Here is a 115,343-nt window from a genome sequence, read left to right as displayed (position 1 = left end):
CGCGATCATGTCGATCGCCGCGGCCAACCTCTTCACCCGCAACATCTACAAGGAGTACCTGCGCAAGGACGCCTCGCCGGCCCAGGAGGCGAACGTCTCCAAGATCACCTCGCTGGTGGTGAAGATCGGCGCGGTCGCCTGCATCGTCTTCCTCGACCCGCAGTTCTCCATCGACCTGCAGCTCATCGGCGGCGTCATCATCCTGCAGACGCTGCCGGCGGTCGCCCTCGGCCTCTACACCCGCTGGTTCCACCGTGGCGCGTTGATCGCCGGCTGGGCCGCCGGCATGGGCCTCGGAATGTGGATGCTCTACCAGATTCCGAACCCGGCCACCGGACGCGCCCACTTCGGCGGCTCCGCGTTCCCGCTGGCCAAGCTCGGCTTCGACGGCTCCACCCGGACCATCTACGTCGGACTGGTCGCCGTCGCGGTCAACCTGCTGGTCGCGGCGATCGTCACGCTCATCCTGCGGGCGGCGAAGGTCACCGAGGGCGCCGACGGGACCGAGACCGACGACTACTTCGCCGACGAAAGCGACCCCCGGGTCGTCCCGGCGCCCCGGGAGGAGGCCGAGGTCGCCGGCGCGGCGACCGAACCCGCCCCCAAGATCTGACCGGACCTCCCCACCGCCACCCCTCCAGATCCCCGTGACCAGGGACCCGTCCCCGTTCGCCGCGTCGCCCCCGTACGCGGCGAGCCGCCCTGGTCACGGGGATCTCCTCTGCCCGGCGGCCCAACCTCCGTCGCGGGCGGTGGACCGGGCGACGGCGGTCAGCCGAGCGCGCGGTAGAGCAGCAGCAGACCGACCGACGTACCGAAGACCACGATCACCGTCTTGAGCACCGCCGACGGCAGCCGCCGGACCAGCCACGCGCCGGCGTACCCGCCGCCGATGGTGGCCGGCGCCACCAGCGCGACGGCCGTCCAGTCGACCGGGCCGAAGACCGCGAAGACGACCGTCGTGGTCAACCCGACGACCGCGGAGAGCACATTCTTGATCGCACTGATCCGGGCCAGGGTCTCGTCCAGCACCAGCGCCAGCCCGGCGACCAGCATCACCCCGAGCGCGGCACCGAAGTAGCCGCCGTACACCGCGCCGACCGCCACCATCACCTGGATCGCCGTCAGCCGCCGGGCCGGCCCGGTCACCGCTCTTGTCGTACCCCCGGGGTCGGTCGCCGCCGACGGCCAGGGCGGGGTGTCGACGGAGGCCGCAGCCGGCACCGGGTACGTGGCCGGCGCCGGTCGACCCGGAGGTGGCCCGGCGACCAGACGCCGCAGCCGGTCCTGGAAGGCGAGTACGGCGGTCGCGCCCAGCACGAGGAACGGCACCACCAGCTCGAAGGCGCGGGCCGGGGTGGTGAGCAGCAGGAAGCCCCCGGCGGCGGTGCCGAGTACGGCGCCCGGGACCAGCCGCATCAGCCAGCGCCGGTCCGGCAGGTCGGCCCGGCTGGCCGCCACGCTGGCGAGGTAACCGGGGCAGACGGCGATCGAGTTGCTGACGTTGGCGGCCACCGGCGGCAGCCCCACCGCGATCAGCGCGGGGAACGTGATCAGCGACCCGCCGCCGGCCACCGCGTTGACCGTCCCCGCGGCGAGCCCGGCGGCGAGCACCAGCAGCACCTCGGGAAGTTCCATCGCCGGTGAGGGTAGCCGGGCGGTCTGGCGACGCTCCCGGAACCTCCCAACCGGTGGGCAGTTGCCGTGGGCAGGTCGGGGGCCGTGGACCCCTACTTCGGATCTTCGTTACGATTGACCACGCGACGGACGAGTCGACCGGGCGGTCGCGTCGGCGGGCCTCAGCGCCCGCCGCCGAGGAACGTCCGGACTCCACAGGGCAGGGTGGTTGCTAACGGCAACCCGGGGCGACCCGCGGGAAAGTGCCACAGAAAACAAACCGCCGGAACGAGCGGTTCGTGCCCTCGGGCGTGGATCGACCGGATCCGGTAAGGGTGAAACGGCGGGGTAAGAGCCCACCAGCATCCCGGGTGACCGGGATGGCTCGGTAAACCCCACCCGGAGCAAGGCCAAGAAAGGCCCTCGCCGCAAGGCGATGGCCTGCGCAGGCGTTTGAGGGCTGCCCGCCCGATGTCTGCGGGTAGGCCGCTGGAGCCTGTCGGCAACGGCAGGCCGAGATGGATGACCGCCGCCGGCACCACCGGCAACGGTGCGTGCCGGGCACAGAATCCGGCGTACAGGTCGACTCGTCCGTCGTACCCCAGGTCACGGTCCTGATCAAGGCCGTGACCTGCTCGTATGTCCTGGCACCTTTTGGCGTTGGTGGTCAACTTTGGCCGAGGTTCGGACGCCCCTGGAGACGCCCTGATCTTGGGGCACACAACCCGGCTCGGGCTGGCCTCTCAAGGGGTGACTTGATAGCGAGCCAGCATCGACACGACCGTTTCGACGCGGGCGGTCAGAGCCTCGTCGGCTGGATGGTGGATCCGGACCGAGGTGATGGTGGCCCCGGGGTCGTTGGCCAGTTCCAGGCGTAGTGTGCGGGCTCCGATGAGCGGATAGTCGTACCAGCCTTGCGGGTCGTTGACGTCGGTGGCGCCGAGCCCGGATTCGACGGCGTCCCAGTCCCAGTCGTCGGCCTCGTAGTCGACCAGGTCGGCCAGCGACTCGACCAGGGCGCGGACGTTCGTCGTGAGGACCCAGCCGTCGGTGGTTGCAGACGCTCTCGGCTCGCCGCTGGTGCTCATGGGGTGAGGGTAGGTGGCGTGGTGGTGTCGGCGCTGCGTGGCGTGTCGCGGTGAGGAGCGCTGACGGTGGCTTGGTGGCCCCGGTGGCAAGCCAGTCCGGGTTTTGACTGGCGCGGCAGTTCGGAAGCCCCGACCACGACGGCGGCCAGCCCTGCCGGCTGCCGTACCGCCGCGCGCTATCGCAGCACGCCGCGAACTGCAACACTCCCGAGGTGGTCGTTGACTTCCTGGCCGGGGTCGTCTCCCAACGAACCGCGCCGTTGGGACAGATGTGCCAACTAGCGGCGTTTCCACCAGGGCCGCCGTCCCGGAGCTTCGGCGGTGGGCGGCGTCAGCAGGGACTGAGCGGTTGACTTGCTGATCACGAGGCTGATCTCTTGGGTGGCGCTGTTGACGAGTACGCCTTCGGACTCGGGATCGGTCGCGGCCATCCGAAGGAGAACTTCACCAGGCACGCCCGCGTTGAACCGGGGACCGAAGTTCCGTAGAGCGGCTTCGGGATCGGCGAAAGCCAGCAGGCGTGATTTCCCGTCGCCGTGCGAAGTCCTGCCTGCGCCGAGGTTGCCGTCAGCGATGACACGTCCGTTCGCGTCGGGGGCTAGCTCCCCGACGGCCACGATGCCGATCGTGGCAGCGCGGAACAGTCTGAGAAAGCGTTCGTAGCTCTCTGGGCTCTTGGTCTCCGCGTGTTCCGCCATGACATCCGACAGCGGCGTGTCACTCATGCGGCGGACGATAACCGGCGCTCCGTCGGGCTCGCTAGCCAGACGCCTATGCGCAGCCTGGAAAATCCACGACAGACGTGAGGGTCAGTGCTGCGTACGCTCAGCAACCATCAGCACGGCTCCGGTCAGCAGCGTCACCGCAGGCAGCCGTACCCGGCCCTGCTCGCTCTTGCCCTCATCCGGTCCTCCCGTTCCGCGCCGACCCACGGCGCGCCGGTCGACAATCAAACCGTTGTACGACGGAGGCACGGCTCGATCGGGTTGGTCGGATGCCACGACGACACGCGCGTCGTCGCGACCGCAGCGGCTCAGCCATTCCGGCATGCCGCCACCCCCGGTCTGATTACCCGGGACGTCAGCGTCGACTCCACCATCACCTCCGCCGCGACCAGCCTGTCGCTGGCGCCCGCGACGGGGTTACCTCGCCGCCTGGGCGGGCCTGCGCGACACCGGCCGGCCGAGGACGGCGTCGGCTCTGGAGCTGTTCGTCTGCGCCCCTGCGCCGGCCCGCCGGGCCATGCCCGAGTCAGGACAGCGTGCGCAGAACCGTCCCGACCAGCCGGTTCGCGGGCACGTAGCCGTAGCGGCGCGAGTCGTCGCTGCGGGCCGCGTTGTCGCCGAGCACGACGAGGGCACCGGCCGGCACGACATCGTGGTCGACCTCGGCCAGCGCCGGTACGGCCGACCGTGGAACCGGATCGCCGGGTACCGCCGCGACCCGCTTGACCAGCCACTCCGACCTGCGCCAGGGCGGCGGCGGGAGCGCCGGCACCCCGGCCGCAACCAGCCGTTCCCGCTCGGCCTCCAGCCGGTCCCGGTCGGCGTCGCGGGGATCGGCGAACACCACCACGTCGCCCGGCGTCACCGCGGCCACGGCGCACCGCCGGACCAGCACCCGCTGCCCGTCGGTGAACGTGGGCAGCATGCTCTCCCCGCGCACGGTCACCACGACGAACCGGCGCCGGACGGCCGTGGCGACGTATCCGGCGAGCACCAACGCCGCCGTGACCGCGACCGCTGTCACCATGCGAGCCCGCCCACCGGCGACGGGGTGGTCCCGTCGCCGTCGCCGGCACCGTCCCGGTAGCCCCTGGCCTGCAGACCGAACAGGGTGGCGTACCGGCCACCGGCCGCCATCAGGTCGGCGTGCCGGCCGGACTCCACGACGCTTCCAGTTTCCAGGACCACGATGCGATCGGCGTCGCGCACCGTGGACAGGCGGTGGGAAATCAGGATGCTGGTCCGCCCCTTCCGGAGGTCCCGCAGGTGGGCGTGCAGCGTGTACTCGGCCTCCGCGTCCAACCCGGAACTCGGTTCGTCCAGGATCAGCACGTCGCGGCCCGCACGCAGTAGCGCCCGGGCCACCGCGACCCGCTGCCACTGCCCACCGGAGAGCACCGTGCCGGTCTCCGGTTCGGCCGGGTCGGCGAAGAACAGCCGGGACAGGAACGTGTCGTACCCGCGCGGCAGGCGCGCGATCGGGTCGTGGCAGCCCGCCAGCCGGGCCGCGTGTTCGATCGCGGCCGGGTCGTCGATCCGCGCCACGTCGCCGACGCCGATGTTCTCCGCGGCCGTCAGGTCGTAGCTCATGAAGTCCTGGAACACGACGCCGAGCCGGTCGCGAAGCTCGCCCGGGTCCAGGTCGCGCAGGTCCACGCCGTCCCAGTGGATGCTGCCGCGCACCGGGTCGTAGAACCGGCACAGCAGCTTCACCAGCGTGCTCTTGCCCGCGCCGTTGAGCCCGACCAGGGCGACCGACGTGCCCGCCGGGATGGTGAGCGTCACCCCGCGCAGGATCCACGGCTGGTCGTCGGCGTACCGGAACCAGACGTCACGCAGTTCGAGGCCGACCCGCAGGGACGGGCATGGCAGCGGCGCGGCGCGCACCGGGAGGTCGGCCGGTTCCGCCACGACCGCGCGGTAGTGGTCGAACAGCAGCAGCGCCTGCTGCACCAGCCCGTACTGCGTCACCGTCCCGGTCAGCGCAGCCTGGGTACCGGCGACGGCCGCGATGAACAGGGTGACGTCGCCCGCCGTCAGCCGGCCCCGGCCCGCCAGCCCGATGGCCCACACCAGCCCGGCCGCCGCGATCACCGAGCCGAGGACGGCGAGCGTCATGTGCCCGGCGAACGCGCGCCGGTCCACGGCCCGCTGTTCGCGGTTGATGTGGGTCAGTTCGCGCAGCAACCGGCCGGCGAAGAAGTCCCCGAGGCGGAACAGCCGCAGCTCCTTGGCTGCCTCCAGGCTGGACAGCAAGGTGGTGTAGAAGGCCTCGCGCCGCTCGGCGTGGCTGATCCGCCAGGTCATCGCCGCCCGGCGGCGGCCCAGCGCCACCTCCACCCACAGGGTCGGAACGACGGCGGCGCACACCACCGCCACCATCACGGGCGCGACAGCCAAGAGGGCGCCGACGAACCCGGCGAACGTCAGGACACCCTGGACGATGCCGAACGCCCCGGTGACGATCTGGCCGGGGCCGGCGCGGCCGGCGTTCATGGCGAGCTGGATCCGGTCCTGGAACTGCGGTTGCTCCAGCCGGGCCAGGCCGGCCAGCCGGTTCACGGCGCCGTACAGCCGGGTCGTGACGACGACGCGGAGCGCGCGTTCCAGGGCCGCGTCGAGGTAGCGGGAGACGGCCGCCTCGGCGCCGACGGCGATCCCGAGGGCCCCGAGTCCGACCGCGAGCAGCATCAGGGACGCGTCGGGGGCGGCCGGTGCGGCCGTCAGGCGGTCGACGATCGCCCTGGTCAGCAGGGCCGCCACCCAGCCCCAGACGCCGGCCAGCACGGTGAGCAGCAGCTGGGTCAGCAGCACGCCCGGGGCGGCGGACCAGCACAGCCGCATGGCCGCGGCCAGGTGCCGCGCCGTGCCGGTGACGCCCAGCCGGACCGTGGCCCGGTCGGCACCGGGACCGTCGGTCGAACCGGCCATCAGCTCGGAAGGCGGTCGGGCAGGAGGGCGGGCAGATCCGTGACCGCCATGGTCGCCCCCGTCACCCGGCCGTCGGCGTCGAGCACGCCCATCGCGGGGAAGCCCCGGACCGCGAACGCCCGTTGCAGCGGGCCGTCGTGCGGCTCGGTGACCACCCGGGCGACCGGCTCCAGCGCGGCGAGGGCCGCCCGGTTGGCGTCGGCGTCGCCGTCGACCACCACGGCCACCACCCGCTCGCGTCCGAGCGACCGGACCAGCGTCACGAACTCCGGCAGTTGCCGCCGGCACCCGTCGCAGTCGTGCGCGAAGAATCCGACGAGCACGCCGCGCAGGTCGTCGCGGGTCAGCGGTTCACCGGCGGTGGTGGTGGCCCCAGCGAACGGCGCGGGCCACGCACCGGCGGGGAGCATGATGTCCGCGTCGCTGGCGGCCCCGGACCGGCCGGTGCGGAGGATCTCGCTGTGCACACGGAGCCTGCGGATCATCCCGAAGGTCAGCAGCAGGTTCAGACCGGTGACGATAAACAGCAGGACGACGGCGGCGACGAGCACGGCGGACAGCACCTCCAAGGGACCCGGGGGCCCGGTCCGGGTCGACGGACGAAGCGACGCGGCGGTGGACGGGCCGGTCCCGGCACCGGCGCCGGCCCGTCCACCGCGGATCAGCAGCCCGGGTCCCGCGCCTGGCAGCCCTGGTTGACCGGGGCGCCGTTCACCCACGACCACAGCTCGTAGAAGCGGTAGTTGTCTTTGCAGTAGCAGTAGCGGCCCCAGTAGTCCGCGTTCGCCTCGGCCTCGGGCAGGAACAGGCCGATCGCCTTGTCGGCGGCCCGGCGCGCAAGTGACAGCATGTGCTTCTCCTCTGATCGATGGACGGGCAGGCCGGACGCCACCGACATCGGGCTCAGCCGGATACAGCCGCCGGATGGGCCGGCGCCGGGGACGCCGATCCGCCCGTTCCGGCTCGGCTCCCGACAGCAACATGCCGACCCCCCGTGTCGGCGGCTCGGCATGCGAATGGTAACATGCGCTCGCCTTTTGATCGACAAATGTCTACGCCATACGATCGGCGAGCGTCCAACCAGGACAGGGCTCCCGCGTCCACGCCGGCATGTCGGCCGGGTCGGCGCCGCCGACGCCCAGCGAGACCTCGCCGTGCCGGGCCCGGAAGGTGAAGGGCTGCCCGTCCGGCAGTCGGCCCTCCACCCGCACCGGCGCCGCCGGGCGGATGAGGTCGGCCCGCCAGCCCGTCCTGTCGGAGGTGCGAGTCCGTCTTACAGGCCCACATCTCTGATGTGTGAACGAGCGCAGTCCGCTGCCGGATGTCGTTGCCCGGTCGCTGCGGGAGCGCATCGAGCGATGTGAGCATGCCCGCACCCCACACGGCCATCCTCAATCGAGAATCATCGAGCCACAGCTGTCAGGGCACGCCCAAATGAAAGAGCGAGGCCAGCTAGATCTGTTGGAGCCAGGCCACGAAGAACAGTCCCATGGCAACGCAGATCAGCAGTGCCACCGGCAGTACCCACGGCCGCAGCCGCTGCCCGTCGAGGGCGGCGGTGAGCCGCTGGTGCAGCGCGGCGATGGCGAGCAGCAGGGCGAGCCCGGCGGCGGAAGTGGGAATGCCCACCAGGAAGTGCACCACCCAGGCGCCAGCCAGGGTCGGCCCGCCCCACGCGTGGTCGTACGGCCCGGGGACCACCAGGCCGTAGAGCATCCCGCGCAGCACCATCAGCAACTGGACCCCGAGCGGCGGCAGCGCCGCCGCGCCGAGCAGGAGGCTGAGCAGGCCGTGACCGGCGACGGCGAGCCAACCCGCCCGGCGCCGGACCTCGGCGGGTGGCGCCCCGAGCACCCGGGTCCGTAGCGCGCGCCACCAGGAGAGCGCGGTGCCCGCCCGGCCGAACAGGACGGTCGGCAGGGCGGCCGGGGCCACCAGCGGCAGCAGGGCGCCGTAGGCGAGGCTGCGGCCGGTCAGCGCCGCGAGCCGGCGCCCCCGGCTCCTCTCTTCCGTGGCGGCGGAACGCAGGTGGGATTGAACGGACACGGCTTCTCCTGCAGGGCTCGTTTCGGTGACGCCGTGACCGTACGGCCGCGTCAACGGGCAGGACGTCACCCCACGGTCCGGTCTTGCCGTACCCCTCTGGTACTACGGTTGGCCGCCGCCGGCGGTAGATTTCCCGGCGTGACCTCGGGGGATGTCCGCCGGCCCGGCTCGATCGGACCGGCAGTGGTGATCGGCGCGCTGGCCGGAGCGGCGCTGGCCGCCCGCTGGGGCTGGCCGGCGGGGTTGTCCGGGGCGGTCGCCGGCGCGGCACTCCTCGGTACCGCCGAGGCCGTGGCGCGGGCCCGGCAGCGCCCCGGCGAGATACCCGCGCTCTGGTCGCGGATCGTCATGAGCGCGGCGATCGCCGCCCCGCTCGGTTGGGCCGGCGGGTGGCTCACCGGCGCCGGTCCGCTCGTGGTGGGCCTCGTGACCGGCGTGGTGGTGGGGCTGCTCGGCGTACGACCGCACAAGGTGCTGCTCGGGCCGCTGGTCGGGGCCGCCGTCGGCTACGGCCTGTCGACCGTCGACGAGAGCGTCTGGGCGGGTCGCCCGGCTCCTGCCGCGATCGTTGCCGCCGCCACCGTGCTGGCGTACCGGATGCTGGCGGCGCTGGTCTTCCGTGATCCCCAGGTGAGCCTGCTCGCCGAGCGGGTCGGGGCCGAGGAGCTTCCGTTCGTGGTGCCGCTGGAGTCGCGCACCCGGTACGTCGGTACCGGCTACGTCCGCGAGCTGGCGCGGGTGATCGGCGGCGACTACCGCGCGGACGCGCCCGACGTCGGCATCGTCGCCTCCTTCGACGAGCTGGCCGGTCCGGGGTTCGACCCGGCCGGCGTCGACCCGAGGGTGCGCGAGTTCTACGAGCACACCACCCGTTTCACCCTCGACATCGTGCCCGAGTGGCGGCTCTGGGTACGGCCCGGCTACCTGCTCTACCGCACCTTCCTGGCCCGCCCGCTCGGACAGGCGAACGTACCGATGAACCAGCGGGAGACGCAGCGCGGCGTACGCAGCCGCATCGACACGATCAGCCCCGAGCGGGGCGGCGTGGTCGGCATCCGGGGCTGGATCCGCTCGTACGCCGACACCGACGAACCGATCTACGTCGGCATCTACACCACGTACCGGCACGACGGGCGCGGGTACGTCAGCGTCGGTTTCCCGTTGCCGCAGGCCAGCTTCACGGCCACCCTGCTGCCCCGCCCGCGCCCCGACGGCGGCCTGGTCCTCACCAGCCGCAGCGACCTGCCCCACCCGGGCCACTACCTGACCTACGTCGAGCCGGAGTCGCGGCAGCTCACCACGCTCGCTGTGCACGGCTTCGCCGAGGAACTCGACGTGTACGTCCGGGACGGCGAACTGCGCGCCGAGCACGCGTTCCGGGTCTTCGGGCTGCCGTTCCTGGTGCTGCACTACACGATCCGCCGCAAGCCGCCGGCCCAGTAGCCTCGCGCCTCACCCGGGTGGGGCGAACGCACACTCGTCGCACGGTCCGTCGTGGCCCTCGGGCCGACGACAGCGGCGAGCCGGATTCCGGTCGACGGGCAGGTTGCAGGGCGGCCGGTACCGGATGTGCTGCTGGTGCTCCTCCGAGAACGTCGTGTAGTCGAAGTCGATGACGTCCGCGTGCCCGAGCGAGTCGCGCAGGCTGGCGGCCAGTTCGGCGGCCCGTTCGTGCCGGCGGAGAATCAGGATGGTTGTCCAGCGGCCATCCCGGGCGTGACCAGATGCGTTCATGGATGTCGTCAGCTGGCCTGTCGGCACTGACCCGGCGCCGAACATGCCGTTGATCTGCTGGTAGGCAATGCGCGCAGGTGTGGCCGGAGCATCAGGTCGACGGCATGTTCGTCAGGTGCCGCATCGCCACCAGGGTCTGGTTGATCGTGGCTGGGAGGTCGGGGTCGCCGTGCTGGTTGAGCCAGCGGGTCACGGCTATCCGGAACGTGGCCACGGCGATCTCGGCCGCCAGTTGGGCGGCCAGGTCGTCGATACCGCGGTCGCGGAAGCCCTGCTTCAGGGCCTCCGCCATCAGCGAGAACTTGCGCAGCTCGCGCTCGTGCAGGGCGGGCTCGGCGTCGATCGCGGCCCGTCGGCGTAGCAGGTAGTCGAGGCTGCGGCCCTCGAAGATCTTGGCTGCGGCGGGGGCCAGGCCTTCGCTGATCAGTTCCATCGGGCCGAGCGACGGCGGGGCCTCGGCCATGAGCCGGGCCACCTGCTCGGGCACCTGCTCCTCGCCGGCGAACAGCACCTCACGCTTGTCGGCGAAGTGTCGGAAGAACGTACGGGTCGTGAGTCCGGCCCGCGCCGTGATCTGCGGCACGGTGGTCTGGGTGAAGCCCTGCTCGAGAAAGAGGTCGAGCGCGGCCTGCTCGAGTCGTTCTCGTGCTCCTGGCTGCCATCGACCCATGCGGCAGATTCTAGTGATGACATGTCGTGTCGTGCCGTGCGATAGTCATGACACGACGTGTCATGACTGACGGAGGCGAACATGACGGGTGAGATCTGGGTTCTCGGCGCGACCGGACGGGTCGGCCGGGAGGCGGTGGAGCGTCTGCGACAGGCGGGCGTCGAGGTGGTGGTGACCGGCCGCAATCCGAAGAGACTGGCCCAGGTGAGTCCGGACGCCCGGGCGGTGACCGGCTCGCTCGACGAGGTCTGCGCGCGGCTGGCCACCGAGGCACCGAGCGTCGTGGTCAACACGGTGGGCCCGTTCGCGGTCACGGCACCGCAGGTCGCGCGGGCCTGCCCGCCAGGCACCCACTACGTCGACGTCGGCAACGAACTGAGCGCGTTCGAGTTGCTCCACGGCATGGACCGGGAGGCGGCGGCGACCGGTCGCACCCTGGTCTGCGGGGCGGGCTTCGGCGTGCTCGCGACCGAGAGCATTCTGCTGCATCTGCTGGCGGCCGAGGAAAAGCCTGCGCGGGTACGCGTCGACGCCGTCGCGTCAGTCGCGGTCGAACCCGGTGCCCTCGGCGAAGCCCTGGCCGCCACCATCGTGCAGGCGTTGTCGGACGGCGGCCGTGAGGTGCGGCAGGGCCGGATGGTACGTGCCTGGGCCGGCGGTGCCGCCGAGCGATTGACCACCCCCGACGGCGACGTGGTTACCACCGCTTCCCTGGGCGGCGGCGAGCTCTTCGCGGCCTGGCAGGCCAGCGGCGCCCCGTCGGTGATCGGCGCCTCGGCTCTCGCCCCGGCCAACCCGGCCGTCCGAGCGGCTCTGCCGGCGATCGGTGGCGTGCTGCGGCTGCCCGGCCTGGCCGGCTTCGCCACTCGGCGGCTCGCCCGCATCACCACGACCACGGCCAAGGAGCGCCCTCGCCGATCGTCCTGGGCCCGCGCCCGGATCGAATGGCCGTCCGGTCGTGTGCGTGAGGGCTGGTTGCGCACCGGCGACGGTATGACGTTCACCGTCGGCGCTGTCACCGAGGTGGCCCAGCGACTGGCCAAGGGCGAGGGCCGCCCTGGCGCTTTCACCCCCGCCAGGCTCTTCGGCCCCGAAGTGGCGCTGGCCGCCGGCGCCGAGTTCGTGCTCACGAACTGACGAGCGGTCCGTAGCGTGTCGCGAAGCCTGCGTCGTCGACACCCCCTCGACAACGGGTGGCGCGGTGCAGGGCGGCGACACCGCCGCTGAGGTTGCGCCAACCGACCTGGTGCCAGCCCGATGAAGCGATCCGCTTCGCCAGCGCCGGCTGATTCGGCCAGGCGCGGATGGATTCGATCAGGTAGTCGTAGGCGTCGGGGTTGCTGGACACCCGTCGGGTCACCATGGGTATGGCCCGAAGCAGGTGGGCGAGGTAGAACGTGCGGAATGCGGGGTTCGTCGGATGGCTGCACTCGCAGACCACAAGCCGCCCGCCTGGCCTGACCACCCGGGCGAGCTCGCGCAACGCGGCATCGAGATCGACCACGTTGCGCAGGGCGAAAGAGATGGTCACCGCATCGAAGGCACCATCCGGGAACGGCAGGCACAGCGCGTCGCCTGCCACCAGCGGCACGGCGGGCCGGACGCGGCGGCCGACCTCCAGCATGCCGGTGGAAAGATCTACTCCCACGGCGAACGCCCCGGAACGGGCCAGCTCCTCGGTGGAGACGCCCGTGCCGGCGCCGACGTCGAGCACCCGTTCGCCTGGGTGCAGGCTCAATGCCGCTCTGGTCGCCCGCCGCCACCTGGTGTCCTGGCCGAACGAGATGATCCTGTTGGCCAAGTCGTACCGCTCGGCGACGCCGTCGAACATCGCGGCGACCGCTGCGGGCTGTTTGGCCATATCCGCCCGGGTCATGCTGTCATCGCCGAGGACGGCGTGGCCGTCACGAGCAGGTATTCGAGCTCCAGCCGGAAGCGACCGTCGTCGGCTACGCCACGGTCGCCCACGAACGAGCGCAGGTCCGCGCGTAATGCGTCCCACCGGCCCTGTGCGACGAGTCGATCCCGTTCGGCGACGACGTGTCCGGCGCTGTCGACGAGCAGGCTGGTCGCCGCGTCGGCGCTGGTGAAGCTCAGATCCAACTGGTGAACGTCCGCCGACGTGATCCGGAGGTCGGCGGCTGCCAGGAGCCGTCCGACCGGCTCGCGGGCACCCCAGTGGCTCGGCGGGAGGCCTGCGGCCGGAGGCGGCGGTAGATAGCCGCCGAGGACCTGCCCCATGGCCGGCAGCAGACTGCCCGGTGTCCAGGCAGCCAGCAGGACCCGGCCGGAGGGGGCACACACCCGGCTCAGCTCTCGGGCCGCCGCATCGTGGTCGTTCGCGTACATGACGCCGAACACGGAGAGGACCACCTCGGCCGAGTTGTCGGCGAGAGGCAACCGGCACACGTCGCCGAGTCGCCAATCGACCGCCAGGCCGTCAGCTGCGGCACGCCGCCGGGCCAACTCCAACAGCGCGGGCTCGAAGTCCACCCCGACGGCACGGACTCCACACCGAGCAGCCAGGAGCGCCGCGTTGCCCGTACCGGTGGCCACATCGACCACCCGCTCATCGGGCCGTATCGCGGCGGCTGCCACCACCGCTTCGGCGACCGGCATCAGCCGCCGCGCCATGGCCGGATAATCGCCGGCACCCCAGGTGGTCACGGATGCACTCATCACGCCTCCCTCATCGCGGAAGGCGCCCTTGGCTCCGATGGTCCCGGGGTGAGCGTGGCGGACCTGGTCCGTCGCAGCGCCTCTCACTCCGGCATCGCCGACCGTAGATGGCGAAACGGGTCCTGGCAATGCGGTGACTGAGAAGCCTCTCAGCAAGGGCCGACCCGCCGACCGGGTGTTAGGTCGACCACCCGGCAGATGTCTGCACGTCTGGTTAGCGTAAGTGGCGTGACCTCCCAGAACCGGCGACCGGGCTACCTGCGACTGGCGCAGGAGTTGCGCGAGCGGATCATGAGCGGGGAACTGCCCCGGGGATCGGCGATGCCCAGCGAAACGGAGCTGTCCGAGTCCTCGCAGATGTCCCGGACCAGCGTGCGGAACGCCATCCGCCAGTTGCGCGAATGGGGTCTGGTCCGGGCCGAGCAGGGACGGGGCACCTATGTGCGGGCGCCCCGACAGCGGATCCGCCGACGCAACACGCAGCGGTACCAGTGGGAGAAGGACCGGGTACTGCTCGACGACGCCGAGCGGCGGCGGACCGGCGGCACCGAGCACGACACCGGCTGGGCGGCTCATGACCTGCGGTTCCACGCCGAGTACTCGCAGGTCGAGGCGGACCAGGAGATGGCGGCGGCGTTCGGGTTGCCGGTCGGTGCGCCGCTGCTGCGCCGGGTGTACTGGACCAGTTCCCGGCACGAGACGGCGCCGTTGTCGGCGTCGTACTCGTACCTGCCGTACGACCTGGTGAAGGCGAACAAGCAGCTCCTGTCGGCGGACCAGGAGCCCTGGCCCGGCGGCACCCAGCACCAGCTCTCCACCGTCGGTGTCGAACTGGACCGGATCGAGGAGGTCGTCCGCGCCCGCCCGCCACTGCCGGACGAGGCGGAACTCCTCGACATCGAACCCGGCGTCGCGGTCCTGGACGTACGCAAGACGTCGTACGACATCACCGACCGGGTCGTCGAGGTCGCCGACGTCGTCTTCCCGGGCGACCGGACCGAACTGTGCTTCACGACGACGCTGCAGCGGTGGCACGCCTGACCTGCCCCCGTTGACGTCGTACGCCCGACGCCCGCCGGCGCGCCGGTAGTCCGGACGGTGGAGACTGGGTTACGTGGCTTCCGCGATGCGGTGGACCTTCGTCCTTGATCCTGCCGGCGGGTGGAGTGCGCGACGTCGTCCGGCGACGGACGCCAACCTGGTCGTGGCAGCGGAACTGTTCGCGGACGAAGTCGGCACCCTGGAGCGGCTTGGCCGGTTCACCGAGGCCTGGGTGGCCGGGGCGGCGACGGATCCGAACTTCAGCGCCGGATGCGAGGCCGTCGTCTTCACCCTCGTCGACTCTGTTGTCGTACGGACCGAGGCACGTTACGGCCACTTCGAGGCGGCGGAACTCAGCCTGACCGACTTCCGGGCCATGCTGGACGGCTTGCACCGGGCAGTGCGCGGTAACGCCGAGGGTTGACCGGCGACCCGACGGATGCGGTGCGGTGGCGCTACTCGAATCGTCCCGACCCGCCGGTGTGATGGCATCGGCGCTGTCGGCAACCGGCCCGGACATCGAGGTTGTCGCGTCCTGCCATCCTGGCGGGATGTTGCGTACCCGCCTTGCCCTGGCCGCGGGCGCCCTGCTGGTCGTGGGCGCCTGTGTGCTGCCCTGCGGGCCGCTCGCCGACGAGATGGGTGCCTCGTTCCCGTACCAGGATCCGACCCCGGAGATGCTGCTCCGACAGGCGGCGGAGATCGCGGAGGCGCGTCGCGTCCTGGTGACCCGGCTGTGGATCGCCGCCGGCGTTGCCGTGGTCGGGCTGGCCCTGCTCCTGTACGGCATCTGGCGCTGGCGTCGTCGACCGCGTCCCTACTGACGCCGGTGGGCGCGGCCGGACCACCCGGGCGGCCGGACCACCCGGGCGACCGGAGCATCAGGGTGGGGACGGGGACTACCTTCCGCTCCTGGCCGTCCTCTATCCCGACTTCTCCGACCGCAACCTCGCCTCGCTCGTTGCCGGCTGGCAAAGTCACTGGCCTCCGCGACCCGCTGGCGAAAGAATCCCGGCGTGACACTGCACCGCAACGAACTCCCGGTCGACGAGTCGCTGGTCCGGACCCTGCTGAAGGCACAGCGCCCGGAGTGGGCCGAGCTGCCGTTGTCGGTCGCCGGCTCGGGCACCGACAACACCATGTTCCGGCTCGGCGACGACCTGCTCGTACGCCTGCCGCGCACCCCCGACAAGGAGCCGTCGATCCGCAAGGAGCAGAAGTGGCTGCCCCGGCTGGCGCCGCGGCTCACCCTCGCCGTCCCCGAACCGGTCTTCGCCGGTGCACCCAGCCCGGATTTTCCGCTCGCCTGGTCGGTCTACCGGTGGATCGACGGCGCCGAGCCCGGTCCGGACACCGTCGAGGACTGGCCCGCCTTCGGCACCGACCTGGCGGCGTTCGTCCGTCAGCTGCACGGCCTGGACCTGACGGGTGCGACCCGGGCCGACGACCTCGGCGGTTACCGCGGCGGCAGCCTGCGGTCATTTGACGAGTGGGTCGGCGGATACTTCGCGGACTGTCGGGCCATCGGCCCCAGCCTCGACCTGGAGACCGTGGAGCGGTTGTGGCGGGACGCGCTCGACCTGCCCGAACCGTCCGGATCCCACGTGTGGCTGCACAGCGACCTCCGGCCCACCAACCTGCTGGTGCGGGACGGCCGGCTGTGCGCGGTCATCGACTTCGGGGCACTCGCGGTCGGCTTCCCCGACGCCGAGCACGCCCCGGTCTGGGACCTGCCGGCACCGGCCCGACACGCGTACTGGGACAGCCTCGACCTCGACGACCTGACCTGGACCCGGGCCCGCGCCTGGGCGATCGGGGTCGGCGTCGCCGGCCTCGCGTACTACTGGTCGACCTATCCGGCCTTCGTCGCGGAATGCCAGGCACGGCTCCGGGCGATCCTCGACGACGCCGCCACCCGGTGAGCCGGTCGACCGACCACCGTCACCAGCCGAACGAGCGGAGCACCTCGGCCACCACGTCCTCGGCGGGTGGGAGGGCGTCGAGGGGGCCGCCCGGTTACCGGAAGCGAAGACAGCGGCCCTTCCTCCCCGGGGGACGGGGGAGGTGGGCGGGGGCGGAGTAGGCGTCGGGGTGGGGTTTGCCGCGGGCGGGCAGGGCACCTCGAGCTGGGAGAAGTCGCCGCGTTCCTCGTCGATGACCTGGCGGAAGCAGACCGCCAGTTCGGTGCGGGTCAGGCCGGCCATCCCGGGCCGGGACATCTCGACGTGCACCCGGAAGAGCAGCCGAACCCCGGGGGAGCGGCGGCGGTCGGTTCCGTCGACACGTACCACGTCGACCCGCTCGTTGCGGGCGGCGTCCTGGCCGAGTGCGGCGGCGTCGACGGCGTTGCCGTGTACGAGTGCGTGACCGATCCGGGCGGCGCGACGTACCGCTTCCTCGTGGGCCCGTTCCTCGATGGTCGGCTCGGTGAGGATGGTGAGCACGGTGTGTCCGGCCGCGCCGACGAGTAGCAGCAGAATGGCGAACACGACCAATGGCGGCACCCGGGGGAGCCGTCGTCTGTGACCCGCCTGTCGTATCGCACCCACACCGCGAATTGTGCTCCATTTCCGGGCGGCAGGTGCCCAGGTCAGGACGATGGCGCCGGCTTGGGTGAGCGGTGTCGGGGCTCCCAGGTGGCCCGGTGGGCGCCGCCGGGGCAAACTTTCTTCCGGGGCTGCCGGAGCACCGGCGGGGCCGTTCCGGACGACGCTCACAGTGGTGAATCCCTTGATGTAAAAAGGCTTTCCCTCGTACGACGACTCTTTGTCGATTCCGCGCCCGGTCTTTTCTGGTCGGGTCTACTGTGGAAGTCACCCCGTCTTTTTGCGTGAAACGGTGGCGCATGGTCGTTTCGCCGTGCACAGTGATGCCATGAGCGACAGCGGGAGTGGTACGCAGTACTTCTGGTGCATCCGTCACCACCGGGTCGAGACCGGTGCGGACGTCTGCGCGGCGAGGTACGTGCTCGGGCCGTACCACTCGGCCGCCGACGCGGAGCAGGCGCTTGAGCGGGTGCGCGAGCGCAACGAAGCGTGGGAGGCCGAGGATGCCCGCTGGGCCGGGGAGGAGCGCTAGACCGGCGCGGCGAGAGCCCGCGTCGAGGAACTCCGTGGTGCTCCGTGAGGAGACCCCCGAGAGCATGTCCCGCAAGGAGGAAACACAGATGGCCGAAGCAACCAGGGCCACCCGCCCGGTAGCCAGAAGCGCTGCCGGGAAGAAGACGATGGCGCGGAGTCGGACGGTGGGTGCCGCCAGGAGCACCGCCGCCCGGGGTGCCGCGAGCACGTCGGCGGCCACCAGGGCGCCGGCGAAGAAGGCCCCGGCCAAGCGCGCGACAGCGGCCAAGAAGGCGGCGGCCACCAAGGCGCCGGCGAAGAAGACGACGGCCACGCGGGCGCCGGCGAAGAAGGCGACGGCGAAGAAGACCGCGACCGCCACCCGTACGGGCGCCAAGCGCACCGCGGCGAAGGGCACGTCGACGGCGAAGAAGACGACCGCGACGGCGAAGAAGACCACGGCGGCGGCGAAGAAGACGACGACGGCCACCAAGCGCAGCACCACGACGGCGGCGCGGAAGACGACCGCGGCGGCCAAGAAGACCACCGCGGCGGCCAAGAAGGTCGCCAAGAAGACCCCGGCGAAGAAGGCGCCCGCCAAGCGGACCACGGCGGCGAAGGCGCCGGCGAAGAAGGCACCCGCGAAGAAGGCGCCGGCCAGGAAGGTGGCGGCGAAGCGGACGACCGCGCTGACGAAGCGGACGGCGGTGGGCGCCACCCGCGGCACGGCGGCGAAGCGGGCGACGGCGGGCGCCACCCGCGGCACGGCGGCGAAGCGGGCGACGGCGGGCAGCACGCGCGGCACGGCGGCGAAGCGGGCGACGGCGGGCAGCACGCGCGGCACGGCGGCGAAGCGGGCGACGGCGGGCAGCACGCGCGGCACGGCGGCGAAGCAGGCCGCCGCCCGCAAGACGACGGCCAAGGCGCCGGGCCGCCCGACGGCCCGACCGACCGCCCGGAAGATGACGGGCTGAGCCAGCCACCACCGGAACGCCCCGGAGCGGGGGCGTTCCGGTGGACACACCGCCGTCGGTCACCAGGTGGCTGACAGCCGCCGGCCAGCCGGCGGGCGCGTGACCCCGGTCGGGGTACGGGGTGTGACCGGGCGCATGGCGGCGGATCGCTTCGACGTCCGGCCGGATTTGCGAGGATGCCGGCATGGGATATGACGCGAGTACCCTCCCCGACGTGTCCGGACTGACCGTCGGGTTCATCGGCGGCACCGGCGACCAGGGGCGGGGCCTGGCCTACCGGCTGGCGCGGGCGGGGCAGCCGGTCCTTCTCGGTTCCCGCTCGGCGCAGCGTGCGGTCCAGGCGGCGGAGGAACTCCGTGCCCTGCCCGGGCTGCCCGTCGACGTGTCGGTCTCCGGCGGCGACAACGTCGAGGTGGCGACCCGCAGCGACGTGGTTGTCGTGGCGGTGCCGTGGGCCGGGCACCGCGACACCCTCGCCGACCTGCGGGAGCCGCTCGCCGGCAAGGTGGTCGTCGACTGCGTCAATCCGTTGGGCTTCGACAAGCAGGGGCCGTACCCGTTGCCGGTCGAGGAGGGCAGTGCCGTGCAGCAGGCGGCGGCGTTGCTGCCGGAGTCCCGGGTCTGCGCGGCGTTCAACCATGTCAGCGCGCCGTTGCTGGCCGACCCGACGATCGACCGGATCGACCTCGACGTACTGATCTGCACGGAGGAGCGGGAACTCGTCGGGATCGTGGCGGCGCTCGCCGCGCGGATCCCCGGGATGCGGGGCGTGTACGCGGGCCGACTGCGTAACGCACACCAGATCGAGGCGTTCACCGCCAACCTGATCGCGATCAACAAGCGGTACAAGGCGCACGCCGGGATCCGGGTCACCGACATCTGACCTGGGACGATGGTCGACAGGCCGGTCGCCCGGTCAGCGCCGCGCAGCGGATGCGCCGTGCTGACCGGCGACGGCCGTTCCGGGTTCAGAAGGTGTGGTCGAGGGTCGGGAACTCGCCGTCGCGTACCTCGGCGGCGAACCGTCGGGTCGCCTCGGTCAGCATCCCGTTCAGGTCGGCGTACCGCTTCACGAAGCGGGGCATCCGGCCGGACCGCAGCCCCGCCATGTCCTGCCAGACCAGCACCTGCGCGTCGCAGTCCGGCCCGGCGCCGATCCCGATGGTGGGAATCGGCACCTCGTGGGTGATCTGCTTGGCGACCTCGCCCGGCACCATCTCCAGCACCACCGAGAACGCCCCGGCCTCGGCCACCGCGACCGCGTCCGCGACCACCTCGTCGGCGGCGTCGCCCCGGCCCTGCACCCGGTAGCCGCCGATCGCGTGCTCCGACTGCGGAGTGAACCCGACATGGCCCATCACCGGGATACCGGCCCCGGTGATCGCCCGGATCTGTTCGGCCACCCGCCGGCCACCCTCCAGCTTCACCGCGTGGCAGCCGCCCTCCTTCATGAACCGTACGGCGGTGCGCAGCGCCTGGGTCGGCCCCTCCTCGTACGAGCCGAACGGCAGGTCGGCGACGACCAGCGCGTAGTTCGTCGCCCGGACCACCGCCCGGACCAGCGGCAGCAGTTCGTCGGCGGTGACCGGGACGGTGGTCTCGTAACCGAAGACGTTGTTCGCCGCCGAGTCGCCGACCAGCAGCACCGGGATGCCGGCCTGTTCGAAGATGCCGGCGGTGTACTGGTCGTACGCGGTGAGCATCGGCCACCGCTCGCCCCGTTCCTTGGCGGCGAGCAGGTCGCGGGTACGGACCCGCCGGGTCGCCGGGCCGCCGTAGAGGGCGGTCACCTCGCTCGGGGTGGACTGCATCCCTTGCTCGGACATCGTTGTCTCCTCTCGCCTCGAGGCCGCGTCCGCGGTCCCCGGGTCACCGCCGATCGTCGCATCGATCCGGGTGCCGTCGGCAGGGGCGAGTGCAGGTTGTCACACCCCGGGTGGCCCGTTCGGGCGTACCCGGGCGCGGGCACGGATCACGTCCGCTCGCGCCACCGGTTCGTGATCGGCAGCCGGCGGTCCCGGCCGAACGCCTTGATGGAGATCTTCGCCCCGGGGGCGGACTGTCGGCGCTTGTACTCGGCGACGTCCACCATCCGTAGCACCCGGTCCACCACCGCCGGGTCGTGCCCGGCGGCGACCAGGTCGTCCCGGCCCTGGTCGCCGTCGACGTAGCCGACCAGGATCGCGTCGAGGACGGAGTAGTCCGGCAGAGTGTCGGTGTCCAGCTGGCCCGGGCTCAGTTCGGCGCTCGGCGGTTTGCGGATCGAGTTCTCCGGGATCGGCGGGGTTTCGCCGGCCCGGACCGCCTCCGCGTTGCGCCAGTTCGCCAGCTTCCAGACCAGGCTCTTCCAGACGTCCTTGAGCGGGTTGAACCCGCCGACCGAGTCGCCGTAGAGGGTGGAGTAGCCGACCGCCAGTTCACTCTTGTTGCCGGTGGTGAGGACGAGGTGCCCCTCCTGGTTCGACAGCGCCATCAGCAGCACCCCGCGTACCCGGGCCTGCAGGTTCTCCACCGCCATCCCGGACAGCGACAGGTTCGCCAGGTAGCTGTCGACCATCGGCTGGATCGGTTCGACCCGGAAGTCCAGGCCGGTGCGTTTGGCCAGCTCGGCGGCGTCCTCCCGGGAGTGCTCGGAGGAGTGCTGGCTCGGCATGGAGACGCCGACCACCCGCTGCGGTCCGAGCGCGTCCACCGCGATCGCGGCGACCACCGCCGAGTCGATGCCGCCGGAGAGCCCGAGCACCACCGACCGGAAGCCGTTCTTGTCGACGTAGTCGCGCAGTCCCAGCACCAGCGCCTGCCAGACCTCGCCCTCGTCGACGACCGGTTCGGTGATCCCGCCGGTGGCCGGCGGCCCGGCCGGGGCCGGCAGCGCGTCGCTGAGGTGGATCCGGGTGACGGTCATCTCGTCCGGTCCGTCGGCCGAAACCCGGTCGGCGGCGGGTGCGGTGCCGCTCGGTGCCGGTTCGCTCGCGGCGGGCAGCTCCAGGTCGTGCAGGAGCAGGTGCTCGACGAACTGCGGGGCCCGGCTGAGCAGTGTGCCGTCCGGCGAGACGATCATCGAGTCGCCGTCGAAGACCAGCTCGTCCTGGCCGCCGACCATGTTGACGTACGCGATCGCGGCGCCGGCCTCGGCGGCCCGGCGGCGGACCAGCGGCAGTCGTACGTCGTCCTTGTTCAGCTCGTACGGCGAACCGTTGATGTTGACGACCAGCCCGACCCCGGCGCGGCGGGCGACCGCGAACGGGCCCCCGGCCTGCCACAGGTCCTCGCAGATGGTGAGCGCGACGTCGACCCCGCCGAGCCGGACCACCGGCAGGACGTCGCCGGAGACGAAGTAGCGGTCCTCGTCGAAGACTCCGTAGTTGGGCAGGTGGTGCTTGAAGTACCGGGCCACCGCCCGGCCACCGTGCAGGACGGCGAGCGCGTTGCGGGGCCCGCGGGTCGGCCTCGCCTCCGCGTTGGCGCTGGCCGGACCGTCCGCGTCCAGGTAGCCGACCAGCACTGGCAGCTCCCCGAGCCCGTCGGCGGCGAGGTCGGCGGCGAGTTGGTCGAGAGCGGCCCGGGACGCGGCGACGAAGCTGTTCCGGAAGACCAGGTCCTCGACCGGGTAGCCGGTCAGCATCATCTCGGGGAACGCCACCAGGTGCGCGCCGGCGTCGGCGGCGGCCCGGGACCGTTCCCGGATGATCGCGGCGTTGCCGGACAGGTCACCGACGGTGGGGTTGACCTGGGCGAGAGCGATACGCAGGGTCGGCATGTCCTCATCTTGCCGCAGCCCGCGCCGGTCGGCTCGGCTCCACCCCCGGCGGGCCGGGTAGTCCTGATCACCCAAACTCCCGTAACGTCCGTGTAACCGAACCGGTGAAGACTGGACCGCTAGGCCGCGCGCCGGCTGGGCCGGTCCGAACAGAGTGTGCGAGGGGTACTGAGGTGGACCGTCAGCAGGAGTTCGTGCTCCGTACGCTGGAAGAGCGTGACATCCGTTTCGTCCGGTTGTGGTTCACCGACGTACTCGGCACGCTGAAGAGCGTCTCGGTGGCGCCGGCCGAGTTGGAGGCGGCCTTCGACGAGGGCATCGGCTTCGACGGCTCGGCGATCGAGGGCTTCGCCCGGGTCTTCGAGTCCGACATGGTCGCCATGCCCGACCCGACGACGTTCCAGGTCTTCCCGTTCGAGGGCGGGGTGAGCGGGGAGAGCGCCCGGATGTTCTGCGACATCCTGCTCCCCGACGGCAGCCCGTCCTGGGCCGACCCGCGGCACGTGCTGCGCCGGGCGCTGTCCAAGGCGGCGGAGAAGGGCTTCACCTTCTACACCCACCCCGAGATCGAGTTCTTCCTGCTGGAGAACGGCCCCAACGACGGCTCGCTGCCGGTCCCGGTCGACTCCGGCGGCTACTTCGAGCACACCACGCACGCGGTCGCCCGGGACTTCCGCCGGCAGGCGGTGCTGGCCCTGGAGCGGATCGGCATCTCGGTCGAGTTCAGCCACCACGAGGTCGCCCCCGGCCAGCAGGAGATCGACCTGCGCTACGCCGACGCGCTGACCACCGCCGACAACATCATGACCTTCCGGCACATGGTGAAGGAGGTCGCGCTCTCCACCGGGGTACGGGCCAGCTTCATGCCGAAGCCCTTCACCGACCAGCCCGGCAGCGGCATGCACACCCACCTCTCGCTCTTCGAGGGTGAGCGCAACGCGTTCCACGACGCCAGTGACCCGATGAAGCTGTCGAAGGTCGGCAAGGCGTTCATCGCCGGCCTGCTGGTGCACGCCCGGGAGTACACCGCGGTCACCAACCAGTGGGTCAACTCGTACAAGCGGCTCTTCCCGCAGGCGCTGCCGGACCGGATCACCGAATCCCCGGCGTACGTCTGCTGGGGTCACCTGAACCGCTCCGCCCTGGTCCGGGTCCCGGCGTACGGCAAGCCGAACTCGGCCCGGGTCGAGGTCCGTTCCCCGGACTCGGCGACCAACCCGTACCTCGCCTTCGCGGTGCTGCTCGGCGCCGGGATGAAGGGCATCGAGGAGGGCTACGAGCTGCCGCCGGGGGCCGAGGACGACGTCTGGTCGCTGTCCAACGCCGAGCGTAAGGCGATGGGGTACGAGTCGCTGCCGGAGAACCTCGCCGAGGCGATCGACGTGATGGCCGGCTCCGAACTGGTCGCGGAGATCCTCGGCGAGCACGTCTTCGACTTCTTCCTGCGTAACAAGCGCGCCGAGTGGGAGCAGTACCGTCGCGAGGTCACCCCGTACGAGCGGCAGCGTTACCTCGGTCTGCTCTAGGTTCCGGCCGCTCCCACGGCGACGGGTACGGCTTGCCAGGCCACGCTATCGTCCTCACGACGCGGCCCCCTCCATTGGCCGCCCACACCTGAGGGAGACAGTCGGTGGTCGAGGATCTGCTCGTGGGAGCCTGGCAGAGCATCGTGTTCGGGGTGGTCGGCATCGCGCTGATGGCCGCTGGGTTCATGCTGGTCGACGCCCTCACCCCGGGCAAACTGCGCGACCTGATCTGGGTACGGCGTAACGGCAACGCGGCGTTGCTGCTGGTGGCCAACCAGCTCGGCATCGCGGGCATCGTCTTCACCGCGATCCTGACCAGCTACACGGACTTCACCAAGGGTCTCGCCTCGACGATCCTGTTCGGACTCATCGGGCTCGGCGTCATGGCGCTCGCCTTCCTGGTGCTGGACTGGCTCACCCCGGGCAAGCTCGGCGAGATCATCTGCACCGACGAGCCGCACCCGGCGGCCCGGGTGAGCGCGGCCACCCACTTCGGGGCGGCGCTGATCGTCAGCGCCTGTATCGCCTGACCGCGGCCGGGAGTCGCGCACTGGCGGACGGAGGTGGGGCGGCGGCGAGTGCCGGACCGCCGCCCCACGCCGTACCCGTTCCCCCGCCCCGATCAGCTGGGCGGGGGCACGGTTGCGGGCCGCGCCGGTGGAGGAGGCGGCGCGGCCCGGGCACCTGGTGCGGCCGGTCCGCCGGTGTCACCTGGTGCGGTCCGGCCTGGGCCCGCCGGTGTTACTTGGTGTTCGGGGTGGCCGGCTTGGCGTCGGCCTGGTGGCCTCCGCCGTGCCCGAAGCCGCCCCAGCCGCCCGGCAGCACGCCCGCCTTGACCGCCGCGAGGATGGCGTCGGCCTGCTCCCGGGTCAGCTTGCCGTCCGTCACGGCCTTGTCGAGCCGGCTCTTGAGCCACGCCTCGCGGTCGGCGGCCGACTTGCCGTCGCGCTTCCACCCGCCCTTGTCGCCGGGCTTCCGGTCACCCTTGTGGTCGGCCTGGTGCTGCTGCCGGAGCTTCGCCAGCGCGGCCTCGACCTTGTCCTGCGGTACGCCCAGCTCGGTGGCGAGTTCCTTCGCCAGCTCGGCCCGCCGGTCCGCCCAGCGTTGGTCGTGACCCGGCTTCGGCGTGCCGCTGTCCGCCGACGCCGGGGCGGAGGCGCTCGGCGACGGTGCCGGGGTGGCGCTGTCGTCGGCGAACGCGACCGCCGGGGCGGCCAGCGCCGCGCCGAGCACACCCGCGCCGACCAGACCACCGATGACGTTCTTTCGAGAGAGCAGCTTTCCCACCTGGTTGTTCCTCCTTCGGTATGGACGCCGGACCTCGGTACGGACGCCGGACCTCGGTACGGACGCCGACGAGGCGCGTGAAACCAACCCGGCCCACCTTGCGGCAGCACCCTGGGGTGGAGCCGCGAACGAGCTGGCAGATTGCTGAGAAGCCCGGCGAAAGAGGTATTTGCCGCACCTGCCCTGCTGTCCTGTGCCGGAACGTGCCCACTTTCCGGGGTTGTCCGGTACCGGCATGCTTGGATCCGGCCGTCCCGATCGGCCGGACGGCCGTCCTGTCCGCCGGCCGGACCGGTGGGACCGTCGCCGTCCACCGGCTTGCTCGAAAGGAGATCCGGGTGTCCCGGACGCTCAGTTACGCCGACGCCGCCCGACTGCTCGGCGGGGCACGCAGTCCGCTGGTCACGGCACTGGACAACCTGACCGGCGGGATACTGCTCGGGGCGGCGGTGGCGGCCCCGGCCGTACTCGGGCTCTTCGACGCCAAGGCCGAGTTCGTCCGGCTCAGTCACGAGCTGGTCGGCAGACTCGGCGACCGGCGGGCCGGTCTGTCCCGGTACGGGCGTACCGAACGGCTGGCGGCGGCACACCGGGTGCTCGTGGTCACCGCGTTCTTCGAGGCGCTGGCCGAGGCCGACCTGCCGTTCCGCTTCGCCGACCTGGAGCTGACCGAACGGGAACAGGCCGTGCTGACCGGCGCCGGGAACACCGACCAGTCCCTGCTGGGCAGCCTTTTCACCGACGGCGTGCCGACCCCCGGGCCGCAGCAGCCGTACGAGTCGTTCCGGACGGCGTTGCGGGAGTACTACCGGGCGGTCGGGGACTGGCTGGCTGCCTTCGTCGCCGGCCTCGCGGTCGGCGACCGGCTCGACAGCCCCGGCCGGGCCGCCGTCGCGGCCGTACTGGAACAGTTGCCGGACCGGGCGGAGGCCCGGCACCAGGAACTGTTCGGCCGGCTCGCCGGCGAGTTCCCGGAGGTGGCGTTCTGGACCGGGCTGCGCGAACACGCCGGCACCCGGGCCGAGCTGCGCCGGGTGGCGACCGCGTTGGCCGACCTCGAACAGCTGCTCCGGGAGGCCTCCGCCGGCCGGATCCCGGACGAGCGCCGGTCCGGCCTGGCCCGGGCGTACGCGGTGGAGCTGGACCGGTCCGTCGTCGAGTCCGGCGACGTGCCCGCCGGGATCCGGATGCCGAGCCTCGGCACCGGCTACGTGCCGCCGCTGTGCCGGGTCGCCGCGCTCGGCCCGGCCGCCCGACCCAGCGAGGAGTCCTGGTGGGCCGACCAACCGGTTCGGGACGACCTGGCGGAGTTCCTCGCCGGCTATCTCACCAACCCGGCGGCGGTCGAGGCGCCGCTGCTGGTCCTCGGCCAACCCGGCTCCGGAAAGTCGGTGTTCACCCGGATCCTCGCCGCCCGGCTGCCGGCGGACGACTTCCTGCCCGTCCGGGTCGTGCTCCGCGACGTGCCGGCCAGCGCCGACCTGCAGGACCAGATCGAGTACGCGGTCCGCGCGACGACCGGCGAGCGGCTGGACTGGCCGGCGCTGGTCCGGTCGGCCGGCGACGTACTGCCGGTGGTGCTGCTCGACGGGTTCGACGAACTGCTCCAGGCGACCGGGGTCAGCCAGACCGACTACCTGGTGAAGGTAGCGGCGTTCCAGCGCCGGGAGGCGGCCCAGGGCCGCCCGGTGGTGGTCGTGGTGACCAGCCGGACCAGCGTCGCCGACCGGGCCCGGCCACCGGAGGGCACCGTCGCGCTGCGGCTGGAGCCGTTCGACGAACCCCGGGTGGCGACCTGGCTGGCCAACTGGAACGCGGTGAACGCCGACGGGTTCGCGGCCCGGGGCGTGACGCCGCTGGAGCTGCCGACCGTGCTCGCCTACCGGGAGCTGGCCGGGCAGCCACTGCTGCTGCTGATGCTGGCGCTCTACGACTCCGACGACAACGCCCTGCGCTCGGCCGGGGAGCTGCGCCAGGACCAGCTCTACGAGCGGCTGCTGCGCCGGTTCGCCCGTCGTGAGGTCGAGAAGCAGCGTCCCGGGCTGCCCGACCGGGAGCTGGACCGGGCGGTCGAGCAGGAGCTGCGCCGGCTCTCGGTGGTCGCGTTCGCGATGTTCAACCGGAGCGCCCAGTGGGTCACCGAGGCACAGCTCGACGCCGACCTGGCCGCCCTCTTCGGCCCGACCCCGGCATCCGGCGCCGGTACGGAGCTGCGGGCGCCGCTGCGACCCGCCGAGATCGTGCTCGGCCGGTTCTTCTTCGTACACCGCTCCCGGGCGCTGCGCGACGACGAGCGGCTGGAGACGTACGAGTTCCTGCACGCCACCTTCGGCGAGTTCCTGGTCGCCCGGTTCACCTGGCAGGTGCTGACCGACATCGTGGCCCGGGAGGCGGCGGCCTCGATGTCGCTCGGCGGCGGCGCGCCCGACGACGACCTGCTGCACGCCCTGCTGTCGTACGCGGCGTTGAGCGGTCGGGCCCCGATCCTCCAATTTCTCCGGGCGCTGATGTCGGGCGCGACCGACGACCTGCGGACGGATTTGACCGACCTGCTCGTCCGGCTGTTCCGGGCCGCACACCACAGCCGACCCGCGCGCGGGTTCGACGGCTACCAGCCGCGTGGACTGCCGGTGCCGGCCCGGCACGCCGCGTACGGCGTCAACCTGCTGCTGCTCGCGGTCTGTGCCGCCGGCACCCTGTCCGGCAGCCGGCTCTACCCGGACCGGAACGTGGTGCCGGTCTGGCACCGGGAGACCCTGCTCTGGCAGTCCCAGCTCAGCTCCGACGACTGGACGAGCGTGGTGGAGACCCTCGCCCTCGACCGGCTCCGGACCGGGGACGGCGACCGCGACATTGCCCTGTGCATCGTCGCCGACCCGAACCATGTGGCCGTGCCGCCGGTCGATCCGCTCTGGACGTACGATCTCCGGTCGAGCTCACTCTGGGCGTGGCAGAGCTCGGCCCAGTCCTTCGCACATCTGCGCCGTGAGGCACACCTGCGCTGCGGTCTCGGCGACGACCTGCTGCTGCACGCGCTGGAGCCGCTCGCCGAGACGCTACCGTCGGGACTCAACACCATCCTGCTGCAGGACGGGGTCTCGATCGCACACGACCTGGTACGACTGATCACGATGTCGTCGTCGCCGGACCGGTCGGGTGAACGGCTCGCCGCCTACCTGCGCTGTCACTCCGTACTGCCGGCCCTGGACGACGTGGCCGAGCAGCACCGGTTCCGGACGCTGCTGCTCAACCGGCTGGCCGTCGACCCGGAGATGCCGGCAACCCTGGCCGCGGAGCTGATCAGCGGTGCCTCCGCGCGGGATCGCGAGGGGGCGGACGGCACCTGGCTGGGCGGGGTGGTCCCCTCCCGACTGGTGGTCGCGGTGCTGCGGTGCGGGCTGCTTTTCCTCGGCCGGGATCCGGAGACCGACCGGGTCATCGCGCCGATCCTGTTGAACCTGGCCAACAGCAGCGCGGTCGCGTCCGAGAACCGGCATCTACGGGCCGATGCCATCAGCCGGCTCGCCGAGCTGGGGTGGTGGCCCCGGCGTCGCCCCGCACCGCCACCCGTCCGGGACGACGACGCGGTGGTCGCCGACCACGCCGACTAGCGGACGGCGGGGGAGACGGTCAGGGTGCCGGCGGTGGCGTCCAGCGTCGCCGGTACGCCGACCGGCACGGTGAGCTGCCCGACCCCGTGCCCGATCGGCAGCCCGCCGAGCACCGGCACCCCCAGGTCGCCGAGCCGTTCGGCGAGCACGTCCGCGACGCCGACCGCCCAGTTGTCCGCGCACCTGGTGAACTGGCCCACCGCCACCCCGGCGAGTTTCGCCAGCACCCCGGCCCGGCGCAGGTGGGTGAGCATCCGGTCGACCTTGTACGGCGGCTCCGCGACGTCCTCGACCAGCAGGACCGCCCCGGTCAGGTCCGGCATGTCCGGGGTGCCGAGCGAGGAGACCAGCAGGCACAGGTTTCCGCCGAGCAGCGGGCCGGTCGCGGTACCGGGGACGTGCACGCTCGCCGTCTCCTCGGTGTCGACCCGGGACACCCGCACCGGTTCGGGATTCATCAGCGCGGTCCGCAGCGACTCGGCCGAGGCCGCCGGGGTCCGCTCGTCCAGCCAGGCGGCACCCGGGCCGTGCACGGTGGCGAGCCGGGCGCCGCGCCAGAGCGCCAACTGCAGGGCGGTGATGTCGGAGAAGCCGGCGACCACCTTCGGGTCACGGCGGACCGCCGCCATGTCGATCATGTCGACCACCCGCTGGGCGCCGTACCCGCCCCGGGTGCAGAGCACACCACGGACCGTCGGGTCGGCGAAGGCGGCGTTCAGGTCGGCGGCCCGTAGCGCGTCGTCGCCGGCCAGGTAGCCGTGCCGGGCGTACGCGTTCGGGGCGAGCACCGGACGCAGACCCCAGGAGGTGAGCAGTTCCACACCCCGGGCCACCCGTTCCGGTCGGGTCGGCCCGGACGGCGAGACCAGCAGGACCGTGTCGCCGGGACGCAACGCGGCCGGCCGTACCGCCTGATCGTCGGACACCGGATCTCCTCGCCACCGTCGCCGGCCATGATCCGCCGGCCCCGACCCGAGCCTATCGCTGGCGCTGACGGCCACCGACTAGCCTCGACACCGTGACAACCACCGCCGATACCGCGACCGCCCTGGTGATCGAGAACGACCCGACCGACGACCTCCGCCGGCTGGGGGAGTGGCTCACCGAGGCGGGCCTCGACCTCCGGGTGCTCCGGCCGTACGCCGGCGACGACCTCCCCGACGACCTGACCGGGTACGCCGCGCTGGTGGTGCTCGGCGGCGCGCAGTCGGCGTACCCGGGACCGGACGGCAGCCCCGGAGCGCCGTGGTTCCCGCGGCTCGAAGGGCTGCTCCGCAAGGCGGTCCGGCACCAGGTGCCGACCCTGGCGATCTGCCTCGGCGCCCAGTTGCTGGCCACCGCGCACGCCGGCACCGTCGAGCGGAGCGCGGCCGGTCCGGAGGTCGGCCCGAGCGTCGTCGGCAAGCGGGACGCCGCCGACACCGACCCGATCTTCCGGTACGTGCCGTTGATCCCGGACGTCCTGCAGTGGCACGCCGACGAGATCACCGAACTGCCGCAGGGCGCCACCCTGCTGGCCACCTCGACCCGCTATCCGCACCAGGCGTTCCGGCTCGGCGAGCGGGCCTGGGGACTGCAGTTCCACATCGAGTGCGACGTCGACATGATCGCGGAATGGGCGACCGACTCCGCGATCCTCGCCGAACTGGACTACGACCCCGAGCTGGTGGTGGCGGTCTGCGCCGAGGTGCTCCCCGACATCGAGGAGGTGTGGCAGCCGTTCGCCGCCCGGTTCGCGATGCTGGCCCAGGGTCGGCTCGCCGGTGCGGAACCCCGCCGTACGCTGCCGCTGCTCGGGCAGTAGGGGCGGACGGGGTGCAGCGGCGCAGCGAGGAGGAGGCATGACCAGGCCGGGCAGTGCGAGCGCCCGACTCGCCCGGTACGGCTTCGGACTGACCGACGAGGGTGGCCCGGGTAGGGCCGCCGACCTGCTCGGGCCGGACGGGCTCGGGCTGTGGGACGTCGACGGGCAGGAACCGGCCGACGACGGGGCCGCCGAGCTGCTCACCGGGCTCTCCCGGGCCGCCGATCCGGACCTGGCGCTGCGTCAACTGCACCGGATCGTCGAGGCGGAACGGCGCTCGGCGCCGGCGACACCCACCGCCGCTCCGGAAGACGGCTCGGCACTGATCGCCGCGCTCTGCGACGACCCGGGGCTGCGCCGCCGGCTCTTCGCGGTCCTCGGCGCCTCCTCGACACTCGGCGACCATCTGGCGGCCAACCCGGAGCAGTGGCGGGTGCTGTGCACCGGGGCGGACGGGCTGCCGCCCCGGGCCGAGGGGGACCTGCCGGGCGTACCGGACGGACTGCCGGCGGTCGCGGTGCTGCGGCACACGTACCGGCTGGCCCTGCTGCGGATCGCGGCGGCCGACCTGACCGGCGGACGCGGCCTGGAACAGACCATGGCGTCGCTCTCCGCACTGGCCGACGCCACCCTGGCCGCCGCCTACGACATCGCCCTCGGTGAACTGCCGGCCGACACCCCGGCACCCCGGCTCGCCGTGGTGGCGATGGGCAAGTGCGGCGGCGGCGAACTGAACTACGTCTCCGACGTCGACGTGATCTTCGTGGCCGCCACCGACGACGACCTGCCCGCCGCGACCCGGATCGCCACCCGGCTGATCCACATCTGTGGGCTGGTCGCCTGGCCGGTGGACGCCGCCCTGCGCCCCGAGGGCAGTCGCGGCCCGCTGGTGCGGACCCTCGCCAGCCATCTCGCCTACTACCGGCGTTGGGCCCGGACCTGGGAGTTCCAGGCGCTGCTCAAAGCCCGCCCGGCGGCCGGGGACACCGCGCTGGCCGAGGAGTGGATCGAGGCACTCGCCCCGCTGGTCTGGCGGGCGGCCGAACGACCGGAGGCGGTCGAGGACGTCCGGGCGATGCGCCGGAAGATCATCGACAACATCCCGCCGAAGGAGCTGGAACGCGAGGTCAAGCGCGGCTCGGGCGGGCTGCGGGACATCGAGTTCGCCGTCCAGCTGCTCCAGCTCGTGCACGGCCGGGTCGACGAGTCACTGCGCTCCCGGGGCACCCTGCCGGCGCTGCGCGCCCTGGTCGCCGGCGGGTACGTGGGCCGGGCCGACGGCGAGGCGCTGCTGCGCGGCTACCGGTTCCTGCGCGGCGTCGAGCACCGGCTGCAACTGCAGCACCTGCGGCGTACCCACACCGTGCCGGCGGAGCGGACGGCGCTGCGCTGGCTGGCGCACGCGCTCGGCTACACCGCGCTGCCCGGCCGGGACGCCGTCGAGGCGTTCCGCGCAGACTGGGTCGGGCACGCCAGCGAGGTACGCCGCCTGCACGCCAAACTGCTCTACCGGCCTCTGCTGGAGGCGGTCGCCCGGGTACCGGCGGACGGGCTGCGGCTGACCCCGGAAGCGGCCCGCAAACGGCTGGAGATCCTCGGTTTCGCCGACCCGGCCGGGGCGCTGCGGCACATCCAGGCCCTGACCGGCGGGGTGACCCGGACGGCGGCGATCCAACGCACCCTGCTCCCGGTGCTGCTCCAGGAGTTCGCCGACGCCCCCGAACCGGACCGGGGGCTGCTCAACTACCGGAAGGTTTCGGACAAGCTCGGCAGCACCCCCTGGTATCTGCGGCTGCTGCGCGACGAGGGACCGGTGGCCCGGCGGCTGGCCCGTACCCTGGCCGTCTCCCGCTACGTCGCCGACCTGCTGGCCCGCGATCCGGAGGCGCTGCGGCTGCTGGCCGAGGACACCGAGCTGACCCCGCGTGAGGCGACGGTGCTGCGGGACGGCTTCGGTGCCGCCGCCGACCGCCACCTGGGCGGCCCGGGACCACGACCGGCCGACCCGAAGGAGGCGATCCGCGCGATCCGGGCGCTGCGCAGCCGGGAACTGATCCGGATCGCCTGCGCCGACGTGCTGCACCGGGCCGGTTCGCTCGCCCCGACACCGCCGGGGCCGGGCGACGACGCACGCGACGACAGCACGTCCTTCCTGGACGTGGGGGCAGGACTTTCCGCGGTCACCGACGCCACGCTCGGCGCGGCGCTGCGGGCTGCCCGGGCCGCCCAGCCGGGCCTGCCCGGACTGCGGTTCGCGGTGATCGGCATGGGCCGGCTCGGCGGGTACGAGATGAACTACCTCTCCGACGCCGACGTGCTCTTCGTCTACGACCCGCCGGCCGGCGTCGCCGAGGACGCGGCCAGCGCGGCCGCACACGCGATCGCCGAGGAGTTGCGCCGACTGCTCGGCATGCCGGCTCCCGACCCGCCGCTGGGGGTCGACGCCGACCTGCGCCCCGAGGGACGGCAGGGACCGCTGGTCCGCAGCCTCGGCGCGTACGCCCAGTACTACGCCCGCTGGTCCAAGGCGTGGGAGGCGCAGGCCCTGCTCCGGGCCCGCCACGTCTGCGGCGACGCCGACCTCGGCGCCGAGTTCGAGGCGGTCGCCGACCCGGTCCGGTACCCGGCGCGGGGACTGACCCGGGAACAGGTGGTGGAGATCCGCCGGATCAAGGCCCGGGTGGAGACCGAGCGGCTGCCCCGGGGCGCCGACCCGGCGACGAACACCAAGCTCGGCCGGGGCGGCCTGGCCGACGTGGAGTGGGCTGTCCAGTTGCTCCAGCTCCGGCACGCCGGCGCGATCCCGGAACTGCGGTCCACCCGTACCCTGCACGCGCTCGCCGCCGCCCGGGACGCCGGACTGGTCGAGGAGGCCGACGCCGCCGCGCTGGCCGCCGGCTGGACGTTGGCCACCCAGGTCCGTAACGCGTTGATGCTGGTCCGGGGCCGGGCCGGCGACCAGTTGCCCCGGCACGGCGTCGAACTGGCCGGCGTGGTACGCCTGCTCGGCGGCGGCGACCCGGGCGAGTTCCTCGACCACTACCTGCGGACGGCGCGCCGGTGCCGGGCCGCCGCGGAACGTGTCCTCGATGCCTGACCGGCGTCCCCGGACGGCCGCCAGACCGCCCCGTGCCACCGCGCTCGGCGCGGTCGGTCTGGCGGTGCTGCTCGCCGTGGCGTTCCTGCTCGCCCCGCCGCTCGGCACCGACCTGTCGGCCCAGGTCGCCCGGGCCGACTTCGTCACCCGGCACGGCTTCGCCCCGCTCGATCTCGGCTGGTACGCGGGCATCTCCCCGTACGGCTACAGCCTGCTCACCCCGCCGCTGATGAGCTGGCTCGGCGGTGACCTGCTCGGCCCGCGGCTGCTCGGCGCGCTCGCGCTGCTCGTCTCGGCGGCGGCCCTGGCGCTGCTGATGCTGCGGACCGGTGCCCGCCGTCCGCTGCTCGGCGGACTGCTCGGTACGGCCTGCGTCGCCGGCAACCTCGTCTCCGGCCGGATCACCTACGCGGTCGGCGTCGCCTTCGGCCTGCTCGCCCTGCTGGCCCTGACCACCCTGCGCACCCGCCCTCTGCTCCGCCTCTCCTGCGCCGGGCTCGCCGCCCTGCTCGCCGGTGCCGCCAGCCCGGTCGCCGGCCTCTTCGTCGGCCTCGCCGGCGTCGCCCTGGCGGTCAAGGCGCGGCCCCCTGTTGCCGTCTCCGTTGGCGGAAGGGCCCGCTGGGCACACCCCGGTTCCGCGCATCTCGGTGACGGCGTGGTGCTGGCCCTGGCCGCCGCGATCCCGACCCTCGGGCTCGGGCTGGCCTTCGGCAGCGGTGGCTGGATGAACATCAGCCTCTCCGACACCCTGACCTCGGCTGTCGCCAGCCTGGCTGTCGCGCTGCTGGTGCCCCGGCGTGCCGTCCGGGTCGGTGCGGTGCTGGCCACCCTCGGGGTGCTGGCGGCGTTCGCGTTCCGTACTCCGGTGGGGCTGAACGCCACCCGGCTGGCGGCGATGTTCGCGATTCCGCTGCTGGTCGGCTACGGCGTCATGCCAACCAGGATCCTAGGCTGGTTGCGCAGAGTGGCCAGGATGACACCATCCGACACAGGTACGGGTCGACGGCTGGCCGGGCTCGCCCTGGCCGGCGTGGTGGCCCTGGCCGCGCTGGTGGAGCCGCCGGTGCTGGTCGGCGACCTGCGTTCGGCCGGTGACCCGACCGCCTCCCGGAGCTACTTCCAACCACTGCTCGCCGAACTTGCCCGCCGGCCCGCCGGCCGGATCGAGGTGGTGGCGACCGCCAACTACTGGGAGGCGGCGTACGTCCCGCAGGCCGCGCCGTTGGCCCGGGGCTGGCTACGCCAGGCCGACCAGGCACACAACCGGCTCTTCCTCGACGGCAGCGTCGACGCGGAATCCTACGAGCGCTGGCTGCGGGACAACGGGGTGGCGTACGTTGCCCTGTCGGAGGCGAAACCCTCCTGGGTCGGTCGCCGGGAGGCGGAACTGATCCGGGGTGGCCTGCCGTACCTGACCCCGGTCTGGCAGCACCCGGACTGGACCCTGTACGCCGTCTCCGGTACCCCCTCGATCGTGGCCACCCTGACCGGGGCGGCGACGGCCACCAACGGCACCGACCTGCCCGAGGTGCCGACCGGAGGGGGAGCAGAACCGGCCGGGGGCGCAGCAGAACTGATCCGGGCCACCTCGGCGGAACTGGTCGTCGACGTGCCGGCGGCCGGGGAGACCCTGGTCCGGCTGCGCTGGTCGCGGTGGCTGCGGGTGACCGGCCAGGCAGCCTGTCTACGGCCGTACGGCGAGTGGACAGTGCTGCGGGTGGCAGGGCCCGGCCGTTACCGGATCGCCTCGGGTCTCACCGACACCGGTCCGCGCTGCCCGTCCTGACTGCCTCAAGCCCGCAGGCCGCTGCCCATTGCCCGGACGGCGACCGGGCACGGGAGGAGGATCAACGGACCAGCCGGACGCCGTCGGCGTTACGGACCGGCTGGTCCCCGTTCAGGTAGACGGTGAGTTCGCGGTTGCCCGCGAACGGGGCGAGATCCAGGTCCGGGACGTCGTGCAGGTGGAGGCGCCTCAGCCCGGAGATCCGGGCGAGCGGCGTAAGGTCCCCCAGCCGTGGACAGCGGCTGAGGTCGAGGTGTTCCAGGGTGGCGTGGCCGGCCAGCGGGGTGAGGTCGAGCGGCCCCTCGAATTCGTCGAGGTCGAGCGAGGTGAGAGGGAGCCCGGTGAGGGCGTCGAGGTCGAGCGCGGGTACGCGCAGCCGCATGAGCTGGAGCGTCTCCAGGTGGGGCAGCGAGGTGGCTATCCACTCGACGACCCGGGTGTCGGTGCAGTTGACGAGGTACAGCGACGTCAGCGTGGGCAGGCGGCACAGGAAGCGCGTGTCGGCCAGGCCGTCCACGCTCTCCTCGGGAGCGACGAGTGAGAGCCCGGTCAGCGCGGTCAGCCCGGTCAGCGAATCAAAGCCGGACGGGGGGCCGACGTCGCCCAGGTCGAGCATGGTCAGCTGGGGAAACCGGGCGAGCCAGTCGAGGTCGGCGGTGCGGTACCCGGGGGCGATGCGCAGGGTGAGGTCGGTGAGCCGGGTCATGGTGGCCGGCAGCTCGGCCGGGTCGACCGGCCGGTACAGCGCCAACTCCTCCAAGAAAGGCTGAGCGCCGAGGAAGTCCAGGGCGACGACGGGAGGCTCCCCGTCCTCGGGGACGTGGTACAGCCGGAGACCCTTGACGGGTGGCAGTTCCCGGACAATCTCCGCCGGGTCGGTGAAGGTGCGCACGCCGTGGAGATTGCGCAGGTGGCGTGCCATCGGCGCGGTCCACCCGTCCAGGGCGACCCAGCCGTTCTGCAGGGGCGAGTCGGCTAGGACCCGCCGGCCGTACTCGTCCGGCTCGAAGTAGCTGGCCGACTTGATCAGCGCGTCGACCACCAGCGGCCGGTCGTCCCGGCCGTACCGGCTGAGCTTGTCGAGCGCGTGCGCCCCGCCGACGAACGCCGCGGTGGCGACCGCCGCCGCTGCCGCGGCCGGAGTGAGCCCGGCGACGTCGTCCGGAAGGTGGCGGATCACCCGTTCGCCGGCCAGGGCCAGGGAGTGGGCTTCCAGCACGCTGCGTGGTGGTGTGAGCTGGGCCAGGCAGACGTCGATCCGGCCGAGGGTGTCGAGCGCCAGCGCCGGCGCGGTCTCGACGCAGGCGGCGGCCAGCAGCCGGAGCCAGCGTGCCCTGCGGGGCGGCCCGGACCCGGCCCGGTCGAGCAGGCCGTTGATCAGCCGCTGCCGGTATTCACTGCTGGCGTGGCCGGCGGTCATGACGACCGTCTCTCGCCACATGTCCCGGGTGGCGTGCTCGAGCAGGATATCGACGTAGTTCTCGTCGGCGATCTCCTTGGCCGCCAGGTACTCCTGGAACGTCCGGTGCACAAAGGAGATCCGGTCCTCGGCCACGTCCTTCAGCACCCCGCTGCGGTCGAGCAGGTGGTCGAAGACGTCGTCCGGCTCGGCGGTCACCTTCGGCATCGTGGCTAGTTTCCGGGTCACATGCGAGTGGGCCTGGGTGATCTCCAGTTCGGACTGGTTGGCCAGGGCGAGCCGCCAGGCCAGGTCCTGAAGCAGCGACATCGCCGCCTGCCCACCCAACGCCACCCGCCGGTACGCCGGTACGTCCCGGGCCGCGTCCCGGCGTTCCAGCAGCATCGCCAGCGCCGCCCCGTAGAGGCTCATCCGGTCGTGTGGCAGGTCGTCGGCGCGGTCCAGGTTGAGCGCACAGAGCATCGCGCACATCAGCGGGTTGGTGGCCAGGCCACGCAGGTGGTGGTTGGCGTCCAGACGGTTCAGCAGCCGGCGTTCGTACCGGGGCAGGTCGGCCGGCTCGCAGGGCAGGTGACGGCCGGCGCCGATCGCCCGGTGCCAACGTCGGACGAACTCGACGATGTCGGCCGGAGCCATCCGTTCCAGGGTCAGCGTGGCGAAGCCCTCGCCGGTCAGCCAGCGGGCGGGGGCGGCGGTCGGTCGGGAGGTGACCAACACGATCACGTCTGGGTACCGGTTGAGGAGCCGCCGGAGCCACTGCCGGACGCCGGCGCGCTGGCTGCGTACCAGTTCGTCGACGCCGTCGACCAGCAACAGCGCGCGACCGGTGGCGAAGATCCGCTCGACGAGCCCGGTCGGTGCCTCGGCGGCGAACTGTGCGATGTCGGCGCCGAGCCGCGGGCCCACCGGCGGCAATGTCCCGTCCGGGTAGGCGCGGAGCTTGACCAGGAAAGGAATCCGGCCGTTCCAGTCCCGCAGACCACCGGTGAAGCCCTCGCGGGCGGCCGTGACGGTCAGCCAGCGCAGCAGGGTGCTCTTACCGGAGCCGGCCTCGCCCCGGATCAGGATCCGTCGGCCCCGGGCGAGCGCCGTCTCCACCCGCAGGCCGGTCTGCTCCTCGCCGCTTTCGCCCTTCGCGCCCCGGAAGAACGCGCCGCGTCGGGCCGGGCCGGTCTTGCGGATCCGGTTGTCGGTCCGGGTCCGGCGATCCGGGTCGGAGACGACCAGACTGAGGTACGCGATGCTCAGCGTCGTCTCCGGGCTGTAGTTGTGCACGTCGACGCCGAAGAGTTCGAGTTGGTCGTACTCGCTGGCGAGGAATCGCAGGTAGCGGCTGGTCACGTCGTCGTCCGGCGGCGCCTCGGCGGCCCGCGCCGACACCGGCAGCCGGGCCAGGATCTCGGCCAGGTCGGTGGAGATCTGGGTCAGTCGCGCCAGGGTCTCCTGGTTGGCCCGGCTGTTGAACTCAGGCAGGTGTCGAACCACCTCGACGTAGCACTGCACACAGTCCACCAGGACCCGGTCGGCCAGCCGCGCCGACGCCTCGCTCAACCCCACAGTCCGGGCATGGCCGGCGAGTGCCGGACGGAGCCGGGCGACGAGTGCGGCCGGATCGGCGTCGGCGGCGAAGAGCGTGGCGTCTGTCCGGGCGTCGGGGCCGAAGGTACGGGCGACGATGTCGAGCGCCGCCGCCGACTCGTGCTCCGGGATCGCGGCGTGGTCCGCCGCGAAGAGCCGCTCGACCCGACCGGCGATGTCGGCGGCGAGGCTTTCGAACTGCAGTTCCGCCTTCCGCCGATGCAGCCGGTCCCGGAAGCTGAGCTCCATCAGCTCGGAGAGGTCACGTCCGCGGTCGGCGCGGTCCCGGCGGGCCGCCAGCCACTGCTGGGCGGCGTGTGTCGCCACCGTCCTCGCGAGCCCCGTCGCGGCGGTCTCGAACAGGGGCATCTGTCGACCTCCAGCGGGTCGGCGGCACGGGAAGCGAGCGGAATCGTACTCGAAATCCGGGCAGACCTGGTATGGACGACCGTCGCGACGGGGCGCTCCGGTAACCGCGCCGTCCACTTCGGCCGGTCATCTCGCCACCGGGGTGGAATTGGCCACTGCGGCCCGCCGCATGCGCTGGCAGTCTGAGGCGGATCGGGAGGTTGACATGGGCGATCCGTTTTTCGACCGGGATGTCGAGACAGAGGTGTTGGCGCGGGTGTCCGCCGCCGCGGGGCCGTACCTCGACTCGCTTGCCGAGCGCCCGGTGTACGACCCCGGCACCGCCCCGCTGCTGGCCGACCTCGCCCGCCTCGTCGGTGACAGCGGTGGCGAGGGGTTGGCCGGTCGGGTCGGCGACAGCGACGGGTTGCCGGAGCAGGGCGTCGGGACGCTCGCCGCGGTCGAACGGCTGCTCCGGGTCGGCACGGCCGCCGCCACCCATTCCGCCGGACCCCGGTTCTTCCACTTTGTCATCGGCGGGGCGACCCCGGCCGCCCTCGCCGCCGACTGGACCACGTCGCTGCTGGACCAGAACGCCGCCTTCCGGGCCTCCTCGCCGCTTGCCGCCGAGCTGGAACGGATCGCGCTGCGCTGGCTGCGGGAACTGTTCGGGCTGCCCGAGGCGTACGGCGGCGCCCTGGTCCCGAGCGCCACCTTCGCGAACTTCACCTCGCTGGCCGTGGCCACCCACTGGTGGGCCGAACAGCACGACGTCGACGTCGCCGCCGACGGGCTGGCCGGCCTGCCCCGGATGCCGGTCGTCTCCGGCGGGTACGTCCACGCCAGTGCCCGCAAGGCCCTGCAGATGCTCGGTCACGGGCGCGACACCGTCGAGGTGTACGCCGCCGACCCGGTGGGCCGGGCGGACCTGCCGGCGATCGAGCGGCGGCTGGCGGAACTGTCCGGCCCGGCGATCCTGATCGGTAACGCCGGAGAGGTCAACGCCGGTGACTTCGACCGGCTCGACATCCTCGCCGACCTCGCCGAACGGTACGGTGCCTGGCTGCACGTGGACGGGGCGTTCGGGCTCTTCGCCGCCGTGTCGCCGCGTACCGCCGGGCTGGTCGAGGGGATCGACCGGGCCGACTCGATCGCCGGTGACGCCCACAAGTGGCTGAACGTGCCGTACGAGAGCGGTTTCGCCTTCCTGAAGGAGCCGAGCCGGCTTCCGGCGGCGTTCGGCATGCCGGGCACGGCGTACCTGCCGGGGCCGGGCAGCCCGCTCGGGTCGGGCGGTCCGGCCGCCGATCGCTCGTCCGCCGACCGGCCGGCCTCGGCCCGCTCGGTCCAGCCGGCGCTGCCGGACGGCCCGGTGGACTACGCGCTTCACGGGCCGGAGTCGTCCCGTCGGGCCCGGGCGATGCCGATCTGGGCGACCCTGGCCGCGTACGGCCGCACCGGCTACCGGCTGATGGTGGAGCGGCAACTCGATCTCGCCCAGCGGCTCGCCCGGCTGGTCGACGAGGCACCCGAGCTGGAACGGCTGGCCGAGGTGCCGCTCTGCATCGTCTGTTTCCGGGCCGCTCCGGAGCATGTCCCCGCCGACCAGCTCGACGACCTCAACCGGCGGCTCGGTGCGGCGCTGCTCGCCGACGGCCGGGTGTACGCCGGCACCACCGTCTACGCCGGTCGGGTGGCGCTGCGCCCGGCGATCGTCAACTGGCGGACCACCGAGGCCGACATCGACCTGCTGGTCGACGTGGTACGAGAACTGGTGGCCCGGCTCGCGCCACCTCCGTCGTCGGCTGTCTCGCGGGTCACCCGGGCAACGTGATTGTCGCCCGATCGTCGTCCGGTTAGGTTGTGCACACACGACTGGCGTGGGTGGGCGACCACCGGGGAGTGAAGGTCGGGGCGTCGACCGCCTGGGTGCCCCTTGTCGATCAGACGAGGAGACGCGTCCGTGACCGTTCACCACCGGATCCTGCACCTGTCCGACACCCACCTGAACAGCCCTGACGTCGATGCCTCCGCAGCGCTGGCGCGCATCCTGTACGACGCGCGCTTCGTGCCGGACGTGGATGTGGTCGTCGTGAGCGGCGACATCGCCGACGACGGCTCCGCCGAAGGCTGCGCGGGCGTGCGCGAGCAGGTGGGCCGGTTCTGCGCGGAGCGGGGCATCCCGCATGTCTACTGCACGGGCAACCACGACACCCGTGAGGCATTCGCGGCCACGCTCGGCTCCGGGCACCTGGCCGCCGACGGCACCGACATCGGCGCGACCATGACGGGCGAGTCCGGTGAACGTGCCGCCGTCAGCAGCGTTGCCGGGCTGCGCGTGATCACACTGGACAGTCTCGTGCCTGGCCAGGTGTACGGGCATCTCGACCCGGCCCAGCTGGCCTGGCTGCGTGACGTGCTGGCCGAACCCGCCGCGGCGGGCACGGTGCTCGTGCTGCACCACCCGCCGATCGCCGTGCCCACCTCCCCGATCATGGACAGCGTGGGCCTGCGTAACGCCGGTGAGCTGGCCGACGCGGTACAGGGCACAGACGTCCGGGCGATCCTGTGCGGTCACTTCCATCTGCAGTTGTCCGGCCTGCTACGGGGCATACCGGTGTGGGTGACGCCCGGCGTGGTCACCCGCATCGATCTCACCGCGTCGTCGCGGTGGGAGCGCGCGGTACTGGGCGCCGGGGCCACCGTGGTGGATCTCGGCGGCCCGACCTCCCCGCTCTTCCACGTGCTGCACGCCCGCGACCCGCGGGCCGGGGAGCAGGTGTACCTCGTCGACGCGGTGTCGCGCGAGGAGGTCGTGGGCGAGGAGCCATGATGGGCGGGCCGTCTGGCCTCGTCGAGCCGGTGTCACCATCCGCAGCCTCCGGTCCGGACGCCGGTCGGGCATCAACCACCCGAACGTGCGCCGCACCGGCCGGCGCACGTTCGGGGCGGCTGAACTTGTCGGGTCCGACGCGTCAGGCCGGTGAGTCCGGCGTCGGGTGGTGTCCGCAGGTCGGGCAGGGGCCGGCGAGTACGCGTCGCCGTACCGCCCGGTGTCGGACGGCTTGGAGGGTGATCGCGGCGGCCAGTAGTGTCGCCCCGGCCAGGGTGACGACTCCGGCGGTGGCGGCGAGCATCCACCAGGTCGGGCCGCCGCCCCGGGTGCTCCAGTAGGCCTGGGCGAGCTGGTTGGTGCCGAGCAGTCCGGCGGGCACGGTCAGCAGCAGGGCGGTCCAGAGCCCGCTGTCGTCGCCGGCTGCCGCGCGACCGATCGCGATCACCACGGCCAGTCCGAACAGCAGGCCACCGGCCATGCCCAGCAGTTCCGGCGTCGACCGGTACGAGGTGAACCAGTCGCTGTTGCCCTGGGCCAGGTGGTAGGCGGCGGAGGTGCCGCCGCCGATCCCGGCGGCGACCAGCGGCAGCAGGCGGCCGACCCAGCCCGGCCGGTCGGGCAGGGCCAGGGTCGCCAGCCCGAGTGCGGCGGCGGGGATGAGGACAAAGAGCGGCGGCCGGGGTTGCCCGACGAGGGTGGCCACCGTCGGTACGACCACGGTCAGCAGCAGGGCGCCGAGGGCGGCCCGGCGTCCCCAGCGGCCGGGGAGGGCGAGCACGACGAGCCCGACGAGCAGCCAGCCGGCCCAGACGACCGCGCCGACGGTCTGCACCGGACCTATCCGGTCGGTCAGCTCGGCCTGGCGTACGTCGGCGAACTCGACCTGCAGCAGCAGGAAGAGGGCGAGCGTGATCAGGGTGTGCAGGGCGAGGGTGGCGGCGACCGGCACGGCGGTGGCGAGCCCGAGGGCGCCGTACCCGCGCAGCCGCTCACGTAGCCCGCCGCGTAGCAGGTCGGCGGCGTCCGCCGGGGACGGCCAGCGCCGTTTCGGGTCCACCAGATCGAGGTACGTCCCGACGATCTCGTCGCCGCGTTCGGCCCGGTAGCCGGCGGGGTAGATCCGGAGCAGCCGGCGGTAGCGGCGTACCAGGGGTGAGGTCTCCTCGGTGGTCATGCCGGCCCTCCCGCCGGTCGCAGCCTGGGACGGGCGGCGGCGGACCCGGGGGCGCCGGCCCGGGCGGCACGGCCGAGGCGGGCCCGCAGCCGTTGGCTCGCCGCCTCGACGTTGCGCCGCAGTCGTTCGGTCTCGACGGTGAGCGCGGCGGTGCCGGCGTCGGTGAGCCGGTAGTAGCGGCGGAGGCGGCCGTCGACGACCTCCTCGCGGTCCGGTGCGACCAGCCCCTCGTCGGCAAGCCGGTCGAGGGCGCCGTAGAGGGTGCCGGGGCGCAGCGAGAGTCGGCCCTCGGAGAGGGCGGCGACCTCGGTGACGATGCCGTAGCCGTGCATCGGCTCGCGGGCCAGCGCGGTGAGGATCAGGAAGGTGGGTTCCCGCAGCGGGGTCGGAGCGGTCATGGGATCAATGTATCGGTGACGAAGCTATATCGGCAGCGAAGTTATCGGCGAGTCGGGTGGTTGACCTGAAAACGGCACGGGCCGGTCCGCCGTGGCGGACCGGCCCGTGCCGGTGGTCGTGACGTGGATCAGCAGTCGAAGTACATCGCGAACTCGTGCGGGGTCGGCCGCAGCCGGACCGGGTCCACCTCGTTGGCGCGCTTCCACTCGACCCAGGTCGAGATCAGGTCGGGGGTGAAGACGCCGCCCTCGAGCAGGAAGTCGTGGTCGGCCTCCAGCGAGTCGAGTACCTCGGGCAGCGAGCCGGGGACCTGCTTGACCGAACCCCACTCCTCCGGCGGAAGGTCGTAGAGGTCCTTGTCGATCGGCTCCGGCGGCTCGATCTTGCTCTTGATGCCGTCGAGGCCGGCCATCATCATCGCCGAGAAGGCGAGGTAGACGTTTGCCGACGGGTCCGGCACCCGGAACTCGACCCGCTTCGCCTTGGCGTTGCTGCCGGTGACCGGGATACGGGTGCAGGCCGAGCGGTTGCGCTGCGAGTAGACCAGGTTGACCGGCGCCTCGAAGCCCGGCACCAGCCGGCGGTACGAGTTGACCGTCGGGTTGGTGAAGGCCAGCAGCGACGGGGCGTGGTGCAGCAGGCCGCCGATGTACCAGCGGGCGGTGTCGGACAGGCCGGCGTAGCCGGTCTCGTCGTAGAACAGCGGCTCACCGTTCAGCCAGAGGCTCTGGTGGGTGTGCATGCCGGAGCCGTTGTCGCCGAAGAGCGGCTTGGGCATGAAGGTCGCGGTCTTGCCGGCCGCCCAGGCGGTGTTCTTGACGATGTACTTGAAGAGCTGCAGCTGGTCGCCGGCGTGCAGCAGGGTGGAGAACCTGTAGTTGATCTCAGCCTGGCCGGCGGTGCCCACCTCGTGGTGCGAACGCTCGACGGTGAAGCCGGTGTCGATCAGCTTGCGGACGATCTGGTCGCGCAGGTCGGCGTAGTGGTCGACCGGCGGCACCGGGAAGTAGCCACCCTTGTACGGGGTCTTGTAGCCCCGGTTGCCGCCCGGCTCCTCGCGACCGGTGTTCCAGGCGCCCTCGATCGAGTCGATGTAGTAGTAGGACTGGTGCGCCGAGGTCTCGTGCCGGATCGAGTCGAAGATGTAGAACTCCGCCTCCGGGCCGAAGTACGCCGTGTCGGCGATGCCGCTGGCCGCCAGGTAGGCCTCGGCCTTCTTCGCCACGTTGCGCGGGTCCCGGGAGTATGCCTCGCGGGTGAACGGGTCGTGGATGAAGAAGTTCAGGGCGACCGTCTTCTCGGCGCGGAACGGGTCGACGAAGGCGGTCGCGACGTCGGGCAGCAGCAGCATGTCCGACTCGTGGATCGCCTGGAACCCGCGGATCGACGATCCGTCGAAGGCCAGACCGTCGGTGAAGACCGACTCGTCGAAGGACTCGACCGGCAGGTTGAAGTGCTGCATCACGCCGGGCAGGTCACAAAAACGTACGTCGACGAACTTCACGTCCTCATTCTTGAGGTATCGCAGGAGTTCCTCGGGATTGGCGAACACACGTCCTCCTGGCACGTCCACTGGTGGCTAGGCTGCTGGCGACGCTATGGCCATGCGATTGCCCGAGCATGTCTCTGTTGTTTCCGCCGTGTTACGGCATCTGCGGAGCGTGATCATACCTGGTGTCCGGCTGGTTCCGCTGCGGATGTTACCTGATTCAGGGCTATTAGCCAGCTTCGCCGCGTCTTATGGCGCTTTCTGGAGATCGGCGACACCGCCCCGGGTGCCCCGCCAGCTGGCCCGGACGGATGCGGATACCCTGGTTTCCCGTGGCGATGACCGACGATCCGACGGCCCCGGCCGCCCCCGCGGCCGACCGGAACTTCTCCCCGCCGAGCCTGGCCCGTCGGTTCGGCGCGCTGCTCGTCGACTGGGCGCTCTGCGCGATGATCGCCTCGTTCTTCGCCGACCCGGTCACCGACGGCTGGCCGCCGGTCCTGGTCCTGATTCTCGAGTACGCCGTCTTCGTCGGCCTCTTCGCGCAGACTCCGGGCATGTGGGTCTCCCGGCTGCGCTGTGTCGCGTACGACGACGGCGGGCGGATCGGAGTGCCCCGGGCACTGCTCCGGGGGATCCTGCTCAGCCTGGTGGTGCCGCCGCTGCTGATGGACGAGCGCCGTCGCGGCCTGCACGACCGGCTGGTGGGTTCGGTCGTGGTGACGATGCCGGGCGCGAAGCCGGCGCGCTGACTCCCGAGCGCTGAACCCGGTGGGGCCGGTCTCTGGGCCCACTGGGAAAGAAATCGACGGCACGTTATGGCGTGCCGGTCCCGGGGGCCGGTACTGTATCGATCCAGAAGGGTTCTGGATCGATACAGAAGGAGGGGTGCCCCCGGTGTCGCCGAAGCCGACCCTGCAGACCGTGGCAGATGCGGTCGGGGTCTCCCGCAGCACGGTCTCGAACGCCTACAGTCGCCCCGACCAGCTCTCTCCTGAACTACGACGGCGGATCCACGACGCCGCACGGCAACTCGGTTACCCCGGGCCGGACCCGACCGCCCGGTCGCTGCGCCGGGGCCGGGTCGGCTCGATCGGGGTGCTGTTCACCTCGGCCCTCTCGTACGCGTTCACCGACCCGTACGCGGTGCAGTTCCTGCGCGGGGTGGCCGAGACGGCGGAGCGGTACGCCAGCAACCTGCTACTGGTCCCGATCTCCGAGGCGGACGAGGAGGCCGCTGTCCGGGCGGTGCACAACGCCTCCGTCGACGGGTTCTGCGTCTACTGCGTACCGGCCTGGCACGGCGCGCTGGCCGCGACCCGGTCCCGGGGACTGCCGGTGGTGGCGGCCGAACGGCCTGCCGAGGTGACCCCGGACGCGATGTACGTCGGCATCGACGAGTCGGCGGCCGCCCGGGCGGTCGGGGAGCACGTCGCCCGGCTCGGGCACCGACGGATCGCGGTCGTCTCCGACTTTCTCGTCGCCGAGCGGCGGACCGGCCCGGTCGCCCTGGACGGGCCGACCGCGATCCGGTACGACGTCACCCGCGAGCGGCTGCGCGGGTTCCTGGCCGGGCTGTCCGGGGCCGGCGTCGGCTGGTCGGATCTGCTGCTGGTCAACGCGAGCGCGAACAGTCGGACCGAGGGGGCGTACGCGGCGGCGTACGCGTTGGACCGGTCGGACCCGCCGACCGCGGTGCTGGCCGTGACCGATCTGCTCGCCCTCGGTGTTCTCGACGCCGTCACCGCGCGCGGCCTGCGACCCGGCCGGGATGTCTCGGTGACCGGCTTCGACGACATTCCCGAGGCCGCCGCCGCGGCCCTCACCACCGTCCGGCAGCCGGCGGTGGAGAAGGGACGGATCGCCGGCGGCCTGCTGCTCGACCCACCGGACGACGGCTCCGCCCGCCAGGTGCTGCTCCCCACCGAACTGGTCCGCCGGGCCTCGACCGGCCCCGTCGAAGGGAACTGACCATGGACTACCTGAGCCTCCACCTCGCGGTGGGCGCAACCGAACGGCACGTGCTCTCCGCCCGCCCGGACGCGCCGGTCCGGGACGACCAGCCCCGACCGGTCCGGCTCGCCCGGATCCGTCAGGTCACCGCCGGAGCGCTGCACCACATCGCGGACCGGATCACGCCGGAGCGGACGACTCGCCCGGCGCCGGTTGGTTCGCCCCAGGTCACCCGGGCCGCCTGCTCGGCCTGACCCTGACCCCGGTGACCGGCGACGGTCTCGCTGGCGGCTGGCCGCTGGCGGCGGACCGGTCTGCCGGGCGGGAGAGGTTACCGGCCCCGCATCTGTCGGAAGGCGCCCTTCGGCGGACGCATGTTCTTCGGGATGGCGCCCTTCGGCAGCTGCGGCCGGGCGGCGGAGAGCGCCTTGAGGCGCCGGTCGAGGGAGTTCACGTCCTTGCCGCTGAGGTTGCGGGGCAACCGCATCAGGGTCATCCGCATCTTGCGGATCGACAGCTCGTTCTCGCCCTGGCCGATGACGTAGTCGTACAGCGGCGCGGTGCCGATCACCTTGGCCAGCCGGCGCTTCTCCTGGCCCAGCATGCTGCGGGTGCGCTGCGGGTTCCCCTCGGCCAGCAGGATCACCCCGGGACGGCCGATGACCAGGTGCACCATGTCCATCTGGGTGGTCGAGCTGATGGCCGGCGTCACCCGCCAGCCGCCGCGCATGTTCTCCAGGATCGACGCCGCCGCGCCCGGCTGCCCCTCGGCGGCGTTCATCATCGCCGCGTTGGAGCGCAGGTTCAGCACGATCAGCAGGGCGAGCAGGGCGAGCAGGATGCCGATCGGCAGCCACAACCAACCCCACTGCAGTACCGCGACCACGGTGAGCGCGACCGGGACGAGCACCGCGACGGCGGCGAGCGGCACGAACCACTTGTCGCGTTTGGCGGTGAACGAGAACACCATCCCGATCTGCTTCAGCCGCTGGCCGAACGACACCTTCTCCTGCGCCTTTGCCATGCGAGGGAGTCTAGTGGCCCGATCCGCGACGGCTGGCCCCCGGCTGCCCGCTACGCCCCGGCCGGCGGTCAGCAGCCGTCCGGCGCGGTCCGCCGGCTGCCCCCGGCCGCCCGCCGCGGTCCGTGGCGCGTACCAGGACGAGGTAAGGACCTTACGCCCGGCGTCGGTTCCGGCGGTGCGGGGTTGAGGAGGTCCGGCGGTGCGACATGGGGTCGTACGCCAATGTGCCGGGCCCACCTTCGCCCGGAGAGTCGACATCGTCAGGAAGCGAGTCCACCGGGACGGAGACCACGATGTTCAGCACGGACCCCCACCTCCTCCTCACCCTGCACCACACGCACGCCGACGACCTACGGGCCGAGGCCGCCGCCGACCGGCTGGCCCGGTCCGTGTCCCGGCGGCGATGGTCGAACCGGACCCGTCTCGGGTCGCGGCGCCGTCGTACCGGCGTGGCATGCTCGACCTCGTGACCCCCCGCGCCGCCAGCGCCGTCCTCGTCGGCCGTCAGTCCGAACTCGCCCTGCTGCGCGACGCGCTCAAGCGGGTCCGGGCCGACGAGCCGGCGGCGATGCTGGTCGGCGGGGAGGCCGGGGTCGGCAAGACCCGGCTGATCGAGGAGTTCGGGCGGTACGCGGTCGCCGAGGGCGGCCGGCTCCTGCTCGGCCAGTGTCTCGAACTCGGCGAGGAGGGGCTGCCCTTCGCGCCGTTCGCCGCCGCGCTGCGGCAGGTCCTGCGCACCGACGGGCCGGCCGCGTTCGACGGCTACGAGCGGGACTTCGCCCGGCTCCTGCCGGAACTGGGCCGGCTGACCACGACCGGGCCGGTCGACAACCCCGACCGGCCGGTCCAGTCCGGGCCGGGCCTGGTGCTGGACGCGCACCGGGGCTACCTGTTCGAACTGGTCGCCGGGCTCTTCACCCGGCTCGCCGCCGAGCGGCCGCTGGTCCTGGTGATCGAGGACCTGCACTGGGCCGACCGGTCCACCCGGGACCTGATCGCCTTCCTGGCCCGGGTGGTACGACCGGACCGGATGTTGCTGATCTGCACCTACCGCTCGGACGAGCTGCACCGTGGGCATCCGCTGCGGCCGTTCCTCGCCGAACTCGACCGGGCACGGGGCGTGGAACGGGTGGAACTGAACCGGTTGGACCGGGAGGGCACCGGCCAGGTCCTGGCCGACCTGCTCGGCGCCGAACCGACCGCCCGGGCCGTCGACACGATCCACGACCGGACCCAGGGCAACCCCTTCTTCATCGAGGAGCTCGCCGCCGCCGGTGACCCGCAGGGCTGTGCCGATCTGCCCGACACCCTGCGCGATCTGCTGCTCGCCCGGGTCGACCGGTTGCCCGAGCCGGCCCAGCGAATGCTGCGGATCGCCGGTGCCGGCGGCACCCGGATCGCCCACGAGTTGCTCGCCGCGGTCGCCGGGGTGCCGGAGGTGGAACTGGAGGCCGCGCTGCGGGCCGCGGTCGCCGCACAACTTGTCGTCGCCGACCCGGACGGCGGCTACGAGTTCCGGCACGCGCTGGTCCGGGAGGCCGTACACGAGGACCTGCTGCCCGGCGAGCACGCCCGGTTGCACGCCCGGTACGCGGCCGCCATCGAGGCGAAGCCGCAGCTGGTCGCCGACGGCCGGGCCCCGGCCGAGCTGGCCCACCACTGGTACGCGGCACACGACTTCCCCCGGGCGTTGACCGCCACCTGGGCCGCCGCCGAGGCCGCCGGTTCCCGCTACGCGTACGCGGAGCAGGGGCGGCTGCTCGAGCGGGTGCTGGAACTCTGGGAGCAGGTGCCGGACGCCGACCGGCGGTTGGGTCTGGACCACGTCAGTGTGCTCGAGGCGACCCTGGTCGCGACCTCGACCGCCGGCGACTACTCCCGGGCGGTGACCCTGACCCGGGCCACCCTCGGCGAGCTGGACCAGGCGGCGGAGCCCGCCCGGGCCGCCCGGGTGCTGCTGCTGCGGGGTCGACTCCTGCGCACCCTCGGCAAGGCGGACGGCAGCGCCGAGGTCCGGCAGGCGTACGTGTTGGCGGTGGGGGCGACCGACGATCCGGGGCGGCCCCGGCTGCTCGCCGACATCGCCTTCCAGGCGGCCCGGGTGGACCGGGAGGAGGGCGCCAGGATCGCCGAGGAGGCGATGGTGGCGGCCCGGGCCTCGGGGCGGGACGACGCGTTGACCGCCGCCACCCTGGCCGCCGGCTGGGTCTGCGGACGACGGGACGTCGCCCTGGCCGACCTGCGTCGGGCGGAGCGGCTCGCCCGGACGACGGGCGACTCACAGACCCTGGTGACCGCACTGGTCACCATCTCCGACGGGCTCTGCGAGCTCGGCCGGTACGCCGAGTCGGCCGAGGCGGCGGCGACCGGGATGGTCGAGGCCCGGCGGGTGGGGCTCAGCCGTTCGACCGGTGCCTTCCTGCTTTCCAACCAGGCCGAGGCGTTGATCGCACTGGGTCGCTGGGACGAGGCCGACGAGTTGTGCGGCGAGGCCGCCCGCCTCGACCTGCCCGGCGTCACCGGCCACCACTGGCTGCAGCTGCGGGCCTGGCTGCACCTGGCCCGGGGGCGGGTCGACGCCGAGGAACTGGTCACCCGGGCGTTGGCGTTCCTGCGCCGGCCGTACTTCGCGCCGGAGATGCCGCTGTACGAGCTGCGGGTCGAGGCGGCGCTGCTCGCCGGTGACCTGCCGGCGGCGCTCGCCGCCGCCCACGTGCTGCTCGACCAGCCGCTCTACCGCTACCCCCGGTACGGCTGGCCGGCCCTGGCCGTCGCCGCCCGGGTCGCCCGGGCCACCGACGACGCGGAACTGTGGGAACGGGTCGCGGTGGCGACACACCGGCTCACCGCCCGCTACCCCGCCGAGCTGGCCTGCGCCGCCGAGGTGTCGGCCATGCTCGCCAACTTCGCCGGATTCCCCGGTGGCGCCGGCTCCGCCGGTCCAGGACTTTCCGCCGGCTCCGCCGGTCCAGGACTCCCCGCCGGGGAGACCAGCTCGGGGTCGGCGCTGAGCCGGTGGCAGCAGGCGGTGACGGCCTGGCGGGCGGACGGGCAGCCGTACCCGCTGGCCCGGACGCTGGTCGGTCTGGCCGAGGTGGCGGCCGCGGCGGGGGACCGGGGGCAGGCTGCCGCCGCGCTGACCGAGGCGGCCGGGATCGCGGCGGAGTTGGCCGCCGTACCGTTGGCGGAGCAGGTGGCGACGTTGCGCCGGCGGCTCGGGCTGCGGGACGGGACGGTGTCCGGTCCGGAACAGCTCACCGCGCGGGAGCGGGAGGTGCTGCGCCTGGTCGCGGAGGGATACAGCAACCGCCGGATCGCCCAACTGCTCTACATCTCACCGAAGACCGCGAGTGTGCACGTCTCCCGGATCATCGCCAAACTGGACGTCGCCAACCGGATCGAGGCGGCGGCGGTCGCGCACCGCCTCGGCCTGCTGGCACACGGGTCAGGAGAGCCGGTCACCAGCGGATGAGACCGCGGCCGCGTCGGCCGGGTCAGCTGGGTCAGCTGGGTGTCCCGGGTCCGGTGGTCGGGTCGTGTCGGGCGGTCGGGGCAGCACCGGGGCGGCCCGGCCGGTGCCGTGGTCACCGGGGGTCCGTTCCTCGTGGTACTCCTCCTCGACGTTGACCTCCCACACGTCGTGCGTGGTCCCGTCCAAGATGTTCGACACCGACAGCAGCGCGGTCATCATCGAGTGGTCGGCGTTGTTGTAGCGGTGCATGCCGTTGCGCCCGACCGGGTGCACGTTCGGCACCTCGGCGGCCAGCCAGTTCCGGATGGTGGCGACGTTCTCCCGGTACGTGAAGTCGTAGAACGGGTAGGCCCGGGGCATCCGGACCACGTACCCGGTCTCCACCGATCCGGGCCGGACCAGTCCGAGTCGTTCGAGTTCGGCGGTGCCGAGGGCGACCAGTTCGTCGTCCGGGCTGTTCCACAGCTCGTCGCCGATGTTGAGGAAGTACTCCAGTCCCAGGCAGGTACGACCGTTCTTCACCAGGTACGGCGACCAGGAGCCGAAGTTCTGGATCCGGCCGACCTTGACCTCCGGGGCGTGGATGTAGATCCAGTTGTCCGGGAAGCTGAACTCCTCGGGCACCACCAGCGCGACGGTCAGGAAGTCCCGGTAGTGCAGGCCTCGGGCGGCGGCGACCACCGGCGCCGGGGCGGGCGGGTCCATCGCCAGCACCAGGTGCGAGATCGGCATCGACGAGATGATGTGGTCGGCCTCGACCCGGCGTTCGCCGTCCGGTCCGACGACGGTGACCCCGACCGCCCGGCCCGCCGTCCGGTGCACGGTGCCGACCCGGGTGTTCAGGCTGACCGTGCCGCCGCGCTTCTCCACGTGCGCGGCACAGTGCTCCCACATCATCCCGGGGCCGTACTTCGGGTAGTTGAACTCCTCGATCAGGCTGGTGATGTCCTTCTGGTTGCGCTTGGGCAGCAGGGCGTTCAGCACCGCGTTGGAGAGCGAGAGGTTCTTGATCCGCTGGGCGGCCCAGTCCGCGGAGAGCGCGGTCGCGGGGACACCCCACAGCTTCTCGTTGTACGTCTTGAAGAAGTGGTTGAAGAGTCGTCGGCCGAACCGGGCGGTGACCCAGCCGGCGAGGTGGGACTGGTCCTTCGGCGGGGAGAGCTTGGCCCAGAGGTACGAGCCGACGCAGCGGACCGCCTCCAGCAGCCCCAGGTTGCGCAGCGCGTTGCCGGCCTTCAGTGGATAGTCGTACAGCTTGCCCCGGTAGTAGATCCGACTCATCCGGGGTCGCAGCAGGAAGTCCTCGTCGGACAGGATCTCGTGCCACAGTGCCTCGACCTGTGGCACCTTCGTGAAGAAGCGATGACCGCCGATGTCGAAGCGCCACCCGTCGCGCTCGACGGTGCGGCTGATCCCGCCCACCACCTCGTCGGCCTCGACCACCTCGACCGTGGCGTTGCGCTTGGTCAGCTCGTACGCTGCGGTCAGGCCCGCCGGGCCGGCTCCGATGATTATGGTGTGGGGCGCCGTCATGCTTCTATTCATCACCTTCGACGTGTTGCCGGCAAGTATCCGACAGAAGACGGCCGGAATCTAGCACGGTCGAAGGTTCGGGAACGGGCGCGTCGCCGACGCCGGTACCGGGGTGCCGGCGCCGGTCGTTCCGGCGTACCCGACACGCCCGGTGAACGGCGTGGTGCGGTGCGTGAGTGAGGTGCGGCGGCTGGCGCGCGCGGACCCGGCGAGCCGGGCAGGGCGTCAGCCGACGGTCGGCGTCGGCACCGCGCGGGCCTCGACGGCCTGCTGGTAGAGCCGACCAGCCCGGTACGACGACCGGACCAGCGGCCCGCTCATCACCCCGGCGAAGCCGATCTGCTCGGCCTCCTCGCGCAGCTCGACGAACTCCTCCGGCCGGACCCACCGCTCGACCGGGTGGTGCCGGGGGGTCGGGCGCAGGTACTGGGTGATGGTGACCAGTTCGCAGCCGGCGGCGTGCAGGTCACGCAGCGCCTGGGAGACCTCGGCGCGGTCCTCGCCGAGCCCGAGGATCAGGTTCGACTTGGTCACCAGGCCGGCGTTCCGGGCCTGGGTGAGCACGTCCAGCGAGCGCTCGTAGCGGAATCCCGGCCGGATCCGCTTGAAGATCCGGGGCACCGTCTCGACGTTGTGTGCGAGCACCTCCGGACGGGACCCGAAGACCTCGGCGAGCTGGTCGGGGTTGGCGTTGAAGTCGGGGATCAGCAGCTCCACGCCGCAGTGCGGCAGGGACTCGAGGGCGCCCTCGCCGCCGGCCGCCCCGTCGCGCGGGGTCAGGGCGTGGATCTGGCGGACCGTCTCGGCATACAGCCAGGCGCCGCCGTCCGGCAGGTCGTCGCGGGCGACCCCGGTGACCGTGGCGTAGCGCAGTCCCATCGTGGCCACCGACTCGGCGACCCGACGCGGCTCGTCCGCGTCGAAGTCGGCCGGCTTGCCGGTGTCGATCTGGCAGAAGTCACAGCGCCGGGTGCACTGGTCGCCACCGATCAGGAAGGTCGCCTCGCGGTCTTCCCAGCACTCGTAGATGTTGGGGCAGCCGGCCTCCTGGCAGACCGTGTGCAGCCCCTCCCGGGAGACCAGGCCCCGGAGGTCGGTGTACTCCGGGCCCATCTTCGCCTTGACCTTGATCCACGACGGCTTGCGTTCGATCGGCGTGGCGGCGTTGCGGGCCTCCACCCGGAGCAGTCGACGCCCCTCGGGCGCGACGGGCGAGCTGGCGCGGTTCTCCGAGGCGGTGGCGACGCTTCCCCGTCCGGCAGCGGTGGCGGCGGGAGGCGCGGAGTACTCGATGGTCACGAATCCGAGCCTACGCGTACCAGGTCGGCCGATCGACCAGAGGCGACCGGACTCACGTACCGAACCGGGTGATGCCACTCACGCGGCCGGTGCCGGCCCGCTCGACCCGGCACCGGGACGGGCGGACGGAAAACGGTTGCGGCCGTTCCGGTGCCCTGGGCTACGCTGCCGGCAGAGCGATGACGGAGCCGAGTACCACCTCGACCACCGGAGTCGAGAGAGTCACCAGCCGCTGTGAGGTGATCTCCGGCCGGGGCTGGGAAGACCCTCCTGAGCTGCGGGAAGAACGACGTCTCGGCGTCCAGTAGAACCCGCCGTACGGCCCACGTGACGGGCTGTGAAAGAGGCCGTCGATCCGACGGCGAAGGTGTGGTGGCACCGCGAGTTCCCGCTCGCCCACACCCCCCGGGGTCCGGTCGACGTACCGCGCACGGAGGGCCGTTCGTGGGCGTCGCGACGATTCGAGGAGTTTCCCGTGCCACATGTCCGCCCCACGACCCTGCCCGAGCGGGTCAGCTCCACGACCCCGCCCGACCGGGTTCTCACCACGACCCTGCCGCAACGGGTCGGTACGACCGTGACCGTCGCCGGCTGGGTACACCGCCGGCGACAACTGAAATCCGTGACGTTTCTGATCGTCCGGGACGCCGCCGGCCTGGCCCAGGTCGTGGTCACCGACGCCGACCTGCGGGCCCGGCTGGCTGAACTGACCGAGGAGTCGGTGGTCGAGGTCACCGGCGAGGTGGTCGGCAATCCCGCCGCGCCCGCCGGAGTCGAGCTGGTGACCCCGACCGTACGCCCGCTCGGCGTCCCGGCGGCACCGCCACCGTTCGACGTCTACCGCCCCGAACTGACCGCGTCGCTGCCCACCCAGCTCGACCACGCGGCGGTGGCGTTGCGCCACCCCACCCGTTCCGCCGCGCTGCGGATCTCCGCCGCCCTGGTGGCGGGCTTCCGGTCCACCCTGGACGGGTACGGCTTCGTCGAGGTGCAGACCCCGAAGATCGTGGCCTCGGCGACCGAGAGCGGGGCGAACGTCTTCGCTATCGACTACTTCGGTCGGCCCGGTTACCTGGCCCAGTCACCCCAGTTCTACAAACAGATGCTGGTCGGGGTGCTGGAACGGGTCTACGAGGTCGGGCCGGTGTTCCGGGCCGAGCCACACGACACCACCCGGCACCTGGCCCAGTACACCTCGCTCGACGTCGAGCTGGGCTTCGTCACCGACCACCGGGACGTGATGCGGATCCTGCGCGACGTGCTGGCCGGCATGCTCGACGGCCTGCCGGCGCGGGCCGGGGCTGCGCTGGCGACCCTCGGCGTCGAGCCGCCGAGGGTGCCGGCCGAGATCCCGGCGGTGCACTTCACCGAGGCGTTGGCGATCGCCGGGGCGCCGGCCGACGAACCGGACCTCGCCCCGGCCCACGAACGGGCTCTGGGGGAGTGGGCACGCTCGGAGCACGGCTCCGACTTCCTCTTCGTCACCGGCTATCCGATGGCCAAGCGCCCCTTCTACACCCACCCGGCCACCGTCGACGCGCCGGACGGCGGGCCGCGGGAGACGTACTCGAACGGTTTCGACCTGCTCTTCCGCGGCGTCGAACTGGTCACCGGCGGCCAGCGGCTGCACCGGTACGACGACTGTCTCGCCGCGCTCGCCGCCCGGGGCGAGGACCCGGAACCGTACCGGTCCTACCTGGACACCTTCCGGTACGGCATGCCGCCGCACGGCGGCTTCGCGATCGGCCTGGAACGGATGGTGGCCCGGCTGGTCGGCGCCGGCAACGTCCGGGAGGTCACCGCCTTCCCCCGCGACCTGCACCGACTCGCCCCGTAGCGGGACGGGTGCCTCGGTTCTGGTGGTGGCTGGGACACCTCAGCCGAGCAGGGTCGGCAGGTGTCGCTCGACGACCGGGAGGACCTCGGCGACGGTCACCTGGCGACCCAGTTCGGCGCTGAGCGAGGTGGTGCCGGCGTCCCGGATGCCGCACGGCACGATCCGGTCGTAGGCGGAGAGGTCACAGTCGCAGTTGATGGAGAAGCCGTGCTGGGTCACGCCCCGGGAGACCCGCAGGCCGAGGGCGGCGACCTTGCGGTCTGGGCCACGCTCGTCGGCGGGAACCCAGACGCCGCTGCGGCCCTTGATCTCGACCCGCTGGGCGGTGGTCAGCCCCAGTTCGTGGCAGACGTCGACCATCAGCTGTTCGGTACGTCGGACGAACGCGACGACGTCCACCGGCAGTCCGGTGTCCGCGCCGGGGAGCTTGATGATCGGGTAGCCGACCAGTTGCCCCGGACCGTGCCAGGTGATCTTGCCGCCGCGGTCGACGTCGATCACCGGGGTGCCGTCGGTCGGCCGGTCCCACGGCTCGGTGCGCTTGCCTGCGGTGTAGACGTTCGGGTGTTCGAGCAGGAGGACGGTGTCCGGCCGTTCGCCGTTGACGACCGCCTCGTGCACCCGGCGCTGCTCGTCCCAGGCGGCCAGGTAGTCGATGGTGCCCAGGCGGATGCTGGTCAGCTCGGCAATTGTGCTGCTCACCAGCCCAGCTTAGTTCGCTACCGACGGGTCGGGTCAGCACGCGTGGCCGGGGTCACCGGCCGGCGCCCGCCAGAGCCGGCCGGTCCGGCTGGCACGTGCCGGTGTCAGCCGGTCAGGCCGGTACCCGCCAGAGCCAGACGTCGGAGACCTGTTCGGGCGGGCCGAGGAGTTGGGTGGTGGCGTCCAGCACGGCGTCCGGGTGCAGCGGGAACTTCGTACCGTGCATCTGCGGGTCGAGCACCACCACCTGGACCCGCCAGTAGCGCAGGTCGTCCCGGGCGGCGGCCCGGTCGGCATCGGTGATCGTCGGCACGACCCCGGTCCTGGCCACCTCGGCCAGCAGGGTGTCGGTGGGGCGGGGCACCGGCCCGATCCGGCCCCGGCCGTCGGGGCCGCCGGGACCGAGGAAGAACCCGGACGGGATGGCGAACTCGCCCTGCCGGTTGGCCAGGGCGTACGCCTGCCAGCGTTGTCCGTCCGGGGTCAGGTCGATGGTGAGCGGGACCGGGGTGAGTACACCGCCGGGGGAGACGTACTGCCGCCAGACGCCGGAGGTGATGAACTCCGGCAGCGGCTCCCGTTGCACGGTCAGCAGGGGCGTCGGTACGAGCGGCAGCAGCGCCACCGCGAAGCCGGCGAGCCAGCCGGCCCGGGCCCGCCGCGACGGCGGCCGGGTCCGGAGCGCGTCGACGGTGTGCGCCAGCAGCAGCCCGACCAGCGGCGCCACCACCAGGGCGAGCCGGGACGGCAGCGCGGCGTTGAACACCGGCAGGTGCCCGAGCAGGGCGTACGGCAGCGGCACGTCGGTGCGTACCTCGAAGATCTTCACTCGGGGGCCCCAGGAGAGCACGGTGAAGACGAGCGCGGTCACCCCGAGCGCCCGCAGGGTGGCCCGGCGGGCCGGGTCGGCGTGCCGCCACAGCACGGTGAAGCAGACCACGGCCAGGACCAGCAGCGCAACGCCGAGGAAGGAGTTCTCCTCGGTCGGGTTCGGGGCCAGTGAGGTGCCGAGCCCGGCCTGTCCGGCCAGGCTCCGCTGGGGGTACGCCCCGTACGCGGCGATGTCCTCGGCGTGGATGACCGGGTCGAAGCCGGTGCCGTGGAATTTCTGCGGTCCCATGAAGTGCAGCCACAGCGGGTACGCCAGCAGCGCGAACGCCACCACGGCGGTGACCCCGAGGCCGCGCAGGAAGTCCGGCAGCGCGGCGCGGGCCTCGGCTCGGCGGGACCGGTGCGCCGCCCAGGTGCCGAGGAAGACCCCGCAGGCGAGTGCGGTGAAGAAGAGTCCCTCGGCGGCGATGGAGAAGGCGACCGCGACGAGGATTCCGAGCAGGATTCCGTCGCGTAGCCATTGGCCGGGTCGGCGCAGCCGGAGCACGCCCCAGACCAGCACCGGGGCGATCCAGCCGGCGCTCCAGTTCAGGTGGGCGTTGGCGTGCGCGACGAGGCCGGGCGCGAAGCCGATGAAGACCCCGCCGAGCAGGGCGGCCGGGGTGCTCCGGACGAGGTGCCGGGAGAGCAGCCAGTACCAGGCGAGGGCGCTGCCGGCGAGGTTGAGGGTGAGCACCACGAGGAAGGTCGCCGGCGGCCCGATCAGCCAGGTCAGCGGGGCGAAGACCACCGCGTACACGGTGATCGAGGTGTTCACCGCGAGGTTGACCCCGTCCGGCACGTTCATCAGGTCGGTGAAGAACGGGTTCTGACCGTGGCTGAGCACGTGGCCGCCGTACGCCAGCAGCCACTCGAAGAGGGCCTGGTCGCTGGCGTTGACGGTGATCGCCCGCCCGTTCGGGTCGAGCCAGAGGCCGCTCGTCACCCAGAAGGCCCCGACGACCGCGATCACGGCGGCGGTCAGGTCCGCCCGGCGCCGTCCCGGTCGGTCGGGGGTGGCGGTGGCGGGCGGGGGCTGCGGGGTCGACCCGGCGAGCGCGGGCGGGGAGAGCGGCACCTGCCGGAGGTTACCAACCCGGGGCCGACACGCCGAGGAAGCCGGGCACCTTGACGGCTGTGATGGAAATGATTTCCAATTGGATTAATGGCTCAACGTGGAAGGAAAGGACGTCGAACGTGAAAGTCTCCTTTGTCGGTAAGGGAGGTAGCGGCAAGACCACCCTGGCGGCGCTCTTCACCCGCCACCTCGCCGCGGCCGACCCGCCCGCCGGAACCCGCGGTCCGGATCCCGGCGGCCCGGTCGGTCCGGGCCGTTCCGACGGTCCGGACGAAACGCCCGGGCGGCCGCCACTGCTCGCCATCGACGCGGACATCAACCAGCACCTCGCGGTCGCGCTCGGCGCGACCGAGACCGAGGCGGCCCGGCTGCCCGCGCTCGGCGACCACCTCGCCGAGATAAAGGAGTACCTGCGGGGCGACAACCCCCGGATCTCCTCGGCGGCGGCGATGGTCAAGACCACCCCGCCGGGGCGCGGCTCACGGCTGCTCACCGTCGACGGCGTCAACCCGGTCTACGACCGCCTGGTCCGCGAGGTGGGCGGGGTACGGCTCGCGGTCACCGGTCCGTTCGGCGCCGAGGACCTCGGGGTCGCCTGCTACCACGCCAAGGTCGGCGCGGTCGAACTGCTGCTCAACCATCTGGTCGATGGCCCGGGCGAGTACGTCGTGGTGGACATGACCGCCGGCGCCGACTCGTTCGCCTCCGGACTGTTCACCCGGTTCGACACCACCTTCCTGGTCTGCGAGCCGACGCTGCGCAGCGTCGCCGTCTACCGGCAGTACGTCGGTCACGCCCGCGCCTTCGGGGTCCGGGTGCACGTCGTCGGCAACAAGGTCGACGATCCCTCGGACGTCGACTTCCTCCGCGAACACGTCGGGGCCGACCTGCTCACCTGGCTGACCCGGTCACGTCACGTCAGGAATGCGGAGCGGGGCGCCCCGGAGCCCCTGGACACCCTGGAACCGGCCAACCGGGCGGCCCTGGACACGCTCCGGGCGACCGTCGACGCCCAGGACCGGGACTGGGCGACGTACCACCGGCACGCGGTCGAGTTCCACCTGCGCAACGCGGTGGCCTGGGCCAACGAACGGGTCGGCGAGGACCTCGCCAACCAGGTCGACCCGGAGTACGTACCCGGGCCGCGACTCCCGGTCCACTGACCGGCACCCGCTCCCGGTCCACTGACCGGCACCCGTACCCGTAATCCGAACAGAAGGAGTTCAGCATGTCCCTCGACGTACCCACCGCTCTGCTGGAGCGGGCCGAAGCCGGCCAGGTCGACGACGCCGAGTTCGTCGACTGTGTCCGGCAGTCCCTGCCGTACGCCTGGGCGGTGGTCTCCGAGGTGGCCGCCCGGGCGCACGCCACCGCGGCCGACTTCGCCGACCACGCGGTCCCGCCGCCGAGTGAGGCCGACCGTGGGCAACTGCTCCGGGCGCTGGCCAGCGACGCTATCCGGGGTGGCCTGGAACGGCACTTCGGGGTCCGACTCGCGTTCCAGAACTGCCACCGGGTCGCGGCGTTCAAGCCGGCCGCGGTCGGCGGTGTGACGTACCAGCGGTTCGTCTCCCCGCTGGCCCAGATCCGCAACCAGTCGCCGGAGCTGCGCGACTGCTGAGGGTGGGCGGGGCTCCTTCCGGTCGCCGCCGGTGTCGGACGGAGCCCCGCCGCGCCCGGTCTCCGGAGGCGGCCCGCGGATCGGTCACCACGACGGCCACAAGCAGCACGCCGAGCAGCAGCCCGGCCGCGCCGGGGCCGCAGGTCCGAGAGAGCTTCCGTCCGGTACGAAACATGAAGCAATCCTCGCGACCCTTTCGGATTCCGCAGGCGCCAATGAGCGGATACTGCCTTTCGGGGCACCCGGTCGCCGCCGTCCCCGCTGGCCCGGTCCATGGGGTCCGAACTCATCTTGATATCGGCAAATGTGTGACTCCGCGCCATGTCGCCGGTTCGTCCATCGGTCGTAACGTCTCGGCAACTTTGGAGTGCTCGTCCCCCCGGCGGCTGGCCAACCGGCCCGCCAAGCCCCGCACCCCCGTCCGGAGGCCACCACCCATGCGCCGCTACCCCGCCCTCCTGGCCCGCCTCGCGCGGGCCGCCCTCGTCCCCGTCCTGGCCGCCGCGACCGTGCTCACCGTCGCCGCGCCCGCGCAGGCCGCCACCCTCACCCAGGTCACCGGCTTCGGCTCCAACCCCGGCAACCTCACCATGTACGCCTACCGCCCGGACGGCCTGCCGGCCGGCGCGCCAGCGGTCGTCCTGTTGCACGGCTGCGCGCAGAACGCCAACGGCTACTTCAGCAACTCCGGCTGGCGCAAGTACGCCGACCAGTGGGGATTCGCGCTGATCGTGCCGGAGCAGAAGTCGGCGAACAACGCGACCTCCTGCTTCAACTGGTTCGAGACCGGTGACACCAGCCGGGGCCAGGGCGAGGCGCTGTCGATCCGGCAGATGGTCGAGCACGCCCGGACCAGTTTCGGTGTCGCCGCCGACCGGGTGTACGTCAGCGGACTCTCCGGCGGCGGGGCGATGGTCGCCGCGATGCTGGCCGCCTACCCGGACGCCTTCGCCGGCGGTTCCGTGGTCGCCGGTATCCCGTACCGCTGCGCCACCACCATGGTCAACGCGTTCAGCTGCATGAACCCGGGTGTGAACCGTACCCCCGCCCAGTGGGGCGACCTGGTCCGCAGCGCGTACCCGGGCTACTCCGGGCCCCGGCCCAGGGTGGCGATCTGGCACGGCGCCGCCGACTACACGGTGGCGACGGCGAACGCCACCGAGTCCCGGGACCAGTGGACCAACGTCCTCGGCGTCTCGCAGACCCCGACCGGCACCAGTTCGCTGCCCGGCGGCACCACCCTCGAGACGTACGGCGCCGACCAGGTACGGGTGTACCGGGTCGCCGGGATGGGACACGGCACGCCGGTCGACCCGGGCTCCGGTGCCGACCAGTGCGGCAGTACGGCGGCGTACTTCCTGGACACCATCTGTTCGGCGTACCGGGACGCGCTCTTCTTCGGCCTGGACTCCGGCGGCAGCCCCGGTGACCCGGGAGATCCCGGCGATCCCGGTGATCCGGGTGATCCCGGTGATCCGGGTGATCCCGGTGATCCGGGTGACCCTGATCCGGTCTGTGTCACCGCCAGCAACTACGCGCACGTCCAAGCCGGCCGGGCGTACCAGTCCCTCGGCTACACCTACGCGGCGGGCTCCGGCCAGCTGATGGGCCTGTACAACACCTTCCTCAGCACCGAACTCCGGCAGACCGCACCGGGCCACTGGGTGATCGGCTGCTGATCGGCCGGCCGCCGGTACGGCACCGCTGACCGGTCGACCGGCACGGCATCTTCGCCCAACCGACCGGCACGGCGTCGGGGCGCGACAGGCCCTCCGCGGACTCCGCGACCCGACGCCGTCCGGCCGTAGGCAGCCCGCACCGTTCGACCGCCCGGCCAGCCCGCGTCACTCGGACGGTGCGGGACGACAGGCGGTCGCGCCCGGTCAGCCGGATCCGGCTCAGTCCAGGGCGGCGCGCAGCGCGCCGGCCAGGTCGGGGTGCTCGTGCCGGAAGCCGGCCCGGTTCAGCACCCCGGGAAGCACCCGGAGACTGCGCAACGCCTCGACCGACATCTCGCCGAGCAGGATCCGCAACGCGACCCCGGGGACCGGCATGACCGTCGGCCGGTGCAGCGCCCGCCCGAGAGTCCTGGTGAACTCGGCGTTCGTCGCCGGCGCCGGACCGACCACGTTCACCGGCCCGGCGATGTCGTCGTGGGTCAGCAGGAAGCTCAGCGCGGACATGCAGTCGGCCATCGAGATCCACGGGATCCACTGCCGGCCGTCGCCGAACGTGCCGGCGATACCGAGTCGGTACGGCAGCAGCTGCGGCTTGAGGAACCCACCGGTACGGTCCAGCGGCAGGCCGAGGCGCAGTCGTACCACCCGGATCCCGGCCTGCTCGGCAGGGGCGGTCGCCGCCTCCCAGACCCGGCACAGATCCGCCATGAAACCGTCCCCGGCCGGGGCGTCCTCCTCGACCGGGCGGTCACCGGTGTCGCCGTACCAGCCGATCGCCGAACCGTTGAGCAGCACCTGTGGCCGCTGGCCCGCCGGCAGGGTGGCGATCGACCGGGCCAGCGTCGCGGTGGTGTCGACCCGGCTGGCCCGCAGCAGGTCCTTGAACTCGCTGTTCCAGCGCCGGTCGCTGATGTTCGTACCGGCGAGGTTGATCACCGCGTCGGCGCCGGAGATGGCCGTCGGGTCCAGTTGCCCGGCGGCCGGGTCCCACCGGACCTCGTTCCGGTCCCGGACCGGGCGCCGGACCAGCCGGACGATCTCGTGCCCCGCCGTCCGGAGCCGATCGGTCAACCGGGTGCCGAGGAAGCCGGATGAGCCGGCGAGAACGATACGCATGCCGGTATCTTCGCCCACCCGGGTGCGCGGCGCCGTGGGTCGGGGGTCGTACCCGGGCGGGAGGCCCGCTGCGGACGCGCGCGGGGAGGGCCGGAACAGACGCCAGGGGCGCCCGGCCGACGGCCGGACGCCCCTGCGGGGATCTGTCGGATCAGGCGAGGCCGAGCTCCGCCTCGAACTGGCCCGCCTCGAGCCGCTCCTTGATCGCCGACAGGAACCGGGCGGCGTCCGCGCCGTCGATCAGCCGGTGGTCGTAGGAGAGCGCGAGGTAGACCATCGAACGGGGCACGATCACCTCACCGAGCTGCGGGTCGGTGACCACGACCGGACGCTTCACCACGGCACCGGTGCCGAGCATCGCCGACTGCGGCGACGGCACGATCGGGGTGTCGAAGAGCGCACCCCGGCTGCCGGTGTTGGTCAGCGTGAAGGTCGCCCCGGCGATCTCGTCCGGGCTGATCTTGTTGGTCCGGGTCCGGTCGGCCAGGTCGGCGATCCGCCGGGCCAGGCCGGCCAGGTTCAGGTCGCCGGCGTTGTGGATGACCGGCACCATCAGGCCCCGCTCAGTGTCGACCGCGATGCCCAGGTGCTCCGCGTCCGGGTAGGTGATCGTCCCGCCGTCCAGGTCCATCCGGGCGTTGACCACCGGGTACGTCTGCAGCGCCTCGACCGCGGCCAGCGCGAAGAACGGCAGGAACGACAGCTTCACGCCGTGCCGCTGCAGGAAGCTGTCCTTGGCCCGGGCCCGCAGCTTGGCCACCTTGGTGACGTCGACCTCGACGACGGTGGTGAGCTGCGCCATCTCGTGCAGCGACTCCTGCATCCGCTTGGCGATGACCGCGCGGATCCGGGGCAGCTTCTGGGTGCTGCCCCGCAGCGGGCTCGGCACCGCCTTCGGGGCCGCCTCGGCCGGTGCGGCCGGCGCCGCCGGTGCGGCCGCCTTGGCTGCCTTGGCCCGCTCCGCCGCCTCGAGCACGTCCTGCTTGCGGATCCGGCCACCGACACCGGTGCCGGTCACCGTACCGAGGTCGACACCCTGCTCGGCGGCGAGCTTGCGGACCAGCGGGGTGACGTAGCCGGCGCCGTTCTCGCCAGCGGCCGGCGCGGCCGGCGTAGTGGGCTTGGCGGCCGGTTCGGCCGCCTGCTCGGTGCGGACCGGCTGGGTGGACCGCTCGGTCTCCGGCGCCGGGCTCTGGTATCCCGCCCCGGCCGGGGCCGGCTGGGCCGCCGCCTGCGGCGCGGCGGGCTTCGCGGGCTCCGGTGCTGCGGCGGGCTTCGCCGGCTCGGGTGCCGGGGCGGGCTTCGCCGGCTCGGGTGCCGGGGTCGGCTTGGCGGCCGGCTCGGCCGGCTTGGCGCCGATCACCGCGAGGTCGGCGCCGACCGGGGCGGTCTCGTCCTGCGGCACCCGGATCTCCAGCAGCGTCCCGGCGACCGGGGAGGGGATCTCGGTGTCGACCTTGTCGGTGGAGACCTCGACCAGCGGCTCGTCGACCTCGACGGTGTCGCCGACCTCCTTCAGCCAGCGGGTGACGGTGCCCTCGGTGACGCTCTCGCCGAGTGCCGGCATCTTGACAACGGTGCCCTCGCCGCCGGCCGACGCGGTCTGCGCCGGGGCGGTCTCGGGCTCGGCCGGCTGCGCGGGCTCGGGCTGTGCCGCCGGCTCGGGCTCCTCGGCGGTTTCCGGCGCCTCGGCCTGGGCCGGGGCCGCCTGGGCCGGAGCGGCCTGCCCGCCCTCCCCGTCGATCACCGCGAGTTCGCTGCCGACCTCGGCGGTCTCGTCCTCGCCCACCACGATCCGGGCCAGCACCCCGGCGGCCGGCGAGGGGATCTCGGTGTCGACCTTGTCGGTGGAAACCTCAAGCAGGGGCTCGTCGACCTCGACCCGCTCACCCTCCTGCTTCAACCAGCGGGTGACGGTGCCCTCGGTGACGCTCTCGCCGAGCCGGGGCATGGTGACCGATACCGGCATCTTTCAAGACTCCTTCGTGGCCTGTGGATCCTGGCCCGGTTGCCGCCGGGCGCCGCGGGAAAACTGTGGTCAGGCGTGCGCGTGCAGCGGCTTGCCGGCCAGGGCGAGGTGGGCCTCGCCGAGCGCCTCACTCTGGGTGGGGTGAGCGTGGATGAGCTGCGCCACCTCGGCCGGGTACGCCTCCCAGTTGACGATGAGCTGCGCCTCGCCGACCAACTCACCGACCCGACCACCGACCATGTGCACGCCGACGACCGGGCCGTCCTCGACCCGGACCAGCTTCACGAACCCGGCGGTCTTGAGGATCTGGCTCTTGCCGTTGCCACCGAGGTTGTAGTTGTACGTCTTGATCTTGTCGGCGCCGTACTGCTCCTTGGCTCGGGCCTCGGTGAGCCCGACCGAGGCCAACTCCGGGTCGGAGTAGGTGACCCGGGGGATGCCGGCCTCGTCGATCACGGCCGGGTTGCGGCCGGCGATCTCCTCCGCCACGAAGATGCCCTGCTGGAAGCCACGGTGGGCGAGCTGCAGGCCGGGCACGATGTCACCGACGGCGTAGATGTTCCCCACCCCGGTGTGCAGCCGCTCGTTGGTCAGCACAAAACCGCGGTCGATCTTGACGCCCTGCTCCTCGTACCCGAGGTTGGCGGTCGTCGGGCCACGGCCGACGGCGACCAGCAGCAGTTCCGCCTCGAAGGTCTGGCCGCCCTCGATGGTCACCTTCACACCGGAGTCGGTGTGCTCGACCTTCTCGAAGCGCTTGCCGACCGAGAACTTGATGCCGCGCTTGCGGAACGCCCGCTCCAGCGCCTTCGACGACTCCTCGTCCTCGGCGGCGACCAGCCGGGGCAGCGCCTCGACGATCGTCACGTCCACGCCGAAGGACTTCCAGACGCTGGCGAACTCGACACCGATGACGCCGCCGCCGAGGACGATCGCCGAGGTCGGCACCCGGTCCAGGGTCAGCGCGTGGTCGCTGGTGATCACCCGCTGGCCGTCGACCTCCAGGCCCGGCAGCGTACGGGCGTACGAGCCGGTGGCCAGGATGACGTTCCGGCCGGTGTAACGCTGCCCGTTGACCTCGACGGTGTCCTGGGAGACCAGCTTGCCGGCACCCTCGACAAAGGTGATCTTCGCGCTCTTGACCAGCCCCTGCAGACCCTTGTAGAGCCGGGAGATCACGCCGTCCTTGTAGGCGTTGACCCCGGACATGTCGATGCCGACCAGCTCGGCCTTGACGCCGAACTGCTCGGACTCCCGGGTCTGGTCGGCGATCTCCGCCGCGTGCAGCAGCGCCTTCGTCGGGATGCAGCCGTTGTGCAGACAGGTGCCGCCGAGCTTGCCCTTCTCGATCAGCGCGACCGACAGGTCCAGTTGCGCGGCGCGCAGCGCGGCCGCGTACCCGCCGCTGCCACCCCCGAGGATGACAACATCGAAGGTTCCGCCGTTCGGCTCGGTCACAGTTAACTCCCAGGTCGCGTCGCTGCTACGAGGGGGATGCCGGGCAACCGGACATACCGCCGCCCCCGGTCGGGGTTCTCCGCCCGGAGGGGCGTGGACTCTCGCCGGCCTGTCTGTACGTACCGGTGAGCGCCCACCTCGGTCATCTTGTCACTTGTGTACGCGGGCCGCGTACCGAGGTGCCCAAGGACACGTCGTCGGGACGTACGCTTGCCCGAAGTCGCCAGTAACACCACGGGGCCGACGTGGTGGGGAGGAGAGCTCGGGTGGCCTGGTTTCGCCGGCGCAAGAAGGCGGTTGTCGGGGCAGGTGATCGTCCGGCCAACCGGGCTGATCTTGAGCATCTCGAACAGTTCGTCCGGTCGAGACGGGGTGTCGAGGCGTTCATCGAGCCCCGGACCACGGTGACCGAGACCACCGTGATGCTGATCGCGCACGACGGTGAGTGGACCCGTCGACGTATCGACGGCCCGGAGGGCGCCCGCCGGTTCGCCCACAAGATGGCGATCCCGATCTACGACGTCCGGCTGGTCGGCTACCCGCAGCGGATGCGCGACTACAACGAGCGCCGCAAACGCATGACCAGCTGACCCCACGCCGCCCAGCGCGGTCCGCGACCGGCCCGGCGGGCGGAGCGGGGTGACCCACGCACGGGGCCGGATCAGCCATGGGAGCCGAACGGTCACGGGTGGGGCCGGGTGACCCACGACGGGATCAAGCCTGACCGCCCAGAGTGGGTCACCCGGCCCCACCCGCCACCCCGACCCGATCCCGGGCCGGCGCGCCGCGAACAGCACGCCGCACCGGCCCGGGGGAAAGCGCGGCTCAGCCGTTGGCCGCGATGTCGTCGACCAGCTCCAGCAGGGTCCGGACCGGCACCCCGGTGCCGCCCTTGCTCCAGTACCCGGTCGGCTCACCGGAGTGGTAACCCGGGCCGGCGATGTCGATGTGCGCCCACGGCACGTCCTCGGTGACGAACTCCCGCAGGAAGACGCCACCCTGCAGCATGTGCCCGGCCCGGTCCATCCCCGCGTTGACCTGGGAGATGTCCGCCACCTCGGAGTCCATGCCCTTGCGTACGTCGTCCGGCAGCGGCATCGGCCAGGTCGGCTCCCCGGCCGCGTCGCCGGCCGTCTGGACCCGCTGGCAGAACTCGAGGGACCCCATCACGCCGGCCACCCGCTTGCCCAGCGCCACCACCTGGCCGCCGGTCAGCGTCGAGGTCTCGACCAGGTAGTCGCAGCCGTCCTCGCAGGCCCGGGCCATCGCGTCACCGAGGATCATCCGGCCCTCGGCGTCGGTGTTCAGCACCTCGACCCGCTTGCCGTTGTACATGGTGACCACGTCACCCGGCCGGTACGAGGTGCCCGACGGCATGTTCTCCGCCATCGGCAGGTACCCGGTCACCGCGACCGTCGGCTTCAGTTCGGCGATCGCCAGCAGGCTGGCGGCGACCGCCGCCGCACCGGCCATGTCGGACTTCATCTCCCACATGCCCTGGGCCGGCTTGATCGAGACACCGCCGGTGTCGAAGGTGATGCCCTTGCCGACCAGCGCGACCCGCTTCGTCGCCGCGCCGACGCCGGCGGCCGCCGGGTCGTAGGTCAGCTTCACCAGCCGGGGCGGGGCCTCAGAACCCTGGCCGACCGCCAGGATGCCGCCGTAGCCACCGGCGGCGAGGGCCTGCTCGTCGAGGACCTCCACCCCGAGCCCGGCCTCCCGGGCGGCGGCGGCGACCGAGTCGGCGAACGACGGCGGACGCAGCTCGTTCGGCGGGGTGTTCACCCAGTCCCGGGTCCGGGTGACCGCGCGGGCCACCACCGTGGCGCGGGTGATCTCCGCCTGGGCCCGCTCGTCGGAGGCGTCCGGCACGTGCACCGCGACCGAGGAGACGACCGGGCGGCGGGTCGGCTGCGGCCGGGTCTTGTAGCCGGCGAACCGGTACGCGCCGAGCAGCGCGCCCTCGGCGACGGCCCGCAGCGCGGCCGGGAAGTCCTCGTCGTCCGGAACAGGCAGGGTCAGCGCGACCTGCTCGGCGCCGGCGAGTGCCCGGACGGCGGCGGCGGCGGCCCGGCGCAGCGTCTCCGGGGCCGGCGCGGCACCGGACGGCTCGGCGCCCAGACCGACCGCGACGACCAGCGGCGCGGTGACCGTACCGAGGGTGGCGAGCTTGATCACCTCGCCGGGGCCGCCGGTGGCCCCCAGCAGCGCCAGGGTCTCGGTCAGCCGACCGTCGAACGCCGCGGCGATGCTCTCCGCGCCGCTGGCCAGCAGCAGCGTGTCGGCGAAGGAGGTCGTCGGCCCGGTCGTCGCGTCCGTGGTCTGGCTGTGCAGGCCGATCACGACGGCGTCGACGGCGAGTTCGGCGGGGTCGGTGTCGACCAGGCTGAGGGTGGTGCTGGGCGATGTCACTCGGCGGCTCCGGTACGGGCACGGCCGGCCGCCTGGTGTGCGGTCGGCGAAGATGGTCTCCGGCGAACCTACCCGCCGGAAGAATGGCCTGTCCCGCCGACGGTCCGCCGGACGGGTCCCGCCGATGCTAACCAGGCGTCCCGGCGCAGGTAGGTTCCCACCCATGACCGACGTTACCCAGGTGTCCGGCCCGACCCCGGAACCTTCCGCCGACCAGCTCCGCCACTCGCCGCTGCACGAGCGGCACGTCGCGCTGGGCGCCAAGTTCGCCGCCTTCGGCGGCTGGTCCATGCCCCTGGAGTACGCCGGCGGCGGGGTCCTCGCCGAGCACACCGCGGTCCGTACCGGGGTGGGTGTGTTCGACGTCTCGCATCTGGGCAAGGCCCGGGTCACCGGCCCGGGAGCCGCCGACTTCGTCAACGCCTGCCTCAGCAACGACCTGGGCCGGATCGGCCCCGGCCGGGCGCAGTACACGCTCTGCTGCGACGAGACCACCGGCGGGGTGGTGGACGACATCATCGCCTACCTGTACGCCGACGACCACGTCTTCCTGATCCCGAACGCGGCCAACACCGCCGAGGTCGTACGCCGGCTCCGGGCCGCCGCCCCGGCCGGGATCACGGTCACCGACGAGCACGAGGCGTACGCCGTACTGGCGGTGCAGGGGCCGGCGTCGACGCAGGTGCTGGGCAGGCTCGGGCTGCCGACCGGGCACGACTACATGAGTTTCGCCGCCGCCGACCTCGACGCCGCGTCGCTCGTGGTCTGCCGTACCGGGTACACCGGCGAGCACGGTTACGAGCTCGTCGTCCCGGCGGAGGCGGCGACCCGGGTCTGGGACGCGCTGCTCGCGGCGGGCGAGCCGGACGGGATCCGGGCCTGTGGCCTCGGCGCCCGGGACACCCTGCGCACCGAGATGGGCTACCCGCTGCACGGCCAGGACCTGTCGCTGGAGATCACCCCGGTGCAGGCCCGGCTGGGCTGGGCGGTCGGCTGGGACAAGCCGGCGTTCTGGGGGCGGGAGGCCTTGCTCGCGGAGAAGGCGGCCGGTGCCCGACGGACCCTGTGGGGGCTGGAGGCGGAGGGCCGGGGCATTCCGCGTGCCGGGATGACGGCCCTGGTCGGCGACACCGAGGTCGGCACGATCACCAGTGGGACGTTCTCGCCGACCCGCAAGCTCGGCATCGCCCTGGCGCTGCTCGACACCACGGCCGGGCTGGCCCAGGGGGACCGGGTCGAGGTCGACGTCCGGGGACGTCGTACGCCGATGCGGGTGGTCCGCCCGCCGTTCGTCCAGCCCTCGGTCAAGTAACCGCCCGGCGGGGCGTCCACGTCGCCCGACCGGCGCGGCACCAACCCCGGGGTCGGGGCGGCCCGGCCCGCGACGGGATCAAGCCTGACCGCCCAGAGCGGGTCGGGTTGCCCCGACCCACCACCGGGACCGCGACCCGGGCCGGCCCCCTGCTGGCGATCAGCGTTGGGAGCGGTCGCCGGCGTCGAGGACCGCCTGGGTCCAGCCGCCCTCGACCACGCCACTGCCGTCGAGCAGTGCCCAGTCGACCACGTCGACGACGTCCACCACGACGGGCCGACCGATCCGGACCGCCGGGTCGGCGGCCGCGTCGCTGGCACTGGCCCCGATGATCCGTTCCGGGGTGGCCCAGGAGGTCACCCCGGCCCAGACGTACTCCGGTCCCTCGTCGGTCGGCAGCGCGTACTTGACCAGCAGTTGCACCTCCGCGGGCAGGCTGCCGGCCAGGAACCGTTCACGGATCCCCGGCAGGCCGTCCCGGGCGGTGGTGATCGCCTTCGCCATCGCGTCGTCGGGCCGGGCGTACCGGACGTCGGACTGCCCGGCGCCGAAGAGGGCGGTGCAGACCGCGGCGAAGTAGCCTCCGGTCGGGCCGGGATGGCCGACCGGGGGGAGCAGGGTCAGGAACGAGTCGGCGTCCGGGTCGGTCGCCGGGTCCAGTTCCAGCCGCAGCGCCGCCGGCCGGGTGCTGTCGTGCGGCTGCGGGTTGCCGTACGCGACCGCGATGTCGTGCCCGGTGACCGAGGTGACCACCGGAAGGGGGACGAAGGCCGGCACCTCGTTGTCGGTTAGTCCGTCGGTCCAGGCCCGCAGCAGGCGGCGGGCCACCCCGGTCATCACCGCCCCCCAGGCCCGGGTGAGGTGTGTCGGCACCTCCTGCGCCTGCAGTTCCAGCAGGCCGAAGCGGCGCAGTCCCTTGGTGGTGAACCAGAGCCCGCCGTCGTCGGACGAGTACGGCACCAGCACCCAGTCGATCAGGCGTACCCGTCCCTCGGCGTCGGGCAGGGACCGCAGCGCGGTCGCGGGGTCGAGGAACTGCAGCGCGAAGACGTCCACGACGTCGGCCCCGAGGTGCTCGGCGAGCGCGGCGGCGACGGTCCGGGCGGCCCACTCGTGTGCCGGTGGCCAGCCGGGCCGGTAGCTCGCCTGGACGACGACCAGGTCGGTGGCGGCGGCGAGCCGGGCGAGTTGGGGCTCGGTGGCGCCGAACGCGGTGAGCAGGTCCGGCGGCAGGTGCGGGAACTCGCTGACCGGTCGGGTGTCGACGCTCATCAGCGGGCTGGCCAGCATCTGCCGGGCGAGGTCGTACACCGGCCCGGAGATCCGCCCGGCGAGCCCCGCCAGGACCTCGGCGGGGGCCGGGCCGGGCTGACCCGAGGTCGGTACCAGGTAGGTGGCGGTCAGCGTTTCCGGTACCGGGACGGGCAGGAAATCATCGGTGATCAACATTCGTCCCCCCGCTCGGCCGTGTGCCGGTCTTCGTTTTTGCGAACGCTACCCGTGTTTCGCCCCAGATGGACGCGGATCGGGTCAGCCGTTCAGCGGGTCAGCACCAGACCCAGGTAGCAGAGTGTGGTGCCGACCTCGACGGCGGCGCCGAGCACGTCACCGGTGACGCCGCCGAACCGGCGTACCGCGTGGCGCAGGGCCAGCAGGGCGATCGCGAGCGCGCCGGCGACCGCGAGCGGCCCCTGCCAGGGCCGGCCCGGAACGGCGGCGACGGCAACGAGTGCGACGGCGGTGGTGGCGACGGCCAGCACCACCGGGCCGACGGTGCCGGCGACCAGGGCGCCGAGCCCGTCCGGCCGGGCCGCCGGCACGCCGCGGCGGCACGCCCAGCTCACCGCGAGCCGACCGGTCGCGGTGCCGACCACCACCGTCGCGGCCAGCGCCGGCCACGGTCGGGCCGCCAGCGCCGCGAGGCACGCCGTCTGGACCAGGAGTACGAGGACCAGCGCGGCGACGCCGAACGGGCCGACGTCCGGCTGCCGCATGATTTGCAGGGCGGCCGGCCCCGTCCGGTACGAGCCGAGCGCGTCCACCGTGTCGGCCAGCCCGTCGAGGTGCAGTCCCCGGGTGAGCAGTGCCGCCACGGCGACGGTCACCCCGGCGGCGACCAGGGGTGGGGCGAGCGTGGCGAGTCCGCCGAGCACGGCGGCGAGCAGCAGACCGAGCAGGGCGCCGACCAGCGGGGCCAGCGCCATCGCCGTACCGGCGGTGGCCCGGTCCACCCGGCCGACCCGCAGCGGGGCGACGGTGAAGGTGGTCAGGGCCAGCCGGCCGCCGGCGACGAGTCGCCCGTCAGGCACCGCGGGCGCTGGTCGCCGCCGAGGCGGTGTCGGCTCCGGTGCCGTCGTCCGGCGCCGCCGGGTCGTCCGGGGCCGCCGTCTTGTCCGGTACGGCGGTCGGGCCGGGGCCGGCCGGTCGGGGCTCGGCGAACTCGCTGTCGTCCGACTCCACCGGCTCCCGCTCCGACTCCTCCGACCCGGTGGTCTCCTCCGGTTCGGCGGCCTCTTCCGGCTCGGCGGTCTCCTCCGGTTCGGCGGTCTCCTCCGGCCGTGCCGCGGTTTCGGCGCCGGCCGGCCCGTCCGAACCAGGCCGGGCCGGCAGTCCACCGGCCAGGGTCAGCCCCGCCCGGAGCAGCGGCAGCGCGGCCAGCGCGGCGGCGCCCTCACCGAGACCGAGCCGCAGGTCCAGCAGCGGTTGCAGGTCGAGCACGTCGGCGGCGAGCCGGACCGCCGGGTGGTCGCCGTGGTCCGGCAGCAGGCACCAGTGCCGGGCCTGGCCGGCGAGGTCCCGGCTGACCAGGCCGGCGGCCACCCCGACCGGCCCGTCGAGCAGCACCGGGGTACGACGCGCGGTCGCGCCGAGCAGGATCCCGGTGGCGACCGCGATGTCCCCGCCGCCGAGTTCGGCGAGGACGTCCTTCGCGTCCCGAGGGCTGCGCCGGGTCCGCTGCAGCGCGTCCCGGACCGCCGCACACCGGGCCATCCACGCCGTGTCGTCCACCTGCCCGTCCGGGGTCACCACCCGGCCGAGCACCGCTGCCGGTTCGGCGCCGGCGTTCGCCGCGAGCACGGCCGCCGCCGCCGCGTCCGTACCGGCGCCACAGGCCGCCAGCACGAGCAACTCGACACCCTCGTCCACCGCGGCCTCGGCAAGCCGCCACCCGTAACGCAGTGCCGCCTCGACGTCGTCCACCGGCAGGGCCGGACCGTGCTCCATCGGGGCGGCCGCCGGAGCCTCGACGACCTGGAGAGTGGCGCCGGCCTCGGCGGCCAGTTGGGCGAGCGGTCCGGATCCGGTCCGGGCCTGGGCCGCCCGGCGGGCGGATTCGCCGGGCACCGTTCCGGCCGCGGCGCCGCCGGCGTGGTCGCCGTGCAGCAGCAGCACCCGTACCGCGCGCCACGGCGTCGGGGTCGCGGTCCGCTGGGTGGCGGCGGCGAACTCGACGACCCGGGCCAGGGTGCCGAGTCCGGGGCCGGGCAGGTCGAGGGTGGCCAGCCGGTCGAGCGCGGCCGGGCCGGCGTGCTCGTCCGGCATCGGCAGCTCCATCCCGGGCTGGATCACCAGGCCGGTGGCGACCATCGGCAGGGCCATGGTCGGCGCGGTCCAGGCCGTCCCCGGCTCGGCTCCGGACGGCTCCGGCGCGGTGACCGTCGGCCGCAGGACCTCCGGCACGGCGCCGAGGACCCCGGTCCAGGCCGACGCCGGCGTACCGGCGTCGGGCACCACCGGGTCCGGCCGGCCGGCCGGACCGGCGTCGCGGTCGGCGCCGGGCTGCGCCGGTACGTTCGCGCGCGGAGCCGCCGTCGCGACCGGTGTTCCCGGCTTGAGCGGGGTCGGCTGCCCGGCGATCACCAGGACGACGGTGTCACAGGCGTCCGCCACCGTCTGGTTGGTGGTGCCGAGCGCGTCGGCGAAGGCCCGGCCGAGCGGGGTGGTCGGCACCAGCGACAGTCCGACCTCGGGGCTGACCAGCACCAGGCGGGCCGGGCAGTCCCGGACCGCCGCGCCGAGTTCGGCGACGGTGGCGACGTCGTCCGCCGGCTGGTGCGCCGGGTCGAGCAGCACGGTCACCCAGCCACCGAGGTCGTCGACGAGCAGCGTCTCGTCCGGCTCCGCCGACCTGATCAACTCCACCAGCCGGCCCGGGCCCGTACCGGCCTCCTCGGTCGCCCAACCGGCCGGTCGGCGCGACCGGTGCGCCTCGATCCGGGCCACCCACTCGGGGTCGTCGGGGCTGGTCGTCGCGGTGGCGACGTACCGGACCCGGGACGCCTCCCGGACCAACGATTCGGCGAATTCGGACTTGCCGGACCGGATCCCGCCCAGTACCAGGATCCTGCTCCACCCGTCTGCGGACATGCCCGTACCTTAGAGCGCTCGGCTGTACATCCCGCTGTGAGGTGCGGCTCGGTGGCCCCCGGAGTACGCGTCGGGGCGGTCGGCGGACCGCTCGGGCTGGTTGGTCCGGATCGGCCGACTAGGCTGGCGGGGGTTGTCGGCGCGGAAGATCGGCGAGGGGAGACGCGACATGCCGTGGAGCTGGCGGTACGAGGGCGCGGACGGTGCTCCGGTGAGCGGACCGGCCGAGGCGTTCAGCAGCCAGGCCGACGCCGAGTCCTGGATCGGACAGACCTGGCGGGAACTGGCCGCCTCGGGCGTCGCCACGGTGCTCCTGGTCGAGGACGACCGGGTGGAGTACCGGATGAGTCTGCAGCCCGCGGCCGAGTGACCGGGTGATGGCCTTCGACCAGCGGGGACGGGACCGGCTCGTGCTCGGCGTCCCGGCGGCGGCGTTCCGGCCGAGCCCGATCTTCCTCGCCCTGGTCGCGCTCTTCGTGACCAGTGGGGCGATGGCGTGGAACGGGTACGGCAACGTCCGGCTCGACGTCTTCCTCTTTGTCGTCTCCGGCTGGCTGGTCTCCCTCTGCCTGCACGAGTACGCGCACGCGATCGTGGCGTTCCGGGCCGGTGACCGGGGTGTCGCACACCGGGGTTACCTGACCCTCAACCCGCTCAAGTACAGCCACCCGCTGCTGTCGATCATCCTGCCGGTGGTGGTCGTGCTGCTCGGCGGCATCGGCCTGCCCGGCGGTGCGGTCTGGGTCGACCGGCACGAGATCCCCGGTCGGCTGCGGCACTCGCTGGTCAGCCTCGCCGGCCCGGCGACGAACGTGCTCTTCGCGTTGCTGTTGGTGGTGCCGTTCGCGCTCGGCGTGGACGTCTTCGCCCGGACGGCGTTCTGGGCCGGGGTCGCGCTGCTCGCCTTCCTGCAGCTGACCGCGAGTGTGCTCAACCTGCTGCCGGTGCCGGGGCTGGACGGCGGCAACATCGTCCAGCCGTGGCTGAACCCGCAGTGGCGGCGGGGCTACGACCTGATGGCGCCGTTCGGGTTCATCCTGCTCTTCGCGCTGCTCTGGAACCCCACCGTCGGCGGCTGGTTCTTCGACGGGGTCTTCACGGTCGGTGACCTGATCGGGCTCCCCGACTACCTCTACGTCGAGGGGTTGCGGCTGATCCGGTTCTGGCAGGGCTGACCACCGCCCCTGTCGGTGCCGTTCCGTATCCTGCCGGTCGTCCGATCGGAAGGGGAGGCCGCATCGTGGCCGACGTGACGGCTGTGCAGGTACTGCTCGAGTGCTGCGGGCCGCAGCTGCTGCCCGACGTCCTGACCCGGCGTCGCCAGGTGGTCGAGGAGGTGCTCCGCCAGGGCCCGGTGCTCGGCCCGGCACTGGTCCGGGCGGTGCTGGACTCCGGGGACGAGGCGCTGCGCCTGGCGTTGGCCGGCAACCGGGGTTTCCCGGCCGCCCATCCGGAGGCGGCCGCCGAACTGGCCGCCACCGCGACCCCGCCGGTCGCCGTGGCGCTGCTCCGGCACGCCGACGAGGCACTGCGCGCCGAGCTGCTGGCCGGCGCCGACCCGGCGGACCCCTGGTGGCGACGCCCGGGCGGCTTCGTGCCGACCCTGGTCGACCGGGCCAGGTACGAGTGGGAGCTGGTCACCGACCTGGCCGGCAGGACACCGTTCGAGGAGATCGACCACGTCTTCCTCAGCCAGGACCGGCCGCGCACGGTCTGGCGCGAACTGGAGGTGCTGGCCCAGGTCTGGCGGCGGGCCGGGCGGGACGCGGTGGTCGGCCACACCGGGCTCGACCCGCTGGTCGCCGAGACGCTGACCGAGGCGCTCGACGCCGAGGACGGGCTGCCGGCCCTGGAACGGGCGACGGCCGAGCTGCGGACCGCCGCCGGCACGGTACGGCTGCTCCGGGCGGTCGGCCGGAGCACCGCCGACCTCGACCCGGACCAGCCGGTGGACTGGCCGGCGGTGCTCGCGGCACACGCCGAACAGCCGTACCGCACCCTGGCCGCGAAGGCCCTGGCCGGGCGTGCCGACTGCCCCGAGGAACTTCGGGTCGACTTCGTGCACCGGTTCGGGGTGCACGTGCTGGACTGGTTTCCGGGGCCGGTCGGCCTGCCGGTGATGCGGGCCTGCGCGCAGGAGCTGGCGAACGGCAGCGCGGTGGTTACCGGCACCCGACTGCTCGGCGAGAAGGTGGCGGCGGCGCTGGAGCAGGGGACGGTGACCGCCGCGCAGGTGGTGGAGGAACTGGCTCCGGTCGGTTGCCTGCCCGGGGTGGCGGTCGTGGCCGCGCCGGTCAGGACGGCGGTAGGGGACCTCGTTGGCGCCACGGTCGGCACCGACCAGGGCGCCTGGCGGGCGCTCTGGAAGCACCTGTCGGGCTGGCCGGGCAACCTGCCGGAGCTGCTGGCGGCGGCGGTCGCGGCGGCGGGCACGGTAACCCGGTGGGCGCACGCCCGCCCGGCACCCGCGCCGGGCGGCAAACCGCCCTCCTGGACACCCGTCCGCCGGGCGATGCGCGACCTGCTGCTCTGCTGCCCGCCCGAGGTGGTGCTGGCGGTCCTGCCGGTGCTCGACGGACGGGCCGCCTACGACCTGCTGCACCGTGGCGCGGTCGGCCCAGACCTCGTGGCGGCCCTGGTCGAGGCCGACAACCTGACCTGTCTGCGCCTGCTCGCCGGCAACCGGGAACTGCCGGCGGAGTCGATCCATCCGCTGTTCGCCTTCGACGACACCGAGATCAATGCCGGCCTGTACCAGAGCCCGCACGCCACCCCGGCGCTCCGGCGCCGGATCCTCGCCGGGCTGCGCCACGACGAGGACTGGCCGGGCGGGCCGGACCGGGAACGGCTCCCGATCGGCGACCAGCTCCGGGCGCACCTGCGGGAGCCGGTCGAACGCCGGTTCATGCTGCCCTGGATCGAGTCGGGGCTGACCGAACTGGCCGTGGAGCTGATGCTGCGTACCCGGGTCCCGACCGCTCTGCTGCAACTGCGGCTGCTGCTGGCGGTCGCCCGCCGGGAGGGCGTACCAGCCGCCCGGGCGCTGCTGGAGGTGGACCTGACCCGACGTGCGTACCAGGGCCATCCGTGGCTGGTCGCGGTCCGCAAGGCGGCGGTCCGGGCACTGGCCGACCCGGACGAGGCCACCGCGGTACGGGCGGTGCAGGCTCTGGTCGACCGGGAGAGTACGCCGGACAAATGGCTGGACCGGCTGCGCCGGGCCGACCCAAGGCAGGGTGACCTGTACATCCTCGACGCCGAGCAGCACGTGACCGACTGGACGTTGCTGCTCGCCGAGCACCGGCGGGAGCCGTTCCCGTACGAGGTGCTGGGCCATCTCGGCAGGCTGCCGGGATGCCCGGCCGAGCTGCTCGCGGAGCTGGCCGCCGGACCGCCGTCGGCGGACGACCCGGGCGGGCCGGTCGCGGTGCCACGGACGCCGGACGGGACCGTCGACTGGACCGGGTGGCCGGAGTGGGCGACCCGGGCGGTCACCGCCGGAACGGTCCCGCTGGCCGAGCTGGCGGCCAACGCCACGCCGGTCGGTGCGCTGCTGCGGGCCGGTGGTGACGCCCGGTGGTGGCCAGCCACGGACGATCCGGTCACCATGATGTGCCGAGAGGTACTCGGCGAGAACCTCGACGCCTGGCTGTTGGCGCTGGACCTGGTCGACAACTTCCCGGGCACCCTGCCCGAGCTGGTGACCACCAGCCGGGCGGCCACCGCCGCCCTGTCACCACGCTGAGCCGGGCGACCCGGGCCGGGGGAGCCGGCCGCCGTCGCGCCCGGTGCGCGCAACGGCCGGCAGCCGGTCGAGACCGGGGTGGCGGCCGACGTCGCGCCGACCGCCACCCCGGGCCGGCGGAGTTACGGCCGGTTGACCGGGCTCTGCGTCTTGGCCGGGTCCCGCTCGACGATCGGGTCGAGGATCTCGTCGATCGCCTTGAGCAGCTCGGCGTCGAGCTTCACCCCGGCCGCCTTGACGTTGTCGTGGACCTGCTCCGGGCGGGACGCCCCGACGATCGCCGACGAGACGTTCGGGTTCTGCAGGACCCACGCCACGGCCAGCTGGGCCATGCTGAGGCCGGCCTGTTCGGCCAGCGGCTTGAGCCGCTGCACCCGGGTCAGCACGTCGTCGTTCATGAAGCGGGCGATCATGTTGGCACCACCGGAGGCGTCGGTGGCCCGGGAGCCGGCCGGCGGCTCCTGACCCGGCAGGTACTTGCCGGTCAGCACGCCCTGGGCGATCGGCGACCAGACGATCTGCCCGATGCCGAGCTCCTCGCTCGTCGGTACGACCTCGGACTCGATGACCCGCCAGAGCATGGAGTACTGCGGCTGGCTGGAGACCAGCTGGATCTTCAGTTCGCGGGCCAGCGCGTGCGCCGCCCGGATCTCCTCCGCCTTCCACTCCGACACGCCGATGTAGTGCGCCTTGCCGGAGTGCACGACGTCGGCGAAGGCCTCCATCGTCTCCTCCAGCGGGGTGGCGTAGTCGTACCGGTGCGCCTGGTAGAGGTCGACGTAGTCGGTCTGCAGCCGCTTCAGCGAACCGTTGATCGACTCCATGATGTGCTTGCGGGACAGGCCACGGTCGTTGCGCCCCGGGCCGGTCGGCCAGTAGACCTTGGTGAAGATCTCCAGGCCCTCCCGGCGCTCGTCCTTCAGCGCGCGGCCGAGCACGGCCTCGGCCTTGGTGCCGGCGTACACGTCCGCGGTGTCGAACGTGGTGATGCCCACGTCCAGCGCGGCCCGGACGCAGGCGAGTGCGGCCTCCTCCTCGACTTGTGAGCCGTGGGTGATCCAGTTGCCGTACGAGATCTCGCTGACCAGCAGACCCGAACGGCCAAGGTGACGGAATTCCATACCTCGACCCTAGTCCGTTCCCGGGAAGTGGATCAGGTTGCCCGGCCGGGGGTGGCCGCAGGTCACAGCACCGGCTTGGTGTCCGCCAGAAGTCGGTCGATCTCCTCGATCACGTCGGTCCGGCTCGGGTGCACCACGTCGATCAATGGCTCGCCACGCCGGTCGAGCGCGCCCCACCGGCCGGCACCGTCGCCGACCAGGAACGCGACCGGGTGGATGACCATGGCCGGATGGGCCGGCGCGACGAGGACCTGCCCGGACTTGTCGACCACACCCTTGCGTCCGCCGGCGTCGACGATGGCCAGGCCCTCGTCGGTGAAGCCGTCGACGTACCGGCCGTCGGTCAGCGCGGTGGCGAAACCGGTGTACCGGGTCGGCAGGAAGACCTTGCCGGTCCGGTCGACCGCGCCCCACCCGCCGCGTCGGACCGCGGCGACACCCCGCCGGAACGGGCGTACGTCCTCGAAGCCGCTCGGGATCACCACCTTGTTGGCCTTGTCGATGGCGATCCACCCGCCGGTCCCGTCCCGGGACACCCAGGCGAGCCCGTCGGAGAAGGAACTGACCGCCAGGTACCCGGCGGTGGCCTCGATGAGCAGCCCACCGGACTCGTCGATCAGCTCCCAGGTCGGGGTCTCCGGGCGGCGGACCCAGGCCGCCCCGTCCCGGAACGGCTGCACGTCGGCGTAGCTCGGGGCGATCGCCAACTGCCCCTCCGGGTCGGCGTACCCCCAGCGCTGCACCTTCTCGCTGAACGTCGGCACCGGCGGCTTGTGCACCTGCAGGATCTCGTCCCGGTCCCGGGGGTACGGGCCCCAACCGTTCTGGGCGACCTTGTTGAAGACCGCGTCCAGCGCCAGTTCGGTACGGGCGATCAGGTCCGGGTCCTCGACCTTGCGCAGCTCCAGCGCCTTCTCGAAGTGGTTGCAGGCCTCCATGTAGCGGCCCTGGTCGTAGCAGGACCGGCCGGCGTGCTCGTGCATGGTGGCCCGGAGCCGGTCCGGCAGCTCGGGCGAGTTGGCCTCGGCGAACAGCCGGTCGGCCTCGGCGAAGTCACCACGCCACTGCAGTACGTGCGCCAGCCGGGCCTGGGCGATGGCGATCCGGCGTAGCTGACCGGTCGCCTCGGCGTGCGCCAGCGCCAGCTTGCCGTCGGCCAGCGCCTTGCCCAGGTCGCCGAGGATGCGGGAGACGACCGCCCGCAGGCTCAGCAGCCGGGCCCGGGTGCCGTTGTCCTTCGCCGGTTCGAGCTTCTCGGTCAGCCGGTCCCGGATGGCCCGCAGCTCGTCCGGATTCTCGACAAGTTCGCGCAGCGTCTCGTGGTGGAACCGCCACTCGTACGTGGCGAGCACCTGTTCCGGGTCGGCGCTGGCCGGTTCCGGCGCGCTCTCCTCGGGCTCCGGGGCGGCCTTCTGCTCGGTACGCGGCCGGATGATCGGGGTGAGCATGGTGGGGGCACTCAGCGCTGTTGCCGCACCGGCGGCCGGACCGGCCGGGAGCACGGTGTCCGGACTCGCCTCCGCGACCGGTGAACCCGGTGGCGAGGTCGCCAGCGGCGGTCCGGAGACGGGCACCTCGACGCCCGCCTCGGCATCGGCGGCCGCGGGTGCCGGGACAGGCGTGCTGCCGGCGTCACCGGTCGACGGCACCGGGGCGGGGCTGCCGACGGAGTCGTCCATCGGTGGTACCACGCCGTCGGTGTTCTTGGCGGAGGGTGCCGGCGACGTACCGGTGGCGCTCGACGCGGGCGGCTCCGCGGGTGGGACGGCCGGGGGCGCGGTGTCGTCGACGGGCTCGGGTGTCGTACCGCCGGCCGGCTCGCCGGCCGCCGGCGTTCCGGCGGTCGGATCCTCGGCGGCGGAGGGCGGTTCGTCGGCGGTCGGCCCGGTCCGGGCCGGCGTCGCGGCGGTCGGCTCAGCCGGTTCGTCGAGTGGGCGGTCCGCCGTACCGGCGGCACCCGCCTCGGCCGGAGCTGGTCCGGGCGTCGGGTCGGTCTCCGGCGGCGCTGGCGTGGCGGGGGCGGCGTCGGCCAGCGGCCCGGATCGGGCGTGGTCAGCGACGGGTCCGGTGGTTGGCATGAAGGGTACGGAAGTCTCACTTGGATCGGCCGCATCGCCGGATCCCGGCCGTGGGCCGGCCGAGGCCGGTTCGATCGGGGGACCGGACGAGGGTGCGGGCGAGGCGGGTTCGATGACAGGAGGGGCCGATGGCGCCACGTCCGTCGGCGGGGGCGGTGGAACGGGTACGGCGGGAACCGACGGGGTAGGTCCGGCGGCGGACGGGACGGCATCGGGCACCACCGGCGTGGTTCCGGACGGAGCGGGGGTCGGGGCGGGCAGGAACTCCAGCCGCAGCCCGCGGGTGGGCGGTGGGGCCGGACGCGGGGTGGGCTGGTCGGTGCCGGCGGGCCGGACCGGGGGCGGGGGCGGGGGCGTGCTCTCGGGCGGCGACGCCGGGGTCAACCAGCCGGTCGGCCGGTCGCGCGGCTGTTCGCCGGTACCGGTGTCCGCCCCGGCAGCCGCCGGTGAGACCGGACGGGCCGGGCCGGTGGGTTCGGTCGGGTAGGCCGGTGCCGGGCGCGGTGGTTCGGCCGGACGTGGTGGTTCGGCTGGCCGGGCGGGACCGGTGGCGGTCGGGCGGGCCGGGTCGGCCGGCGGGACCGACCAGGTCGGTTCCAGCGGCGGAGTCGGCCGGGGCGGTTGCCCGGCGCGGGCCGGGTCGACGGGACGGGCCTCCACCGGCCGGGACTGTTCGACCTTGCGGACCGGTTCGACCGGCCGACCCGGCTCGATCCGCCGGATCGGCTCGACCGGCCGTGGCGGGTCGGCCGCGCGAGGCGGCTCGGTGGGACGGGACTGCCCGGTGGGTGCGGGTATCCGCCCGCTTGGGACCGGGCCGGGCGCGAGCGGCTCCCGCCGACCGGCCAGCTCGTCGGGCTCCGCCGGACGCGGCGCGTTCCGTTCGGCACCCGGAGCGGGGATCCGATCCGGGCGGTTCGGTTCGGCCCGACGGCTCGGTGGCGGGACGTCGGCTCCCGGACGGTCGTACCCGAGTGGGCCCGGCCGTCCCGACCGCTCGACCGGCGGCATCGGGCCGGAACGGGCGGCCTGGTCCGGTGCGGTCCGCGGATCACGCCCGGGCGGTCGACCCGACCCGAGGTCCGGGAAACGGCGGCTTTCCCGGGGCGGCTCCTGACCGGGCACCGGGCCACGTGGCGCCGACCAGCCGGGGGTCGGTGGCGTCCCGGATCCGGGACGGCGGCCCGGCGGCGGCGGTGTGAAGTCCGAGCCGGTCCGGTCCGGCCTGGCCGGCGGTGGGATTCGACCGGGCGGTGGCTCGTGGGCCGGGCCACGCGGGGCGGTGCCGCCCGGGCGAGGGCCCCAACCGTCGGCGCGGTCCGGACCGGGCGGTCCGTCGAACGCCGCCGGCGCATGGGGTACGCCCCGACCACCCACACCGGGTCGACCGCGGCCGTCGGCCGGTCCGGGGCGGCGGTCGGCGGGGCCCGGTCGCCGGTCGGGCAGCGGCTGGGTCTCGTCCGACGGTGGCCCGGTCAGCCACCGTCCCCGCCGCTCCGGCGGAAGCCGGTCGGGGACCTCGGACGGCCCGGAGCGGGCCGCCCGGGGGCGTTCGTCCGGGTGGGGAGCACGCTCCGGCCGACCCCGTGGACGGTCGAAGCCGTCGACAGGCTCGCCACGACGCCCGGGCTCGACGCCACCGGGTGTCCGTCGCTCGTCCCGGCCGATCGGCACCGGCCCGTCGGCGCGGTGGTCGACCGGTGGGCGGCTCCGACCGTTCGACGGCCGGTCCCAGTCCGGGGCGTCGTCCCAGCCGTCCGGGTCGTCGCGCCAACCGTCCGGGCCGTCGTACCAGCCTTCCTGGGTGTCGTGGCGGCGGCTCGTCGAACCGGGCCGGCCGGTGGTGCCCCGGCCCTCGCCCAACCGGCCGTCCCGGTTCGGCGGCCCGTCCGGGCGCTGCGGCGGATAACTGTCGGAAGGCGTACCCGGGTGCCCACCCGGCGGTGGCACGCTCGCCCGGCCGGTCGGGACCGGGGCGCGCCCGCTCGGCCGGGGTGGCCGACGCCGCTGGTGCCCGATGTCCCCCGGATAGCGCTGCCCGGGGAACTGCGGACGCCACTCGGCGGTCGGTTCGACCACCCAGGACGGTTCGGCGGGCTCACCCCACCGATTCGGGTACCGCTCGCTCATGGCGCCACCTCGCTGCGCTCGGCGTCGTCATGAGCTGTGGTGCTGAGTTGGCTGATTCGCTCGCTGCGCTCGCTCATGGCGCCACCTCGCTGCGCTCGGCGTCGTCATGAGCTGTGGTGCTGAGTTGGCTGATTCGCTCGCTGCGCTCGCTCATGGCGCCACCTCGCTGCGCTCGGCGTCGTCATGAGCTGTCGGGTGGACCGCGGTGTCGACGTGGCGAGTCGCGCGCGACGCGGCCGGGTAGGCCGGCTCGCGTCGCTTACTCACGGGGTCACCTCGTCGTAAATCCTCGCTGGGCAGCCGGGTGCACCGGGTAAAGTCACCCGGCCCGAGGCAGCATGGTCGCGGAAGGAGGGTAACGGCGTGGGCTCAGTCACCGCCACTGTGCCACCACCCATCAGCCGAAACATCACGCCATGGTTCCGGACATTTACTGCCATAACCGGATCGGGGTTTCGTCGGTACTCTACCTACCGGCAAGCTACTCTTGCCGGCGCCTTCACCAACACCGTCTTCGGCTTTCTCCGGTGCTACGTGTTGCTCGCCGTCGCGGGCGGTGCCGGCGGGGTCGCGGCGGGCTACACCCCGGCCCAGTTGGCCACCTTCGTCTGGGTCGGACAGGGCCTGCTCGCCGTGGTGCTCCTCTGGGGATGGACCGATCTGGCGGACCGGATCCGGACCGGCGAGGTCGCCAGCGACCTGCTCCGCCCGGTCCACCCGGTGGTCAGTTACCTCGCCGTCGACCTGGGGCGGGCCGGGTACGCCCTACTGACCCGCTTCCTGCCGCCGGTGCTGGCCGGGCTGGTCTTCTTCGACCTCGCGTTGCCGACCCGGTGGCCGACCCTGCCGCTCGCCGTACTCTCGGTGCTTCTCGCGGTGGTGATCTGCTTCGGCTGCCGGTACCTGGTCAACGCGACGGCGTACTGGCTGCACGACGTACGGGGGCCGATGATCCTGTGGACGCTCGGTTCCGGAGTGTTGGCCGGCCTCTACTTCCCGCTCCGCTTCCTGCCGGACTGGGTGACCGTGCCGCTCTGGCTGGCGACTCCGTTTCCCAGCCTGCTCCAGACACCGCTGGACGTGATCGTCGAGCGGGATCCGCAGCCGGTCCAGGTGGGCCTGGTCGCCGTGCAGCTGGTCTGGGCGGGACTGATCCTGTTGACCTGCCGGACCGTGCAGCGCCGGGCGGAGCGGCGGCTGGTGGTGCAGGGTGGCTGAGCGGGCCGGGGCGCCCTCGGCCTACCTGGCGCTGCTGCGCGGGCAGGCCCGCTCACAGGCGTCCTACCGTACGTCGTTCCTCGTCGACCTGGTCGGAAACGTCGGGGCCACGGTCTTCGACGTGGTCACCGTCCTGGTGCTGTTCCGGGTCACCGGGACGCTGGGCGGCTTCGACCGGACGGAGGCGATGATCATGGTTGGTCTCTCCTCGGCGGCCTTCGCCACCGCCGACCTGACCGTGGGCAACATCGAGCGGGTCCGGCAGTACGTCCGGACCGGCCTGCTGGACGCCGTACTCGTCCGGCCACTCGGTGCGCTGCCGCAACTGTTGCTGATGGACCTGCCGCTACGGAAGACCCTCCGGGCGTTGTTCGGTGTCGCCGTGCTGACCGTCGCGGTGGCGAGCGCCGGCATCGACTGGACCCCGGCCCGGGTCGCACTCCTGGTGGCCGCTCCGCTGGCCGGGGCGGTTTTCTTCGGCGCGATCTTCGTCGCCACCGCCAGCCTGGCCTTCTGGTGGATCGACTCCGGCGAGGTCGGCTCGGCCTTCACCTACGGGGGAAGGGACTTCACCACGTACCCGATGACTGTCTACGGTGGCTGGTTCCGAGCCGTTTTCACGTACGCGCTGGGGTTCGGTTTCGTGGCCTACTACCCGGCGCTGGCGCTGCTCGGCCGGACCGACCCGCTCGGTCTGCCGAACTGGGTGGGGTGGGCGGCGCCCGGCGTCGCGGTGCCGGCGGCGATCCTCGCCGGCCTGGTCTGGCGGACCGGCCTGCGGCGGTACGGAAGCGCCGGCTCATGACCGTGACCCCGCCGGCCGACCCGGTGATCGCGCTGCGTGACCTGCGCAAGGACTTCGTGGTACGGGTCCGGGCCGGGCGTTTCCGGCGCACCCGACGGATGGTGACCGCGGTCGACGGGATCGACCTGACCGTCCGGCGCGGTGAGATGGTCGGCTACATCGGACCGAACGGCGCCGGCAAGTCCACCACGCTGAAGATGCTGACCGGGGTGTTGACGCCCTCGTCCGGCGAGGTACGGGTATGCGGGCTGGCGCCGGTGGCCCAACGGACCCGGCTGGCGTTGCGGATCGGGGTCGTCTTCGGGCAGCGTTCACAACTCTGGTGGGATCTGCCGCTGCGGGACTCGTTCGACCTGCTCCGGCACATCTACCGGGTGCCGGCCGACGCGCACGCCGCCCGGCTGCGGCGCTGCCGCGACCTGCTCGACCTCGACGGTTTCCTCGACCTTCCGGTACGTCAGCTCTCCCTCGGCCAACGGATGCGGGGTGAACTGACCGCCGCGCTGCTGCACGGGCCGGAGGTGCTCTTCCTCGACGAGCCGACGATCGGGCTCGACGTGGTCAGCAGGCAGGCGGTCCGGGGCTTCCTCGCCGAACTCGGCCGGGCCGGTGACACCACGCTGGTGCTGACCACGCACGATCTCGCCGACATCGAACGGCTCTGTCGCCGGCTGGTGGTGATCGACCACGGTCGGGTGGTGCACGACGGTTCGATCGAGGCGCTGCACGCCCGCTACGGCTCCCGTCGGCAGGTGGTGGCGGACCTGGACGAGCCGATGGCGACGCCGCCGACGGTGGACGGCGCCCCGCTGGTGCGGACCGAGGCCGACGGGCGGCGGCTGGTCTTCGCGTGCGAGTCGGCGACCGCCTCCGAGGTGGTGGCCCGGCTCGCCGGCCAGGTCGCGCTCCGGGACATCGCCATCGTCGAGCCGGACATCGAGGACGTGGTCGCCCGGCTCTACCGGGAGGCGGTCGACGGCGCTCCCCTGGTGGCCGCGAATCCGGGCTGAGCTCCGCTCACCCGGCCCGCCCGACCGACGGCGGTCGGCTCAGACCTTGTCGCCGAGGTTGACCCGGGGGGCGGGAGCGCGCATCCGGCGGAAGGTGATCGACCGCATGATCGCGTAGAGGTAGAGCGAGCCCATCCGCTGGTCGGTCTTGGGGAACCGTTGCCGGACCAGCTTCTTGATCTTTCGGGAGATCAGTACCGAGTCGATCACCAGGGCGATGGCCAGCGCACCCCAGAGCAGGTTGGAAACGAGCCGGACCACCGGCGGCATGGTGTTCGCCGAACCGATCAGCACGACCAGGGCGCCACCGAAGAACCAGGTGCCGACGGTACGGCGGGAGTCGACCACGTCCCGGGCCAGGCCACGTTCCGGGGCCCGGTCGCGGGGGCCACCCTCGCGCCGGAACTCGGCCGCGGCCTCGGCCCGCAGCTGCCGCCGCCGCTCCCGCTGCTCCTCCTTGCTGAGCGACTTGACGTCGACGGCGGGACGGCGCGCCGCGGTCGGCCGCTTCGGGGTCTCCTTCCCCAGCTCCTTCTTGCTGGGGGTGTAACCCTTGGGACGGTTGGCGGGCGTCTCGGGCGTCACCTCGGTGACGGCATCCTCGACGAGGTCGGCGGGCTTGCGGCGAAAGAGCGACGGCACGGGGTGAAGGGTAGCCAACCGGGGACGGCTCCCGCACCTCGCGGTACACCACCGCCCGACGGGACCGGCCCCCTCGCCACGCGACGGTGACGGAGGGGGCCGGCGGTGACCTACGTGACGGGTGTTACGGCCGCTCGACGTGCGCGCCGAGCGCGGAGAGCTTCGCCTCGAAGTCCTCGTAGCCCCGGTTGATCAGGTCCACCCCGTAGACCCGGGAGGTGCCCTCGGCGGCCAGTGCGGCGATCAGGTGGCTGAAACCGGCCCGCAGGTCCGGGATCACCAGGTCGGCGGCGTGCAGCTTGGCCGGACCGGCGATCACCGCCGAGTGCTTGAAGTTCCGCCGGCCGAACCGGCAGGGGGTGCCACCGAGGCAGTCCCGGTAGACCTGGATGGTCGCGCCCATCTTGTTCAGCGCCTCGGTGTAGCCGAGCCGCTGCTCGTACACCGTCTCGTGCACGATCGACAGGCCCCGGGCCTGGGTCAACGCCACCACCAGCGGCTGCTGCCAGTCGGTCATGAAACCCGGGTGTACGTCGGTCTCCAGCGCCACCGCCCGCAGCTCCTCGCCCGGGTGCCAGAACCGGATACCGCCCTCCTGACCCGGCTGACCCAGCCGCGGCGGCCGGGTGTCGGTGACCTCGTACGCCCCGCCGACCGAACGGAACACGTTCAGGAAGGTCATCATGTCGGCCTGCTCGGCGCCGAGCACCTCGACCCGACCCCCGGTGGCCAGCGCGGCGGCGGCCCAGCTCGCCGCCTCGATCCGGTCCGGGATCGGCCGGTGGGTGTAGCCGCTCAGCCGTGCCACGCCCTGGATCTCGATCACCCGGTCGGTGTGCACCTTGATGATCGCGCCCATCTTCTGCAGGACGCAGATCAGGTCGATGATCTCCGGCTCCACAGCCGCGTTGCGCAGCTCGGTGACCCCCTCGGCCAGCACCGCCGTCAGCAGCACCTGCTCGGTCGCGCCGACACTCGGGTACGGCAGCTCGAACTTCGTGCCGTGCAGCCCGGTCGGCGCGGTGAGGTGCATGCCCTCGGGGGTCTTGTCCACCACCGCACCGAACTGGCGCAGCGCCTGGATGTGGAAGTCGATCGGCCGGGGCCCGATGTGGCAGCCACCCAGATCCGGGATGAACGCGTGACCGAGCCGGTGCAGCAACGGGCCGCAGAACAGGATCGGGATCCGGCTCGAACCGGCGTGCACGTTGATCTCGTCGGTGCTCGCGCTCTCCACGTTCGCCGGGTCGAAGACCAGCTCGCCGTCCTCGGCGCCGTCGCTGACCTTGACGCCGTGCAGCTCGAGCAGGCCCCGGACCACCTCGACGTCGCGGATCCGCGGCACGTCGAAGAGGCGGCTCGGACTGTCGCCGAGCAGGGCGGCGACCATCGCCTTGGAGACGAGATTCTTGGCGCCACGCACCCGGATCTGCCCGTTCAGGGGCGTACCTCCGTGTACGACCAGGACGTCGTCGGTCAACGCAACCTCCAGCGGGTCGATGCTGCTCTACGTCGAGCTGCCAGCGAGGGTGGGCCATCCGGTCAACACCGCCGTCGCGGCGCATGGCCGTACCGGCCCGGCAGGGCCCTGTCGCGGCATGGGTCTGTCGCGGCCCCGGCAGCATAGCGCTCGGTCACGAAGACGGCAGCGGTCACGGCGTACGGATGGCACGAAACGGGGACGGAGGCAGGAAACCGTACCCCGAATGTCACCGTGGGTAGTGGATCGGTCAGGGAAGCGCGAGCATCTGGTCCAGCGCCACCCGGGCGTGGTGCGCGGTGTCCGGATCGACGGTGATCTGGTTCGGCACCCGGCCGGCGACGAGTTCCTCCAGGGCCCAGACCAGGTGGGGCAGGTCGATCCGGTTCATCGTCGAGCAGTAGCAGACGGTCCGGTCCAGGAACATGATCTGCTTGTCCGGGTGGGCGTTGGCGAGCCGGCGTACCAGGTTGAGCTCGGTGCCGACCGCCCACGCGCTGCCGGCCGGCGCCGCCTCGATGGTCCGGATGATGTACTCGGTCGAGCCGACGTGGTCGGCGGCGGTCACGACGTCGTGGCGGCACTCCGGGTGGACCAGCACGTTCACCCCGGGCACCCGGGCCCGTACCTCGTCCACGCTGCTCCTGGTGAAGCGCCCGTGCACCGAGCAGTGCCCGCGCCACAGGATCATCTTCGCCTCGCGCAGCTGCTCGGCGGTCAGCCCACCACCCGGCTTGTGCGGGTCGTAGAGCACACAGTCGTCGAGGTCGAAGCCCATCTCCAGCACCGCCGTGTTCCGACCCAGGTGCTGGTCGGGCAGGAAGAGCACCCGCTGGCCGCGCTCGAACGCCCACCGCAGCGCCCGCTCGGCGTTCGACGAGGTGCAGACCACCCCGCGATTGCGGCCGACGAAACCCTTGATGTCCGCCGACGAGTTCATGTACGTCACCGGCACCGTCGAGTCGGCGACGCCCAGCTCCGCCAACGTCTCCCAGGCCGCCTCGACCTGCGACAGCACCGCCATGTCCGCCATCGAGCAGCCGGCGGCCAGGTCCGGCAGGACCACCCGCTGCGCGTCGGTGGTGAGGATGTCCGCACTCTCGGCCATGAAGTGCACGCCACAGAAGACGATGTACTCGGCGTCCGGCCGGGCCGCCGCCTCCCGGGCGAGCTTGAACGAGTCGCCGGTCACGTCGGCGAACTGGATCACCTCGTCCCGCTGGTAGTGGTGACCGAGGACAAACACCCGGTCACCCAGCGCCGCCTTCGCCGCCGCGGCCCGGGCGACCAGGTTCGGGTCACTGGGCGGGGGAAGCTCCCCCGGACAGTCCACGCCGCGCTCGCTGGACGGGTCGGCACCCCGGCCCAGGAGCAGCAGGGCGGTCGCGGTGCTGGACGGCTCTACCCACGTCGAAGTCACGATCTCCATGTTTCCACAGCGGGGCCCGCTTTCCGCCCGTACGGATGTGGGCTGCCACACTTGCCGACCATGCGGATCCTGATCTGTCCGGACAAGTTCGCCGGCACCCTCTCCGCCCCCGAGGTGGCCGCCGCGATCCTCGACGGGTGGCGGGAGGGCGCGCCGACGGACGAGATCGAGGTCCGGCCACTCGCCGACGGCGGACCCGGGTTCGTCGAGGTGCTCGCCGCCGCCGTACCCGGCCGCCGGGTGCCGGTGTCGACCGTCGACCCGCTCGGCCGCCCGGTCGACGGGGAGATCCTGGTCACCGCCGACGGCGGTACGGCGTACCTGGAGAGCGCCCAGGCGTGCGGCCTGCACCTGCTGGCCCTGGACGAGCGGGACCCGAAACGGACCACCTCGTACGGCCTCGGCGCGCTGGTCGCGACCGCCGCCGAGTGCGGGGTGCGGCGGGTGGTGATCGGGCTGGGCGGCTCGGCGGTCAACGACGGGGGAGCGGGGCTGCTGGCCGCGCTGAACGCCGTACCGGTCGACTCCGCCGGGATGGCCCTCCCGTACGGCGGCGCGGCGCTGGCCGCCGTCGCGGGACTGGCCGGTCGGCCGCAGACCCGGGGCGTGGAACTGGTCGCCGCCACCGACGTGGACAACCCGCTGACCGGGCTGACCGGCGCCTCGAACGTCTTCGGGCCGCAGAAGGGCGCCTCCCGGGAGGACGTGCTGCTGCTCGACGCCGCCCTGGAACGCTTCGCCGAGGTGCTGGAGCGGGATCTTCCAGGCTGTCCGGCCGGGCTGGCCCAACTGCCCGGCGCCGGCGCGGCCGGCGGGCTCGGCGCGGCGGTGCTGGCGCTCGGCGGGCGGTGTGCGTCCGGTATCGACCTGGTCACCCGGTTGACCGGTCTGGAGGCCGCGCTCGAGCAGGCCGACCTGGTGATCACCGGGGAGGGCTCGTTCGACCACCAGTCACTGCGCGGCAAGGTGGTGGCCGGGGTGGCGGCGGCGGCCCGGGACCGTGGCCTGCCCTGCGTGGTGGTCGCCGGCAGGGTCAGCGCCGGGCGTCGGGAGGCGGCCTCGGTCGGGGTGACCGAGACCCACAGCCTGGTCGAGCACTTCGGCGGCGAGCCGCACGGCGGCGTCGAACGGGCGATGAGCCGACCGGCGGAGGGGCTGCGGGCGATCGCCGCCCGGCTGGCCCGCCAGTGGAGCCGAGGGTGACCCGCCAGTGGAGCCGAGGGTGAGGAGGGGCCCTTCCTGTCGCTTTCTTTCGTCCAGGAAGGGCCCCTCCTGACCCCACGCCCGCTCAGCGGGTCCGGCGGGCGGTGGTGGCGGTGAGCGCCGTGACGAGCAGCCCGAGCAGGGCGACCCCGGTGACCAGGCCGAGCGCCGGATAGAACGAGTCGGGTACCCGGCCGGGCGCCGCCTGGTCGGTGGCGAGGATCGCGGTCACTCCGGCGAGCACGATCGCCCCGCCGATCTGGAACGCGGTCTGCACCAGTCCGGAGGCCAGACCCTGCTCGTGGTCGGCGACTCCGGCGGTGGCCTGGATGTTCAGCGACGGGAAGGCGAGGGCGAAGCCGAGGCCGACCAGCAGCATGGTGGGCAGGATCACGCCCAGGTAGCGCGGTTCGCCGTCGATCCGGAGGAAGAGCAGGTACGCGGCGACGAAGGCGAGGAAGCCGGCCGCCACCACCCGGGCGGTGCCGAACCGGTTGACCAGTGCCCCGACCCGTGGCCCGCCGAACGCCACCACCAGCCCGCCGGGCAGGAAGGCGAGCGCCATCTCCAGCGGGGACCACTGGAGCACGATCTGGGTGTAGAGCGTGCCGATGAACTGGAACCCGATGTAGGAGCCGGTCACCGCCAGCGCGGCGAGGTTGGCGCCGACCAGACTCCGCCGGCCCAGCACGCCGAGCGGGACCAGCGGGTGGGCCACCCGCCGCTCGATCACGACGAAGGCCGCGAGCAGGGCGGCGACCAGGGCGAAGGTGCCGAGCGTACGGGCCGAGAGCCAGCCGGCCGCCGGGGCGGAGACGACGGCGTACACCAGGAGCAGCAGGGCGCCGGTCGAGGTGGCGGCACCACCGAGGTCGTAGCCGCCGACGGGTCGCCGGTGACGTTCGGCCGGGATGAGTCGGCTGCCGGCGACCAGTACCGCGAGCGCGATCGGGGCGGGCAGCAGGAAGGTCCAGCGCCAGCCGGCCTCGGTGAGCAGCCCGCCGAAGACCAGGCCGAGGGAGAAGCCACTGGCGCCGCAGGCGGTGTAGAAGCTGAGCGCGCGGTTGCGGGCCGGCCCCTCGGGGAAGGTCGTGGTGATGATGGAGAGCCCGGCCGGGGCGGTGAAGGCGGCGGCCACGCCCTTGGCGAACCGGGTGGCGATGAGCAGGTTCGGGTCGTCGACCAGCCCGCCGAGCAGCGAGGCGACGCCGAAGACAGCGATCGCCCAGAGGAAGACCCGGCGTCGGCCGAGCAGGTCGGCGGTACGCCCACCGAGCAGCAGCAGGCCGCCGTACCCGAGGACGTAGCCGCTGACGATCCACTGCAGGGCCGAGTTGGACAGGCCCAGGTCCGCCTGGATCGAGGGGAGGGCCACGCCGACCATCGAGACGTCGAGCCCGTCGAGGAAGAGCGCGCCGCAGAGCACGATCAACGCGCCCCAGAGTCGGGCGGTCATCCGGGGACCGGCCGGGGCGTCGTACGTCGGGGCGGCGGCCCCTGGTCGGGGCGTTGCTGGATCGGTGACCGGTGGAGCGGAAAAAGCCATGCCGGCGAACTTACGTGCACGTGCATCTAATGTGCAAGCAACTAATGCTCGTGCAGCTATTTCCTGTGCATGTGGTAACATCCCGACCGTGTCCGAGGACCAGGTGCTCGCCACCGCCTGGCGGGAGTTGGCGAGCTGCTACGCGGCGACGTCCTGCGCGCTGGAGCGCGGCCTGCAGGAGCGACACGGGCTGGGCATGAGCGAGTTCGAGGTGATCGACCGGCTGGCCGACGTACCGGAGCAGAAGCTCCGGATGCAGGAGCTGGCCGAGGGGGTCCATCTCAGCCAGAGCGCGCTCAGTCGGGCGGTGGCCCGACTCGAACGCGACGGACTCGTCTGCCGGGCCCTGTGCGAGCAGGACCGGCGTGGGGTGTACGTCACGTTGACCGAGGCGGGTCGACAGCGGCATGCCGAGGCCCGGCCGACCCAGCGGGCGGTGCTGGCGGAGAGTCTCCGGCCGGTGGGCCTGACCACACCCGCCTAGTTGTCCGAGGCCGGGTGACCTGCCTCGCACCCGCCTACAATCAAAGAGAACCCGGAACGGGAATCATCGGCCATCCGACTAGCGTTGGCCTCTACGGACAATCATCGCACCGCGCAGGGGAGATTTTCACGTGACAACGCCAGCGCAGACCGAGTCGACCGCGGCAACCGCCCCGAGCACCGTCGTCCTCACCGACGTCGCGGCGCAGAAGGTGAAGGCCCTGATCGAGCAGGAGGGGCGGGACGACCTCCGGCTGCGGGTCGCCGTGCAGCCGGGCGGCTGCTCCGGCCTGCGTTACCAGCTCTTCTTCGACGAGCGTTCGCTCGACGGTGACATCGTCAACGACTTCGGCGGGGTCGAGGTTGTCGTCGACCGGATGAGCGCGCCCTACCTGACCGGTGCGACCATCGACTTCGCGGACCGGATCGACGCCCAGGGCTTCACCATCGACAACCCGAACGCGCAGAACTCCTGCGCGTGCGGCGACTCGTTCCACTGATCGGCGCCCGCACACCACAGCACCAACAGTTCTGCCCCAGCGGGCCGCCCCGCGCGGGTGACACGACGGACAGCCCCGTCACGTCACCGGCGTACGGGCGGCCCGTTGTCCGTGCCGGCGGCGGCACCCCGGGGCGGACGCCTTCGGCGTGCCGGACGGCAACCAGCGGTGATCTCCAGACCACGACTTGGTGACATGCCGGTGGCCGGAAGCCGATCGACCGGGGGCGTGGGGGAAACCGGACCGGTAGGCTGACCCGGCCGCGGTTCCATCTCCCGATCCTGAGGGCCGACATGAAGATCGCCGTTACCGGCTCGATCGCGACCGACCACCTGATGAGCTTTCCAGGTCGGTTCGCGGATCAGTTCATCGCCGACCAGTTGCACAAGGTCTCACTCTCCTTCCTCGTCGACGAGCTGGTGCTCCGGCGCGGCGGGGTGGCCGCCAACATCGCGTTCGGCATGGCCCAGCTCGGGCTGAGCCCCGTACTGCTCGGTGCCGTCGGCGCCGACTTCGACGACTACCGTTCGTGGCTGGAGCGGCACGGCGTCGACTGCGACTCGGTGCACGTCAGCGAGGTCGCGCACACCGCCCGGTTCGTCTGCACCACGGACACCGAGATGTGCCAGATCGCCTCCTTCTACGCCGGCGCGATGAGTGAGGCCCGCAACATCGAACTCGCCCCGGTCGCGAACCGGATCGGTGGGCTCGACCTCGTCCTGGTCAGCGCCAACGACCCGGCCGCGATGCTGCGACACTCCGAGGAGTGCCGCCAGCGCGGGTACGCCTTCGCCGCCGACCCGTCCCAGCAGCTCGCCCGGATGGACGGCAGCGACGTGATCGGCCTGATCGACGGTGCGGACTACCTGCTGACCAACGACTACGAGAAGTCCCTGCTGCAGAGCAAGGCCGGCCTGACCGACGAGCAGCTGCTGGACCGGGTCAAGATCCGGGTGACCACGCTCGGCAAGGACGGCGTCGAGATCGCCGGCCGGGACATCACCCCGTTCCGGGTACCGATCGCCCGCGAGCTGCACATCGCCGACCCGACCGGGGTCGGCGACGGGTTCCGGGCCGGCTTCTTCGCCGCCATCTCCTGGGGACTCGGCCTGGAACGGGCCGCCCAGGTCGGCTCGCTGCTCGCCACCCTGGTCCTGGAGACGGTCGGCACCCAGGAGTACGAGGTCCGTTCCGACCTGTTCGTGAAGCGCCTCGCCGAGTCGTACGGCGACGAGGCCGCCGAGGAGGTCCGGCCGTACCTCGGGTGACCGCGCGGGTGGTGGCGCGCCGGTCCGCGGTTCAGTGGACCCGGCGGACGTCGTAGGCCGGTGCGCCGTCCACCGTCGAGGCGCCGACGAACTCCTGCCCACGCATCCGGCACCAGGCCGGAATGTCGATCGCCGCCGCCGGGTCGTCGGCGAGTACCCGCAGGACCGTGCCGACCGGCAGCTCGGGCAGCCGCCGGGCCGCCGCGATCACCGGCAGCGGACAGCGCTTGCCGAGGCAGTCGATGACCTCGTCCGGGTTGTCCGCCGGCGCCGACTCGTCCACCCGGCGATTCTCCGTTGTCGGGTGCCGGGTCGCCAAACGCCACCCCGGACCGCCAGCGCCGGGTCGGGTCGCCGCAGGAGGCGGCGGCCCGACGGCTTCCCGGTCTGCCGGTCGACGGTCGGGCTACAGACCGACCGCACCGGCCTCGGCCCGCAGGTCGGCGACGATGCCCGGCAGCTCGGTCAGGAACCTCTCCACCTCGGCCGCGGTGCTGTCCCGGTGCAGGGAGATCCGGACGTTGCCGTGGGAGAGCACACCCATCGCCTCCAGCACGTGCGACGGACGCAGCGTCGAGGAGGTGCAGGAGGAGCCCGAGGAGACGGCGAAGCCCCGCCGGTCCAGGGCGTGCAGCAGCGCCTCGCCGTCGACGTACAGGCACGAGAAGGTGACCAGGTGGGGGAGCCGGTCGACGGGGTCACCGACCACCTCCACGTCGGGCACCGTGTCGGCCACGACGGCCCGGATCCGGTCCACCAGCGGGGCGAGCCGGGCGGCCTCGGCGGCGGCCTCGGCGTCCACCGCCCGCAACGCGGCCGCCGCCGCGACGACCGCCGGCAGGTTCGGCATCCCGGGGGTACGGCCCGACTCCCGGTCGTCCGCCGGATACGGCGACTCCCACCGGGTGCCCTTGCGCACCACCAGGAGCCCGACGCCGGGTGGCCCACCCCACTTGTGTGCGCTGGCCGACAGGATCGACCAGCCCGCCGGCACCGGTACCCGGCCGACCGACTGCGCGGCGTCGACGTGGAGCGGCACCCCGGCCGTGGCGCAGGACCGGGCCGCCTCGGCGACCGGCTGGGTGGTGCCCACCTCGTGACTGGCACTGATCAGCGCGGCCAGCGCCACCCCGGGTGCGGTGACCGCCGCCGACCAGGCGTCGAGGTCGAGTCGACCCGACCGGTCCACCGGCACCGGGGCGGCCATCCCGCCCTGGGCCACGTGCCGTTCCGCGGCGTGCAGCACCGCGGAGTGTTCGATCGCCGAGTGCACCAGGGTGTTTCCGGCCCGCCGACGCCCGGCCAGACCGCCCAGTACGGCGGCGTGCGCGGCGGCCGTACCGCTGGGGGTGAAGGAGAGCTCGTCGGGGCGTACCCGGAGCACCTCGGCGGTCGCCGCCCGCGCCGCGTCGAGCAGCTGGCGGGCCCGGCGGGCCTGCGTGTAGAGCTTCGCCGGATCCGCCCAACCGTCCTCCAGAGCCGCCAGCATCGCCTGGCGGGCTACCGGGTGTAACGGTGCGGCGGCCGCCGCGTCGAAGTACGCCGGAGGCACGTTCACCAGGGAACGGTAACCCGGGGTGCGGATCAGGCAAGATCCCCCGGCGGAGTGGGGACGCGGACCCCAAGGCCGTCCAGCCGTCGCAGGTCGAGTAATCTGCGACCGTCGGTGACGCCTTTGCCGCCGGTGTCGACAAAGCGGACAGCGAGCGGCGCGCTAGGGAGGCAGGACCAGGTGGTCGCAAGGGGTTCGGAGGTACCGCCGTCGGTCGTACGGCAGAGCAGTCCCCGGGGTTCCCGGGGACACGGCCAGCGTCGCTCGCTGGGCCGGCTGGCCGGGCTCGGAGCCGGCGGTGCCGTGCTGCTCGCCATGCTGACCGGCTGTGACGTCGGACAGACGTTCGACGGTTTCGGCTGGCCCCAGGGTGGCATCAGCCCGGAGGCCCACCGGATGTACGACCTGTGGATCGCGTCGGTGATCGCCGCGCTCGCGGTCGGCGTCTTCGTCTGGGGTCTGATCTTCTGGTGCATCATCCGCTACCGGAAGCGGGGCGAGGCGCTGCCGGTGCAGACCCGGTTCAACATGCCGATGGAGTTCCTCTACACCATCGCGCCGATCCTGGTCGTCTCCGTGCTCTTCTACTACACGGCGATCGTCCAGACCGGGGTCAACAAGGTCACGGACGACCCCGACGTCACCGTCGAGGTGGTCGGCTTCAAGTGGAACTGGCAGTTCAACTACCGGGACCGGCCGGGCGAGGACGCGACCACGGTCGCCTCGACGCTGGGCACCACCGAGGTGATCCCGATCCTGGTCCTGCCGACCGGGCGGAGCATCCGGATCGAGGAGACCAGCCGGGACGTCATCCACTCGTTCTGGGTGCCGGAGCTGCTCTTCAAGCGCGACGTCTTCCCGGGCAACGTCCGTAACGTCTTCCAGATCAGCAGCCTCGACCAGGAGGGTGCGTTCGTCGGCCGCTGCGCCGAACTGTGCGGCACGTACCACTCGATGATGAACTTCGAGCTGCGGGTGGTGTCGCCGGACGAGTACGACCGGTTCATCGCCGCGAAGCGGGCCGGCCAGTCGACGCAGGACGCGTTGACCTCGATCGGCGAGGCTCCGCTGGCGACGACGACCAAGCCGTTCGACACCCGGCGCGACGTCAACAACTTCGGTAACGCGAGCGCCGCGGGCGCGGGAAGCTGAGGGCGGCGAAAATGAAGTCTGAGTGGCGCCTGTTCGGCATCGTGTCGTTCTTCCTGGCAATCGCCGCCGTTGTCTACGGGCTCTGGACGCACGGCGCGGACGGTCGGGTCGAGTGGATCGGGCTCGTCGCGCTGATTCTGTCCTGCCTGCTCACCGCGATGTGCGGCGGCTTCTTCTGGTTCGTGTCGCGCCGGATCGACCCGCGTCCGGAGGACCGGCCGGACGGCGAGATCGCCGACGGCGCCGGTGAGGTCGGGTTCTTCAGCCCGGGCAGCTACTGGCCGTTCGGCATCGCCGTGGCCGCCAGCGTCGCCGGGCTGGGCCTGGTCTTCTGGCAGTGGTGGCTGATCGCCACCGGCCTGGTCGCGGTGGTCTTCGCCGCCTGCGGTCTGCTCTTCGAGTACTACAGCGGCACCCGGCGTACCGCCGAGCACTGATCCGGGCAGCACACCTGTCGAAGGCCCGCCACCCCTCCGGGTGGCGGGCCTTCGGCTTTCCGGGTCGGCTCAGCCGACCGGGGCAGTGGTGCCGAATACCTGGTCCAGCTGGTGCCGTAGCAGCCTCAGCGCGGCCTCCGCGTCGCGTAGGCCGGCCATCACGCTGTCCGCCAGGCCGGTCGCCAGGGCGAGCAGGTTGGCGGCCTCCGCGTCGACGTCCCGGTCGTCGGCGACCTCGCCGGTACGTCGGGCCCGGTCGAGCAGGTCGCGAAGGCCGTTCTCGAGGTCCTGTGAGTTGCGGGCGTACGGCAACGCGGCCAGGTGCGGGTCGGTCAGCGCGAGGGCGTGGTAGGCGGCGAAGACCGTGTACGCGGCCCGCTGCTCGGCGTCGGCGGGGATGAGTTGGCCGAGCCACTCCTCGAGCACCGGCCGCAGAGGTCCGCTGGCTCCGGTCGAGTCGTTTCTTGTCGAGTTGGCGCGCCGGGCGGCCACCCGCCGGCCCACCGCCTCGGAGAGCTGTTGCAGTGCGGCGAAGAGCAGCTGTTCCTTGCTGTGGAAGTAGTACTGCACCGTGCTGACCGTGACTCCGGCCTCTGCCGCGACGGTTCGCATGGTGGCGGCGTGCAGCCCGCGGTCAGCGGCGATCCGCAGCAGGGCATCGATGATCTGCGTCCGCCGTTGTTCGTGATCGGCCAGTCTCGGCACCCGCTGGTCTCCCGTCCCGTGTCGGAGGTGACCCTCGATTGTGCGGGTCGCCGTCCGTTCTTTTCTGGTACGAGCGTACTATACAGTCGTACTGCCAACGAGAGGGAGGCGCGGACGGTGGCGGGGACTGGACAACGGATCGGACGGTTCACCAACGAAAAGTCCCGGGAGCGGTTTCTGCGGGCGTACGACGTCGCGATGCGGGCGTGGCCGCAGCCGCGGCAGGAGAGGGACGTGGAGACGCCGTTCGGCACCACCCACGTGCACCGGCACGGCGCGGCGTCCGGTACGCCCATCGTGCTGCTGCACGGTGCCAGTGGCAACGCGTCGAACTGGTACCCGCAGGTCGCCGCCCTCGGCGAGCGGCATCCCGTCTACGCGGTCGACACGATCGACGACCCGGGCCGCAGCGTCCAGCGGCAGGTTCTGCACGGGTCCGCCGACAACGCGGCCTGGCTCGACGCGGTGTTGGCCGGGCTCGGACTTCACGACGTACACCTGGTGGGCCTCTCGTACGGCGGCTGGCCCGCCCTCAACCAGGCCGTGTACGGGCCGGCCCGGTTGGCCTCGGTGACGCTGCTCGACCCCGGGGGCCTGGAGAAGGTGCCGATCCGGTTCTACGCCAACCTCCTGCTCGGCGTGCTCGCGGCCCTGGCCCCGCGCCGGACCCGTGCCCGGCTGTCCCGGCTGTTGGCCAACCATGCCCTGATCGAGTCGCCCGAACAGTTGGCCCCCATCATGATCGCCGCCCGTAGTTGGCGTACCAACCGGCCGGCAGCCCGGCGGCTCGACGACGACGAACTCCGCGCGGTCCAGGTACCGATGCAGGTGCTGTTCGGTGGTCGTAGCTCGTTGCTGCGGCCCGCTCGGGCGGCGTCCCGGGTCCGGGAACTGGTCGCCGGGGTCCGGACCGAGATCGTGCCCGGCGCCGGCCACGGGCTTCCGCTCGAAGAGCCGGAGCTGGTGAACCGGCGGATCCTCGACTTCGTCGACCTCGTGGACGCCGCCGATGTCGGCGGGGCGCGCACGGGGGGGGGTAGGGGCGTAGAGAAGGGCCCCTTCCTGACCGCCGGCGGCAGCCGGCGACAAGAAGGGGCCCTGCTTACTGACAGCTCAGTGCTTGCCGCTGCCGATCTCCTGCTGCTCGGAGCGGGGCTCGACCGGCGGGTGGCCGGGCGAGACCGGTGCTTCGACCGGCTTCTCGATCGGGTAGAAGAAGCCCTTGATGGCCGGGCCCAGCGCGCCGAGCCGGTTCATCTTCTTCGGCACCACCCAGCCGACGTACTCCAGCTCGGTGTGGCCGTGCTCGTCCGCCGGGGCGAGCGGCTGGTGCACCTCGACGAACTGCCCGTTCGGCAGTCGCCGGATGATGCCGGTCTCGACACCGTGCGCCAGCACCTCCCGGTCGTGCTGCTGGAGACCCAGGCAGATCCGGTAGGTGACGTAGTAGGCCAGCGGCGGCAGGATGATCAGACCGATCCGGCCCGCCCAGGTCATCGCGTTCAGGCTGATGAAGAACTTGTCCGCGATCACGTCGTTGGCGCCGGAGAGCGTCAGCACCACCCAGAACGTCACCGCCATCGCGCCGAGGGCGGTCCGGCCGGGTACGTCGCGCGGGCGCTGCAGCAGGTTGTGGATCCGCCGGTCCTTGTTGATCCGCGCCTCGATGAACGGGTAGAGCAGCGGGAGCACGGTCAGGATGCCGGGCAGCACCACGGTCGGCCAGAACAGCGGCGGGATGACGTAACCGTTGCCGATCGGGATGTTGATCTCCCACGGCGGCATCAGCCGGGTCGAGCCGTCCAGGAACATGACGTACCAGTCGGGCTGACTGGCGGCGGAGACCACGCCCGCCTCGTACGGGCCGAAGAGCCAGATCGGGTTGATCTGCACCAGACCGCCGAGCAGCGCGATCACGCCGAAGACGATCATGAAGAAGCCACCCTGCTTGATCGCGTAGCGCGGGAACATCCGTTCGCCGACCACGTTCGAGTTGGTCCGGCCGGGGCCGGGCCACTGGGTGTGCTTCTGCTTGAAGACCAGTCCGAGGTGCACGCTGATCAGGGCGACGAGCAGGCCCGGGATCAGCAGCACGTGGGCGATGAAGAACCGGCTGATGATGATGTCGCCCGGGAACTCCCCGGCGAAGATCGACGAGGTCAGCCAGGAACCCACCACCGGGATGGAGAGCATGATCGCCGAGGCGATCCGCAGGCCGGTGCCGGAGAGCCCGTCGTCCGGGAGCGAGTATCCGGTGAAGCCGGCCAGGAAGCCGACCCAGAACAGCAGGTAGCCGATCATCCAGTTCAGCTCACGCGGCTTGCGGAACGCGCCGGTGAAGAAGATCCGGAGCATGTGCACCACGATCGCCGCCATGAACAGCAGCGCGGCCCAGTGGTGCATCTGCCGCATGATCAGGCCGCCGCGGATATCGAACGAGATGTCCAGGCTCGAGGCGTACGCCGCGGACATGTGGGTGCCCTGCAGCGGACGGTAACTGCCGTCGTAGGTCACCTCGGTCAGCGACGGCTCGAAGAACAGGGTCAGGTAGACACCGGTCAGCAGCAGCACGATGAACGAGAAGAGCGCGATCTCACCGAGCAGGAACGACCAGTGGTCCGGGAAGACCTTGTTGAGCAGGGAACGCAGCGGGGTGTTCACCTGGAGCCGGTCGTCGACCTCACGGGCCGCCTTGCCCGGCACCGCCGCTATGTCGAACCTTCGACGCTTCACGGCCGCTCCCAGAAGTCGGGCCCGACGGTCTCGGTGAAGTCGGACTTCGCCGCGAAGAAGCCACCCTCAACGGTCAGCGGCAGCTGAGGGAGTCGCCGGCTCGCGGGTCCGAAGACCGGACGGGCGTTGTCGGTGATGAGGAACTGCGACTGGTGGCAGGGGCAGAGCAGCCGGTTGGTCTGCTGCTCGTAGAGGCTGGCCGGGCAACCGGCGTGCGTACAGATCTTGGAGTACGCGATGTAGTTGCCCCACATGTAGTCGCCGTGGCCGGCCCGCTGGTTCGCCGCCCGCGCCTCCTCGGCGTCGGTCGGACGGAGGTGGATCAGCAGCACGGGGGAGTCCGCGTGCTTGTTGGTCGCACCGTCCGGGATGCCGGGGAAGACCGTGATCTGACCACCGGGGCTGACATCCTCGGGACGTACCGGGGTGCCGTCGTGGTGGGTCAGCTTGACCAGCTCGGTGGTGTTCCCGTGGGCGATCGGCTTCCAGCCCGTGGTGAACATCTGGTTGTTCTTGTGCGGCTGCTCGATCAGACCGCCGATGAGCGGCGCGGCGGCGACCGCACCGACCGGGGCGAGGCCCGCGAGCAGCGAGACGCCCAGCAGCGGGCGACGCCGTACGCCGAGTTCGTCGACCATGTAGAGCAGCGTGCTGCCGGTGAGGGCGCGTTCCTCGTCCGAGGCCGGCTCGATGTGCCGGTCCTGGATCGAGACCTCCTTCGGGAGCAGCTTCTTGCCCCAGATCAGGATGCCGAAGCCGATGCCGAGCAGCGCCAGACCGAGGGTCAGGCCGAGGAACGGGGTGTAGAACTTGGTCATCCCGGTGCCGTGCTCGTACTTCCACGGCCACCAGACGTACGCCACCACGAAGGCGGTCGAGAAGAGCCCGACCAGCAGGAAGAGCCAGGTGACGAACCGGGTCAGCCGGCGTTCCGCCTTGGTGCCCGGTACCGGGAACTGGGACTCGTAGTGGACGATCTCGATGTCGTCGCGCCGGGCCCCCTCCCGCACGATGTCGAAGCGGGACACTTCCGGGTCGTTCACGTCGAACGGCTCGCGGGTGGCCCCGTGGGTCTGTTCGTCGGTACGCGTGCTCATGACTTACCCGCAATCCACAGCGAGGCGAAGACCAGCGCCACGATGCCGACCAGGAAGATCGCCACGCCCTCGGTGGAGGGGCCGAGGCGACCGAGGTTCAGCCCGCCCGGGTCGCGGTCCTTGGCCAGGGTCTCCTGGACGTACGCGATGATGTCGGCCTTCTGGTCCGGGCGCAGCTGGTTGTCGCCGAAGACCGGCATGTTCTGCGGGCCGGTCAGCATCGCGGCGTAGATCTGCCGGTCGTTCGCCGGCCGCAGGTTCGGGGCGAACTTGCCGGAGGAGAGGGCGCCACCGCCACCGCCGAAGCTGTGGCAGGAGGAGCAGTTGAGCCGGAACAGCCGGCCACCCTCGGCGACGTCGGCACCCCGGTGCAGGTTCTCGCCCTCGGGCAGCTGCGGCCCGCCGCCAAGCTCCTGCACGTACTGCGCGAGCTGCTGGATCTCGTCGTTGTTGAAGACCGGGGGCTTCCGCTCCGCCTGGGCCTCCTGGCGCGCCAGCGGCATCCGGCCGCTGCCGACCTGGAACTCCACCGAGGCGGCACCGACGCCGATCAGGCTCGGGCCGCGGCCCTCGATGCCCTGGGCGTTGCGCCCGTGGCAGGTCACGCAGCTGGTGTCGAAGAGCGCCTTGCCCTCCTGGGCGGCCGTGGTCAGCTGCGGGGTGTCCTGCGCCTGCAGGCCCGGCGCGAAGACGGTGTAGGCGCCGCCGGCCAGGGTCAGTGCGGCCAGTAGCCGGACTGCGGCGCCCAGCCGCCGGCGGGCCTTGCTACGCGGACTGGACCGCGCACGGCGCAGCCGCGAGAGCAGCCCGCGGGAGCGGGCGCCGCCGGGGGTGTCAGAAGTCATGGCCTGTGTCCTTAACGGTTTTCTCGACCTTGTCTCAGGGACGGAGCATCGTGGCGGAACGTGACAGCACCAAGATCACTGGAGCCAGTAGATCATGCCGTACAGCGCGATCCAGACCACATCGACGAAGTGCCAGTAGTAGGACACGACGATCGCCGAGGTGGCCTGCGCGGGGGTGAACCGGCCCATGGTGGTCCGGATCATGAAGATGATGAAGGCCACGAGACCGCCGGTCACGTGCAGCGCGTGGAAGCCGGTGGTCAGGTAGAACGTCGACCCGTACCCGTCAGCGTTGATCTTCACCCCTTCGTGTACCAGCTCCCGGTACTCGTTCAACTGACCGAGCACGAAGATCAGGCCCATCACGAAGGTGACGGTGAACCAGCGGCGCAGCGCGTGCACATCACCCCGCTCCGCGGCGAACACGCCGAGCTGACAGGTGATCGAGGAAAGCACCAGGATCACCGTGAACGTCGTCGCGTACGGGATGTTGAGCGCTTCGGTGTGCTTCTCCCACAACTCCGGCGCCGCCGCGCGGATGGAGAAGTACATCGCGAACAACGCCGCGAAGAACATGAGTTCGCTAGAGAGCCACACGATCGTCCCGACGCTGACCATGTTCGGTCGGGTCAGTGAGTGGATCCGGCTCTTGTCAATGGCTGAGGCCGCAGTCACGCGGTCATTATTGCCCCTGATCGGCATCGGCGATCGTCGGGGTGGCCTAACTCCCTCGTCGGATGGGGTGACGCACCCCGCCCGGTTCGTCTGGCCTAGCCTGAAAAACGTGCTGCACGTCGATCCCGACCCCGTGACCGCCGTACCCGTCGCCCTGCCGACTCCGGACGTCCTCGCCGGTGGGAGCGCCGAGACGGCGCCGTTCACCGTCTCCTCGATCCTCACCGAGAGCACGTTGAACAGTTGGCTCGCGGTCGGCCTGGTGCTCGCCGCCGCCCTGTACCTCTACGGGGTGTACCGGCTGCGGATCCGGGGCGACCGGTGGCCCGTCGCGCGTACCGTGCTGTTCCTGGGCCCCGGTCTCGGCGGCATCGCGGCGGTGACGCTGAGCGGGCTCGGCGCGTACGACACCACGCTGCTCTCGGTGCACATGGTCCAGCACATGGTGCTCTCCATGGTGGCGCCGATCTTCCTGGCGCTCGGCGCGCCGATCACCCTGGCCCTGCGTACGCTCACCGGCGCGCCCCGGCGGCGGCTGCTCGCCGTACTGCACAGCCGGGTGGCGAGGGTCCTGTCGTTCCCGCTCCTCGCGTACGCGCTCTTCGTGGTCAACCCGTTCGTGCTGTACTTCACCGGGCTCTACCGGGTGACGTTGGAACATCCGCTGGCCCACGAGTGGGTCCACGCGCACTTCATCGTCACCGGCTGCCTCTTCTTCTGGCCGCTGGTCGGGTTGGATCCGCTGCCCGGCCGTTGGCCGTACCCGGCCCGGGCCCTGCTGATGGTGCTCTCGGTGCCGTTCCACACTGTGCTCGGGCTCACCGTCATGCAGAGCACCACCCTGTTCGGCGGCGACTGGTACCCGTCGCTGGCGCTCGGCTGGGCCGACCCGTTCGCCGACCAGAAGGTCGCCGGCGGCATCCTCTGGGCCGGGGGCGAGTTCGTCAGCGTCACCATGATCGCCGTACTGGTGGTGCAGTGGATCCGGCAGTCCGAGCGGGAGGCCCGGCGGATCGACCGTGAGCTGGACCGGCAGGAGGCCCGGGAACAGGCGGCCCGGAACTCGGCCGGTGCGTCCGGCTGACCGTCGGACCGTTCCACGTCCCGGGATTCGGGCGGCGCCCACCCCCGGGCCGGGCGGGCCGGTCGGCGTCGGGGCGGGACCGGTACGATCGGCGGGCAGCTACGAGGTGGGAGCCTGGCAACCGATGAGCGATCGTCAATACACCGTCCTGCTCTACAGCGACGACCCGGAGGTCCGGGACCGGATGCGGCTCGCCGTGGGCACCCGACCGGCCGCCGACCTGACCGTCGAGTTCGTCGACGCGGACAGCTACGAGAAGTGCATCCGGCTGGTCGACGACTACGAGATCGACCTGCTGCTGCTCGACGGCGAGGCGACGCCGGCCGGTGGCCTCGGCATCGCCCGGCAGATCAAGGACGACCGGGACGACGCGCCGCCGACCTGCGTGGTGATCGCCCGTGCGGCGGACCGGTGGCTCGCCGCCTACGCGCAGGTCGACGCGACCCTGGTCCACCCGCTCGACCCGGTGACCACCGGCCAGACCGTCGCCGGGCTGCTGCGGGCCCGGGCCGACGGGGCACCCGCCCGCTCCTGACCGACCGCGCCCCCGACGCCGCGCCCGCCGAGGGACCGCCGGCCCGGGATGACGGCGCCCGGTCAGACCGCCACACGCGACACTCGCCAACCACCCGCTCCGCTCGGGAGGCCCGCATGGGGGAACGGACCTGGCCCAACCTCCTCGCCGCGCTGTTGCGCGGTGAGGAACTCTCCACCGCCGACACCGCGTGGGCGATGGGCGAGATCATGGCAGGGTCGGCGACCCCGGTGCAGATCGCCGGGTTCGCCACCGCGCTGCGTGCCAAGGGGGAGACCCCGGCCGAGTTGGCCGGCCTGGTCGAGGCCATGCTGACCCGGGCCACCCTGGTGGAACTGCCGGAGGCGCTGCGGTCCGGCGCCGTGGACGTGGTCGGCACCGGCGGGGACCGGGCCCACACGGTCAACATCTCCACGATGACGGCGATGGTGCTGGCCGGGGCCGGGGTGCCGGTGGTCAAGCACGGCAACCGGGCGGCCTCCTCGTCCTGCGGTGCGGCCGACCTGCTGGAACATCTCGGCGTACCGCTCGACCTGGGACCGGTCGGGGTGGCCAGGTGCGTCACCGAGGTCGGGATCGGATTCTGCTTCGCCGCCCGGTTCCATCCTGGGATGCGGCACACCGCCGTGCCCCGGCGGGAGATGGGTGTGCCGACAGTCTTCAACTTCCTCGGTCCGCTGACCAACCCGGCGCGGCCCGGGGCCGGCGCGGTCGGTTGCTTCGACCCCCGGATGGCGTCGGTGGTGGCCGAGGTCTTCGCCCGCCGGGGTGACTCGGTCCTGGTGATGCGGGGTGAGGACGGGCTGGACGAGTTCAGCACCGCCGCGCCGACCCGGCTGTGGATCGCGACACAGGGCCGGGTCGAGGAGACCGTGGTCGACGCGGTGGACCTCGGCCTGCCCCGGTCGGCCCCCGGTGACCTGCGCGGTGGCGACGCTTCCTTCAACGCCGACGTGACCCGCCGACTGCTCACCGGTGAGCCGGGTCCGGTTCGGGACGCGGTCCTGCTCAACACCGCGGCGGCGCTGGTCGCGCACAGCGGCTTCGAGGGCGACCTGCTGCCGGCGCTGCGCGCCGGACTCGACCGCGCGGCGGCGTCCATCGACTCCGGTGCCGCCGCCCGCACGCTCGACCAGTGGATCGACGTCGCCAAGGTGGCGAAGGCCGCCGAGTGACCAACCGGTCGCCTTCCCCGGAGACCGCCGGCTGAACCCGCCGACCGGCGGCGGAACCAGTGTTTCCCAGCGTGAACCGGCCCGGACGCTGCGGGTTCGTGCCGGGCTCGATCCGTCCGCGTGTCCGGCGGACAACCGGGTACCCCTCAGGTTCAACGACGGAGGGGGGAACAACCATGTTGGTAACCAAACGCTTGGGCGTGCTCGTCTCGATGGTGTTGCTCGGCCTGGTGCCGGCCGGAGCCGCGTACAGCGCCGCCGTGCAACAGACGGCGACGCCGTCCGCGACGCCGTCCAGCACGTTGTCCGCGCAGGACAAGCAGTTCCTGACGGCGATCCACCAGGTGAACCTCGCGGAGATCGCCACCGGCAACCTCGCCCAGCAGAAGGGGACCAACCAGGAGGTGAAGACGCTCGGGGCGCGGTTCGTGACCGACCACACCCAGTTGGACCAGAAGGTGCAGAGCGTCGCCTCCGCGGGGAAGTTGACGCTGCCGAACAAGGTGACCAGCGAGCAGCAGGCGGTCGTGAACCAGTTGCAGAACGTCAGCGGGGCGGATTTTGACGCGCAGTGGGTCACCGCCCAGTTGACCGCGCACAGCCAGGCCATGCAGCTGGTGCAGGCCGAGCTGACGCAGGGCTCCGACCCGGCGGCCAAGCAGGTGGCGCAGCAGGCGGCCCCGGTGCTGCAGGCGCACCACAACGCGCTGGTCTCACTGGCCCAGAGCCTGGGGGTGCCGATCCCGGGTGGGCTCACCGTGGCACCCAGCCCGGGTGTGAGCTCCGGGACGCCGTCGCGGGGTGGTACGCCGGGCACGCCGGGTCCGACGACCAGCTGACCGGGTCCGGTCCGACACTGACCCGCTGGTCAGAGGGTTCGACCCTGATCCGCTGGTTGGGAAGCACAGGGTGACGGGTCCGCTGGCCGATCGGCCGGTGGACCCGTCGCGTCGTCCCGCTGTCTGCGGCTCCGCCTGCTGCTACCGGGAGACGGGCAGGTCAGCGGCGAACGCGGCCACCCGGGCGGCGATCCGGGTGGAGGCCCGGACCCAGGTGAAATGGTTCAGCGGGCCGTCCGCCTCCGCGCCGACGTACCGCTCACGCCGCACCGGCGCGGCGGTCAGTTTGGCGCAGAGTTCGTCGAGCGTCTCGTGCGGGGTCAGCGGGTCACCCTCGACGCTGATCGCCAGCACCGGGGTACGTACGGTTCGGACGGCCGCCTCGGCGTCGACCCCGTCGAGTCGGGGGAACCGTCCGGTCCGGACGGTGTGGGCCCAGTCCCGGATCACGCCCCGGGCCTGCCGGCCACCGAACCCCCAACCGGGCCAGCTGCCGAGCATCCCGGCGACCGTGTTGATCAGTTGGGCGCCGGGCAGCACCAGGAGGCGGCGGTGCCCCGGGTAGCGTCGCCAGTACGGCACGCCGGCGGCCACCAGGGCCAGCCCGTCGACCTGCCCGCCGCCGGTGCGGGCGAGGTGCAGCAGCGCCGCCTGACCACCGAGTGAGTGACCGAGCAGCAGGCGGGTACGCCCGTCCAGCCGTGACTTCAGACTCTCCAGTACGGCGCCGACGTCGTCGACCAGCTCCGGATAGCCGTACCGGGAGGCGCGGCTCGGTGCCGGGGTGCTGTCGCCGGTGCCGCGCAGATCGGTCACCACCACCGCCAGCCCGGCGGCCCGCAGCGCGGCGACGAACGGGGTGTAGTAGCTGGCCCGGACCCCCATCGCGGGCCAGAGCAGCACGACCGGAGCGTCCGGGCGGCCCGCGGGCTCCGGGTAGACCCGCAACGCGAGCCGGTCCGTCCCCCGATCGACGAAAACCTGTTCGTAGCCGGGCTGTGGGGTCATCCGAGGATCGTACCGGGCGTAGTTACCGGCGGGTACACATCTCCGGTCGCTCCCTGCGAAGGCCGCCGGGTCAGTCCGCGTCCGGCAGGCCGATCGCGAACGCCTCCTCCAGGTCGTGCTGGGAGTAGGCGCGGAAGGCGATGTGCGACTCGGTGTTGAGCACGCCCGGCACCTTCGAGATCCGGCCGGCGATCACCTCGGCGATCTGGTCGAACTCGCGTACCCGGACCACGGCGATCAGGTCGACGTGACCGGCGACCGAGTAGACCTCGCTGACGCCGGGCAGGGCGGCGAGCGACTCGGCCACCTCGGGGATCGAATCGGTGGCGCAGTCGATCAGCACGATCGCGGTGATCACCGGTGGGACTCCTCTCGTCGACAGGCCGGCGCGGCCGACGGTCCCGGGGAACGGGATCTGCGGTCGGCGTCGCGTTGCGGGTGCCCGCCCATGCTAAGGGGTCAGCCCCGGCGGGACCCGGTCACGGTGTGCCGGGTGGCCCCGGCGGGACCCGGGTCACGGTGTGCCGGGTGGCCCCGGCGGGACCCGGGTCACGGTGTGCCGGGTGGCTCCGGCTCGGCACCGGCCGGCACCGTCAGGTCCGTGCCGACACGTACCGCCTCGTGCAGCCGCTCGCCGGCGTGCACCACGCCGCCCGGCCAGACCACGCAGCGGTCGACCGTACCGTGCACGGTCGCCTCGGCCCCGACCACCGCGCGGTGCGCCCGGCCGGTCACCGTGGCGGTGGCATCGACCAGGCAGCCGTCACCCGCCGCGTGCAGGTTCGCGGCCAGGTAGTCGGCGGGCGTGCCGGTGTCGAGGTACGTGCCGGCGAACTCGACCACCTCCAGCTCGCCGGCCGCCTCCGCCGGCCGCCACACGGTCCGGACCAGTTCGGCCGGTTCGGCCGGCAGGTCCCTGACCCGGGACCACGGCAACAGCGAGAACCCGGCGAACCGGTGTTGACCGAAGTCGCCGGGGCGGGCCGGGCCGGCGACCCGCTGACCCAGCAGGCGTACGGTCCGGCCGTCCCAGCCGGCCAGCAGGGCGGCGATGTCCGGTCCGGGCGGGCTGTCCGGCGCGGCGAGGTAGGCGTCGGCGTTGCCGACCAGGACACCCCGACCGGCGATCCAGTCCCGCAGCCTCGCCACCCCACCGGAGGTGCCCAGCGGGTCACCCGGCTCCACCGAGAGCCATGCCCGGCCACCCACGTGCCGGACCACCTGGTCGCCGAGGTAGCAGGCGTTCACCGCGACGGTCTCCGGACCGGTGAGACCGAGCCCCGCCACCCGGTGCAGGGCCCGGTCCAGCAGTGGCACGTTTCCCACCGGACAGAGGGCCTTCGGACGGTGTTCGGTGAGCGGGCGCAGCCGACGCCCCTCACCGGCGGCCAGGACGACCGCGCAGAGCCCGTCCGGTGCGACGGGTTGTGCTGCTGCGCCGGCTCGGTTCACGACGGTGGACGTGCCTCGGCGGCCGGGTCGGAGTCGGCGAGCGGACCGATCCCGTAGTGGGCGAGCAGCCGGGCGGTCGCCACGGTCAGTTTGGGCAGGTCGTCGAGGGGGTGCCAGGCTGCCTCGTACACCTCGGCGCCGTCGACCACGAGTGGTGTGGTGGAGGCCGGGACCCGGGCCTCGAAGACCATGTCCACCCAGCCCTTGGCGTGCACGACGGCGTTCGGCACCGCCGGCCGGAGCTGCTCCGGCGCCAGGTCGATGCCGCTCTCCTCGTGCAGCTCCCGGGCCGCGCCGATCACCGGGGCCTCGCGGCGCTGGAGCAGGCCGGCCGGGAGCGACCAGCCTTTCCCGGGTGGCTGACGGAGCAGCAGCAGCCGGCCGGGTTCCGCCGCCTCGGCGTCTGTGACCAGGGTGACCGCGCCGACGATGTACTTCGGAACGGCCAGCCGGACCAGCCGGCGACGGACCCCGATGGGCAGGCGGTAGAAGACCTTGTAGCCGATGGCACGCGTCGGCGAGCGGCGGGTGATCACGAATCCAGGCTAGAGGGCGTACCCGGACCACGGGTGACCCGGGGCACAGCGGACCTCATTCCTGATGGTCGACCATGGCGATGAGCTGCTCGACCACGGTGTCCGGTTCGATCGTCCGGTCCACCACCGCGACCAGCAGGGTCTCCAGGTCGGGATACCCCTGCTGCTCGGCGAGCTGGCGCAACGGCAGATCGCTGGCGAGTCCCCGGTTGTGCTTGCGCAGGGTGAGACCGATGGTGGCACGGCCCAGCTTGACCTTGTCCGAGATGGAGATCCCCGGTTCCTGGTGATCGGCGAACCAGCGGTTGATCTGCATCTGGGCGTGCGGGGACTTGACGAAGCCGAGCCACTCCCGGCGGGGGCCGGGTGGGGCCACCGCGAGGTCGAGTTCGCTCTGCGCGTCGGTCTCGGTGAAGATCTCCACCACGTCGCCCTCCTCCAGTTCGGAGGAGAGCGGCGCCAGCCGACCGTTGATCTTGGCGGCGAGACAGTGGTCGCCCCGGTCCGGGCCGAGCTCGTACGCCAGGTCCACCGGGCTGGAACCGGCCGGCAGCACGATCTGCCGGCCTTCGGCGAAGACCTGGATCTGGGTCTCGGCGAGGTCGCAGCGCAGCGACTGGAGGAACTGCGCCGGGTCGGCGGTCTCCCGTTCCCAGTTGAGCACCCGCTGCAGCCAGTCAAGCTGCTCGGCGCTGTTGGCGCCGTCGACGCCGGGACGGGGGTAGCGGAAGTCGGCCGCGATGCCGTACTCGGCGGACCGGTCCATCGCCCGGGTCCGGATCAGCACCTCGACGATGCGTTCGGCCGGGCCGATGACGGTGGTGTGCAGCGAGCGGTAGAGGTTGTTCTTCGGGGCGGCGATGTAGTCCTTGAACCGGCCGGCGACCGGGCGCCAGAGGCCGTGGATCGAACCGAGGGCGGCGTAACAGTCGGTGTCCGGGCCGTCGACCACGACCACGATCCGGGGCAGGTCGAACGGGGTCGTCTGGTCCCGGGCGACGGTGTCCTTCCAGATCGAGTAGTAGTGCCGGGGACGGGGTTTCACCACCGCCACGATCTTGTCCCGCCGGAGCACCACCCGGGCCTGGTTGACCACGTCGTCGAGGTAGGCCCCCCAGTGCGGCCGGTTCTTGACGTGTTCGTCGATCCGCTCGTACGCCTCGGGCTCCAGGTGTTGCAGCACCACGTCGTCGAGGTCGCGCTTGAGTGCCTGGATGCCGAGCCGGTCGCAGAGCGGGACCAGCACCTCCTGGGTCGCCCCCGCGATCCGGGCCCGGGAGGCGGGCGAACGGACCCCGAGGGTGCGCATGTTGTGCAGCCGGTCGGCGAGCTTGATGATCAGCACCCGGACGTCCTTGCCGGCCGCGATGATCATCTTTCGGATCGTCTCCGCCTCGGCGGCCTTGCCGTAGAACGCCTTGTCGAACTTGGTCACCCCGTCGACAAGGTGCGCCACCTCGGACCCGAAGTCCCCGGTCAACGCCTGCAACGTGTAGCGGGTGTCCTCGACCGTGTCGTGCAGCAGGGCCGCGACCAGGGTGACCGTGTCCATGCCGAGTTCGGCGCAGATCTGCGCGACCGCCAACGGGTGGGTGATGTACGGCTCACCGCTCTTGCGGAACTGCCCCCGGTGCATGCTCTCGGCAATGGCGTAACTGCGGCGCAGCACCCCGACGTCGGCGTTCGGGTGGACCGCACGGTGGGCCCGGGCCAGCTGGGTGACCGGATCATCCTCACCGGACGGCCAGGAGAGCAGCGAGCGTAGCCGTTTGCTCAGCGTGATCTCGGTCGCGCGGGCGCCCCCGAGGGCGGCGCCGTGCCCGGCGTCGAGGTCCACGCGGAGCCACCTCCTCGCTCACCGCCCGCCTCCCGGTGATCGCTCCAGTGTGACCGCCGTGGGGCGCGGTCGGGGAAGCAAACCCCGAAATCGGGCAGGACTGCACTTCTCTAACAGCCTAAGGGAGCGAAGGTCGTCCGATCGGTCACTTGCTCATGTGCGTTTGGTCGGGAGTTGTCCGGACGACGCGGCCTCGGCCCGGGCGAGCAGGTCACGGAACCGTTCCGCACCTCTGGCCGGAGAGGACCAACCGGTCGACGTCTCGACCAACCGCGTGTCGGGTCGTTCCAACCAGGACAGGATCCGTTCCGACTCCTCGGCCGAGGCGTTGGGAATCGGCCCGTGACCCGGCAGGACCGTCTCGGCGGTGGCCCGGACCAGGTCGAGCAGCGGTCGGGGCGGTGCACCGGGCGCGGCGGTGGCGGCACCGGCGAGCCGGCCGTGCCGGACCACGGCGATCTCCCACCCGCCGTCGGCGGTCCGCCGGGCGGCGGCCAGCTCGGCGATTCGGGTCAGCCCGACCAGGCGCTGCATCCGTACGGTGGCCCGCAGCACCGCGGCCAACCGACTCCGGACCACCGCCGCCTCCTCGTAGCGGTGGGCTCCGGCCAGCGCCTCGATCCGGCCCAGCAGAGCGTCGACCAGCACCTGTGGATCGTCCACCATGGCGGTCCGGACCGGGGCGACCGCACGTTGTTCGTACTCGGTGACCGAGATCCGGTGCTCGCACGGTGCCGGGCAGCGGCCCAGCTCGGCCAGCGCGCAGGCCGGCGTGGTGCTCCGGACCGACAGCCGGTGCGTGCACTGGCGCAGCGGCACCGCGTCGTGCACCGCCGCGGCGGCGAGTTCGGCCGCCCGCCGGGAGCCGAACGGGCCCAGGTACGCCTCGTCGTCCGGCCCGAGACCGCGGACCACCGACAACCGGGGGTACGGCTCGGCGGTCAACTTCAGCCACAGCACCCGCTCCGGAAACTTCGACCGGCGGTTGTACGGCGGGGCGTGCGCGCCGATCAGCCGCAGCTCGCGTACCTCGGCCTCCAGCGGGTGGGCACACTCGATCGCCTCCACCCGGACCGCCGCGGCCAGCATCTCCGAGATCCGCGCCCGTTTCTCGGCCGCGGTGAAGTAGCTGCGGACCCGGGTGGCGATGTCACCCGAGGTGCCCACGTAGAGCGGCCGGTCGTCGGCGGCCCGGAAGATGTAGACCCCCGGCACCCGGGGCAGCCCGTCGGCCAGGTGTCGCTTGCGCCGCTGGGTCGGGGTGACCGCCCGGGCGAACTCGATCGCCTCGCCCAGCGTTTCCACCCGGTGCCCGCCGAGCCGGGCGATCAGCCCGTGCAGTACGTCCACCGTCGCCTTGGCGTCGTCCAGTGCCCGGTGGTTCGGCTGGTGCGGGGTACGGAAGTACGCGGCCAGGGTGCCGAGTTTGCGGTTGGGTACCTCGTCCCGGGTCAGCACCCGACGGGCCAGCGCGGCGGTGTCCAGGACCCGGGGGTTCGGCCAGACGTACCCGTGCCGGGCGCAGGCCGCCTTGAGGAAACCCACGTCGTACGGGGCGTTGTGGGCGACCAGTACGGCGCCCCGGAGGAACTCGAGGAGGCTCGGGAGCACCTGTTCGATCGGCGGCGCCGGGGCCAGCATCGCCTGGGTGATCCCGGTCAGCACGGTGATGAACGGCGGTATCGGCTCGCCCGGATTGACCAGGGTCGCCAGCACGCCGAGCTGCTCGCCGCCCCGGACTTTCACCGCGCCGATCTCGGTGATGCCTCCGCCGTCCGGCGCTCCTCCGGTCGTCTCCAGGTCCACCACCACAAACGTGCAGTCGCGCAGTGACAGCGTGTCACCGGGTCGGTCGCCCGTCGCCGGGTCGTCGTCCGGCAGGCCGTCCAGCGTGCCCTGCACGTATCGGGGTTGCACCACGGCGGGCAGGTTAGGCGCCCCGTACGACACTCCGGCCACCCGGGTCCCACTGGTCACAGCGGTCGACCCGAAGAGATCATCTGAGGTGAAGGGCGGTGGGTGGGGAGTCGGTGGGAGACTGGCGGCATGCCTCGCGCCGAATCGTTCGACGACCGCCTCCCCGAGGAGGCGGCGGAGACCACGCGCGCCGAGGCGGGCGACCGGCGCTCGGAGCCGGACACGCCCCGACCGGAACAGCAGGCGGACACCCCGGCCGGGCCCGGCCCGGACCTGTCCCGCGACGCCGCCGGGTCGGCGACCGAACGGGACCCGGACGTGGTCGGCGAGGTCCCGGAACTGGGGCCCGAGCCGGGCGGCGCCGTGGAGCCGGACGACGGCGCCGAGCCGGAACCCACCCTGCCGGAGCCGGTCCGGCAACGGATCATCAGCCTGGCCGCCGCGGCGCTACCGACCCTGCCCGGCGACGAGCTGCCGGCCCCGCTCCGTCGGGTCGCGAAGTTCGCCCCCAACCGGCGGGCCCGACTGGGCGGGGCGCCGATCGCCACCCAGTTGGCGGGCGACCCGCTGTTCCGGCAGCGGGTGGCCAGCCGGGTGCTGGCCGACGCCGGTGCCCTCGGCGTGGCGGTCGTCTCGGGCGGCAGCCCGGCCGCCGCCGACCCGGTCGAGGTGGCGGCCCTCGCCTATCTGGCCCGGCCGACCGGCTGGCGTGCCCTGGTCGAGA

The 115,343-nt window shown here is 72.5% G+C and carries 98 protein-coding genes, 1 other RNA gene and 2 pseudogenes (2 of these 101 running past the window's edge); 49 read left to right on the top strand and 52 right to left on the bottom strand.

The annotated features are described in order from the left end of the window. Positions 1-613: the 3' end of a sodium:solute symporter gene (locus ABGB21_RS11190; RefSeq protein WP_347677613.1), read on the top strand. 1,061 nt of this gene lie to the left of the window's left edge; the window shows 613 of its 1,674 coding nt (coding positions 1,062-1,674); its start codon lies beyond the left edge, outside the window; its stop codon occupies positions 611-613. Between the two features lie 158 nt (positions 614-771). On the opposite strand, the gene ABGB21_RS11185 is transcribed toward ABGB21_RS11190, so the two are convergent. Beyond that, positions 772-1,638, bottom strand: coding sequence for a sulfite exporter TauE/SafE family protein (locus tag ABGB21_RS11185; RefSeq protein WP_347677611.1), 867 nt, complete (start codon positions 1,636-1,638; stop codon positions 772-774). A gap of 130 nt (positions 1,639-1,768) precedes the next feature. Between ABGB21_RS11185 and rnpB the strand changes: the two genes are divergently transcribed. Continuing rightward, an RNA gene (gene rnpB / locus ABGB21_RS11180) (RNase P RNA component class A) lies at positions 1,769-2,211 on the top strand. Between the two features lie 149 nt (positions 2,212-2,360). On the opposite strand, the gene ABGB21_RS11175 is transcribed toward rnpB, so the two are convergent. The 8 genes from ABGB21_RS11175 to ABGB21_RS11140 form a co-directional block, all read right to left on the bottom strand. After that, positions 2,361-2,705 carry a hypothetical protein gene (locus tag ABGB21_RS11175; protein ID WP_347677609.1) on the bottom strand — a complete coding sequence of 115 codons (345 nt, stop codon included), beginning with the start codon at positions 2,703-2,705 and terminating at the stop codon, positions 2,361-2,363. A gap of 278 nt (positions 2,706-2,983) precedes the next feature. Then, the gene (locus tag ABGB21_RS11170) at positions 2,984-3,430 is read right to left on the bottom strand and encodes an SseB family protein (RefSeq protein WP_347677607.1); all 447 of its coding nucleotides are present in this window, start codon (positions 3,428-3,430) and stop codon (positions 2,984-2,986) included. An 84-nt stretch (positions 3,431-3,514) separates the two neighbouring features. Beyond that, positions 3,515-3,754, bottom strand: a complete 240-nt coding sequence (locus ABGB21_RS11165) for a hypothetical protein (RefSeq protein WP_347677605.1) — start codon at positions 3,752-3,754, stop codon at positions 3,515-3,517. Positions 3,755-3,956: 202 nt separating this feature from the next. After that, positions 3,957-4,457, bottom strand: a complete 501-nt coding sequence (locus ABGB21_RS11160; RefSeq protein ID WP_347655311.1) for a S26 family signal peptidase — start codon at positions 4,455-4,457, stop codon at positions 3,957-3,959. Continuing rightward, positions 4,451-6,361 carry an ABC transporter ATP-binding protein gene (locus ABGB21_RS11155; protein ID WP_347655310.1) on the bottom strand — a complete coding sequence of 637 codons (1,911 nt, stop codon included), beginning with the start codon at positions 6,359-6,361 and terminating at the stop codon, positions 4,451-4,453. Before ABGB21_RS11155 ends, ABGB21_RS11160 begins: the two co-directional genes overlap by 7 nt. Beyond that, positions 6,361-6,912, bottom strand: a complete 552-nt coding sequence (locus ABGB21_RS11150; RefSeq protein ID WP_347655309.1) for a thioredoxin-like domain-containing protein — start codon at positions 6,910-6,912, stop codon at positions 6,361-6,363. The genes ABGB21_RS11155 and ABGB21_RS11150 overlap by 1 nt, the downstream gene beginning before the upstream one ends. A gap of 110 nt (positions 6,913-7,022) precedes the next feature. Beyond that, on the bottom strand, positions 7,023-7,211 hold the full coding sequence (locus ABGB21_RS11145) for a hypothetical protein (protein WP_347655308.1): 189 nt from the start codon (positions 7,209-7,211) through the stop codon (positions 7,023-7,025). Between the two features lie 602 nt (positions 7,212-7,813). Next, positions 7,814-8,407: a hypothetical protein gene (locus tag ABGB21_RS11140; RefSeq protein ID WP_347677603.1), complete on the bottom strand. Its 594-nt coding sequence runs from the start codon at positions 8,405-8,407 to the stop codon at positions 7,814-7,816. A 138-nt stretch (positions 8,408-8,545) separates the two neighbouring features. Here ABGB21_RS11140 and ABGB21_RS11135 point away from each other — a divergent pair, with 138 nt between their 5' ends. After that, positions 8,546-9,850 carry a hypothetical protein gene (locus ABGB21_RS11135; RefSeq protein WP_347677601.1) on the top strand — a complete coding sequence of 435 codons (1,305 nt, stop codon included), beginning with the start codon at positions 8,546-8,548 and terminating at the stop codon, positions 9,848-9,850. A gap of 9 nt (positions 9,851-9,859) precedes the next feature. Here the strand turns inward: ABGB21_RS11135 and ABGB21_RS11130 are convergent, their stop codons facing one another. Continuing rightward, positions 9,860-10,141 (bottom strand): hypothetical protein, encoded by a 282-nt coding sequence (locus ABGB21_RS11130; protein WP_347677599.1) that lies wholly within the window; start codon positions 10,139-10,141, stop codon positions 9,860-9,862. Positions 10,142-10,232: 91 nt separating this feature from the next. Beyond that, positions 10,233-10,811 (bottom strand): TetR/AcrR family transcriptional regulator, encoded by a 579-nt coding sequence (locus ABGB21_RS11125; protein ID WP_347677597.1) that lies wholly within the window; start codon positions 10,809-10,811, stop codon positions 10,233-10,235. Between the two features lie 81 nt (positions 10,812-10,892). On the opposite strand from ABGB21_RS11125, the gene ABGB21_RS11120 reads away from it, so the two are divergent. Next, the gene (locus tag ABGB21_RS11120; protein ID WP_347655303.1) at positions 10,893-11,948 is read left to right on the top strand and encodes a saccharopine dehydrogenase NADP-binding domain-containing protein; all 1,056 of its coding nucleotides are present in this window, start codon (positions 10,893-10,895) and stop codon (positions 11,946-11,948) included. Positions 11,949-12,000: 52 nt separating this feature from the next. Here ABGB21_RS11120 and ABGB21_RS11115 read toward each other — a convergent pair. Together ABGB21_RS11115 and ABGB21_RS11110 are read right to left on the bottom strand one after the other, a co-directional pair. Further along, positions 12,001-12,687: pseudogene (locus tag ABGB21_RS11115) on the bottom strand (demethylmenaquinone methyltransferase); the annotation flags it as partial. After that, positions 12,684-13,490, bottom strand: coding sequence for a class I SAM-dependent methyltransferase (locus tag ABGB21_RS11110; RefSeq protein WP_347655302.1), 807 nt, complete (start codon positions 13,488-13,490; stop codon positions 12,684-12,686). The gene ABGB21_RS11110 and the pseudogene ABGB21_RS11115, both read right to left, overlap by 4 nt. Positions 13,491-13,718: 228 nt before the next feature. Here ABGB21_RS11110 and ABGB21_RS11105 point away from each other — a divergent pair, with 228 nt between their 5' ends. The 8 genes from ABGB21_RS11105 to npdG all read left to right on the top strand — a co-directional run bounded on the left by ABGB21_RS11105 (position 13,719) and on the right by npdG (position 19,447). Beyond that, the gene (locus ABGB21_RS11105) at positions 13,719-14,531 is read left to right on the top strand and encodes a GntR family transcriptional regulator (protein WP_347655301.1); all 813 of its coding nucleotides are present in this window, start codon (positions 13,719-13,721) and stop codon (positions 14,529-14,531) included. A gap of 73 nt (positions 14,532-14,604) precedes the next feature. Next, positions 14,605-14,955, top strand: coding sequence for a hypothetical protein (locus ABGB21_RS11100; protein ID WP_347655300.1), 351 nt, complete (start codon positions 14,605-14,607; stop codon positions 14,953-14,955). Between the two features lie 127 nt (positions 14,956-15,082). Then, positions 15,083-15,355 carry a hypothetical protein gene (locus ABGB21_RS11095; RefSeq protein WP_347655299.1) on the top strand — a complete coding sequence of 91 codons (273 nt, stop codon included), beginning with the start codon at positions 15,083-15,085 and terminating at the stop codon, positions 15,353-15,355. 192 nt (positions 15,356-15,547) lie between these two features. Further along, positions 15,548-16,453: an aminoglycoside phosphotransferase family protein gene (locus tag ABGB21_RS11090; protein WP_347677595.1), complete on the top strand. Its 906-nt coding sequence runs from the start codon at positions 15,548-15,550 to the stop codon at positions 16,451-16,453. 303 nt (positions 16,454-16,756) lie between these two features. Then, entirely contained in the window at positions 16,757-17,002 is a 246-nt protein-coding gene (locus ABGB21_RS11085; protein WP_347677593.1) for a hypothetical protein, read from the top strand. A 403-nt stretch (positions 17,003-17,405) separates the two neighbouring features. Continuing rightward, positions 17,406-17,609: a hypothetical protein gene (locus ABGB21_RS11080; RefSeq protein WP_347655296.1), complete on the top strand. Its 204-nt coding sequence runs from the start codon at positions 17,406-17,408 to the stop codon at positions 17,607-17,609. A 166-nt stretch (positions 17,610-17,775) separates the two neighbouring features. Then, positions 17,776-18,564 carry a histone gene (locus tag ABGB21_RS11075; protein ID WP_347677591.1) on the top strand — a complete coding sequence of 263 codons (789 nt, stop codon included), beginning with the start codon at positions 17,776-17,778 and terminating at the stop codon, positions 18,562-18,564. Between the two features lie 184 nt (positions 18,565-18,748). Next, entirely contained in the window at positions 18,749-19,447 is a 699-nt protein-coding gene (npdG, locus tag ABGB21_RS11070) for an NADPH-dependent F420 reductase (protein ID WP_347655294.1), read from the top strand. 85 nt (positions 19,448-19,532) lie between these two features. Here npdG and panB read toward each other — a convergent pair whose 3' ends face one another. Continuing rightward, complete coding sequence (gene panB / locus ABGB21_RS11065; RefSeq protein WP_347677702.1) at positions 19,533-20,375, bottom strand: 3-methyl-2-oxobutanoate hydroxymethyltransferase; 843 nt, start codon at positions 20,373-20,375, stop codon at positions 19,533-19,535. Between the two features lie 161 nt (positions 20,376-20,536). After that, positions 20,537-22,324 carry an NAD+ synthase gene (locus tag ABGB21_RS11060; RefSeq protein ID WP_347655293.1) on the bottom strand — a complete coding sequence of 596 codons (1,788 nt, stop codon included), beginning with the start codon at positions 22,322-22,324 and terminating at the stop codon, positions 20,537-20,539. Between the two features lie 173 nt (positions 22,325-22,497). On the opposite strand from ABGB21_RS11060, the gene glnA (ABGB21_RS11055) reads away from it, so the two are divergent. Together glnA (ABGB21_RS11055) and ABGB21_RS11050 are read left to right on the top strand one after the other, a co-directional pair. Continuing rightward, entirely contained in the window at positions 22,498-23,850 is a 1,353-nt protein-coding gene (gene glnA, locus ABGB21_RS11055; protein WP_347655292.1) for a type I glutamate--ammonia ligase, read from the top strand. Between the two features lie 104 nt (positions 23,851-23,954). Then, positions 23,955-24,380, top strand: coding sequence for a DUF350 domain-containing protein (locus ABGB21_RS11050; RefSeq protein WP_347655291.1), 426 nt, complete (start codon positions 23,955-23,957; stop codon positions 24,378-24,380). A 211-nt stretch (positions 24,381-24,591) separates the two neighbouring features. Here ABGB21_RS11050 and ABGB21_RS11045 read toward each other — a convergent pair whose 3' ends face one another. Continuing rightward, the gene (locus tag ABGB21_RS11045) at positions 24,592-25,137 is read right to left on the bottom strand and encodes a hypothetical protein (protein ID WP_347655290.1); all 546 of its coding nucleotides are present in this window, start codon (positions 25,135-25,137) and stop codon (positions 24,592-24,594) included. A 338-nt stretch (positions 25,138-25,475) separates the two neighbouring features. On the opposite strand from ABGB21_RS11045, the gene ABGB21_RS11040 reads away from it, so the two are divergent. After that, on the top strand, positions 25,476-28,748 hold the full coding sequence (locus ABGB21_RS11040) for a hypothetical protein (RefSeq protein WP_347677589.1): 3,273 nt from the start codon (positions 25,476-25,478) through the stop codon (positions 28,746-28,748). Here ABGB21_RS11040 and ABGB21_RS11035 read toward each other — a convergent pair. Then, on the bottom strand, positions 28,745-29,674 hold the full coding sequence (locus ABGB21_RS11035; protein WP_347677587.1) for an LD-carboxypeptidase: 930 nt from the start codon (positions 29,672-29,674) through the stop codon (positions 28,745-28,747). The genes ABGB21_RS11040 and ABGB21_RS11035 overlap by 4 nt on opposite strands. A gap of 92 nt (positions 29,675-29,766) precedes the next feature. Between ABGB21_RS11035 and ABGB21_RS11030 the strand changes: the two genes are divergently transcribed. The 3 genes from ABGB21_RS11030 to ABGB21_RS11020 are packed head-to-tail and all read left to right on the top strand — an operon-like array spanning position 29,767 to position 35,435. After that, positions 29,767-30,552 carry a type 1 glutamine amidotransferase gene (locus ABGB21_RS11030; protein ID WP_347677585.1) on the top strand — a complete coding sequence of 262 codons (786 nt, stop codon included), beginning with the start codon at positions 29,767-29,769 and terminating at the stop codon, positions 30,550-30,552. 37 nt (positions 30,553-30,589) lie between these two features. Then, entirely contained in the window at positions 30,590-33,649 is a 3,060-nt protein-coding gene (locus ABGB21_RS11025) for a bifunctional [glutamine synthetase] adenylyltransferase/[glutamine synthetase]-adenylyl-L-tyrosine phosphorylase (RefSeq protein WP_347677583.1), read from the top strand. Further along, positions 33,642-35,435: a hypothetical protein gene (locus ABGB21_RS11020; protein ID WP_347677581.1), complete on the top strand. Its 1,794-nt coding sequence runs from the start codon at positions 33,642-33,644 to the stop codon at positions 35,433-35,435. The genes ABGB21_RS11025 and ABGB21_RS11020 overlap by 8 nt, the downstream gene beginning before the upstream one ends. Positions 35,436-35,496: 61 nt before the next feature. Here ABGB21_RS11020 and ABGB21_RS11015 read toward each other — a convergent pair whose 3' ends face one another. Next, a complete protein-coding gene (locus ABGB21_RS11015; protein WP_347677579.1) occupies positions 35,497-38,802 on the bottom strand; it encodes an NACHT domain-containing protein in 3,306 nt (1,101 codons plus the stop codon). A 205-nt stretch (positions 38,803-39,007) separates the two neighbouring features. Here ABGB21_RS11015 and ABGB21_RS11010 point away from each other — a divergent pair, with 205 nt between their 5' ends. Then, a complete protein-coding gene (locus ABGB21_RS11010; protein WP_347677577.1) occupies positions 39,008-40,615 on the top strand; it encodes a pyridoxal-dependent decarboxylase in 1,608 nt (535 codons plus the stop codon). Between the two features lie 129 nt (positions 40,616-40,744). Then, positions 40,745-41,614: a metallophosphoesterase gene (locus tag ABGB21_RS11005; protein ID WP_347677575.1), complete on the top strand. Its 870-nt coding sequence runs from the start codon at positions 40,745-40,747 to the stop codon at positions 41,612-41,614. A gap of 142 nt (positions 41,615-41,756) precedes the next feature. Here ABGB21_RS11005 and ABGB21_RS11000 read toward each other — a convergent pair whose 3' ends face one another. The 3 genes from ABGB21_RS11000 to glnA (ABGB21_RS10990) form a co-directional block, all read right to left on the bottom strand. Continuing rightward, positions 41,757-42,791, bottom strand: a complete 1,035-nt coding sequence (locus ABGB21_RS11000) for a GlsB/YeaQ/YmgE family stress response membrane protein (RefSeq protein ID WP_347677573.1) — start codon at positions 42,789-42,791, stop codon at positions 41,757-41,759. Beyond that, positions 42,788-43,189: a helix-turn-helix transcriptional regulator gene (locus ABGB21_RS10995; RefSeq protein ID WP_347677571.1), complete on the bottom strand. Its 402-nt coding sequence runs from the start codon at positions 43,187-43,189 to the stop codon at positions 42,788-42,790. The genes ABGB21_RS11000 and ABGB21_RS10995 overlap by 4 nt, the downstream gene beginning before the upstream one ends. 128 nt (positions 43,190-43,317) lie before the next feature. Then, complete coding sequence (gene glnA / locus ABGB21_RS10990; protein ID WP_347677569.1) at positions 43,318-44,742, bottom strand: type I glutamate--ammonia ligase; 1,425 nt, start codon at positions 44,740-44,742, stop codon at positions 43,318-43,320. Positions 44,743-45,017: 275 nt separating this feature from the next. Here glnA (ABGB21_RS10990) and ABGB21_RS10985 point away from each other — a divergent pair, with 275 nt between their 5' ends. From ABGB21_RS10985 to ABGB21_RS10975, 3 genes are all read left to right on the top strand, one after another. Further along, positions 45,018-45,431, top strand: a complete 414-nt coding sequence (locus tag ABGB21_RS10985) for an RDD family protein (RefSeq protein ID WP_347655339.1) — start codon at positions 45,018-45,020, stop codon at positions 45,429-45,431. 145 nt (positions 45,432-45,576) lie between these two features. Beyond that, entirely contained in the window at positions 45,577-46,650 is a 1,074-nt protein-coding gene (locus ABGB21_RS10980) for a LacI family DNA-binding transcriptional regulator (protein ID WP_347677567.1), read from the top strand. Positions 46,651-46,652: 2 nt separating this feature from the next. Next, positions 46,653-46,886 (top strand): hypothetical protein, encoded by a 234-nt coding sequence (locus tag ABGB21_RS10975; protein ID WP_347655277.1) that lies wholly within the window; start codon positions 46,653-46,655, stop codon positions 46,884-46,886. Between the two features lie 77 nt (positions 46,887-46,963). Here the strand turns inward: ABGB21_RS10975 and ABGB21_RS10970 are convergent, their stop codons facing one another. Next, the gene (locus ABGB21_RS10970; protein WP_347655276.1) at positions 46,964-47,656 is read right to left on the bottom strand and encodes a DUF4191 domain-containing protein; all 693 of its coding nucleotides are present in this window, start codon (positions 47,654-47,656) and stop codon (positions 46,964-46,966) included. Between the two features lie 293 nt (positions 47,657-47,949). Here ABGB21_RS10970 and ABGB21_RS10965 point away from each other — a divergent pair, with 293 nt between their 5' ends. Further along, a complete protein-coding gene (locus ABGB21_RS10965) occupies positions 47,950-48,126 on the top strand; it encodes a hypothetical protein (protein WP_347655275.1) in 177 nt (58 codons plus the stop codon). Then, positions 48,111-51,128 (top strand): AAA family ATPase, encoded by a 3,018-nt coding sequence (locus ABGB21_RS10960; RefSeq protein ID WP_347677565.1) that lies wholly within the window; start codon positions 48,111-48,113, stop codon positions 51,126-51,128. Before ABGB21_RS10965 ends, ABGB21_RS10960 begins: the two co-directional genes overlap by 16 nt. On the opposite strand, the gene ABGB21_RS10955 is transcribed toward ABGB21_RS10960, so the two are convergent. Continuing rightward, entirely contained in the window at positions 51,102-52,661 is a 1,560-nt protein-coding gene (locus ABGB21_RS10955; protein WP_347655273.1) for an NAD(P)/FAD-dependent oxidoreductase, read from the bottom strand. The genes ABGB21_RS10960 and ABGB21_RS10955 overlap by 27 nt on opposite strands. 225 nt (positions 52,662-52,886) lie before the next feature. Next, positions 52,887-53,960: a lipoyl synthase gene (locus ABGB21_RS10950; protein ID WP_347655272.1), complete on the bottom strand. Its 1,074-nt coding sequence runs from the start codon at positions 53,958-53,960 to the stop codon at positions 52,887-52,889. Between the two features lie 475 nt (positions 53,961-54,435). Between ABGB21_RS10950 and aspS the strand changes: the two genes are divergently transcribed. Continuing rightward, a complete protein-coding gene (gene aspS, locus ABGB21_RS10945) occupies positions 54,436-55,797 on the top strand; it encodes an aspartate--tRNA(Asn) ligase (RefSeq protein ID WP_347655271.1) in 1,362 nt (453 codons plus the stop codon). Positions 55,798-55,836: 39 nt separating this feature from the next. On the opposite strand, the gene lipB is transcribed toward aspS, so the two are convergent. Next, positions 55,837-56,499, bottom strand: coding sequence for a lipoyl(octanoyl) transferase LipB (gene lipB / locus ABGB21_RS10940; RefSeq protein WP_347677563.1), 663 nt, complete (start codon positions 56,497-56,499; stop codon positions 55,837-55,839). 112 nt (positions 56,500-56,611) lie between these two features. Continuing rightward, the gene (locus tag ABGB21_RS10935; protein ID WP_347677700.1) at positions 56,612-58,354 is read right to left on the bottom strand and encodes a DUF2079 domain-containing protein; all 1,743 of its coding nucleotides are present in this window, start codon (positions 58,352-58,354) and stop codon (positions 56,612-56,614) included. Between the two features lie 212 nt (positions 58,355-58,566). On the opposite strand from ABGB21_RS10935, the gene ABGB21_RS10930 reads away from it, so the two are divergent. From ABGB21_RS10930 to ABGB21_RS10920, 3 genes are all read left to right on the top strand, one after another. Continuing rightward, positions 58,567-59,610 (top strand): ATP-binding protein, encoded by a 1,044-nt coding sequence (locus ABGB21_RS10930; RefSeq protein WP_347677561.1) that lies wholly within the window; start codon positions 58,567-58,569, stop codon positions 59,608-59,610. Between the two features lie 65 nt (positions 59,611-59,675). Then, a complete protein-coding gene (locus tag ABGB21_RS10925) occupies positions 59,676-60,068 on the top strand; it encodes an SCO5389 family protein (protein ID WP_347677559.1) in 393 nt (130 codons plus the stop codon). Between the two features lie 437 nt (positions 60,069-60,505). Continuing rightward, positions 60,506-61,747 (top strand): PHB depolymerase family esterase, encoded by a 1,242-nt coding sequence (locus ABGB21_RS10920; protein ID WP_347655265.1) that lies wholly within the window; start codon positions 60,506-60,508, stop codon positions 61,745-61,747. A gap of 219 nt (positions 61,748-61,966) precedes the next feature. Here the strand turns inward: ABGB21_RS10920 and ABGB21_RS10915 are convergent, their stop codons facing one another. From ABGB21_RS10915 to lpdA, 3 genes are all read right to left on the bottom strand, one after another. Further along, the gene (locus ABGB21_RS10915; RefSeq protein ID WP_347655264.1) at positions 61,967-62,863 is read right to left on the bottom strand and encodes a TIGR01777 family oxidoreductase; all 897 of its coding nucleotides are present in this window, start codon (positions 62,861-62,863) and stop codon (positions 61,967-61,969) included. Between the two features lie 151 nt (positions 62,864-63,014). After that, positions 63,015-64,832, bottom strand: a complete 1,818-nt coding sequence (gene sucB / locus ABGB21_RS10910) for a 2-oxoglutarate dehydrogenase, E2 component, dihydrolipoamide succinyltransferase (RefSeq protein ID WP_347677557.1) — start codon at positions 64,830-64,832, stop codon at positions 63,015-63,017. Positions 64,833-64,901: 69 nt separating this feature from the next. Beyond that, positions 64,902-66,290 carry a dihydrolipoyl dehydrogenase gene (lpdA, locus tag ABGB21_RS10905; protein WP_347655262.1) on the bottom strand — a complete coding sequence of 463 codons (1,389 nt, stop codon included), beginning with the start codon at positions 66,288-66,290 and terminating at the stop codon, positions 64,902-64,904. A 266-nt stretch (positions 66,291-66,556) separates the two neighbouring features. On the opposite strand from lpdA, the gene ABGB21_RS10900 reads away from it, so the two are divergent. Then, entirely contained in the window at positions 66,557-66,880 is a 324-nt protein-coding gene (locus ABGB21_RS10900; RefSeq protein ID WP_347655261.1) for a hypothetical protein, read from the top strand. 235 nt (positions 66,881-67,115) lie between these two features. Here the strand turns inward: ABGB21_RS10900 and ABGB21_RS10895 are convergent, their stop codons facing one another. Then, positions 67,116-68,702 (bottom strand): leucyl aminopeptidase, encoded by a 1,587-nt coding sequence (locus ABGB21_RS10895; protein ID WP_347677555.1) that lies wholly within the window; start codon positions 68,700-68,702, stop codon positions 67,116-67,118. 163 nt (positions 68,703-68,865) lie between these two features. On the opposite strand from ABGB21_RS10895, the gene gcvT reads away from it, so the two are divergent. Continuing rightward, positions 68,866-70,014 (top strand): glycine cleavage system aminomethyltransferase GcvT, encoded by a 1,149-nt coding sequence (gene gcvT, locus ABGB21_RS10890; RefSeq protein ID WP_347677553.1) that lies wholly within the window; start codon positions 68,866-68,868, stop codon positions 70,012-70,014. A 159-nt stretch (positions 70,015-70,173) separates the two neighbouring features. Here gcvT and ABGB21_RS10885 read toward each other — a convergent pair whose 3' ends face one another. From ABGB21_RS10885 to ABGB21_RS10875, 3 genes are all read right to left on the bottom strand, one after another. After that, a complete protein-coding gene (locus tag ABGB21_RS10885; RefSeq protein ID WP_347677551.1) occupies positions 70,174-71,463 on the bottom strand; it encodes a DUF2314 domain-containing protein in 1,290 nt (429 codons plus the stop codon). Between the two features lie 89 nt (positions 71,464-71,552). After that, a complete protein-coding gene (locus tag ABGB21_RS10880; RefSeq protein WP_347655257.1) occupies positions 71,553-72,323 on the bottom strand; it encodes an adenosylcobinamide-GDP ribazoletransferase in 771 nt (256 codons plus the stop codon). Further along, entirely contained in the window at positions 72,316-74,382 is a 2,067-nt protein-coding gene (locus tag ABGB21_RS10875; protein ID WP_347677549.1) for a bifunctional adenosylcobinamide kinase/adenosylcobinamide-phosphate guanylyltransferase, read from the bottom strand. The genes ABGB21_RS10880 and ABGB21_RS10875 overlap by 8 nt, the downstream gene beginning before the upstream one ends. 169 nt (positions 74,383-74,551) lie before the next feature. Between ABGB21_RS10875 and ABGB21_RS10870 the strand changes: the two genes are divergently transcribed. From ABGB21_RS10870 to ABGB21_RS10860, 3 genes are all read left to right on the top strand, one after another. Further along, on the top strand, positions 74,552-74,752 hold the full coding sequence (locus ABGB21_RS10870) for a hypothetical protein (RefSeq protein ID WP_347655255.1): 201 nt from the start codon (positions 74,552-74,554) through the stop codon (positions 74,750-74,752). A gap of 7 nt (positions 74,753-74,759) precedes the next feature. Continuing rightward, a complete protein-coding gene (locus ABGB21_RS10865; RefSeq protein WP_347677547.1) occupies positions 74,760-75,557 on the top strand; it encodes a site-2 protease family protein in 798 nt (265 codons plus the stop codon). A 74-nt stretch (positions 75,558-75,631) separates the two neighbouring features. Continuing rightward, positions 75,632-78,127 (top strand): hypothetical protein, encoded by a 2,496-nt coding sequence (locus ABGB21_RS10860; protein WP_347677545.1) that lies wholly within the window; start codon positions 75,632-75,634, stop codon positions 78,125-78,127. Between the two features lie 122 nt (positions 78,128-78,249). On the opposite strand, the gene ABGB21_RS10855 is transcribed toward ABGB21_RS10860, so the two are convergent. Further along, entirely contained in the window at positions 78,250-79,248 is a 999-nt protein-coding gene (locus ABGB21_RS10855; protein WP_347655252.1) for an aldo/keto reductase family protein, read from the bottom strand. 62 nt (positions 79,249-79,310) lie between these two features. Further along, on the bottom strand, positions 79,311-81,326 hold the full coding sequence (locus ABGB21_RS10850; RefSeq protein WP_347677543.1) for a WG repeat-containing protein: 2,016 nt from the start codon (positions 81,324-81,326) through the stop codon (positions 79,311-79,313). Positions 81,327-83,819: 2,493 nt separating this feature from the next. Between ABGB21_RS10850 and ABGB21_RS10845 the strand changes: the two genes are divergently transcribed. Genes ABGB21_RS10845 through ABGB21_RS10835 form a run of 3 tightly spaced genes read left to right on the top strand, consistent with a single transcriptional unit; the run spans position 83,820 to position 86,489 of the window. Continuing rightward, a complete protein-coding gene (locus ABGB21_RS10845; protein WP_347656998.1) occupies positions 83,820-84,674 on the top strand; it encodes an ABC-2 family transporter protein in 855 nt (284 codons plus the stop codon). After that, positions 84,667-85,479, top strand: coding sequence for an ABC-2 family transporter protein (locus tag ABGB21_RS10840; protein WP_347677541.1), 813 nt, complete (start codon positions 84,667-84,669; stop codon positions 85,477-85,479). Before ABGB21_RS10845 ends, ABGB21_RS10840 begins: the two co-directional genes overlap by 8 nt. Further along, the gene (locus tag ABGB21_RS10835) at positions 85,476-86,489 is read left to right on the top strand and encodes an ATP-binding cassette domain-containing protein (RefSeq protein ID WP_347657000.1); all 1,014 of its coding nucleotides are present in this window, start codon (positions 85,476-85,478) and stop codon (positions 86,487-86,489) included. Before ABGB21_RS10840 ends, ABGB21_RS10835 begins: the two co-directional genes overlap by 4 nt. 39 nt (positions 86,490-86,528) lie before the next feature. On the opposite strand, the gene ABGB21_RS10830 is transcribed toward ABGB21_RS10835, so the two are convergent. From ABGB21_RS10830 to nadA, 3 genes are all read right to left on the bottom strand, one after another. Beyond that, positions 86,529-87,131, bottom strand: a complete 603-nt coding sequence (locus ABGB21_RS10830) for a DUF3043 domain-containing protein (RefSeq protein WP_347657001.1) — start codon at positions 87,129-87,131, stop codon at positions 86,529-86,531. 124 nt (positions 87,132-87,255) lie between these two features. Further along, entirely contained in the window at positions 87,256-88,611 is a 1,356-nt protein-coding gene (murA, locus tag ABGB21_RS10825; protein WP_347657002.1) for a UDP-N-acetylglucosamine 1-carboxyvinyltransferase, read from the bottom strand. A 250-nt stretch (positions 88,612-88,861) separates the two neighbouring features. Next, positions 88,862-90,031: a quinolinate synthase NadA gene (gene nadA, locus ABGB21_RS10820; protein WP_347657003.1), complete on the bottom strand. Its 1,170-nt coding sequence runs from the start codon at positions 90,029-90,031 to the stop codon at positions 88,862-88,864. Positions 90,032-90,100: 69 nt separating this feature from the next. Here nadA and ABGB21_RS10815 point away from each other — a divergent pair, with 69 nt between their 5' ends. Next, positions 90,101-91,243, top strand: a complete 1,143-nt coding sequence (locus ABGB21_RS10815) for a glycerate kinase (RefSeq protein WP_347657004.1) — start codon at positions 90,101-90,103, stop codon at positions 91,241-91,243. A gap of 85 nt (positions 91,244-91,328) precedes the next feature. Here the strand turns inward: ABGB21_RS10815 and ABGB21_RS10810 are convergent, their stop codons facing one another. After that, positions 91,329-92,789, bottom strand: coding sequence for an MFS transporter (locus tag ABGB21_RS10810; RefSeq protein ID WP_347657005.1), 1,461 nt, complete (start codon positions 92,787-92,789; stop codon positions 91,329-91,331). Between the two features lie 88 nt (positions 92,790-92,877). Here ABGB21_RS10810 and ABGB21_RS10805 point away from each other — a divergent pair, with 88 nt between their 5' ends. The 3 genes from ABGB21_RS10805 (at position 92,878) to ABGB21_RS10795 (ending at position 95,040) form a co-directional block, all read left to right on the top strand. Further along, positions 92,878-93,273 (top strand): MarR family transcriptional regulator, encoded by a 396-nt coding sequence (locus ABGB21_RS10805; RefSeq protein WP_347657006.1) that lies wholly within the window; start codon positions 92,878-92,880, stop codon positions 93,271-93,273. Positions 93,274-93,403: 130 nt separating this feature from the next. Next, a complete protein-coding gene (gene erpA, locus ABGB21_RS10800; protein WP_347657007.1) occupies positions 93,404-93,772 on the top strand; it encodes an iron-sulfur cluster insertion protein ErpA in 369 nt (122 codons plus the stop codon). A 293-nt stretch (positions 93,773-94,065) separates the two neighbouring features. Beyond that, entirely contained in the window at positions 94,066-95,040 is a 975-nt protein-coding gene (locus ABGB21_RS10795) for a carbohydrate kinase family protein (RefSeq protein ID WP_347657008.1), read from the top strand. A gap of 31 nt (positions 95,041-95,071) precedes the next feature. On the opposite strand, the gene ABGB21_RS10790 is transcribed toward ABGB21_RS10795, so the two are convergent. Both ABGB21_RS10790 and ABGB21_RS10785 read right to left on the bottom strand, forming a co-directional pair. Beyond that, entirely contained in the window at positions 95,072-95,323 is a 252-nt protein-coding gene (locus ABGB21_RS10790; protein WP_347657009.1) for a sulfurtransferase TusA family protein, read from the bottom strand. A gap of 123 nt (positions 95,324-95,446) precedes the next feature. After that, on the bottom strand, positions 95,447-96,598 hold the full coding sequence (locus ABGB21_RS10785; protein ID WP_347657010.1) for an aminotransferase class V-fold PLP-dependent enzyme: 1,152 nt from the start codon (positions 96,596-96,598) through the stop codon (positions 95,447-95,449). A 174-nt stretch (positions 96,599-96,772) separates the two neighbouring features. Between ABGB21_RS10785 and coxB the strand changes: the two genes are divergently transcribed. Further along, the gene (coxB, locus tag ABGB21_RS10780) at positions 96,773-97,744 is read left to right on the top strand and encodes a cytochrome c oxidase subunit II (protein ID WP_347657011.1); all 972 of its coding nucleotides are present in this window, start codon (positions 96,773-96,775) and stop codon (positions 97,742-97,744) included. Between the two features lie 11 nt (positions 97,745-97,755). Then, complete coding sequence (locus ABGB21_RS10775) at positions 97,756-98,181, top strand: cytochrome c oxidase subunit 4 (RefSeq protein WP_347657012.1); 426 nt, start codon at positions 97,756-97,758, stop codon at positions 98,179-98,181. Between the two features lie 69 nt (positions 98,182-98,250). On the opposite strand, the gene ABGB21_RS10770 is transcribed toward ABGB21_RS10775, so the two are convergent. Continuing rightward, entirely contained in the window at positions 98,251-98,886 is a 636-nt protein-coding gene (locus tag ABGB21_RS10770) for a TetR family transcriptional regulator (RefSeq protein ID WP_347677539.1), read from the bottom strand. A 198-nt stretch (positions 98,887-99,084) separates the two neighbouring features. On the opposite strand from ABGB21_RS10770, the pseudogene ABGB21_RS10765 reads away from it, so the two are divergent. Then, positions 99,085-99,846: pseudogene (locus ABGB21_RS10765) on the top strand (alpha/beta fold hydrolase); the annotation flags it as partial. A gap of 153 nt (positions 99,847-99,999) precedes the next feature. On the opposite strand, the gene ABGB21_RS10760 reads toward ABGB21_RS10765, so the two are convergent. From ABGB21_RS10760 to ABGB21_RS10745, 4 genes are all read right to left on the bottom strand, one after another. Then, a complete protein-coding gene (locus ABGB21_RS10760; RefSeq protein ID WP_347657015.1) occupies positions 100,000-101,619 on the bottom strand; it encodes a ubiquinol-cytochrome c reductase cytochrome b subunit in 1,620 nt (539 codons plus the stop codon). Then, complete coding sequence (locus tag ABGB21_RS10755; RefSeq protein ID WP_347657016.1) at positions 101,616-102,716, bottom strand: Rieske 2Fe-2S domain-containing protein; 1,101 nt, start codon at positions 102,714-102,716, stop codon at positions 101,616-101,618. Before ABGB21_RS10755 ends, ABGB21_RS10760 begins: the two co-directional genes overlap by 4 nt. Next, entirely contained in the window at positions 102,713-103,561 is an 849-nt protein-coding gene (locus ABGB21_RS10750) for a c-type cytochrome (RefSeq protein WP_347657017.1), read from the bottom strand. Before ABGB21_RS10750 ends, ABGB21_RS10755 begins: the two co-directional genes overlap by 4 nt. 75 nt (positions 103,562-103,636) lie before the next feature. After that, entirely contained in the window at positions 103,637-104,236 is a 600-nt protein-coding gene (locus ABGB21_RS10745; protein ID WP_347657018.1) for a heme-copper oxidase subunit III, read from the bottom strand. 154 nt (positions 104,237-104,390) lie between these two features. On the opposite strand from ABGB21_RS10745, the gene ABGB21_RS10740 reads away from it, so the two are divergent. The 4 genes from ABGB21_RS10740 (at position 104,391) to ABGB21_RS10725 (ending at position 107,869) form a co-directional block, all read left to right on the top strand. Further along, positions 104,391-105,320, top strand: a complete 930-nt coding sequence (locus ABGB21_RS10740) for a cytochrome c oxidase assembly protein (RefSeq protein ID WP_347677698.1) — start codon at positions 104,391-104,393, stop codon at positions 105,318-105,320. Between the two features lie 124 nt (positions 105,321-105,444). Beyond that, positions 105,445-105,855, top strand: a complete 411-nt coding sequence (locus ABGB21_RS10735; protein WP_347677537.1) for a hypothetical protein — start codon at positions 105,445-105,447, stop codon at positions 105,853-105,855. A gap of 116 nt (positions 105,856-105,971) precedes the next feature. After that, a complete protein-coding gene (gene trpD, locus ABGB21_RS10730; protein WP_347657020.1) occupies positions 105,972-107,030 on the top strand; it encodes an anthranilate phosphoribosyltransferase in 1,059 nt (352 codons plus the stop codon). A 176-nt stretch (positions 107,031-107,206) separates the two neighbouring features. Next, the gene (locus ABGB21_RS10725; protein ID WP_347657021.1) at positions 107,207-107,869 is read left to right on the top strand and encodes a DUF4142 domain-containing protein; all 663 of its coding nucleotides are present in this window, start codon (positions 107,207-107,209) and stop codon (positions 107,867-107,869) included. A gap of 141 nt (positions 107,870-108,010) precedes the next feature. On the opposite strand, the gene ABGB21_RS10720 is transcribed toward ABGB21_RS10725, so the two are convergent. From ABGB21_RS10720 to ABGB21_RS10695, 6 genes are all read right to left on the bottom strand, one after another. Then, a complete protein-coding gene (locus ABGB21_RS10720; RefSeq protein WP_347677535.1) occupies positions 108,011-108,877 on the bottom strand; it encodes an alpha/beta fold hydrolase in 867 nt (288 codons plus the stop codon). Between the two features lie 70 nt (positions 108,878-108,947). Next, on the bottom strand, positions 108,948-109,235 hold the full coding sequence (locus ABGB21_RS10715) for an Lrp/AsnC ligand binding domain-containing protein (protein WP_347657023.1): 288 nt from the start codon (positions 109,233-109,235) through the stop codon (positions 108,948-108,950). 191 nt (positions 109,236-109,426) lie between these two features. Continuing rightward, on the bottom strand, positions 109,427-110,329 hold the full coding sequence (locus ABGB21_RS10710; protein WP_347657024.1) for an NTP transferase domain-containing protein: 903 nt from the start codon (positions 110,327-110,329) through the stop codon (positions 109,427-109,429). Next, positions 110,326-110,862, bottom strand: coding sequence for an NUDIX domain-containing protein (locus ABGB21_RS10705; RefSeq protein WP_347657056.1), 537 nt, complete (start codon positions 110,860-110,862; stop codon positions 110,326-110,328). The genes ABGB21_RS10710 and ABGB21_RS10705 overlap by 4 nt, the downstream gene beginning before the upstream one ends. 58 nt (positions 110,863-110,920) lie before the next feature. Continuing rightward, positions 110,921-112,702, bottom strand: coding sequence for a RelA/SpoT family protein (locus ABGB21_RS10700; protein ID WP_347657025.1), 1,782 nt, complete (start codon positions 112,700-112,702; stop codon positions 110,921-110,923). Between the two features lie 153 nt (positions 112,703-112,855). After that, positions 112,856-114,622 carry a DEDD exonuclease domain-containing protein gene (locus ABGB21_RS10695; protein WP_347657026.1) on the bottom strand — a complete coding sequence of 589 codons (1,767 nt, stop codon included), beginning with the start codon at positions 114,620-114,622 and terminating at the stop codon, positions 112,856-112,858. 126 nt (positions 114,623-114,748) lie between these two features. On the opposite strand from ABGB21_RS10695, the gene ABGB21_RS10690 reads away from it, so the two are divergent. After that, on the top strand, positions 114,749-115,343 hold the start of the coding sequence (locus ABGB21_RS10690; protein ID WP_347657027.1) for an NYN domain-containing protein. 959 nt of this gene lie beyond the right edge of the window; only the first 595 of its 1,554 coding nucleotides appear in the window; it begins with the start codon at positions 114,749-114,751; the stop codon falls past the right edge of the window.

Source organism: Plantactinospora sp. B24E8 (genome assembly GCF_039871735.1).
Lineage (GTDB): Bacteria > Actinomycetota > Actinomycetes > Mycobacteriales > Micromonosporaceae > Plantactinospora.
The sequence above is the reverse complement of the archived record's forward strand: the minus strand, read 5'-3'. Positions and strand labels throughout refer to the sequence as shown.

Coding starts and splice junctions, on each gene's coding strand:
- ABGB21_RS11185 (WP_347677611.1), bottom strand. CDS start 1,638: ATGGAACTTCCCGAGGTGCTGCTGGTGCTCGCCGCCGGGCTCGCCGCG.
- ABGB21_RS11175 (WP_347677609.1), bottom strand. CDS start 2,705: ATGAGCACCAGCGGCGAGCCGAGAGCGTCTGCAACCACCGACGGCTGG.
- ABGB21_RS11170 (WP_347677607.1), bottom strand. CDS start 3,430: ATGAGTGACACGCCGCTGTCGGATGTCATGGCGGAACACGCGGAGACC.
- ABGB21_RS11165 (WP_347677605.1), bottom strand. CDS start 3,754: ATGCCGGAATGGCTGAGCCGCTGCGGTCGCGACGACGCGCGTGTCGTC.
- ABGB21_RS11160 (WP_347655311.1), bottom strand. CDS start 4,457: ATGGTGACAGCGGTCGCGGTCACGGCGGCGTTGGTGCTCGCCGGATAC.
- ABGB21_RS11155 (WP_347655310.1), bottom strand. CDS start 6,361: ATGGCCGGTTCGACCGACGGTCCCGGTGCCGACCGGGCCACGGTCCGG.
- ABGB21_RS11145 (WP_347655308.1), bottom strand. CDS start 7,211: ATGCTGTCACTTGCGCGCCGGGCCGCCGACAAGGCGATCGGCCTGTTC.
- ABGB21_RS11130 (WP_347677599.1), bottom strand. CDS start 10,141: ATGAACGCATCTGGTCACGCCCGGGATGGCCGCTGGACAACCATCCTG.
- ABGB21_RS11125 (WP_347677597.1), bottom strand. CDS start 10,811: ATGGGTCGATGGCAGCCAGGAGCACGAGAACGACTCGAGCAGGCCGCG.
- ABGB21_RS11120 (WP_347655303.1), top strand. CDS start 10,893: ATGACGGGTGAGATCTGGGTTCTCGGCGCGACCGGACGGGTCGGCCGG.
- ABGB21_RS11110 (WP_347655302.1), bottom strand. CDS start 13,490: ATGAGTGCATCCGTGACCACCTGGGGTGCCGGCGATTATCCGGCCATG.
- ABGB21_RS11095 (WP_347655299.1), top strand. CDS start 15,083: ATGTTGCGTACCCGCCTTGCCCTGGCCGCGGGCGCCCTGCTGGTCGTG.
- ABGB21_RS11080 (WP_347655296.1), top strand. CDS start 17,406: ATGAGCGACAGCGGGAGTGGTACGCAGTACTTCTGGTGCATCCGTCAC.
- npdG (WP_347655294.1), top strand. CDS start 18,749: ATGGGATATGACGCGAGTACCCTCCCCGACGTGTCCGGACTGACCGTC.
- panB (WP_347677702.1), bottom strand. CDS start 20,375: ATGCAGTCCACCCCGAGCGAGGTGACCGCCCTCTACGGCGGCCCGGCG.
- ABGB21_RS11060 (WP_347655293.1), bottom strand. CDS start 22,324: ATGCCGACCCTGCGTATCGCTCTCGCCCAGGTCAACCCCACCGTCGGT.
- ABGB21_RS11025 (WP_347677583.1), top strand. CDS start 30,590: ATGACCAGGCCGGGCAGTGCGAGCGCCCGACTCGCCCGGTACGGCTTC.
- ABGB21_RS11020 (WP_347677581.1), top strand. CDS start 33,642: ATGCCTGACCGGCGTCCCCGGACGGCCGCCAGACCGCCCCGTGCCACC.
- ABGB21_RS11015 (WP_347677579.1), bottom strand. CDS start 38,802: ATGCCCCTGTTCGAGACCGCCGCGACGGGGCTCGCGAGGACGGTGGCG.
- ABGB21_RS11010 (WP_347677577.1), top strand. CDS start 39,008: ATGGGCGATCCGTTTTTCGACCGGGATGTCGAGACAGAGGTGTTGGCG.
- ABGB21_RS11000 (WP_347677573.1), bottom strand. CDS start 42,791: ATGACCACCGAGGAGACCTCACCCCTGGTACGCCGCTACCGCCGGCTG.
- ABGB21_RS10995 (WP_347677571.1), bottom strand. CDS start 43,189: ATGACCGCTCCGACCCCGCTGCGGGAACCCACCTTCCTGATCCTCACC.
- ABGB21_RS10985 (WP_347655339.1), top strand. CDS start 45,018: ATGACCGACGATCCGACGGCCCCGGCCGCCCCCGCGGCCGACCGGAAC.
- ABGB21_RS10975 (WP_347655277.1), top strand. CDS start 46,653: ATGGACTACCTGAGCCTCCACCTCGCGGTGGGCGCAACCGAACGGCAC.
- ABGB21_RS10970 (WP_347655276.1), bottom strand. CDS start 47,656: ATGGCAAAGGCGCAGGAGAAGGTGTCGTTCGGCCAGCGGCTGAAGCAG.
- ABGB21_RS10965 (WP_347655275.1), top strand. CDS start 47,950: ATGTTCAGCACGGACCCCCACCTCCTCCTCACCCTGCACCACACGCAC.
- ABGB21_RS10960 (WP_347677565.1), top strand. CDS start 48,111: ATGCTCGACCTCGTGACCCCCCGCGCCGCCAGCGCCGTCCTCGTCGGC.
- ABGB21_RS10955 (WP_347655273.1), bottom strand. CDS start 52,661: ATGACGGCGCCCCACACCATAATCATCGGAGCCGGCCCGGCGGGCCTG.
- ABGB21_RS10925 (WP_347677559.1), top strand. CDS start 59,676: ATGTCCCTCGACGTACCCACCGCTCTGCTGGAGCGGGCCGAAGCCGGC.
- ABGB21_RS10920 (WP_347655265.1), top strand. CDS start 60,506: ATGCGCCGCTACCCCGCCCTCCTGGCCCGCCTCGCGCGGGCCGCCCTC.
- ABGB21_RS10915 (WP_347655264.1), bottom strand. CDS start 62,863: ATGCGTATCGTTCTCGCCGGCTCATCCGGCTTCCTCGGCACCCGGTTG.
- sucB (WP_347677557.1), bottom strand. CDS start 64,832: ATGCCGGTATCGGTCACCATGCCCCGGCTCGGCGAGAGCGTCACCGAG.
- gcvT (WP_347677553.1), top strand. CDS start 68,866: ATGACCGACGTTACCCAGGTGTCCGGCCCGACCCCGGAACCTTCCGCC.
- ABGB21_RS10885 (WP_347677551.1), bottom strand. CDS start 71,463: ATGTTGATCACCGATGATTTCCTGCCCGTCCCGGTACCGGAAACGCTG.
- ABGB21_RS10875 (WP_347677549.1), bottom strand. CDS start 74,382: ATGTCCGCAGACGGGTGGAGCAGGATCCTGGTACTGGGCGGGATCCGG.
- ABGB21_RS10870 (WP_347655255.1), top strand. CDS start 74,552: ATGCCGTGGAGCTGGCGGTACGAGGGCGCGGACGGTGCTCCGGTGAGC.
- ABGB21_RS10865 (WP_347677547.1), top strand. CDS start 74,760: ATGGCCTTCGACCAGCGGGGACGGGACCGGCTCGTGCTCGGCGTCCCG.
- ABGB21_RS10855 (WP_347655252.1), bottom strand. CDS start 79,248: ATGGAATTCCGTCACCTTGGCCGTTCGGGTCTGCTGGTCAGCGAGATC.
- ABGB21_RS10850 (WP_347677543.1), bottom strand. CDS start 81,326: ATGCCAACCACCGGACCCGTCGCTGACCACGCCCGATCCGGGCCGCTG.
- ABGB21_RS10835 (WP_347657000.1), top strand. CDS start 85,476: ATGACCGTGACCCCGCCGGCCGACCCGGTGATCGCGCTGCGTGACCTG.
- ABGB21_RS10815 (WP_347657004.1), top strand. CDS start 90,101: ATGCGGATCCTGATCTGTCCGGACAAGTTCGCCGGCACCCTCTCCGCC.
- ABGB21_RS10810 (WP_347657005.1), bottom strand. CDS start 92,789: ATGGCTTTTTCCGCTCCACCGGTCACCGATCCAGCAACGCCCCGACCA.
- ABGB21_RS10795 (WP_347657008.1), top strand. CDS start 94,066: ATGAAGATCGCCGTTACCGGCTCGATCGCGACCGACCACCTGATGAGC.
- ABGB21_RS10775 (WP_347657012.1), top strand. CDS start 97,756: ATGAAGTCTGAGTGGCGCCTGTTCGGCATCGTGTCGTTCTTCCTGGCA.
- ABGB21_RS10755 (WP_347657016.1), bottom strand. CDS start 102,716: ATGAGCACGCGTACCGACGAACAGACCCACGGGGCCACCCGCGAGCCG.
- ABGB21_RS10750 (WP_347657017.1), bottom strand. CDS start 103,561: ATGACTTCTGACACCCCCGGCGGCGCCCGCTCCCGCGGGCTGCTCTCG.
- ABGB21_RS10735 (WP_347677537.1), top strand. CDS start 105,445: ATGAGCGATCGTCAATACACCGTCCTGCTCTACAGCGACGACCCGGAG.
- trpD (WP_347657020.1), top strand. CDS start 105,972: ATGGGGGAACGGACCTGGCCCAACCTCCTCGCCGCGCTGTTGCGCGGT.
- ABGB21_RS10725 (WP_347657021.1), top strand. CDS start 107,207: ATGTTGGTAACCAAACGCTTGGGCGTGCTCGTCTCGATGGTGTTGCTC.
- ABGB21_RS10720 (WP_347677535.1), bottom strand. CDS start 108,877: ATGACCCCACAGCCCGGCTACGAACAGGTTTTCGTCGATCGGGGGACG.